The 113456-nt window shown below is 64.9% G+C and carries 105 protein-coding genes, 2 tRNA genes, 1 pseudogene and 2 riboswitches (1 of these 110 only partly in view); of the genes and pseudogenes, 73 read left to right on the top strand and 35 right to left on the bottom strand.

Annotated elements, in window-relative coordinates; translation table 11 throughout:
• Nucleotides 1-198, top strand: partial view of a sensor histidine kinase gene (locus IEV56_RS03150; RefSeq protein WP_188447630.1) — the 3' portion only. Its footprint begins 1074 nt before the window's first position; the window shows 198 of its 1272 coding nt (coding positions 1075-1272); its start codon lies off the left edge, out of view; the stop codon is at nt 196-198.
• 1 nt (nt 199) lies between these two features.
• Here IEV56_RS03150 and IEV56_RS03145 read toward each other — a convergent pair whose 3' ends face one another.
• The 11 genes from IEV56_RS03145 to IEV56_RS03095 form a co-directional block, all read right to left on the bottom strand.
• Nucleotides 200-778: a hypothetical protein gene (locus IEV56_RS03145; RefSeq protein ID WP_188447627.1), complete on the bottom strand. Its 579-nt coding sequence runs from the start codon at nt 776-778 to the stop codon at nt 200-202.
• Nucleotides 779-798: 20 nt separating this feature from the next.
• Nucleotides 799-1620 carry a methylenetetrahydrofolate reductase [NAD(P)H] gene (gene metF, locus IEV56_RS03140; RefSeq protein ID WP_188447625.1) on the bottom strand — a complete coding sequence of 274 codons (822 nt, stop codon included), beginning with the start codon at nt 1618-1620 and terminating at the stop codon, nt 799-801.
• A gap of 57 nt (nt 1621-1677) precedes the next feature.
• Entirely contained in the window at nt 1678-3099 is a 1422-nt protein-coding gene (gene ahcY / locus IEV56_RS03135; RefSeq protein WP_188447623.1) for an adenosylhomocysteinase, read from the bottom strand.
• Between the two features lie 20 nt (nt 3100-3119).
• Nucleotides 3120-3204: riboswitch (S-adenosyl-L-homocysteine riboswitch) on the bottom strand.
• An 83-nt stretch (nt 3205-3287) separates the two neighbouring features.
• Complete coding sequence (gene metK / locus IEV56_RS03130; RefSeq protein WP_188447621.1) at nt 3288-4499, bottom strand: methionine adenosyltransferase; 1212 nt, start codon at nt 4497-4499, stop codon at nt 3288-3290.
• Nucleotides 4500-4645: 146 nt separating this feature from the next.
• The gene (gene gcvP, locus IEV56_RS03125; protein WP_188447619.1) at nt 4646-7513 is read right to left on the bottom strand and encodes an aminomethyl-transferring glycine dehydrogenase; all 2868 of its coding nucleotides are present in this window, start codon (nt 7511-7513) and stop codon (nt 4646-4648) included.
• Nucleotides 7514-7634: 121 nt separating this feature from the next.
• A riboswitch (glycine riboswitch) is annotated at nt 7635-7722 on the bottom strand.
• Nucleotides 7723-7744: 22 nt separating this feature from the next.
• Entirely contained in the window at nt 7745-8728 is a 984-nt protein-coding gene (gene dusB, locus IEV56_RS03120; RefSeq protein WP_188447617.1) for a tRNA dihydrouridine synthase DusB, read from the bottom strand.
• 3 nt (nt 8729-8731) lie between these two features.
• A complete protein-coding gene (locus IEV56_RS03115; protein WP_188447615.1) occupies nt 8732-9652 on the bottom strand; it encodes a ribokinase in 921 nt (306 codons plus the stop codon).
• A gap of 1 nt (nt 9653) precedes the next feature.
• Complete coding sequence (locus IEV56_RS03110; protein WP_188447613.1) at nt 9654-10982, bottom strand: NupC/NupG family nucleoside CNT transporter; 1329 nt, start codon at nt 10980-10982, stop codon at nt 9654-9656.
• 134 nt (nt 10983-11116) lie between these two features.
• Nucleotides 11117-12151 (bottom strand): PDZ domain-containing protein, encoded by a 1035-nt coding sequence (locus IEV56_RS03105; protein WP_188447611.1) that lies wholly within the window; start codon nt 12149-12151, stop codon nt 11117-11119.
• Nucleotides 12152-12183: 32 nt separating this feature from the next.
• Nucleotides 12184-12678: a hypothetical protein gene (locus tag IEV56_RS03100; RefSeq protein WP_188447609.1), complete on the bottom strand. Its 495-nt coding sequence runs from the start codon at nt 12676-12678 to the stop codon at nt 12184-12186.
• Nucleotides 12675-13247: an RNA polymerase sigma factor gene (locus tag IEV56_RS03095; RefSeq protein ID WP_229730148.1), complete on the bottom strand. Its 573-nt coding sequence runs from the start codon at nt 13245-13247 to the stop codon at nt 12675-12677. The genes IEV56_RS03100 and IEV56_RS03095 overlap by 4 nt, the downstream gene beginning before the upstream one ends.
• 106 nt (nt 13248-13353) lie before the next feature.
• Between IEV56_RS03095 and IEV56_RS03090 the strand changes: the two genes are divergently transcribed.
• The 6 genes from IEV56_RS03090 to IEV56_RS03065 all read left to right on the top strand — a co-directional run bounded on the left by IEV56_RS03090 (nt 13354) and on the right by IEV56_RS03065 (nt 17399).
• Nucleotides 13354-14280 (top strand): SPFH domain-containing protein, encoded by a 927-nt coding sequence (locus tag IEV56_RS03090; protein WP_188447607.1) that lies wholly within the window; start codon nt 13354-13356, stop codon nt 14278-14280.
• Nucleotides 14277-14708, top strand: coding sequence for an NfeD family protein (locus IEV56_RS03085; protein WP_188447605.1), 432 nt, complete (start codon nt 14277-14279; stop codon nt 14706-14708). The genes IEV56_RS03090 and IEV56_RS03085 overlap by 4 nt, the downstream gene beginning before the upstream one ends.
• 50 nt (nt 14709-14758) lie before the next feature.
• Nucleotides 14759-15844: a glycine cleavage system aminomethyltransferase GcvT gene (gene gcvT / locus IEV56_RS03080; protein WP_188447603.1), complete on the top strand. Its 1086-nt coding sequence runs from the start codon at nt 14759-14761 to the stop codon at nt 15842-15844.
• Between the two features lie 68 nt (nt 15845-15912).
• A complete protein-coding gene (gene gcvH, locus IEV56_RS03075; protein ID WP_188447601.1) occupies nt 15913-16308 on the top strand; it encodes a glycine cleavage system protein GcvH in 396 nt (131 codons plus the stop codon).
• A 27-nt stretch (nt 16309-16335) separates the two neighbouring features.
• A complete protein-coding gene (locus IEV56_RS03070) occupies nt 16336-16953 on the top strand; it encodes a hypothetical protein (RefSeq protein ID WP_188447599.1) in 618 nt (205 codons plus the stop codon).
• A gap of 41 nt (nt 16954-16994) precedes the next feature.
• Nucleotides 16995-17399, top strand: coding sequence for a hypothetical protein (locus tag IEV56_RS03065; protein ID WP_188447597.1), 405 nt, complete (start codon nt 16995-16997; stop codon nt 17397-17399).
• An 84-nt stretch (nt 17400-17483) separates the two neighbouring features.
• Here the strand turns inward: IEV56_RS03065 and IEV56_RS03060 are convergent, their stop codons facing one another.
• Complete coding sequence (locus IEV56_RS03060) at nt 17484-18776, bottom strand: serine hydrolase domain-containing protein (RefSeq protein ID WP_188447595.1); 1293 nt, start codon at nt 18774-18776, stop codon at nt 17484-17486.
• A 100-nt stretch (nt 18777-18876) separates the two neighbouring features.
• Between IEV56_RS03060 and IEV56_RS03055 the strand changes: the two genes are divergently transcribed.
• The 5 genes from IEV56_RS03055 to IEV56_RS03035 are packed head-to-tail and all read left to right on the top strand — an operon-like array spanning nt 18877 to nt 23013.
• Complete coding sequence (locus tag IEV56_RS03055) at nt 18877-19440, top strand: YqgE/AlgH family protein (RefSeq protein ID WP_188447593.1); 564 nt, start codon at nt 18877-18879, stop codon at nt 19438-19440.
• A complete protein-coding gene (gene ruvX / locus IEV56_RS03050; RefSeq protein ID WP_188447591.1) occupies nt 19440-19910 on the top strand; it encodes a Holliday junction resolvase RuvX in 471 nt (156 codons plus the stop codon). Before IEV56_RS03055 ends, ruvX begins: the two co-directional genes overlap by 1 nt.
• Complete coding sequence (locus tag IEV56_RS03045; RefSeq protein WP_188447589.1) at nt 19907-20830, top strand: aspartate carbamoyltransferase catalytic subunit; 924 nt, start codon at nt 19907-19909, stop codon at nt 20828-20830. Before ruvX ends, IEV56_RS03045 begins: the two co-directional genes overlap by 4 nt.
• A complete protein-coding gene (locus tag IEV56_RS03040) occupies nt 20827-22713 on the top strand; it encodes an ABC-F family ATP-binding cassette domain-containing protein (protein ID WP_188447587.1) in 1887 nt (628 codons plus the stop codon). The genes IEV56_RS03045 and IEV56_RS03040 overlap by 4 nt, the downstream gene beginning before the upstream one ends.
• Before the next feature lie 48 nt (nt 22714-22761).
• The gene (locus IEV56_RS03035; RefSeq protein WP_188447585.1) at nt 22762-23013 is read left to right on the top strand and encodes an FmdB family zinc ribbon protein; all 252 of its coding nucleotides are present in this window, start codon (nt 22762-22764) and stop codon (nt 23011-23013) included.
• Nucleotides 23014-23061: 48 nt separating this feature from the next.
• On the opposite strand, the gene IEV56_RS03030 is transcribed toward IEV56_RS03035, so the two are convergent.
• The gene (locus IEV56_RS03030) at nt 23062-24003 is read right to left on the bottom strand and encodes a DUF3011 domain-containing protein (RefSeq protein WP_188447584.1); all 942 of its coding nucleotides are present in this window, start codon (nt 24001-24003) and stop codon (nt 23062-23064) included.
• Nucleotides 24004-24205: 202 nt separating this feature from the next.
• Between IEV56_RS03030 and aspS the strand changes: the two genes are divergently transcribed.
• The 18 genes from aspS to IEV56_RS02940 all read left to right on the top strand — a co-directional run bounded on the left by aspS (nt 24206) and on the right by IEV56_RS02940 (nt 38056).
• Nucleotides 24206-25963 carry an aspartate--tRNA ligase gene (aspS, locus tag IEV56_RS03025; protein ID WP_188447582.1) on the top strand — a complete coding sequence of 586 codons (1758 nt, stop codon included), beginning with the start codon at nt 24206-24208 and terminating at the stop codon, nt 25961-25963.
• Nucleotides 25964-25968: 5 nt separating this feature from the next.
• Nucleotides 25969-26586 (top strand): esterase/lipase family protein, encoded by a 618-nt coding sequence (locus IEV56_RS03020; protein ID WP_188447580.1) that lies wholly within the window; start codon nt 25969-25971, stop codon nt 26584-26586.
• Between the two features lie 34 nt (nt 26587-26620).
• Nucleotides 26621-27340 (top strand): YebC/PmpR family DNA-binding transcriptional regulator, encoded by a 720-nt coding sequence (locus IEV56_RS03015; protein WP_188447578.1) that lies wholly within the window; start codon nt 26621-26623, stop codon nt 27338-27340.
• Between the two features lie 3 nt (nt 27341-27343).
• Entirely contained in the window at nt 27344-27868 is a 525-nt protein-coding gene (ruvC, locus tag IEV56_RS03010; RefSeq protein ID WP_188447576.1) for a crossover junction endodeoxyribonuclease RuvC, read from the top strand.
• Nucleotides 27865-28452: a Holliday junction branch migration protein RuvA gene (gene ruvA, locus IEV56_RS03005; RefSeq protein ID WP_188447574.1), complete on the top strand. Its 588-nt coding sequence runs from the start codon at nt 27865-27867 to the stop codon at nt 28450-28452. The genes ruvC and ruvA overlap by 4 nt, the downstream gene beginning before the upstream one ends.
• Before the next feature lies 1 nt (nt 28453).
• A complete protein-coding gene (locus IEV56_RS03000) occupies nt 28454-30349 on the top strand; it encodes a potassium transporter Kup (RefSeq protein ID WP_188447572.1) in 1896 nt (631 codons plus the stop codon).
• A 27-nt stretch (nt 30350-30376) separates the two neighbouring features.
• Nucleotides 30377-31405, top strand: coding sequence for a Holliday junction branch migration DNA helicase RuvB (gene ruvB, locus IEV56_RS02995; RefSeq protein ID WP_188447570.1), 1029 nt, complete (start codon nt 30377-30379; stop codon nt 31403-31405).
• The gene (gene ybgC, locus IEV56_RS02990; RefSeq protein WP_188447568.1) at nt 31402-31812 is read left to right on the top strand and encodes a tol-pal system-associated acyl-CoA thioesterase; all 411 of its coding nucleotides are present in this window, start codon (nt 31402-31404) and stop codon (nt 31810-31812) included. Before ruvB ends, ybgC begins: the two co-directional genes overlap by 4 nt.
• On the top strand, nt 31809-32555 hold the full coding sequence (gene tolQ / locus IEV56_RS02985) for a protein TolQ (RefSeq protein WP_188447566.1): 747 nt from the start codon (nt 31809-31811) through the stop codon (nt 32553-32555). Before ybgC ends, tolQ begins: the two co-directional genes overlap by 4 nt.
• A gap of 9 nt (nt 32556-32564) precedes the next feature.
• A complete protein-coding gene (gene tolR / locus IEV56_RS02980) occupies nt 32565-32999 on the top strand; it encodes a protein TolR (RefSeq protein WP_188447565.1) in 435 nt (144 codons plus the stop codon).
• 3 nt (nt 33000-33002) lie between these two features.
• Nucleotides 33003-33872: a cell envelope integrity protein TolA gene (tolA, locus tag IEV56_RS02975; RefSeq protein WP_188447563.1), complete on the top strand. Its 870-nt coding sequence runs from the start codon at nt 33003-33005 to the stop codon at nt 33870-33872.
• Nucleotides 33869-35176: a Tol-Pal system beta propeller repeat protein TolB gene (gene tolB / locus IEV56_RS02970; protein WP_188447561.1), complete on the top strand. Its 1308-nt coding sequence runs from the start codon at nt 33869-33871 to the stop codon at nt 35174-35176. Before tolA ends, tolB begins: the two co-directional genes overlap by 4 nt.
• A 58-nt stretch (nt 35177-35234) precedes the next feature.
• Nucleotides 35235-35762: a peptidoglycan-associated lipoprotein Pal gene (gene pal, locus IEV56_RS02965; RefSeq protein WP_188447559.1), complete on the top strand. Its 528-nt coding sequence runs from the start codon at nt 35235-35237 to the stop codon at nt 35760-35762.
• Nucleotides 35763-35765: 3 nt separating this feature from the next.
• Nucleotides 35766-36536, top strand: a complete 771-nt coding sequence (ybgF, locus tag IEV56_RS02960; protein ID WP_188447557.1) for a tol-pal system protein YbgF — start codon at nt 35766-35768, stop codon at nt 36534-36536.
• A complete protein-coding gene (gene queE / locus IEV56_RS02955) occupies nt 36526-37188 on the top strand; it encodes a 7-carboxy-7-deazaguanine synthase QueE (protein ID WP_229730147.1) in 663 nt (220 codons plus the stop codon). Before ybgF ends, queE begins: the two co-directional genes overlap by 11 nt.
• On the top strand, nt 37185-37856 hold the full coding sequence (gene queC, locus IEV56_RS02950) for a 7-cyano-7-deazaguanine synthase QueC (protein ID WP_188447555.1): 672 nt from the start codon (nt 37185-37187) through the stop codon (nt 37854-37856). Before queE ends, queC begins: the two co-directional genes overlap by 4 nt.
• A gap of 33 nt (nt 37857-37889) precedes the next feature.
• Nucleotides 37890-37965 (top strand) — tRNA-Lys (locus IEV56_RS02945).
• Between the two features lie 15 nt (nt 37966-37980).
• Nucleotides 37981-38056 (top strand) — tRNA-Lys (locus IEV56_RS02940).
• 85 nt (nt 38057-38141) lie between these two features.
• Here IEV56_RS02940 and IEV56_RS02935 read toward each other — a convergent pair.
• Complete coding sequence (locus tag IEV56_RS02935) at nt 38142-38609, bottom strand: Dps family protein (protein WP_188447553.1); 468 nt, start codon at nt 38607-38609, stop codon at nt 38142-38144.
• 142 nt (nt 38610-38751) lie between these two features.
• Here IEV56_RS02935 and IEV56_RS02930 point away from each other — a divergent pair, with 142 nt between their 5' ends.
• Together IEV56_RS02930 and hrpA are read left to right on the top strand one after the other, a co-directional pair.
• Nucleotides 38752-40698: an alpha/beta hydrolase family protein gene (locus tag IEV56_RS02930; protein WP_188447552.1), complete on the top strand. Its 1947-nt coding sequence runs from the start codon at nt 38752-38754 to the stop codon at nt 40696-40698.
• Between the two features lie 58 nt (nt 40699-40756).
• Nucleotides 40757-44662, top strand: a complete 3906-nt coding sequence (hrpA, locus tag IEV56_RS02925) for an ATP-dependent RNA helicase HrpA (RefSeq protein WP_188447549.1) — start codon at nt 40757-40759, stop codon at nt 44660-44662.
• Here the strand turns inward: hrpA and IEV56_RS02920 are convergent.
• Nucleotides 44655-45116, bottom strand: a complete 462-nt coding sequence (locus IEV56_RS02920) for a hypothetical protein (protein WP_188447548.1) — start codon at nt 45114-45116, stop codon at nt 44655-44657. The genes hrpA and IEV56_RS02920 overlap by 8 nt on opposite strands.
• A 38-nt stretch (nt 45117-45154) precedes the next feature.
• Here IEV56_RS02920 and IEV56_RS02915 point away from each other — a divergent pair, with 38 nt between their 5' ends.
• Genes IEV56_RS02915 through tsaB form a run of 5 tightly spaced genes read left to right on the top strand, consistent with a single transcriptional unit; the run spans nt 45155 to nt 52845 of the window.
• Nucleotides 45155-47278, top strand: coding sequence for a bifunctional (p)ppGpp synthetase/guanosine-3',5'-bis(diphosphate) 3'-pyrophosphohydrolase (locus IEV56_RS02915; RefSeq protein WP_188447546.1), 2124 nt, complete (start codon nt 45155-45157; stop codon nt 47276-47278).
• A gap of 44 nt (nt 47279-47322) precedes the next feature.
• A complete protein-coding gene (gene mrcB, locus IEV56_RS02910) occupies nt 47323-49701 on the top strand; it encodes a penicillin-binding protein 1B (RefSeq protein ID WP_229730146.1) in 2379 nt (792 codons plus the stop codon).
• A complete protein-coding gene (locus IEV56_RS02905) occupies nt 49698-50201 on the top strand; it encodes a hypothetical protein (RefSeq protein ID WP_188447544.1) in 504 nt (167 codons plus the stop codon). The genes mrcB and IEV56_RS02905 overlap by 4 nt, the downstream gene beginning before the upstream one ends.
• Nucleotides 50198-52159 carry a DNA repair helicase YoaA gene (gene yoaA / locus IEV56_RS02900; RefSeq protein WP_229730145.1) on the top strand — a complete coding sequence of 654 codons (1962 nt, stop codon included), beginning with the start codon at nt 50198-50200 and terminating at the stop codon, nt 52157-52159. The genes IEV56_RS02905 and yoaA overlap by 4 nt, the downstream gene beginning before the upstream one ends.
• Complete coding sequence (gene tsaB / locus IEV56_RS02895; RefSeq protein ID WP_188447542.1) at nt 52156-52845, top strand: tRNA (adenosine(37)-N6)-threonylcarbamoyltransferase complex dimerization subunit type 1 TsaB; 690 nt, start codon at nt 52156-52158, stop codon at nt 52843-52845. Before yoaA ends, tsaB begins: the two co-directional genes overlap by 4 nt.
• A gap of 9 nt (nt 52846-52854) precedes the next feature.
• Here the strand turns inward: tsaB and IEV56_RS02890 are convergent, their stop codons facing one another.
• From IEV56_RS02890 to IEV56_RS02830, 13 genes are all read right to left on the bottom strand, one after another.
• Nucleotides 52855-53118 carry a DUF1294 domain-containing protein gene (locus IEV56_RS02890; protein ID WP_188447540.1) on the bottom strand — a complete coding sequence of 88 codons (264 nt, stop codon included), beginning with the start codon at nt 53116-53118 and terminating at the stop codon, nt 52855-52857.
• 6 nt (nt 53119-53124) lie between these two features.
• Nucleotides 53125-54306 (bottom strand): YeeE/YedE family protein, encoded by a 1182-nt coding sequence (locus IEV56_RS02885; RefSeq protein ID WP_188447538.1) that lies wholly within the window; start codon nt 54304-54306, stop codon nt 53125-53127.
• Nucleotides 54306-55673 (bottom strand): magnesium transporter, encoded by a 1368-nt coding sequence (gene mgtE, locus IEV56_RS02880; protein ID WP_188447536.1) that lies wholly within the window; start codon nt 55671-55673, stop codon nt 54306-54308. Before mgtE ends, IEV56_RS02885 begins: the two co-directional genes overlap by 1 nt.
• Before the next feature lie 63 nt (nt 55674-55736).
• Nucleotides 55737-56000, bottom strand: coding sequence for an HPr family phosphocarrier protein (locus IEV56_RS02875; RefSeq protein WP_188447534.1), 264 nt, complete (start codon nt 55998-56000; stop codon nt 55737-55739).
• 2 nt (nt 56001-56002) lie between these two features.
• The gene (gene rapZ, locus IEV56_RS02870; protein WP_188447532.1) at nt 56003-56875 is read right to left on the bottom strand and encodes an RNase adapter RapZ; all 873 of its coding nucleotides are present in this window, start codon (nt 56873-56875) and stop codon (nt 56003-56005) included.
• Nucleotides 56872-57825: an HPr(Ser) kinase/phosphatase gene (gene hprK / locus IEV56_RS02865; RefSeq protein WP_188447530.1), complete on the bottom strand. Its 954-nt coding sequence runs from the start codon at nt 57823-57825 to the stop codon at nt 56872-56874. The genes rapZ and hprK overlap by 4 nt, the downstream gene beginning before the upstream one ends.
• Before the next feature lie 31 nt (nt 57826-57856).
• Nucleotides 57857-58183, bottom strand: coding sequence for a ribosome hibernation-promoting factor, HPF/YfiA family (gene hpf, locus IEV56_RS02860; RefSeq protein ID WP_188447528.1), 327 nt, complete (start codon nt 58181-58183; stop codon nt 57857-57859).
• A gap of 76 nt (nt 58184-58259) precedes the next feature.
• Nucleotides 58260-59618, bottom strand: coding sequence for an RNA polymerase factor sigma-54 (rpoN, locus tag IEV56_RS02855; RefSeq protein ID WP_188447526.1), 1359 nt, complete (start codon nt 59616-59618; stop codon nt 58260-58262).
• Nucleotides 59619-59635: 17 nt separating this feature from the next.
• Nucleotides 59636-60355, bottom strand: coding sequence for an LPS export ABC transporter ATP-binding protein (gene lptB, locus IEV56_RS02850; RefSeq protein ID WP_188447523.1), 720 nt, complete (start codon nt 60353-60355; stop codon nt 59636-59638).
• Nucleotides 60355-60855 (bottom strand): lipopolysaccharide transport periplasmic protein LptA, encoded by a 501-nt coding sequence (lptA, locus tag IEV56_RS02845; protein ID WP_188447521.1) that lies wholly within the window; start codon nt 60853-60855, stop codon nt 60355-60357. The genes lptB and lptA overlap by 1 nt, the downstream gene beginning before the upstream one ends.
• Nucleotides 60836-61369 (bottom strand): LPS export ABC transporter periplasmic protein LptC, encoded by a 534-nt coding sequence (lptC, locus tag IEV56_RS02840; protein ID WP_188447519.1) that lies wholly within the window; start codon nt 61367-61369, stop codon nt 60836-60838. Before lptC ends, lptA begins: the two co-directional genes overlap by 20 nt.
• A 23-nt stretch (nt 61370-61392) precedes the next feature.
• Nucleotides 61393-61917 (bottom strand): KdsC family phosphatase, encoded by a 525-nt coding sequence (locus tag IEV56_RS02835; protein WP_188447517.1) that lies wholly within the window; start codon nt 61915-61917, stop codon nt 61393-61395.
• Nucleotides 61917-62918 carry a KpsF/GutQ family sugar-phosphate isomerase gene (locus IEV56_RS02830; RefSeq protein ID WP_188447515.1) on the bottom strand — a complete coding sequence of 334 codons (1002 nt, stop codon included), beginning with the start codon at nt 62916-62918 and terminating at the stop codon, nt 61917-61919. The genes IEV56_RS02835 and IEV56_RS02830 overlap by 1 nt, the downstream gene beginning before the upstream one ends.
• Nucleotides 62919-63005: 87 nt before the next feature.
• Here IEV56_RS02830 and IEV56_RS02825 point away from each other — a divergent pair, with 87 nt between their 5' ends.
• Both IEV56_RS02825 and murA read left to right on the top strand, forming a co-directional pair.
• Nucleotides 63006-63218, top strand: coding sequence for a BolA family protein (locus IEV56_RS02825; protein ID WP_425488553.1), 213 nt, complete (start codon nt 63006-63008; stop codon nt 63216-63218).
• 9 nt (nt 63219-63227) lie between these two features.
• The gene (gene murA, locus IEV56_RS02820) at nt 63228-64484 is read left to right on the top strand and encodes a UDP-N-acetylglucosamine 1-carboxyvinyltransferase (protein ID WP_188447511.1); all 1257 of its coding nucleotides are present in this window, start codon (nt 63228-63230) and stop codon (nt 64482-64484) included.
• Nucleotide 64485: 1 nt separating this feature from the next.
• Here the strand turns inward: murA and IEV56_RS02815 are convergent, their stop codons facing one another.
• From IEV56_RS02815 to purM, 3 genes are read right to left on the bottom strand one after another with little or no spacing between them, the layout of a single operon-like run.
• Nucleotides 64486-65193 (bottom strand): DUF3108 domain-containing protein, encoded by a 708-nt coding sequence (locus IEV56_RS02815; RefSeq protein WP_188447509.1) that lies wholly within the window; start codon nt 65191-65193, stop codon nt 64486-64488.
• Between the two features lie 4 nt (nt 65194-65197).
• On the bottom strand, nt 65198-65869 hold the full coding sequence (gene purN, locus IEV56_RS02810; protein WP_229730144.1) for a phosphoribosylglycinamide formyltransferase: 672 nt from the start codon (nt 65867-65869) through the stop codon (nt 65198-65200).
• Nucleotides 65847-66884 carry a phosphoribosylformylglycinamidine cyclo-ligase gene (purM, locus tag IEV56_RS02805; protein WP_229730143.1) on the bottom strand — a complete coding sequence of 346 codons (1038 nt, stop codon included), beginning with the start codon at nt 66882-66884 and terminating at the stop codon, nt 65847-65849. Before purM ends, purN begins: the two co-directional genes overlap by 23 nt.
• An 89-nt stretch (nt 66885-66973) precedes the next feature.
• Between purM and IEV56_RS02800 the strand changes: the two genes are divergently transcribed.
• The 3 genes from IEV56_RS02800 to hda are packed head-to-tail and all read left to right on the top strand — an operon-like array spanning nt 66974 to nt 69924.
• Nucleotides 66974-68131, top strand: coding sequence for a DUF2066 domain-containing protein (locus tag IEV56_RS02800; RefSeq protein WP_188447505.1), 1158 nt, complete (start codon nt 66974-66976; stop codon nt 68129-68131).
• Between the two features lie 4 nt (nt 68132-68135).
• Nucleotides 68136-69230, top strand: coding sequence for an AI-2E family transporter (locus IEV56_RS02795; protein ID WP_188447503.1), 1095 nt, complete (start codon nt 68136-68138; stop codon nt 69228-69230).
• A complete protein-coding gene (gene hda, locus IEV56_RS02790) occupies nt 69223-69924 on the top strand; it encodes a DnaA regulatory inactivator Hda (RefSeq protein ID WP_188447501.1) in 702 nt (233 codons plus the stop codon). Before IEV56_RS02795 ends, hda begins: the two co-directional genes overlap by 8 nt.
• A gap of 162 nt (nt 69925-70086) precedes the next feature.
• Here hda and murU read toward each other — a convergent pair whose 3' ends face one another.
• Nucleotides 70087-70785, bottom strand: coding sequence for an N-acetylmuramate alpha-1-phosphate uridylyltransferase MurU (murU, locus tag IEV56_RS02785; RefSeq protein ID WP_188447499.1), 699 nt, complete (start codon nt 70783-70785; stop codon nt 70087-70089).
• The gene (locus IEV56_RS02780; RefSeq protein WP_188447497.1) at nt 70785-71786 is read right to left on the bottom strand and encodes an aminoglycoside phosphotransferase family protein; all 1002 of its coding nucleotides are present in this window, start codon (nt 71784-71786) and stop codon (nt 70785-70787) included. The genes murU and IEV56_RS02780 overlap by 1 nt, the downstream gene beginning before the upstream one ends.
• 100 nt (nt 71787-71886) lie before the next feature.
• Between IEV56_RS02780 and IEV56_RS02775 the strand changes: the two genes are divergently transcribed.
• The 9 genes from IEV56_RS02775 to IEV56_RS02735 all read left to right on the top strand — a co-directional run bounded on the left by IEV56_RS02775 (nt 71887) and on the right by IEV56_RS02735 (nt 82004).
• Nucleotides 71887-73311, top strand: coding sequence for a mannose-1-phosphate guanylyltransferase/mannose-6-phosphate isomerase (locus tag IEV56_RS02775; protein ID WP_188447495.1), 1425 nt, complete (start codon nt 71887-71889; stop codon nt 73309-73311).
• Nucleotides 73308-74111 (top strand): tyrosine-protein phosphatase, encoded by an 804-nt coding sequence (locus tag IEV56_RS02770; protein ID WP_188447493.1) that lies wholly within the window; start codon nt 73308-73310, stop codon nt 74109-74111. Before IEV56_RS02775 ends, IEV56_RS02770 begins: the two co-directional genes overlap by 4 nt.
• A gap of 16 nt (nt 74112-74127) precedes the next feature.
• Nucleotides 74128-74847: a polysaccharide biosynthesis/export family protein gene (locus IEV56_RS02765; RefSeq protein WP_188447491.1), complete on the top strand. Its 720-nt coding sequence runs from the start codon at nt 74128-74130 to the stop codon at nt 74845-74847.
• A 17-nt stretch (nt 74848-74864) separates the two neighbouring features.
• Nucleotides 74865-77162 (top strand): GumC family protein, encoded by a 2298-nt coding sequence (locus tag IEV56_RS02760; protein ID WP_188447489.1) that lies wholly within the window; start codon nt 74865-74867, stop codon nt 77160-77162.
• Nucleotides 77159-78304 carry a J domain-containing protein gene (locus tag IEV56_RS02755; protein ID WP_188447487.1) on the top strand — a complete coding sequence of 382 codons (1146 nt, stop codon included), beginning with the start codon at nt 77159-77161 and terminating at the stop codon, nt 78302-78304. The genes IEV56_RS02760 and IEV56_RS02755 overlap by 4 nt, the downstream gene beginning before the upstream one ends.
• Before the next feature lie 2 nt (nt 78305-78306).
• A complete protein-coding gene (locus tag IEV56_RS02750) occupies nt 78307-79542 on the top strand; it encodes a tetratricopeptide repeat protein (RefSeq protein WP_188447485.1) in 1236 nt (411 codons plus the stop codon).
• Between the two features lie 127 nt (nt 79543-79669).
• Nucleotides 79670-80104: a FecR family protein gene (locus tag IEV56_RS02745; RefSeq protein ID WP_188447483.1), complete on the top strand. Its 435-nt coding sequence runs from the start codon at nt 79670-79672 to the stop codon at nt 80102-80104.
• Nucleotides 80105-80142: 38 nt separating this feature from the next.
• Complete coding sequence (locus IEV56_RS02740) at nt 80143-80583, top strand: FecR family protein (RefSeq protein WP_188447481.1); 441 nt, start codon at nt 80143-80145, stop codon at nt 80581-80583.
• A 74-nt stretch (nt 80584-80657) separates the two neighbouring features.
• Nucleotides 80658-82004: an O-antigen ligase family protein gene (locus IEV56_RS02735; protein WP_188447479.1), complete on the top strand. Its 1347-nt coding sequence runs from the start codon at nt 80658-80660 to the stop codon at nt 82002-82004.
• Here the strand turns inward: IEV56_RS02735 and IEV56_RS02730 are convergent, their stop codons facing one another.
• Complete coding sequence (locus IEV56_RS02730; RefSeq protein WP_188447476.1) at nt 82005-83126, bottom strand: Fic family protein; 1122 nt, start codon at nt 83124-83126, stop codon at nt 82005-82007. It abuts the gene before it with no gap.
• Between the two features lie 317 nt (nt 83127-83443).
• On the opposite strand from IEV56_RS02730, the gene IEV56_RS02725 reads away from it, so the two are divergent.
• The 20 genes and pseudogenes from IEV56_RS02725 (at nt 83444) to IEV56_RS02630 (ending at nt 104897) form a co-directional block, all read left to right on the top strand.
• Nucleotides 83444-83848, top strand: a complete 405-nt coding sequence (locus tag IEV56_RS02725; RefSeq protein WP_188447474.1) for a MarR family EPS-associated transcriptional regulator — start codon at nt 83444-83446, stop codon at nt 83846-83848.
• Nucleotides 83845-84852, top strand: a complete 1008-nt coding sequence (locus IEV56_RS02720) for an NAD-dependent epimerase (protein WP_188447472.1) — start codon at nt 83845-83847, stop codon at nt 84850-84852. Before IEV56_RS02725 ends, IEV56_RS02720 begins: the two co-directional genes overlap by 4 nt.
• A gap of 29 nt (nt 84853-84881) precedes the next feature.
• A complete protein-coding gene (locus IEV56_RS02715) occupies nt 84882-86162 on the top strand; it encodes a nucleotide sugar dehydrogenase (protein WP_188447470.1) in 1281 nt (426 codons plus the stop codon).
• A 10-nt stretch (nt 86163-86172) separates the two neighbouring features.
• Entirely contained in the window at nt 86173-87168 is a 996-nt protein-coding gene (gene galE / locus IEV56_RS02710; RefSeq protein ID WP_188447468.1) for a UDP-glucose 4-epimerase GalE, read from the top strand.
• Nucleotides 87169-87181: 13 nt separating this feature from the next.
• Nucleotides 87182-88681, top strand: coding sequence for a lipopolysaccharide biosynthesis protein (locus tag IEV56_RS02705; RefSeq protein ID WP_343207479.1), 1500 nt, complete (start codon nt 87182-87184; stop codon nt 88679-88681).
• Between the two features lie 9 nt (nt 88682-88690).
• On the top strand, nt 88691-89290 hold the full coding sequence (locus tag IEV56_RS02700; protein WP_188447464.1) for an acyltransferase: 600 nt from the start codon (nt 88691-88693) through the stop codon (nt 89288-89290).
• A 291-nt stretch (nt 89291-89581) separates the two neighbouring features.
• A pseudogene (locus IEV56_RS10570) lies at nt 89582-89734 on the top strand (DapH/DapD/GlmU-related protein); the annotation flags it as partial.
• Between the two features lie 274 nt (nt 89735-90008).
• Nucleotides 90009-91127 (top strand): glycosyltransferase family 4 protein, encoded by a 1119-nt coding sequence (locus IEV56_RS02690; protein WP_188447459.1) that lies wholly within the window; start codon nt 90009-90011, stop codon nt 91125-91127.
• A complete protein-coding gene (locus tag IEV56_RS02685; protein ID WP_188447457.1) occupies nt 91120-92295 on the top strand; it encodes a glycosyltransferase in 1176 nt (391 codons plus the stop codon). The genes IEV56_RS02690 and IEV56_RS02685 overlap by 8 nt, the downstream gene beginning before the upstream one ends.
• Nucleotides 92292-93626 carry a hypothetical protein gene (locus IEV56_RS02680; protein WP_188447455.1) on the top strand — a complete coding sequence of 445 codons (1335 nt, stop codon included), beginning with the start codon at nt 92292-92294 and terminating at the stop codon, nt 93624-93626. The genes IEV56_RS02685 and IEV56_RS02680 overlap by 4 nt, the downstream gene beginning before the upstream one ends.
• Nucleotides 93623-94726: a GNAT family N-acetyltransferase gene (locus IEV56_RS02675; RefSeq protein ID WP_188447453.1), complete on the top strand. Its 1104-nt coding sequence runs from the start codon at nt 93623-93625 to the stop codon at nt 94724-94726. Before IEV56_RS02680 ends, IEV56_RS02675 begins: the two co-directional genes overlap by 4 nt.
• Nucleotides 94723-95373, top strand: coding sequence for a hypothetical protein (locus IEV56_RS02670; RefSeq protein ID WP_188447451.1), 651 nt, complete (start codon nt 94723-94725; stop codon nt 95371-95373). The genes IEV56_RS02675 and IEV56_RS02670 overlap by 4 nt, the downstream gene beginning before the upstream one ends.
• Nucleotides 95370-96275 (top strand): polysaccharide deacetylase family protein, encoded by a 906-nt coding sequence (locus IEV56_RS02665; protein WP_188447449.1) that lies wholly within the window; start codon nt 95370-95372, stop codon nt 96273-96275. The genes IEV56_RS02670 and IEV56_RS02665 overlap by 4 nt, the downstream gene beginning before the upstream one ends.
• Nucleotides 96265-97335, top strand: coding sequence for a glycosyltransferase family 4 protein (locus tag IEV56_RS02660; protein WP_188447447.1), 1071 nt, complete (start codon nt 96265-96267; stop codon nt 97333-97335). Before IEV56_RS02665 ends, IEV56_RS02660 begins: the two co-directional genes overlap by 11 nt.
• 11 nt (nt 97336-97346) lie before the next feature.
• On the top strand, nt 97347-98540 hold the full coding sequence (locus IEV56_RS02655) for a delta-aminolevulinic acid dehydratase (RefSeq protein WP_188447445.1): 1194 nt from the start codon (nt 97347-97349) through the stop codon (nt 98538-98540).
• Nucleotides 98521-99219, top strand: coding sequence for a WecB/TagA/CpsF family glycosyltransferase (locus IEV56_RS02650; RefSeq protein ID WP_188447443.1), 699 nt, complete (start codon nt 98521-98523; stop codon nt 99217-99219). Before IEV56_RS02655 ends, IEV56_RS02650 begins: the two co-directional genes overlap by 20 nt.
• An 18-nt stretch (nt 99220-99237) precedes the next feature.
• The gene (wecB, locus tag IEV56_RS02645) at nt 99238-100344 is read left to right on the top strand and encodes a non-hydrolyzing UDP-N-acetylglucosamine 2-epimerase (protein ID WP_188447441.1); all 1107 of its coding nucleotides are present in this window, start codon (nt 99238-99240) and stop codon (nt 100342-100344) included.
• 504 nt (nt 100345-100848) lie between these two features.
• Nucleotides 100849-101946: an MraY family glycosyltransferase gene (locus IEV56_RS02640; protein WP_188447439.1), complete on the top strand. Its 1098-nt coding sequence runs from the start codon at nt 100849-100851 to the stop codon at nt 101944-101946.
• Nucleotides 101947-102123: 177 nt separating this feature from the next.
• Nucleotides 102124-103224 carry an MraY family glycosyltransferase gene (locus IEV56_RS02635; protein ID WP_188447437.1) on the top strand — a complete coding sequence of 367 codons (1101 nt, stop codon included), beginning with the start codon at nt 102124-102126 and terminating at the stop codon, nt 103222-103224.
• 110 nt (nt 103225-103334) lie between these two features.
• A complete protein-coding gene (locus IEV56_RS02630; RefSeq protein ID WP_188447435.1) occupies nt 103335-104897 on the top strand; it encodes a sensor domain-containing diguanylate cyclase in 1563 nt (520 codons plus the stop codon).
• A 36-nt stretch (nt 104898-104933) separates the two neighbouring features.
• Here the strand turns inward: IEV56_RS02630 and IEV56_RS02625 are convergent, their stop codons facing one another.
• Complete coding sequence (locus tag IEV56_RS02625) at nt 104934-105710, bottom strand: response regulator transcription factor (RefSeq protein WP_188447433.1); 777 nt, start codon at nt 105708-105710, stop codon at nt 104934-104936.
• Between the two features lie 212 nt (nt 105711-105922).
• Here IEV56_RS02625 and IEV56_RS02620 point away from each other — a divergent pair, with 212 nt between their 5' ends.
• A complete protein-coding gene (locus IEV56_RS02620; protein WP_188447431.1) occupies nt 105923-112261 on the top strand; it encodes a hypothetical protein in 6339 nt (2112 codons plus the stop codon).
• 117 nt (nt 112262-112378) lie between these two features.
• A partial coding sequence (locus IEV56_RS02615; protein ID WP_229730142.1) for a TIGR03032 family protein occupies nt 112379-113456 on the top strand: 1078 nt, incomplete at its 3' end.

Genomic DNA, 113456 nt, shown 5'->3' with positions numbered 1-113456 from the left:
GACACCGGCCCGGGTCTCAGCACCGAAGACGCCGAGCGCCTGTTCGAGCGCGGCTACCGCGGTTCGAGCGTCGGCAACACCACCGGCGGCGGTATCGGTCTGTCGATCGTGCGCCGGCTGTGCGAACTGTACGGTTGGAATGTCAGCATCGCGCCGCGCGAACAGGGCGGCGCGGTGGCGGTGCTGCAGTTCCACTGAATCAGTAGCGGATCCACCAGCACTCGAAATGGCGTTGCAGACGGAATGCCGTGCTCGCGGTGCCTGCGCCGCCGTCTTCGCGGTAGCTCACCACTTTCAATGCCGCCGGCATGCGCGGTCGGGATTCCGATGGCGGATCCGGATCTTCCTCCGGGAGAGCGTCGGCTGCCGGCGCTCCGGTATCCTCGTATGTCAGCTGTATATCCAGCACCGGTGTGCGCGCCAGCCGTTCGAGCCGGATCATCAGCGCCTCGGCCTGCGCGCTAGAGACGCCGGCCCAATGATAGCTCTCGGCCAGCGCGTTGACGTCGCGCGCGTCGAGCGCGGCGCGCACCGCCCATTGCAGCTGTTCCGGACTGCGGCTGCAGGCCGGCGGAGGCGGGACGGCGGGAGTGCGGGTACGTGCGGCCGGCGTCTGCGCAACCGGCTGTTCGGCGGACTTTTCGGACTGCTCGCCGCCGCACAGCGCGTCGGTGTACACCACACTGCCGTCCTGTTGCAGGCAGACGCGCACGTCCTGCGCGGGCGCCTCGCCGGCATGCGGCAGCAACAGCAACAAGAACGTGAGACGCCGGATCATACCGGCACTGTAGCGCAGCTTCAGCCCAAGCGCGAGAGCACCGCGGCGGTCGGCCGCGCCATGTTCAGCGTGTAGAAGTGCAGCTCTTCCGCGCCGCCGGCCAACAGGCGGCGGCACAGGTCGGCCACGCAGTCGGCGGCGAAGGCGCGTACCGACTCGACGTCATCGCCGTAGGCCAGCATGCGCTGCGCCATCCAGCGCGGGATCTCGGCGCCGCACAGCTGGGAGAAGCGCCGGATCTGCGAGAAGTTCGAGATCGGCATGATGCCCGGGATGATCGGGATGTCGATGCCCTGCCGGCGAGCGTCGTCGACGAAACGGAAGTAGGCGTCGGCGTTGTAGAAGTACTGGGTGATCGCCGAAGTGGCGCCGAGCCTGACCTTCTCGCCGAAGCGGGCGATGTCGCCGAACGCGTCCTCGGCCTGCGGGTGGAATTCCGGATAGCAGGCCACGGTGACGTCGAAGGCGTCGCCGAACTCGGCGCGGATGAAGCCGACCAGTTCCGAGGCGAAGTGCATGTCGCCGGCGCGCGCCATGCCGGACGGCAGATCGCCGCGCAACGCCACCACCCGCCGGCAGCCCTGGGCCTTGTAGCCCTCGAGCAGGGCGCGCAGCTCGGCGCGGGTGCCGCCCATGCAGCTCAGGTGCGGTACCGCGTGCAACCCGTGCGCGTCGGCCAGATGGCGCACGGTCTCGCCGGTGTAGCTCAGCGTGGAGCCGCCGGCGCCGAAGGTGACCGAGGCGAACAGCGGTTGGTGCGCCTTCAGCTGCGCCACCGTGCGGTCGAGCTGGGCGCGCTGCTCGTCGGTTTTCGGCGGGAAGAATTCGTAGGAGATTTTCATGGCGGTTCCGGACGGCGGAAACGGAAAGGGCGCTCGCGCGCCCTTTCCGGTGAGGCATCAGTAGCGGTAGTGTTCGGGCTTGTACGGGCCTTCGACCGGCACGCCGAGATAAGCGGCCTGTTCCGGGCTCAGGGTGGTCAGCTTGACGCCGATCTTCTCCAGATGCAGGCGCGCCACTTCCTCGTCCAGCTTCTTGGGCAGGATGTAGACCTTCGGCTCGTACACGTCCTTGTTGGCCCACAGGTCGATCTGGGCCAGAGTCTGGTTGGCGAACGAGTTCGACATCACGAAGCTCGGGTGACCGGTGGCGCAGCCCAGGTTGACCAAGCGGCCCTCGGCCAGCAGGAAGATGCTGTTGCCGTTCGGGAAGGTGTACTTGTCGACCTGCGGCTTGATGTTGAGCTTGACCGCATCGGAGGCGTTCAGGCGGTCGACCTGGATTTCGTTGTCGAAGTGGCCGATGTTGCAGACGATGGCCTGGTCCTTCATCTGCTGCATGTGCTCGAGGGTCAGCACGTCCTTGTTGCCGGTGGTGGTGACGTAGATGTCGCCGCGGCCCAAGGTGTTCTCGACGGTGTTGACCTCGAAGCCTTCCATCGCGGCCTGCAGGGCGTTGATCGGATCGATCTCGGTGACCACCACGCGGCAGCCGTAGGCGCGCAGCGAGTGCGCCGAGCCCTTGCCGACGTCGCCGTAACCGCAGACCACGGCCACCTTGCCGGCCAGCATCACGTCCATCGCGCGCTTCAGGCCGTCGGCCAGCGATTCGCGGCAGCCGTACAGGTTGTCGAACTTGGACTTGGTGACCGAGTCGTTGACGTTGATCGCCGGCACGCGCAGGGAGCCGGCCTCCAGCATCTGGTACAGGCGGTGCACGCCGGTGGTGGTCTCTTCGGACACGCCGCGCCAATCCTGCATCACGGCGGCCCAGAAGCCCGGACGCTCGACGGCGGTGCGCTTCAGCAGGTTCTTGATGACCTGCTCCTCATGCGAGCCCGACGGGGTATTGACCCAGTCCGAGCCCTGTTCCATCTCGTAGCCCTTGTGCAGCAGCAGGGTCACGTCGCCGCCGTCGTCGACCACCAGCTGCGGGCCCTTGCCGGCCGGGAAACTGACCGCGTCGAGGGTGCAGTCCCAGTACTCTTCCAGGGTTTCGCCCTTCCAGGCGAACACCGGCGTGCCGGAGGCGGCGATGGCGGCGGCCGCGTGGTCCTGGGTCGAGAAGATGTTGCAGGACGCCCAGCGCACGTCGGCGCCCAGGTCCTTCAGGGTCTCGATCAGCACGGCGGTCTGGATGGTCATGTGCAGCGAGCCGGTCACGCGCACGCCCTTCAGCGGCTTGGCGGCGGCGTATTTCTGGCGGATCGCCATCAGGCCCGGCATTTCCTGCTCGGCGATGTCGATTTCCTTGCGGCCCCAATCGGCCAGGGCGATGTCGGCGACTTTGTAATCGTGTTTCAGGTTCACAACGGCGTTCATGTACGCTCCTCGAGGTTCAAAGTGAGCGGGCGCGGTTGCGGTGACGACGTCCATCGAGCCTGTGCTTCCGCGGCGTGCGCGGCGCTTGCAGCGCCCCTCGATGGGGTGTGGTGGAATGCGGCCATGATGGCGGCCGACCCCGTAATTCTACGTGAAAGCGGGGCGGATTTCTCCGCCCCGTTTCCCGCTTACTTCAGCTTGGCGGCCTTGCGCAGCGCCTCGGCCACGTCGGTCTTTTCCCAACTGAAGGCGGTGGCGGTGTGGCTCTTGCCGTGGCCGTCCACATAGCTCACGTCCTGCGGCTTGCGGCCGAAGTGGCCGTAGCTGGCGGTGCGCTGGTAGATCGGGTGCAGCAGGTCGAGCATCTTGGTGATGCCGTACGGGCGCAGGTCGAAGTGGCCGCGGATCAGCTTCTCGATCTGCGCGTCCGGGATCTTGCCGGTGCCGAAGGTGGTGACCGAGATCGAGGTCGGTTCGGCCACGCCGATGGCGTAGCTGACCTGCACTTCGCAGCGGTCGGCCAGGCCGGCCGCGACCACGTTCTTGGCCACGTAGCGCGCGGCGTAGGCGGCCGAGCGGTCGACCTTGGACGGATCCTTGCCGGAGAACGCGCCGCCGCCGTGGCGGGCCCAGCCGCCGTAGGTGTCGACGATGATCTTGCGGCCGGTCAGGCCGCAGTCGCCGACCGGGCCGCCGATGATGAACTTGCCGGTCGGGTTGATGTGGTACTTGGTGCCCTTGTGCAGCAGCTTGGCCGGCAGCACCGGCTTCAGGATCTCCTCGCGCACGGCTTCGATCAGGTCCTTCTGCTTGATGCCCGGGTCGTGCTGGGTCGACAGCACCACGGCGTCGATGGCCACGGCCTTGTCGCCCTCATAGCGCAGGGTGACCTGGCTCTTGGCGTCCGGGCGCAGCCAGGGCAGCGGCGAGTTCTTCTTCTTGCGGACCTTGGCCTGCTGCTCGACCAGACGGTGCGACAGGTGGATGGCGGCCGGCATGAAGCTGTCGGTCTCGTTGGTGGCGTAGCCGAACATCAGGCCCTGGTCGCCCGCGCCCTGTTCTTCCGGCTTCTTGCGGTCGACGCCCTGGTTGATGTCGGGCGACTGCTTGCCGATCATGTTGATGATGGCGCAGGTGTGGCCGTCGAAGCCGACGTTCGAGTTGTCGTAGCCGATGTCGTTGATGACCTTGCGGGTCAGCTCCTCGATGTCGACCCAGGCGGTGGTGGTGATCTCGCCGGCGACGATGGCGGCACCGGTCTTGACCAGGGTCTCGCAGGCGACGCGGGCGTACTTGTCCTGCGCCAGGATGGCGTCGAGGACGGCGTCGGAGATCTGGTCGGCGATCTTGTCCGGGTGGCCTTCGGAAACCGACTCGGAAGTGAAGAGGTAGCTGCTCATCGAGGAATATATCCTTTAATCAAGATGGAAAGATACAACTTAAGGTGCGCATAGCATACAACCAAATGCAGAACCCCGCACCCCTTTTTTGGGGCGCGGGGTTCGGTTTCCGTTCAGGCGGCGCGGCGCTACCGCCCGCCGGTGACTCAGGCGGCGCTGTCGCGGTATTCCTCCGGCGAGGGGCACAGGCACATCAGGTTGCGGTCGCCGTAGACGTTGTCGACGCGGTTGACCGGGCACCAGTACTTGTCTTCGCGGCGGATGCCGGCCGGGAACACGGCTTCCTCGCGTGAATACGGCCGGTTCCACTCGGCGTCGGCCAGGTCGTGCACGGTGTGCGGCGCGTGCCGGAGCGGGCTGTGTTCGACCGCGAAGCGGCCGGCCTCGACCTCGGCGATTTCGCGGCGGATGGCGATCATCGCCTCGCAGAAGCGGTCGAGCTCCACCAGCGCCTCGGATTCGGTCGGCTCGATCATCAGCGTGCCGGGCACAGGGAAGCTCATGGTCGGGGCGTGGAAGCCGTAGTCGATCAGGCGCTTGGCGATGTCGTCGACCGTGACGCCGGCGCCGTCCTTCAGCGGCCGCGGGTCGACGATGCACTCGTGCGCGACCCGGCCGTTGTGGTTGCGGTACAGCACCGGGAAGTGCGGTTGCAGGCGCTCGGCGATGTAGTTGGCCGACAGGATGGCCACTTCCGTGGCGCGCTTCAGGCCGTCGCCGCCCATCATCAGGATGTAGGCGTAGCTGATCGGCAGGATCGAGGCCGAGCCGAACGGCGCGGCGCTGACCGGGCCGACCGGTGCGGTGCCGCCGTCCAGCGCCGGGTGGCCGGGCAGGAACGGCGCCAGATGCGCCTTGACGCCGATCGGGCCCATGCCGGGACCGCCGCCGCCATGCGGGATGCAGAAGGTCTTGTGCAGGTTCAGGTGCGAGACGTCGGCGCCGAATTCGCCCGGACGCGACAGGCCGACCTGCGCGTTCATGTTGGCGCCGTCCATGTACACTTGGCCGCCGTAGCGATGGGTGATGTCGCAGATCTCGCGGATGCGTTCTTCGAACACGCCGTGCGTGGACGGGTAGGTGACCATCAGCGCGGCCAGGTTGGCGCCGTGCTTCTCGGCCTTGGCGCGCAGGTCGTCGACGTCGACGTTGCCGTCCTTGTCGCAGTCCACCACCACCACGTCCATGCCCACCATCTGCGCCGAGGCCGGATTGGTGCCGTGCGCCGAGGATGGAATCAGGCAGATGTTGCGGTGGCCTTCGCCGCGGGCGGCGTGGTAGCCGCGGATCGCCAGCAGACCGGCGTATTCGCCCTGCGCGCCGGAGTTCGGCTGCAGGCTGACCGCGTCGTAGCCGGTGATCTCCACCAGCCAGCGCTGCAGGTCGTCGAACAGCGCGCGGTAGCCTTCGGCCTGTTCGGGCGGGCAGAACGGATGCAGGTTGCCGAATTCCGGCCAGGTGACCGGAATCATCTCGGCGGTGGCGTTGAGCTTCATGGTGCAGGAGCCGAGCGGGATCATCGCGCGGTCCAGCGCCAGGTCGCGGTCGGCCAGCTTGCGCAGGTAGCGCAGCAGTTCGGTTTCCGAATGGTGCTCCTGGAAGATCGGATGCTTCAGGCACGGCGTGGCGCGCAGCAACTCCTGCGGCAGGGCGTCGGCCGCCGGCTGCACGTCAGCGTAGGCCAGCTGGCCGCCGAACGCGCGCCAGACCGCTTCGACCACAGCCGGCGTGGTGGTTTCATCCAGCGAGATGCCCAGTGCGCCGTCGCCGACCAGGCGGAAGTTGATCTTCTCGGCCACGGCGTGCGCCACGATGGCGTCGCGCTGAGCGCCCACGTCCACGGTCACGGTGTCGAAGAAGCGGCCGTCGCGCGGGGTGAAGCCGAGTTGTGCCAGACCGGCGGCCAGCACCCGGGTGCGCTGATGCACGTCGGCGGCGATGGCGCGCAGGCCGGCCGGACCGTGGTACACCGCGTACATCGAGGCCATCACCGCCAGCAGCACCTGCGCGGTGCAGATGTTGGAGGTCGCCTTCTCGCGGCGGATGTGCTGTTCGCGGGTCTGCAGGGTGAGCCGGTAGGCCGGTTTGCCGCGGGCGTCGATCGAGACGCCGATCAGCCGGCCCGGAATGTTGCGTTTGATCGCGTCGCGCACCGCCATGTAGGCCGCGTGCGGGCCGCCGTAACCCATCGGCACGCCGAAGCGCTGGGTGCTGCCGATGGCGATGTCGGCGCCGAGTTTGCCTGGCGGGGTCAGCAGGCACAGCGCCAGCGGATCGGCCGCGACCACGCTGATCGCGCCGGCGGCCTTCAGCGCCGCGATCGGCGCGCGCAGGTCGCGCACCGCACCGTGGGTGCCGGGGTACTGCAACACCGCGCCGAACACGGCGTCGGCCCGCAGTTCGGTTTCCGGATCGCCGACCACGACATTCCAGCCCAGCGGCTCGGCGCGCATCTTCACCACCGCGATGGTCTGCGGATGGCATTCGGCGTCGACGAAGAAGGTCTTGGATTTGGATTTGGACACGCGTTCGGCCACGGCCATGGCTTCGGCGGCGGCGGTGCCTTCATCCAGCAGCGAGGCGTTGGCGATGTCCAGCCCGGTCAGCTCGCAGATCATGGTCTGGTAGTTCAGCAGCGCTTCCAGGCGGCCTTGCGAGATCTCCGGCTGGTAGGGCGTGTACGCGGTGTACCAGGCCGGATTTTCCAGGATGTTGCGCAGGATCACCAACGGCGTGTGCGTGCCGTAATAGCCTTGGCCGATCAGCGAGGTGAACACGGTGTTGCGCGCGGCCAAGGCGCGCAGGCGTTCCAGCGCCTCCACTTCCGAGCAGGCCGCGCCCATGCTGGTCAGCGGGCCGGGCGTGCGGATGTCGGCGGGCAGGGTTTCGGCCATCAGCGCGTCGAGGCTGTCGGCGCCGACGGTCTTGAGCATGGCGGCGATTTCCTCGGGCGAGGGGCCGATGTGGCGGGAGGCGAAATCGCGGGGAGCGGAAGCGGAATGCAGGCTGGTCATGGCGGGTCTCGGGCGCGGCGGAAGCCGGGCCTTGCCTGCCCGGCGGCGGCGCCCCCTCTGTCTGTTCGCCTGAGAACGTTATCCCTTCGGCAGGTGCGTCGGCACCGTTTTTCAGAGTGTTGGACGCCGTACGGTCCTTTGGCCTGAGAGTTTCCGGGGCGGTTGCTCCTTCGGCGCTGGGCGGTTCCAGTCTCTCCCGCACGGCATCGGGATTATACCACCCGCCGGGCCTTAGGCCGCTGCCGCCCGCTCCGCCAACCCGCCGAAGTAGTCCTCGGTGATCGCGACCTGCTCGGCGGCGGTTTCGGCCCGGTTGACCCGGGCCCGGAAGTCGGCGGCATCGGCCTGCTCGGCGCTGTACCAGCCCAGGTGCTTGCGGGCGATGCGCACGCCTTGCGGCTCGCCGTAGAATTCGTGCAGCTGCCGCAGATGGCCGAGCAGGGTCTCGGCGATGAAGGCGACCGGCGGCTCCGGCAGCAGTTCGCCGGTTTCCAGGTAATGCCCGATCTGCCGGAAGATCCAGGGCCGGCCTTGGGCGGCACGGCCGACCATCACCGCGTCGGCGCCGGTGTAGTCGAGTACGGCCTTGGCCTTGCGCGGGTCGTTGATGTCGCCGTTGGCCACCACCGGAATCGACAGCGCCTGCTTGACCGCGCGGATGGTGTCGTATTCGGCGCTGCCGGTGTAGAAGTCCTGCCGGGTGCGGCCGTGCACGGCCAGCGACCGGATGCCGCAGTCCTGCGCCAGGCGGCCGATGGCCACCGCGTTGCGCGTCTCCGGACTCCAGCCGGTGCGGATCTTGAGCGTGACCGGTACGTCGACCGCGCTTACCACCGCACTCAGGATGTCGGCCACCAGTCGTTCATCGCGCATCAGCGCCGAACCGGCCAGCACGTTGCAGATCTTCTTGGCCGGGCAACCCATGTTGATGTCGATGATCTGCGCGCCGTGGTCGACGTTGAAGCGCGCGGCGTCGGCCAACTGCTTGGGATCGGTGCCGGCGATCTGAACCGACACCGGCTCGGGTTCGCCGCGGTGATCCATGCGGTGCACGGATTTGTTGGTGCGCCAGAAGCGCGGGTCGGAGATGGTCATCTCCGAAACGCATAACCCGGCGCCCATGCGCTTGCACAGGATGCGGAACGGCTTGTCGGTGACGCCGGCCATCGGCGCCAGCATCAGCGTCGGCGTGATCGCGTGCGGCCCGATATGCATGGTTCAGCCGAAGCGGGCGCGGATGTCGGCGCGGGTCGGCATCGCCAGCGCCGCGCCCGGGCGCTCCACCTTGCAGGACGCGGCCCGGACTGCGAACGCGCAGGCGTCGGGCAACGCCGCGCCGTGCGCCAATTCGGCCGCCAAGGCGCCGTTGAAGCAGTCGCCGGCGCCGGTGCTGTCGCGCACGGCGACCTGCGGCGCAGGGAAGTGGTGGAAACCGGACGGCATGCTCAGCAAGGCGCCGTGGTTGCCGAGCGTGATGACGGTATCGGGGCAGGGCAGGCGGCGCGCCAACGCATGCAGGTCGTCGTGCGCCATTCCGGCCACGGTGTCGGCGTCGACGTGTTCGCCCAGACCCTGCAACAGGGCGGCGAACTCGCTTTCATTCGGGCTCAGGATGTCGGCCAACGCGTGCAGCTCGGCGGCTCCCGGCAGGGCCGGCGCCGGATTGACCAGACAGCGCACATCGGCGGCCTTGGCGATGCGCAGGGCCGCCAGCGCGGCCTCCAGGCCGATTTCCTGCTGCACCAGCAGCAGGCGCGCGGCGCGGATGGCGTCGGCCTGCGCCTCGATGTGCGCGGGCGACAGCCGCAGGTTGGCCGCCAAGTCGACCAGTATGCGGTTCTGGCCGGCATCGTCCAACCAGATGGCAGCGTTGCCGGTGGCCGAGCCGGCGACGCACTGCCAGGCGCAGTCGAGTTCCTCGCGCGCGGCCAACGCGCGGGCGGCATCGGCCAGCGTGTCGTCGCCGAGCGCGGCGACGAATAGGGTCGGACAGCCCAGCCGGTGCGCGGCCATGGCTTGGTTGAAGCCCTTGCCGCCCGGGCCTTGGGAAAAACGACCGGTGCGGGTTTCACCGGCTTCCGGGCAACGTGGCGTGCGCCAAACCAGATCCTGGTTGTAGGAGCCCGCCACGACGATCATCTCAGGCTCCGAGCTGCAGCAGCACGCCCGCGATGGTGGCGGTCATCAGGGTGGCGATCGAGCCGCCGAGCACCGCGCGCAGGCCGAAGCGGGCCAGGTCGGAACGGCGTTCCGGCGCCAGCGAACCGATGCCGCCGATCTGGATGGCGATCGAGGCGAAGTTGGCGAAGCCGCACAGCGCGTAGGTCAGGATCAGGCGCGAGTGTTCGCTGATCGCGCCGGCGCCGTCGCCGATCGGGGTCTGCGCCAGCTGCAGATAGGCGATGAATTCGTTCAGCACGATCTTCTGGCCGATCAGGCCGCCGGCGATGACCGCGTCGTTCCATTCGATGCCGATGACCCAGGCGATCGGCGCCAGCAGGTAGCCCAGGATCAGGCCGAGGTTGAGCTTGACCGGCGCGGCGGCGGCGGCGGCGCCTTCGTTCAGAATCATGTTGATGCTCTGGTAGCCGGACAGGTGCAGGTCGCCGAACCAGCCGATCACGGCGTTCAGCATGGCGATCAGCGCCACGAACGCCAGCAGCATGGCGGCGATGTTGATGGCCAGCTTCATGCCGTCGGAGGCGCCGGCGGCGGCGGCGTCGATCACGTTCTTGCTTTCCTTCTCCACATGCACGCTGACCTTGCCGCGGGTCAGCGGCTCGCCGGTTTCCGGAATCAGGATCTTGGCGATCAGCAGGGTCGCCGGCGCGGCCATGATCGAGGCCGCCAGAAAGTGCTTGGCGTACATCTGCTGCATCGCCGGGTCGGTGCCGGCCAGCATGCCGATGTAGATCGCCATCACGCCGCCGGCGATGTGCGCCATGCCGCCGATCATCATGGTCAGCAGCTCGGAGTCGGTCATCTTATTGATGTAGGGACGCACGGTCAGCGGCGCCTCGGTCTGGCCGATGAACACGCTGGCGCACACCGAAGTGGTCTCGGCGCCGGATACGCGCATGATCCTGGTGATCGCCATCGCCATGATCTTCACCACCCACTGCATCACGCCGAAGTGGTACAGCACCGCCATGAACGAAGCGAAGAAGATCACCGTCGGCAGGGCGTGGAAGATGAACACGAAGCCGTATTTGTCCTGGTCGGCCATGCCGCCGAGGATCATCTTCGAGCCTTCGTTGGTGAAGCCGATCAGGGTCACGAACAGCTGGCCCAGGCTTTCGAAGATGGCGCTGCCCCAGCTGGTCAGCAGCACGAAGGCGGCGAACAGCACCTGCAGCACCACGCCGGTCGCCACCAGCTTCCAATCGACGGCGCGTTTGTTGCTGGAGAACAGGAAGGCGAGGGCCAGCAGGCAGGCCAAGCCGAACAGGCCGAAAAGCACATGACTCATGGGGAGGGAATCCGGTGTGAATATCCGTCAAAGGGTAGTCTACGGCGGCGTTCTGGGCAAGCGAGGCCGTGCGCCGGAAACGGAAAAACCCGGCAATTGCCGGGTTTTTCGTTGGTGTTGCGGTCGTCCGTTGATTACAGGAAGCGCAGGGTTTCCGGTTCCAACATCGCCGTCCGCGGTGGCGCAGGGGGAGCCGGCGGTGCGGGCGGTGCGGGCGGCACCGGCCGGTTGAAGGCGCGCGCCTTCGGCACGGTCACGGTCACGCGCTGGGCCTTGCGGTCGCGCAGGATGTCGAGCGTGACCTTGCTGCCCTCGTCCTTGCCGCGCATGGCCTGCAGCACCTCGCGGGCGTTGCCGACCGCCTTGCCGTCGACCTTGACGATCACGTCGCCGGCCTGCAGCTGCGGGAACTCCGCCTTCGGGCTGAGCACCAGCACGCCGGCGGACGCGCCGAAGTAGCGGCCCAGCTGCGGATTGATCTCGGCCATGTTCAGGCCATGCCAGCGCGTGGCGAGGGCGAAGCCGCGCTCGCCGCGGCCGCCATGGTCCATGCCGCGGCGTTCGCGGTTGATCACCATCTGCGGCGCGATGGCGGCGGCCTTCAGGCTGGCCGTGGCGTTCTTGCCGGCGCGGCGGTAGCCGATGTTCACCGCTTGGCCTTCCTTCAGGCCGGCCAGCGCGGCGCGGGTCTGCGCCACGTCCGACACCGCCTTGCCGTTGACCGCGGTGATCACGTCGCCGGCCTGCAGTCCGGCGTCCTTGGCCGGGCCGCTGGGCGAGACCGCGGCGAGTTTGGCGCCCTTGCCGTCCGCTTCCGGCGCCAGCACCACGCCGATACCGACCTGCGCCACGCCGGCGCGCCGCATCTCGATGCGCTTACGCATCTCGCCCGGTTCGCGCGGCGCCATCATGCCTTTGCCGTCGGGCGCGGTGCGGACCACGCGGCGCTCCACGGTCTTGCCGTCGGCGCTGCGTTCGATGAGGGTGATGTGCACGCCGGAGTCCGGCCCCAGCTTCTTCGAGAGTTCTTCGATGCGTTTGGTCAGGGTTTCGATTTCGGCGCGGGCCGCTTTCTGCTCTTCGGGGCTGGCGGCGGTCTGCGCGGCGGCGGAGCCGGCGATCAGGCCGGAGGCCAGAATCAGGGGAATCAGATGTCGTTTGGCGTTCATGGGCGTACTCCTGGGGTGGAATCGGGGATGAATCAGTCGGTGCTGGCCAAGGCCAGGTCGAAACTCTGGCCGCGGGCGTTGTAGTCGGCGTTGTCGCGGTTCAGCCGGATGCCTTGGTCGAGCAGTTCGATGCGTTGCCGCCAGAGGGCCTCGGCCCGTGCGGTTGCGGGTTGCGTGCCGAGTTCGGTGTCGATGGCAGCCAGCTGCTCTTCCAGGTTCAGGTTGGCGGCGATCACGCTGGCGCTGGAGATGGCGTCGTCCTGCTGGGCGTAAAACGCCGATTCCAACTGCGCCGAGCGCGCCATCAGCGGTTCGAGCGCGCCGGCCGGCGTGCCGGTCGCCGGCGGTTGGCCGGTGAATTGGAACAAGACCGCCAGCAGCACGGCCGCGGCCGCGGCGGCCGCCGGCCATGTCGGCCACGCGGGGCGTTTCGGCAACTGCGCCTGCACCGCCGGCCAGGCGCTGTGCGGCGGGGCCTCCAGCGGCAGCCTGCGCAGGGCGGATGAGAGTTCGATGGTTTCGGTCATATGCGGGTTCCTGCGGGGATGTCGATGGCCAGCGATTCGCGCAGCTTGCGGGTGCCGCGGGCCAGTTGCGATTTGGAGAACGAGACGGTCTTGCCCATCTGTCCGGCGATTTCCTCGTGGGTGAAGCCTTCCGCGTGGTAAAGCCACAGCACCGAGCGGGTCACCGGCGGCAGCGTTCGCAGCGCGTCCAGCAGCTGTCCGGCCTCGGCCGCGCGCAAAGGCAGCAGCGTCGCGGTGTCGGGCAGCTCGGCCTCGTACACGTCGTCTTCCTTGAAGCCTTTGGCCGAGCGGCGCAGGCGCATCAGCGCCTCGTTCACCGCGATCTGCCGCAGCCAGCCCCAGAACGGCGAATGGCCCTTGAAGTCGCCGATGCGGGTCATCGCCTTGAGCATCGCGTCCTGCAGCACGTCCTGGGCCTCCGAGGGCTGACCGCACAGGCGCAACGCCAAGGTGTACACCGGCCGCTCGAACCGGCGGTAGATCTGTTCGAAGGCCGTGCCGTCGCCGCGCTTGGCGCGCTGGATCAGGCTGTCGGGCACCTCGATGGCGAAGTTGGACGGATGGCTCACAGTCACTAGGATGTCCGGCGGGCGGAAAGGGTCGCAGCCATGCTGAATGCTCCCGTAATCGGAATGCTCCCTATAATAGGTCGAACACTACCCCGAAGGTGCCGTCATGAATGTCCTGTATATCGCGTTGCTGTTCTTCACCCTCATGGTGCTGTACAAGGCCGTGCGCATGGTGCCCCAGGGCTTCCAGTGGACGGTCGAGACCTTCGGCAAATACACCAAGACGCTCGAGCCGGGCCTGCACATCCTGATTCCGATCATGCAGGACATCGGCCGCAAGGTGAACATGATGGAGCAGGTGCTCGACATCCCGTCGCAGGACGTCATCACCAAGGACAACGCCGTGGTCAAGGTCGACGGCGTGGTGTTCTTCCAGGTGCTCGACGCCGCCAAGGCCGCCTACGAGGTGTCTGACCTGCAACAGGCCACCATCGCCCTGGTGATGACCAACATCCGCACCGCCATCGGTTCGATGGACCTGGACGAATCGCTGTCCAAGCGCGACGAGATCAACGCCAAGCTGCTCAACGTGGTCGATCAGGCGACGCATCCCTGGGGCATCAAGGTCAACCGCATCGAACTCAAGGACATCCAGCCGCCGCGCGACCTGGTCGACGCCATGGCCCGGCAGATGAAGGCCGAACGCGAGAAGCGCGCCAACATCCTGGAGGCCGAAGGCCTGCGCCAGGCCGAAATCCTGCGCGCCGAAGGCGAGAAGCAGGGCGCCATCCTGCAGGCCGAGGGCAAGCGCGAGGCCGCGTTCCGCGAGGCCGAGGCGCGCGAACGCCTGGCCGAGGCCGAGGCCAAGGCCACGCAGCTGGTGTCGGACGCCATCTCCGCCGGCGACGTGCAGGCCATCAATTACTTCGTGGCGCAGAAATACGTGGAGGCGCTCGGCCAGTTCGCCAACTCGCCGAACCAGAAGCTGATGATCCTGCCGACCGAAGTGACCGGCGTGATGGGTTCGATCGCCGGCATCGCCGAGCTGGCCAAGGCCGGCCTCGAGCGCACGGCGCCGGATAAAGCCAAATGAGCCACGCCGCGATCTTCTGGGCGGTGCTGGCCCTGGTGCTGATCGGGCTGGAAACCGCGGCGCCGGGCATCCTGCTCCTGTGGTTCGGTTTCGCCGCCGCCGGCGTGTTCCTGCTGGTGCTCGGCTTCCATCTCTCCACTCCGGCGCAGATGATGCTGTTCGTGCTGCTGTCGTTCATTTCGGTCGCGGTGTACTGGAAATTCTTCCGCAAGGCCGGCGAGCAGACCGACCAGCCGCTGCTCAACCGCCGGCAGGAGCAGATGCTCGACCGGGTGTTCAGCCTGGAGTCGGCCATCGTCAACGGCGAAGGCCGGATCAAGGTCGGCGACGCGTTTTGGCAGGTTCAGGGCCCGGACCTGCCGCAGGGCACGCCGATACGCGTGGTCGGCGTCGAGGCCGGGGTGCTGCGGGTCACGCCTGCGGGCTGACGCGGCGCCTATGCGATAATACGGCTTTCCCGCGCACGCCCGAGACCCGTATGAACCAGAAGACGATTTATAACCAGACCCACCGCGACGCCGGCGCCAAGATGGTCGATTTCGGCGGTTGGGACATGCCGATCCATTACGGCTCCCAGATCGAGGAGCACCATGCCGTCCGCCGCGACGCCGGCATGTTCGATGTCTCGCACATGACCGTGGTCGACCTGCACGGCGATGGCGTCCGCGATTATCTGCGCCGGCTGCTGGCCAACTCGATCGACAAGCTGAAGGTCTCCGGCAAGGCCCTGTATTCCTGCATGCTGAACGAATCCGGCGGCGTCATCGACGATCTCATCGTGTATTACCTGGACGACCGCTTCTACCGCGTCGTGGTCAACGCCTCGACCCGTGACAAGGATTTGGCCTGGATGGCCAAGCAGGCCGAGGGCTTCGCGCTTACCCTGACCGAGCGCACGGACCTGGCCATGGTCGCGGTGCAGGGCCCGAACGCCCGCGCCAAGACGCTCGCCTTGCTGACGCCGGACGCCGCCGAACGCGCCGGCGCGCTCGGCAAGTTCGCCGCCTGCGAGGCGGACGGCCTGTTCGTGGCGCGCACCGGTTACACCGGCGAGGACGGCTTCGAGATCATGGTGCCGGAAAACCAGGCCGTCGCGTTCTGGAACCGCTTGGCCGACGCCGGCGTCCGTCCGTGCGGCCTGGGCGCGCGCGATACGCTGCGCCTGGAAGCGGGCATGGCCCTGTACGGCCAGGACATGGACGAGACGGTCACGCCGTACGAAGCCGGTTTGGCATGGACGGTGACCTTGGACGAAGGCCGCGGTTTCATCGGACGTGACGCGCTGGAAGCGCAGGCGGCCGCCGGCGACGCCCGGCAGATGATCGGCCTGGTGATGGACGAGAAAGGTGTGCTGCGCCACGGCCAGACGGTATTCGCCGCCTCCGGCCAGGGCGAGATCCTGTCGGGCACTTTCTCGCCCACGCTCGGCAAGTCGATCGCCTTGGCGCGCGTGCCGGCCGGCGATGTCGGCGCGGTCGAGGTCGACATCCGCGGCAAACGCCTGCCGCTGCGTGCGGTGAAGTACCCGTTCGTGCGCGACGGCAAGCCCCAGTCCGGCGTCTGAGTCAAGACTTAACGCCGCCATCCGTTGGCGGTACACTATCGCCACCCAACCCCCTGCGAGAGACCGTTATGAGCGAAATCCCCGGCGATTTGAAGTTCCTGAAATCCCATGAATGGGCGCGCGTCGAGGATGGCGGTACCGTCACCGTCGGCATTTCGGAGCATGCGCAGTCCCTGTTGGGCGACCTGGTGTACGTCGAGCTGCCGGCCGTCGGCGACAAGCTCGTGGCCGGCGCCGCGGCGGCGGTGGTCGAGTCGGTCAAGGCCGCCTCCGACGTCTACAGTCCGGTCACCGGCACCGTCACCGCCGTCAACGAGGCGCTGAGCGACAAGCCGGAAACCATCAACGAAGACGCCTACGGCGAAGGCTGGCTGTTCACGGTCATGCTCGACGAGCCGGAACAGGTCGCCGAGCTGCTCTCGCCCGACGATTACGCGGCCCTGCTCGAAGACGAAAGCCACTGATCCGTTCGCCGCCGCGTCGGCCGGACGATGGAAAACGAAGCCCGCGCATGCGGGCTTTTTTCCGTCCGCATGACGGAAAATTTCGCGCAGTTTCGCGTTTTTCCCGATTCCGGAATGCGCCGCAGGCAAAATTTTCCGTCTGCGGCGCCGCCGTCGCGGCACGCATCCGGCCTGTCCGATTCCCTCCCGCGTTCTTCCGGCGCCGGTCGTGCGCGTTTTCGGAACACGCTGCAGCCCTTTGTTTTCAAGGCTTCCAGCGCGACGAAAAAAAATCTCCGGTCGCTGCGGTGCGATGCCGCCGATCGTCCCCATCGTCTCGCCGGCAAGTTGCCGCGGCGGGTCGGTTTTTTTTTCAATAAAAGTGTTGACATCGCAAAAACACTTGATTTAGCTTTCACTTGTGTTCCACGCGAATCGAGCCGAGTGATCAAGACGTCCTCCACAATCCAAGCAAACGCCATCGATTGTTTGCCGGCAATTGAGAAGTCTTCTTCCCCCGCGAAAACCGTTTCGGAATCGAAGCGATCGGCTCGTCTTCTTCACGGCACCCGGCTCCGCAAGGCGTCGGGTGTCTTTTTTTCCGCCGGCATGCCGGCGGTCTTGCCGGGAGCCCTTCCCGGCCATTGTTCCACCTGGGCACTTTGATACTACCTACCGTTCCAAAGCCAACTGACGAGGAGTTGACCATGGCTACCAAGAAAGCTGCAAAGAAACCGGCCGCTAAGAAAGCCGCCAAGAAAGTCGTGAAGAAAGCCGCCGCCAAAAAGCCGGCCGCCAAGAAAGTGGTGAAGAAAGCCGCCGCCAAAAAGCCAGCCGCCAAGAAAGCCGCCAAGAAAGTGGTGAAGAAGGCCGCCGCCAAGAAGCCGGCCGCCAAGAAAGCCGCCAAAAAGGTTGTGAAGAAAGTCGCCAAGAAAGCCGCCAAGAAAGTGGTGAAGAAGGCCGCCGCCAAGAAGCCGGCCGCCAAGAAAGCCGCCGCCAAAAAGCCGGCCGCCAAGAAAGCCGCCAAAAAACCGGCTGCTAAAAAAAAAGTAGTTAAGAAGAAAGCCGCCGCCCCGGCCGCTCCGGCTGCCCCGGCTGCTCCGGCGATCTGATCCAGCTGCACCGATTACCGTAACATCACCCCCTCTTGATTCCGCCCAGGGTCAAGAGGGGGCTTTTATTTGGGCGATCCGGATTCAATCGGCGCCGGCTGCGGTGTTTTCGGCGCCGCCTTCGAGTTCCAGCCAGTCACGTTCCCGTATGCCCAAGGCGCGGTCGATCCAGGCCGGCAGGAACGCCGAGGGCGACGCGCTTTCGCTGTTCCAGAGGGCCACGATGCCGACGTCCTGCTCCGGCAGGAAGGCGATGAAGGCACGGTAGCCGCGCACGGCGCCGCCATGGAACACGAGCTTTTGGCCGCGGTAGGTGAACACCCGCCACCCCAAGGCATAGGCCGCGCGGCTCAACCGCTCGGCGCGCCAGCCCGATGACCTCAATTCCCCGGGCGTATTGACCTGCGGCGTGTGGATTTTCTCCAGCAGGGATGGCGACAGCACGTCCGGATGATGGCCCAGCTGCGCGTTGGTCCATTGCGCCATGTCCTGGATGCTGGCGTTGACGCCGGCCGCCGGCGGCACATGGTAGTAGTTTTCGTTCGGCACCGTCGAGGTCCAGCCTTTGCCGGTGGCGACGTGCGGTTTGGCCCAGCTGGCGTTGGCCATCAACGCGTCGCGGCCGTAGGTGGCGTGGCGCATGCCCAGCGGCACGAAGATCTTCTTCTCGACCTGGTGGCTGTAGAAATCGCCGGTGACCGCGAACACCATGTCGCCGATCAGGCTGTAGGCGATGTTCTGGTAACCGTAGCAGTCGCCGGGCGTGCAGGCCATCGGCGCGTTGGACAGGCGTTCGGCCAGCAACGGATACGGCACGCTGCTTTCCAGGTCGCGGTCGTAGGTGTTCTTGGCCAAGCCGACCTGGTGGCTCAGGATGTCGCTGACGGTCAGCCGCTGCGACGCGGCGAAATCGCGCAGCTTGAACGCCGGCAGCTGCTTCGAGACCGGCGTGTCCCAGCCGAGCGCCTGCTCTTCGACCAGGATGCCGGTCAAGGTCGCGGCGAAGGCTTTCGACAGCGAGGCCACGCGGAACACGGTGTCGGCGCCGATCGGCTGCGGGTTGCGGACGTCGGTCACGCCGTAGCCGCGCGCCGACAGGATGCGGCCGTCCTGCACCAAGGCCATGGCCATGCCGGGAATCCGGCGCCGCGCCACGAAGGTTTCGGCCAACGCTTCCATTTCCTTCGCATCCGAAGACAGGTCGCGTACCGGCGCACGCGCGCTGCGCGCGCTTGCCGGAGTCGCCGCCGCCAGCGGCGGTTCATTGCCGGTGGCGACCGGTTTCAGGCTCTGGCTGCGCGCCGACGGCAATCCGGTGGCGCACAGCAGGACGGCGCAGGCGGCGAATACGGCGGGCAGGCGGCGGCGTTCGGTCATCGGAGGTGCCGGATGGAGGGCTGTCGGTAGTGTAGCCCGAGCGCGCCGGCCCCTCAATGAATGGCGGATAAAGCCGGCACCGCCGCGGTACAATAGCGCCATGCCGAACGCCACCTCCCTCGCCGAACAGCTGCTGATCGCCATGCCCGGGCTGCAGGACGATTATTTCGCGCGCTCGGTGTGCCTGGTCTGTCAACACGACGAGCAAGGCGCCATGGGCCTGGTGCTCAACCAGGATTCCGAGTTCGACCTCGGCAGCCTGTTCGACCAACTGCAGATGCCCTGCCGCGATCCGGCCGTGCGCGCCCGCGCCGTGCTGTCCGGCGGTCCGGTCAGCCCCGAACGCGGCTTCGTGCTGCACACCGACGGCGGCCGCTGGGACTCCAGCCTGCATCTGGGCAACGGCCTGACCGTGTCGACCTCGCGCGACGTATTGCAGGCCGTGGCCGCCGGACACGGCCCCACGCGTTTCCTGGTGCTGCTGGGTTACTCGGGCTGGTCGCCCGGCCAGCTGGAGCAGGAGCTGGCCGACAACGCCTGGTTGAATGCGCCGGCCTCGGACGCCATCCTGTTCGATGCGCCGATCGACCGGCGTTGGCAGGCGGCGGCCGGGCAATTGGGCATCGATTTGGCACGCCTGTCCAGCCAGACGGGGCACGCCTGATGGCTTGGCAGCAGGCCGGCGTGCTGACCGTGCTGGCGTTCGATGTCGGCGCCCGCCGTACTGGCGTCGCGGTCGGCAACAGCCTGTCCGGCACCGCGCGCCCGGTCGGCATTCTCGACGTCCACGAGGCCGGCCCGGATTGGCCGGCCTTGGACGCCTGGATGCGCGATTGGATGCCCGACGGTCTGGTGGTCGGCAATCCGCTGACCCAGGACGGCGACAACCAGCCCGCGCGCGACAAAGCCATCCGTTTCGCGCGCGCCCTGCAGCAGCGCTACGGCAAGCCGATCAGTTTCATGGACGAGCGCAACAGCTCGATCGAGGCCGCGCAACGCTTCGCCGAAAGCCGCGCGCGCGGCGAGGCCAAACGCCACCAAGCCGACCAACTCGACGCCTGGGCGGCCGTCATCATCCTGGAACGTTGGTTCCAGCAACCGCACAACCGTACCGAACTGGACGCCATCGCATGAATCCGCGCCACCTGATTTCCCTTGCCGATTTCGATGTCGCCGCTTTGCGCGGCCTGCTCGACCGCGCCGACGCCCTTCGGCCGGACGCCCTGGCCGGCACCGGTATGCGCGACAGCCTGCGCGGCCGCACCGTCTGCACCCTGTTCTTCGAACCGTCCACCCGCACCCGCGCTTCGTTCCAGCTGGCCGCCACGCGCCTGGGCGCCGACGTGCTGGCGTTCGACGCCGCCACCTCCAGCGGCAAGAAGGGCGAGACCGCGGTCGACACCCTGCGCAACCTGGAGGCGATGGGCGTCGACTGCTTCATCGTGCGCACCGCGGTCGACGGCGGCCTGCACGAATTGGCCGCCGCCGCCAAGCCGGAAACGCGGCTGATCAACGCCGGCGACGGCCGCAGCAACCACCCGACCCAGGGTCTGCTCGACATGTTGACCATCCGCCAGCGCAAAGGCGCCGACTTCGGCCGCCTGAGCGTGGCGCTGTGCGGCGACATCCGGCACTCGCGCGTCGCCCGTTCCGACCTGCAGGCCCTGAAGGCCTTGGGCTGCACCGACATCCGCGTGTGCGGCCCGGATGCGCTGATGCCGGACGACGCGACGCTCGACGGCTGCCGCCGTTTCGTGCGCTTCGACGAGGCGTTGGCCGGCGCCGACGTGGTGATGATGCTGCGCCTGCAGCGTGAACGCATGGAACAGGGCCTGGTCGCATCGCTGGAGGAATACTTCGCCGACTACGGACTGGACGGCCGCCGCCTGGCCTTGGCCAAGCCGGATGCTATGGTCATGCATCCGGGGCCGATGAACCGCGGCGTGGAGATCGCCGACGCCGTCGCCGACGGCCCGCAGTCGGCCATTCTGGCCCAGGTCGCCAACGGCGTGGCGGTGCGCATGGCCGCGTTGCAGGCGGTGTTCGCCGAATGATCGCCTTCCGCAATTTCGCGCTGCGCCGCGGCGAGCGCCTGCTGCTGTCCGACATCGACCTGACCCTGCATTCCGGCACCCGCGTCGGCGTGGTCGGGCGTAACGGCTGCGGTAAATCCAGCCTGTTCGCCGCCATTTTGGGCGAAGTCGAGGCCGACCGCGGCGACATCGACATGCCGACCCGGCTACGCATCGCCAGCGTCGCGCAGGAAACGCCGTCGTTGCCGGATTCGGCCCTGGATTTCGTGCTCAGCGGCGACCAAGACGTGTTCGACGTGATCCGCGCTGAAGCCGCGGCGATGGACGCCGAGGACTACGACGCGGTCGCCGACGCGCACCAGAAGCTCGACGAGCTCGGCGGCTACGACGCCCCGGCGCGCGCCGGCAAGCTGCTACACGGACTCGGCTTCTCGGCCGAAAGCCATCTGCGTCCGGTCTCGGATTTCTCCGGCGGCTGGCGCGTGCGCCTGAACCTGGCGCGGGCGTTGATGAAGCCGTCGGACCTGCTGCTGCTCGACGAACCGACCAACCACCTCGACCTCGACGCCGTGCTCTGGCTGGAACAGTGGTTGCTGCGTTATCCGGGCACCATCCTGCTGATCTCGCACGACCGCGAGTTCCTCGACGGCGTCTGCACCCATACGCTGCATCTGAACGACGGCCGCGCCAAGCTGTACACCGGCGACTACACCAGTTTCGAGCGCCAGCGCGCCGAGCACCTGCGCCTGCAGCAGATCAGCTTCGAGAAGGAGCAGGCCGAGCGCGAGCACCTGCAGAAGTTCATCGACCGCTTCAAGGCCAAAGCCAGCAAGGCCAAACAGGCGCAGTCGCGCATGAAGCGCCTGGCCAAGCTGGCCGGCACCGAGGCGGTGCGCGCCGAACGCGCGATGCACATCCAGTTCGGCCAGCCGGCCAAATTGCCGCATTCGCTGATCCGCCTGAACGGCGCCGATTGCGGCTACGGCGCCGGCGCGCGCATCCTGGAGCAGGTCGGCTTCGGGCTTGAGGCCGGCGACCGGGTCGGTCTGCTCGGTCCGAACGGCGCCGGCAAATCGACCTTGGTGAAGACCCTGGTCGGCGAATTGCCGTTGATCGACGGCGAGCGCGTGGCGCATCCGGACCTGCGCATCGGCTATTTCGCCCAACACACGGTGGAAAGCCTGACCGAAGGCCAGAGCCCGATGTGGCATCTGAAGGAAATCGCGCCGGACGCCGGCGAGCAGGCCCTGCGCAACTTCCTCGGCCAGTGGTATTTCGTCGGCGACCGCGCGTTCGAGTCGGTCGACGGCTTCTCCGGCGGCGAGCGCGCGCGTCTGGCCTTGGCGCTGATCGCCTACCGCCAGCCGAACGTGCTGCTGCTCGACGAACCGACCAACCACCTCGACATCGACATGCGCGAGGCCTTGGCCGAGGCGCTCAGCGATTTCGACGGCGCCATCGTGCTGGTCTCGCACGACCGCCACCTGATCGGCTTGGTCAGCGAGACCTTCTGGCGCGTGGCCGACGGCCATGTCGAGCCGTTCAACGGCGATTTGGACGAATACGCCGTCTGGCTGAAGGCGCGCAGCACCAAACTCGACCAGGCCGCCAGCAAGGCGCGCAGCGAGGCCAAGGTCGAAGCGGCCAAGCCCAAGGCCGCGCCGAAATCGCAGGCCGAACTCGGCAAGCTGCAGAAGCAGGTCGAGAAGCTGGAAAAACGCATGGCCGAGCTGGATTCGCAGCTCGCGCACATCCAGGAGGAAATGGCGCGGCCGGAGCTGTACCAGTCCGACGGCGGCGCGGTGCTGCTGCAGCTGGGCGAACAGCAGCGCAAGCTGGAGGCCGAGCGCGCCGGCGCCGAAGCCGATTGGCTGGCGGCCTACGAAGCCCTTGAACAGGGCTGATCAGGTCCTATATTCCCGTCACCCGTTTTCGCCTGGAGCACCGAACCCATGCCCATCTACGATTTCGCCTGTTCCGCCTGCGGCCACCGTTTCGAGCGCCTGCAGAAACTGTCCGACGCCGACCCGAGCGTCTGTCCGGCCTGCGGCAAAGAAGCCGTTTCCCGCCAGGTGACCGCGCCCGGGTTCCGTTTGGCCGGCGCCGGCTGGTACGAGACCGACTTCAAGAAGAACGGCGACAAAAAGAAGAACCTGGCCGAAAGCGCCAGCCCGCCGCCGTCGTCTGGCACGTCTTCCGACTGAAAAAAATCCCGGCCGAGGCCGGGATTTTTCATGGCTGGGCAGATTGGCTCAGCGTACGCCGAAACGCGCCCGGCAACCGTTGTCGACCCACAGGCCGCGGTTGTAATCGTAGCCCCAATCCCGGCCTTCGTCGCAACGCGCGTTCGACAGCCGCTCGATCAAGCGCGGCCGGCCGCGGTTGCGGTCCCAGGCGCAGGTGGTGTAGCGGTCATTGGTGCTGGCGCAGGTGACGCTATAACCCCAGTTGTCGCCTTGGTTGCCGCCCCAATCGCCGTCACGCATGCTGAATTCGGCCCGACAGCCGCGGCTGACCCAGACCGCCAGCACGTTCTGGCCCCAGCTGTAGCCTTCGGTGCAGCGTGCGTTAGACAGCTGGCGCACCAGGTGCGCGGTGCCGCGGTAGGGCTTGCGGCATTGGTGCTGGCGGCTACCGTCGCTTTCGCAGCGGAAGGTGCGTTCGTCCCATTGGCCGCCGCCCCAGCCGTTACCGGAATCGATGAAACGGCCGCGGCAACCGTCATCGACCCAGACATAGCCTTGGCGCGAGCCCCAGTTGCGGCCTTCGATGCAGCGGGTGTTCGAGATGTTCTGCTGCAGGCGCGCACGGCCGCGGAACGGCGTGCGGCATTCGCGGTAACGGCGGTCGTTGCTGGAGCAGATGATGCTGGTCGGTTTCCAGCTCCCGGCCGGCGGACGCCAGCCGCCGCTACCGCTGCCGCGCAACGAACCGGCGATGTCGGATTTGATGCGGCTGAAGGTCCAACGCGAATACTTGACCTGGTCGAGGTAGAAATCGAGCTGGTCATCAGGCAGTTCACGGCCGCCGGACTGGTCGCGGTATTCGTTCTCAATCACGCGGATCTGGTCGGAAACCGGCAGTGAGCCGATGTCTTCCGGCGCATAGGCGCGGGTGCTGGGCGGGACTCTGGTCTGGGCCGCGGCGGAGACGGACACCGTGGCCAACAGGACGGCGAATACGATACGCAACATGACGGCACTCCTTCGCGTGGGTGGCGAGGCCACTATACTTCCGTTTCGATGAACCGTACAGGAACCCGCCGCCGGGCGGTTTGGGCCGGCAATGACGGCCCGGTGGCGTGGAATTGCCGGCATTTTCGGCAAAAAATCGCGCAAAGCCCGGCCCGAGGCCTTAAAATACACGGTTCAAGCCTTTCCAGAGCCCAGCCATACCATGCGTAGCCATTTCTGCGGTCAACTCAACGAATCCTTCATCGGCCAGCGCGTCACCTTGTGCGGCTGGGCGGACGTGTCCCGAAACCTGGGCGGCGTCTGCTTCATCGACCTGCGCGATCACGAAGGCATCGTGCAGGTGGTGGCCGAGCCGGACAATCCGGCCTATGCCGTGGCCGCCGACGTGGGATACGAGTACTGCCTGAAGGTGACCGGTACCGTGCGCGCCCGCCATAGCGTCAACAGCAAGATCGCCACCGGCGCGGTCGAGGTCGTCGCCGAATCGATCGAGATCCTGAACACCGCCGCCACGCTGCCGTTCTACAACCACGAGAACCCGGGCGAGGACATCCGCCTGCGTTACCGCTATCTCGACCTGCGCCGGCCGGAGATGCAGCGCACCATGCGCACGCGCACCGCGCTGGTGCAGGCCCTGCGCCGCCATCTGGACGCCGCCGGCTTCCAGGATATCGAAACGCCGATCCTGACCAAGGCTACGCCGGAAGGCGCGCGCGACTACCTGGTGCCCAGCCGCGTGCATCCGGGCGAGTTCTTCGCCCTGCCGCAGTCGCCGCAGCTGTTCAAGCAGCTGCTGATGATGGCCGGCATGGACCGCTACTACCAGATCGCGCGCTGTTTCCGCGACGAAGACCTGCGCGCCGACCGCCAGCCGGAGTTCACCCAGCTCGACATGGAGTTCGCCTTCGTCACCGAGCAGGACATCCAGGATTTCGTCGAGGGCATGATCCGCGGCATCTTCCGCGAGGTGCAGGGCGTCGAACTGGCCGACCCGTTCCCGCGCATGACCTATGCCGAAGCCATGCGCCGCTACGGCTCCGACAAGCCCGACCTGCGCATCGCGCTCGAGTTGGTGGATGTGGCCGAGCTGGTCAAGCACTCCGAATTCAAGGTGTTCACCGACTGGGCCGGCCATGCCGACGGCCGCGTGGCCGCCCTGCGCGTGCCGGGCGGCGCGTCGCTGAGCCGCAAGCAGATCGACGACTTGGCCGCGCACTGCGCCAAATACGGCGCCAAGGGCTTGGCTTGGATGAAGGTCGAGGACCTGACCAAGGGCCGCGACGGCATCGCCTCGCCGATCGCCAAATTCCTGGACGACGCCACCCTGCAGGCGGTGCTGGCCGCCGCCGGCGCCAAAGAGGGCGACATCCTGTTCTTCGGTGCCGGCCCGTACAAGACCGTGTGCGACTTCATGGGCGCGTTGCGCCTGAAGGTCGCCAAGGACCTGGATCTGGTCGCCGAGGGCTGGGCGCCGCTGTGGGTCACCGACTTCCCGATGTTCGAGTGGGACGAGGAGGCGCAGCGCTACGTGGCTTTGCACCATCCGTTCACCGCTCCGAAAGTGGATGACGTCGACGATCTGGTCGCCAACGCCCGCACCGCGGTCAGCCGCGGCTACGACATGGTGCTGAACGGCAACGAGATCGGCGGCGGCTCGGTGCGCATCCACCGCACCGCCATGCAGAGCACGGTGTTCGACCTGCTCGGCATCTCCAAGGACGAGGCCCAGGCCAAGTTCGGCTTCCTGCTCGAAGCCCTGCAATACGGCGCACCGCCGCACGGCGGCATCGCCTTCGGCATCGACCGCATCGCCGCGCTGATGGCCGGCACCGAGTCGATCCGCGACGTCATCGCGTTCCCGAAGACCGCTTCGGCGCAATGCCTGCTGACCAGCGCGCCATCGCCGATTCCGGACGTGCAGTTGGCCGAACTGCACGTGAAAGTGCGCGAACCGGAATAAGCCCCATGGCGCCGCGCGTGCTGCTGGTGCATGGCCTGTGGATGCATGCGCCGGCGCTGGCATACTGGGCGCGCGGCCTGCGCCGGGCCGGATTCCGGCCGGTGCTGTTCTCCTATCGTTCGCTGCTGCAGGCGCCGGAAACCGCCATGGCGCGCCTGCGTGCCGTGGCGCTGGCCGTGCCGGACACGCACATCCTCGCCCATAGCCTGGGTGGCTTGGTGTCGGTCAAGGCCTTGGCCGGAACCGGCTTCCGCGGCCGCATCGTCTGCGTCGGTTCGCCGCTGGCCGGCAGCCGCGCCGCGCGCGTGCTGGCCTCGCGCCATCTGGGTCGTCTGGCCGGGCGCAGCCTGCCGTTGCTGTGCGAAGGCCTGCCGGCGGTGCCGGCGGGCTTGGACGTCTCGGCCATCGCCGGCACCATGGCACGCGGCTTGGGCCGGCTGTTGTTGCGTTTCGACGAGCCCGGCGACGGCACCGTGGCCGTCTCCGAAACGCGCATCCCGGGCTTGTCACGGCACGTCACGGTGGCCGCCAGCCACAGCGGCCAGCTGTTCTCGCCGGCCACGGTCGAGGCGGCCGTCGCGCTGTTGGCCGGCGCTCCCCAGGGGTGCGGGAAAGGCCTATAATTACGCCATTCGCACTATAACAACGGGTATTCCCATGGGCCGATTGATGGCAATCGCCGGACGCAAAAGCGCACAAGACGCGCGTCGCGGCAAGATCTTCACCAAACTCATCCGCGAAATCTCGGTGGCCGCGCGCCAAGGCGGTGGCGACCCGGGCGCCAACCCGCGCCTGCGCCTGGCGATGGACAAGGCGCTGGACGCCAACATGGCCAAGGACGTCATCGAACGCGCGGTCAAGAAGGCCACCGGCGAGCTGGAAGGCGTCAGCTACGAGGAGATCCGTTACGAAGGCTATGCGCCCGGCGGCGTCGCGGTCATCGTCGACTGCCTGACCGACAACAAGGTCCGCACCGTGTCCGACGTCCGGCACGCCTTCAGCAAGCACGGCGGCAATCTCGGCACCGACGGTTCGGTCGCCTATCTGTTCAAGAAGTGCGGCGTCATCAGCCTGCCGGCCGGCAGCGACGAGGACAAGGTCACCGAGGCGGCCATCGAAGCCGGCGCCGACGACGTGGTGGTGTATCCCGAAGACGGCGCCATCGACGTGATCACCGCACCGGACGCGTTCCAGGCCGTGCGCGACGCGCTGGCCGCCACCGGTCTGGTGCCGGAATCGGCCTCGGTCACGCTGCGCGCCGACAACGACGTCAAGGTCGGCGGCGAGGTCGCCGAGCAGGTGATCAAGCTGCTCGACATGCTGGAAGACCTCGACGACGTGCAGAACGTGTATTCGAACGCCGAACTCGAATCCTGATCCGTGGCTGTCCGCATCCTCGGCATCGACCCGGGTTCCCAACGCACCGGGGTGGGCATCATCGACGTCGACGGCGGCGGCCGCATCAGCCATGTGCACCATCAGCCGATCAAGCTGCTGGTGGCCGAGGATTTCGCGCGGCGCCTGAAGCTGCTGCTGGACGAGCTGGACGCGCTGATCGTCCGCTTCGCGCCGCAGGAAGTGGCGATCGAGAAGGTGTTCATGGCGCGCAACCCCGATTCCGCCTTGAAGCTCGGCCAGGCGCGCGGCGCCGCGATGTGCGCGGCCGTGTTGCGCGACCTGCCGATCCATGAGTACGCCGCCAAGGAGATCAAGCTGGCGGTGGTGGGCAAGGGCGGCGCCGACAAGGAACAGGTGCAGTACATGATGGGCTTGATGCTGAACATCCCCGGCAAGATCCAGGCCGACGCCGCCGACGCCCTGGCGGTCGCCGTCACCCACGCGCATGTGCGCGCCACCGCCAACCGCATCGGCGTGTCCGCACGCCAAGTCTGGAGCCGGAAATGATCGGACGCCTCCGCGGCACCCTCGCCAGCAAACACGCGCCCTGGATCCTGCTTGACGTCGGCGGCGTCGGCTACGAGCTGGAGGTGCCGATGTCGACCTATTACGACCTGCCGGCCGTCGGCGAGCCGTTGACCCTGTGCGTGCACCATGCGGTGCGCGAGGACGCGGTCAATCTGTACGGCTTCGCCACCGAGGCCGAGCGCCGGCTGTTCCGCGACGTGCAGAAGGTGTCCGGCATTGGCGCCAAGATCGCGTTGGCGGTGCTGTCCGGATCGAGCGTGGCCGAATTCGGGCGCATGCTGCAGGCCGGCGACGTGAGCGCGTTGGTCAAGATCCCCGGCATCGGCAAGAAGACCGCCGAGCGCATGATCGTCGAGCTGCGCGAGCGCAGCGCCGGCATGGCGTCGGCCGTGCCCGGCGTTCCGGCCGGGCAGCCGGCGGACGCGCTGTCCGAAGCCGGCATCGCGTTGCAGCAGCTGGGCTACAAGCCGGCCGAGATCGCCCGCATGGTGAAGGACGCCAAACCCGGCGACAGCGCGGAGGACATCATCCGCGCCGCCCTGAAATCGGCACTACGGAGCTGACATGAGCGCAAGCAGCCATTCCCCCTCGCAGGCCTCGCGCGCCGCCCTGGTGCTCGGCGCCATCGGCGTGGTGTTCGGCGACATCGGCACCAGTCCGCTGTATACGCTGAAAGAGGCCTTCGGCGGCCACTACGGCCTGACGCCGAGCCACGACAACGTGCTCGGCATCCTGTCGCTGGTGTTCTGGGCGATGGTGCTGGTGGTCACGCTGAAGTACGTGACCGTCATCATGCGCGCCGACAATCGCGGCGAAGGCGGCATCCTGTCGCTGATGACGGTGGTGCACCGGGCGCTGCCGATCGCCTCGCCGCTGAGCTACAGCATCGGCATCCTCGGCATCCTCGGCACCGCCTTCTTCTTCGGCGACGCGGTGATCACGCCGGCCATGTCGGTGCTATCGGCGGTGGAGGGCATGGAGCTGGTGGCGCCGGCGCTGCATCCGTACGTGCTGCCGGTGGCGCTGGCGGTGCTGGTGGCGCTGTTCGCCTCGCAGCGCTTCGGCACCGAGAAGGTCGGCAAGGTGTTCGGGCCGGTGATGTCGGTCTGGTTCGTCTGCATCGCGCTGCTGGGTGTGGCGCAGATCGTGAAGAACCCGTCGGTGCTGCTGGCGCTGAACCCGGCCTACGGCGTCTCGTTCTTCCTCGACAACGGCAGTGCCGCCTGGCTGGTGCTGGGCGCGGTGGTGCTGTGCGTCACCGGCGGCGAGGCCCTGTACGCCGACATGGGCCATTTCGGCCGGTTTCCCATCCGCAAGGCCTGGCTGTATTTCGTGTTGCCGGCGCTGGTGCTGAACTACTTCGGCCAAGGCGCGCTGGTGCTGGCCGATCCGGCCGCGGTGCGCAATCCGTTCTACAACCTGGTGCCGTCGGCGCTGCTGATCCCGATGATCGTGCTGGCCACCATGGCCACGGTCATCGCCTCGCAGGCGGTGATTTCCGGGGCGTTCTCGCTCAGTCGCGAGGCCGTGCAGCTCGGCTATCTGCCGCGCATGAAGATCGTGCACACGTCGGCGCACACCAAGGGCCAGATCTACGTGCCCTGGGTCAACAACATCCTGTTCATCACCGTGATCGGGCTGGTGATCGGCTTCGGCAGTTCCTCGGCGATGGCGGTCGCCTACGGCGTGTCGGTCACCGGCAGCATGCTGATCGACACCGTGCTGTTGATCATCCTGGCCTCGCAGGGCTGGCGCGTGCGCCCGGCCGTGATCTGGGCGTTCGGCGTCGCCTACCTGATCATCGACAGCGCGCTGTTCTCGGCCAACGCCATCAAGTTCCTGCACGGCGCCTGGGTGCCGGTGCTGCTGGGCCTGGTGGTGTTCACCATCATGCGCACCTGGCGCCACGGCCGCGACCTGGTGCGCGAGCAGGTCAACCGCGAGAGCCTGCGCATCGAGCATTTCGTCAAGAGCGTGCAGGTCGATCCGCCGACCCGGGTGCAGGGCACGGCCATCTTCATGACCCCGTCCAACGACTACCTGCCGCCCTCGATGCTGCATAACCTGAAGCACAACAAGGTGCTGCACGAGCGCAATATCCTGCTCAGCGTCGAGACCTCCGGCGTGCCGCGCGCCGACCAGGACGAGCGCTATGCGCTCAGCGATTTGGGCATCGGCTTCCTGCGCCTGACCCTGCGCTTCGGCTACATGGAGGATCCGGACGTGCCCAAGGCGCTGCGCCTGCTGAAACAGGCCAAGGTGCCGGGCCTCGACCTCGATCCGATGGACACCACCTACTTCGCCAGCCGCGAGGCCTTGATCGCCAAAGCCGACCAGGGCATGGCGATGTGGCGCGACAAGCTGTTCCTGTTCATGTCGCGCAACGCCACGCCGGCCACCGAGTTCTTCGGCATCCCCGGCGAGCGCTTGGTCGAGCTCGGCACGAAAGTGGTAATTTAAGGGCTGTCATGAACGGAAGCGAACGCCATGGATGAGACGCGCGTGGTCGGCGCCGCCGCCAACCGGGAGGATGAACTGGTCGAGGCCAGCATCCGCCCGAAGAGCCTGGACGAATACCTCGGCCAGCCGGCGGTGCGCGAGCAGATGAAGATCTACATCGAGGCCGCGCGCCGCCGCAGCGAGGCGCTCGACCATGTGCTCATCTTCGGGCCGCCCGGCCTGGGCAAGACCACGCTCAGCCACGTCATCGCCAACGAGATGGGCGTGTCGGTGCGGCAGACCTCCGGTCCGGTGATCGAGCGCGCCGGCGACCTGGCGGCGATCCTGACCAACCTGCAGCCGCACGACGTGCTGTTCATCGACGAGATCCACCGGCTGTCGCCGGTGATCGAGGAAGTGCTGTATCCGGCGATGGAGGACTTCCAGATCGACATCATGATCGGCGAAGGTCCGGCCGCGCGCTCGATCAAGCTCGACCTGCCGCCGTTCACCCTGATCGGCGCCACCACCCGCGCCGGCCTGCTGACCGGTCCGCTGCGCGACCGCTTCGGCATCGTGCAGCGCCTGGAGTTCTATTCGACCGAGGAGCTGGCGCGCATCGTGCGCCGCTCGGCCGGCATCCTCGGCATCGACTGCGACGCCGACGGCGCGGTCGAGATCGCGCGCCGTTCGCGCGGCACGCCGCGCATCGCCAACCGGCTGCTGCGGCGCGTGCGCGACTTCGCCCAGGTCAAGGGCGACGGCCGCATCGACGCCGACATGGCGGTCTCGGCGATGGCGATGCTGAAGGTCGACCCGGAAGGCTTCGACGACAGCGACCGGCGCCTGCTGCGGATGATCATGGACAATTTCGACGGCGGCCCGGTCGGCGTCGAGTCCTTGGCGGCGGCGCTCAGCGAAGAGCGCGGCACGCTCGAGGACGTGGTCGAGCCCTATCTCATCCAGCAGGGTTTCATCGTGCGCACCGCACGCGGACGCATGGCCACCGCCAAGGCCTATCGCCACTTCGGCCTGGCCATGCCCGGCGGCAAAGGCGATCCGGACCTGTTCGCATGAGCGCGTTCGAGTGGCCGGTGCGGGTGTACTGGGAGGACACCGACGCCGGCGGCGTGGTCTACCACGCGCGCTACCTGCATTTCCTGGAGCGCGCCCGCACCGAGTGGCTGCGCGGCTGCGGCTACGAACAGGGACATCTGAGCGCGAGCGACGACACGCTGTTCGCTGTACGGAACATGAATATCGACTTCCTGCGTCCCGCGAAGCTGGATGACAGCCTGACGGTTCGCATTACACTTTCGGAATGCCGGCGCGCCAGTTTCACGGTGCGGCATGCGTTGCTGCGCGGCGACGAGCTGCTGCTCACGGCCAGTGCGCAGATCGCCTGCCTGTCGGCGTCCCGCTTCAAGCCCCGCGCCATACCCGAGGCCCTGCTGGGCCTCATCCAGAACGGAGTCACCGCATGAGCCACGTGCTGCCCATCCTCGCCGCCGCCACCGCACAGCCCGCCGTCGCCGAAAGCGCGTCAGGCGGACTGAACTACCTGCAGCTGATCCTGCACGCCAGCCTGCCGGTGCAGGTGGTGATGCTGCTGCTGGTGGCCGCCTCGGCGCTGAGCTGGTTCATCATCTTCGGCAAGTCCAAGGCCTTCCGCGCCGCGCACCTGGAGGCCAACCGTTTCGAGGAGCGCTTCTGGTCCGGCGCCGAACTGAATCAGCTGTACCGCGACGCCACCGACCAGTCGCGCGAGGTGTCCGGGCTGGAGGCCATCTTCGAGGCCGGCTACCGCGAGTTCCTGCGCCTGCGCCTGCAGCAGGCCGCGGTCGACGCCCGCACCCAGGTCGAGGGCGCACAGCGCGCCATGCGCGCCACGCTGGCGCGCGAGGTCGACGCGCTCGAGCACAATCTCGAATTGCTGGCCAACGTCGGTTCGACCGCGCCCTACGTCGGCCTGGTCGGTACCGTGTTCGGCATCATGGTCTCGTTCCACGGCCTGGCCAACAACAAACAGGCCACCATCGCCTCGGTCGCGCCGGGCATCTCCGAGGCGCTGATCGCCACCGCCATGGGCCTGTTCGCGGCGATTCCGGCGGTCTGGGCCTACAACCGCTACGCTTCGCGTTCCGAGCGCATCTCGGTGCGCTACGAAAGCTTCGCCGAGGAGTTCTCCTCGATTCTGCAGCGCCAGACCAACCCCGACCGGCACTGAGGCCTTCCGATGAGCGCCGCCAGCTTCAACCGCCGCCACCGCAAGCGCAAGCTGAAGTCCGAGATCAACGTCGTGCCGTACATCGACGTGATGCTGGTGCTGCTGATCATCTTCATGGTGACCGCGCCGCTGCTGAACCTGGGCGTCGACATCGACTTGCCGAAATCCAGCGCCAAGGCCATCGCGCAGAAGAAGGAGCCGATTGTGGTGGTGGTCGATGCCGACGGCGGCTACAGCCTGAAGATGCAGGACATGCCGCAACAGCGGGTCGACGCCGCGGTGCTGGCGGCCAAGGTCTCGGCGTTCGTGAAGACCAATCCGGAGGTGGCCGTGTTCGTCGCCGGCGACCGCAGCGCCGATTACGACACCGTCTACCAGGCCATGGTGCTGCTGCAGCAGGCCGGCGTCGAGCGCGTGGGCCTGATGAGCAATTCGGCCGACTGAGCGATGGCGAAGGCACCGCGGTTAAATTGGCAGGCGTTGCTGTTCACCGTCGCGCTGCATGCCGGTTTCATCGGTCTGGTCTGGCTGGCATCGGTCTGGGTGTTGCCCTCGAACGAGCAGGCCGCGTCCGGCGAGCCGGTGCAGGCCAGCCTGAGCTTCAGTGCCGAGGACCTGGCGCGCGTCCGCAAGGCCGTCGCCGAGGCCGCGGCCGAACGTCCGCAGCCGAAACCCGAACCGCGCCCGCAGACCAGCCTGGAGCCCCTGCAGGAGACCGCCCAGGATTGGGTCGACCAGCCGGACGATACCGTGCAGGAGCAGGTCGAGCGCAACGCCGCGCTGTCGAGCGAGGCCCTGCGCGAACAGGAACGCAAGCGCAAGCAGGGCCAGGTCGAGCTCACCGAAGACGTCAAGAAGGCCGAGGCCGAGGAAAACCGCCAACGCCTGATCCGTCAGCAGCTGGCGCAGGTGCAGAAGGAACGCGCCCGCTTGCAGGCCGAGATCGAGGCCAAGAAGCTCGACGCCCTGGCCGGCGCCAAGACGCCCGCGCCGGTCGCCAAGCCGGCGCCCGCCGGGCAGGCAGGCACCTCGGCGACCGGCACCGCCAAATACCTGGCCGCGATCAACGCCACCGCGCGCGCGAACTGGAATACGGTGCAGATTCCGCAGCAGACCCGCTGCCAGGTCGAATTCACCCAGATCCGCGGCGGCGAAGTGATCGATGTCGCGTTCCTGGCCTGCCCGCTGGACGCGCAGGGCCGCGAGTCGATCGAGCGCGCGCTGTACAAGTCGCCGATGCCGTACGCTGGCTTCGAGGCGGTGTTTCAGCGTAAAGTAACGCTGACGTTCTGTTATCCCGATGAGGTGTGCCGATGAAAAAATTCCTGCTGGGTTGCCTTCTGGGGCTGGCGCAGCCGCTGTCGGCCGGCGCGCAGTCGCTCGACGCCGGCGTGGTGGTCGGCAACGAGGCCGCACTCTCGATCGCCATCGTGCCGATGCCCTACCAGGGCGGCAAGACGCAGCCGGAGCATGACGTCGCCAAGATCGTCCGCGACGACCTGAACCGTTCCGGCCAGTTCCGTTCGCTGGAGGAGGCGCGCGTCATCGAGCGCCCGGTGCGCGGCGCCGACGTGCGCTTCGCCGAGTGGAAGAAGCTCAAGCAGGATTTCCTTGTGGTCGGCCGCGTGCTCGACGGCGCCGACGGTAACTACAGCATCCAGTACGAACTGATTGACGTCGCCAAGCAGCAGTCGCTGCTGTCGCTGGCCATGCCGGCGCGCGCCAAGGGCCTGCGCCGCGCGGCGCACCAGATCGCCGACCAGATCTACGAGAAGATACTGGGCGTGCGCGGCGCATTCGACACCCGCATCGCCTACGTGACCGCCAGCGGCTTGGGGCAGGGTATCGAATACCGGCTGATGGTGGCCGATTCCGACGGCTACAACCCGCAGACCCTGGTGCGTTCGCGCGAGCCGCTGCTGTCGCCGGCCTGGAGTCCGGACGGCAAGCGCATCGCCTACGTCAGCTTCCAGAAGGGCAGCTCGGCGGTCTATATCGTCGAGCTGGCCACCGGCGCCGGCGCCACCGAGCCGGTATCGGCCGCCAAGGGCATCAACGGCGCGCCGGCGTTCTCGCCGGACGGCAGCAAGCTGGCGCTGACCCTGTCGAAGTCCGGCAATCCCGAAATCTACGTGATGGACATCGCCAGCCGTTCGCTGCGCCAGCTCACCAACCACTACGGCATCGACACCGAGGCGGTCTGGATGCCGGACGGCCAGTCGCTGCTGTTCACCTCCGACCGCGCCGGCAAGCCGCAGATCTACCAGGTGCCCGCCGCCGGCGGCGATGCGCGCCGGATCAGCTTCAGCGGCGAATACAACGCCCGCGCCACGGTATCCTATGACGGCAAGAAGATCGCCATGGCCCAGGGCGGCGGCAACGTCTACCGCATCGCGCTGCTCGACCGCAGCTTCGGCGGCAACGGCCGCTGGCAGACCCTGTCGCCCGGCAATCTGGACGAGTCGCCCAGCTTCGCGCCGAACGCCAGCATGATCCTGTACGCCACCAAGGAGGGCCGCCGCGGCGTGCTGTACGCGGTCTCCGTCGACGGCCGCGTGCGCCAGCGCCTGGTGCTGTCCGAAGGCGACGTGCGCGAGCCGGCCTGGTCGCCGTACCGATGACCCGCCCACCGCAACCGAATTCCACCAACCCCGCCCCCGCCAACCCCGAGGTGTTTCCATGAGCAAGCAACTGAAAACCGCCATCCTGCTGCTGGCCGTCCTGAGCGTCACCGCCTGCAACAAGAAAGTGAAGGAAGAGAACGTCGTCGATCCGAACGCCGGCAAACAGCAGGAAGAACAAATCGACCAAGGCAACGCCATCGCCGAAGAAGGCGCGTTCACCCCGGCCGACCTGGACACCAACGCCTGCCTGCGTCAGCGCGTGATCTACTTCGATTTCGACCAGGACCTGCTGAAGCCGGAATTCCAGGCCACCATCGCCTGCCATGCCAAGTACCTGCGTGACCGCCCGGGCGCCCAAATGCGTCTGGAAGGCCATGCCGATGAACGCGGCACCCGTGAATACAACATCGGCCTGGGCGAGCGCCGCGGCAACGCCGTGTCGGCCGCCTTCAGCGCCAACGGCGCCGATACCGTGCGCATCGTCGTGGTCAGCGCCGGCGAAGAACGCCCGGTCTGCCTGGACAGCGAAGAGAGCTGCTGGTCGCAGAACCGCCGCGTCGAAATCAGCTACGCGGTGAAATAAGCGATGACCGCGTCCCGTCTGGGTGCCTGTCTGCTGCTGCTTGCGTCGGCCCTGCCGGCGCAGGCGCAGCGCGCCACGCTGGCCGATCGGGTCAGTGCGCTGGAAAAACAGGCCGCCGGCCAGGTGCAGGGCAGCAGCCAGGCCAATATCGAGCTGCTGAACCGGACCACGCAGATGCAGGACGAAATCCGCGCCCTGCGCGCCGAAGTCGAGACCCTGCAGAACGAGCTGGAACAGGCGCGGCAGCGCAATCGCGAACAGTACATCGATCTGGAGTCGCGGGTCAGCGCGCTGGAGTCGGGCGGGGTGGCGGTCAAGCCGTCCGCCGCCACGCCGGCGGCGGCCACGGTACCGGCCGTCGCGCCCAAACCGGCCTCGGCGCCGGGCGGTGAGGAGTCCGCCGCCTACCAGGCCGCGTATGCCCGCCTGATCAAGCAAGGCGATGCCGCCGGCGCCATCGGCGGCTTCCAGTCCTTCCTGCAGGCCTACCCGGACAGCGCCTTGGCGCCGAACGCCTGGTATTGGCTGGGCGAGAGCTATTACATCAGCAAGGAGTACGGGCTGGCGCTGAAGAGTTTCGGCATCCTGGGCGAGCGCTTCGGCGATTCCGGCAAGGCGCCGGACGCCAAGCTCAAGGCCGCGTATTGCCTGATCGAACTCAAGCAGCTGGAGCAGGGCCGCAAGGCGCTGGAGCAGGTCATCGTCCTGTATCCGCAGCATCCGGTGGCGGAAATGGCGCGCAGCCGCCTGCGTGGGCTCAGCCTTGGCCAGTGATGCCGCGGCGACGGAGCGCCTGAAGCTGAGCGAGATCTTCCTCTCGCTGCAGGGCGAGGCGCGCAGCGCCGGCCTGCCCACCGTATTCGTGCGCCTGACCGGGTGCCCGCTGCGCTGTACCTACTGCGATACCGCCTACGCCTTCTACGGCGGCGAGTGGTCCGACATCGACGCCATCCTCGAGCGGGTGCGCGGCTTCGGCGTCAAGGACGTGTGCGTGACCGGCGGCGAGCCCTTGGCGCAGAAGCGCTGCGTGCAGCTGTTGGACCGTCTGGTCGATGCCGGCTACCGGGTGTCGCTGGAGACCTCCGGCGCCCTCGACATTTCGCCGGTCGATACGCGGGTCTCGCGCGTGCTCGACATCAAGACCCCGGATTCGGGCGAATCCGGCCGCAACCTGTGGTCCAACATCGAACACCTGACGCCGCACGACCAGATCAAGTTCGTGATCTGCTCGCGCGCCGATTACGACTGGGCCAAAACGCAGCTGGACGCGCACGGCCTGCCGGGGCGCTGCGAAGTGCTGTTCTCGCCGAGTTACGGCCAGGTCGCGCCGCGCGAGTTGGCCGATTGGATCGTGGCCGACCGCCTGCCGGTGCGTTTCCAGATGCAATTGCACAAACAGCTGTGGGGCGAGGAGCAGGGACGATGAAGCGCGCGGTGGTGCTGGTTTCAGGCGGTATGGATTCGGCGGTGACCTTGGCCATCGCCCGTGCCGAAGGCTATGAATGCTACGCGCTCAGCGTCAATTACGGGCAGCGCCACGAGTCCGAGCTGCGGGCGGCCGACGCAGTCTGCGCCATGCTCGGCGCCGCCGCGCACAAGGAGGTGCGGGTCGACCTGCGCGCTTTCGGCGGTTCGGCGCTCACCGCCGACATCGACGTGCCGGAATCGCCGAGCGCCGGCGTGCCGATCACCTACGTGCCGGCACGCAACACCATCATGCTGTCCGTGGCCCTGTCCTGGGCCGAGGTGCTGGGCGCCGATGCCGTGTTCTGCGGCGTCAACGCGGTCGACTATTCCGGCTACCCGGACTGCCGGCCGGCCTACATCCAGGCTTTCGAGGCCATGGCCAACCTGGCCACCCAGGCCGCCATCGAGGGCCGGCGGATGCACATCCGGACCCCGATCATCGCCATGAGCAAGGCCGACATCGTCCGCGAAGGCGTGCGCCTGGGGGTCGATTTCTCGCGCACGGTGTCCTGCTATCAGGCCGACGCCGAGGGCCGGGCCTGCGGCCGTTGCGACGCCTGTCGCCTGCGGGCCGAGGGTTTCCGGGCCGCCGGGGTGGCGGATAGCACCCGCTATCTGGCACGCTGAAATCTTTTTCGGTATAATGGCCGTCCGTTCGTCGGGTCGTTAGCTCAGTCGGTAGAGCAGAAGACTTTTAATCTTTTGGTCGTAGGTTCGAATCCTACACGACCCACCACGAACCCCCGCTTGCGGGCCGTTAGCTCAGCTGGTAGAGCAGAAGACTCTTAATCTTTTGGTCGTAGGTTCGAATCCTACACGGCCCACCAACGCAAAACAGGCACTTATCTCCGCGATAAGTGCCTTTTTTGTGCCGGATGAAAAATTAAGCGGGAAATCCGGCCGATTCCGCGGCTACTGCAGCAGCGCGCGCAGCATCCAGGCCGTCTTCTCGTGCGCCTGCATGCGCGTGGTGGCCAGGTCGGCGCTGGGTTGGTCGCCGGCTTTCTCGGCCCGTTTGAACGCTTCGCGCGCGGTCCGCGCACAGGTTTCGTGGCCCTGCACCAGCTGCGTCACCATACCCTTCCAGTCCGGTACGCCGGTCTCTTCAGGGATGCTGGACAGTTTGGCGTACTGGGCGCCCGAACCGGGCGCGAAATGGTCGAGGGCGCGGATGCGTTCGGCGATCTCGTCCAGCGACAGCCAGAGCTCGTTGTACTGGGCCATGAACATGGTGTGCAGGGTGTTGAACATCGTGCCGGTCACGTTCCAGTGGAAATTGTGGGTCTTCAGGTACAGGGTGTAGGTATCCGCCAGCAGGTGCGAAAGCCCTTGCGCGATGTGTTTGCGGTCCTTGGCGGCGATGCCGATGTCGATTTTCATGGGTGCCTCCGTGGGCTCATGCGGGAACCGTTCCAGTGTAGGTCCACGGTGGCGGTTTGTGAAGGCGGCGCGCCCGGCCATTGCTTGTCTTCATGCGCCATGCCCGCTAAAGTAGGCCTACGAAGACATCTGGGGATTTTGCATGTTCGTCCGTTCCATCGTCGCCGGCGCGCTCGCCGGCCTGTTCGCCTTGTCCGCCACCGCGCCGGCATTCGCCGCCGATCCGATTCCGGTCGAGGATTTCTGGAAGCGCTCGAGCTTCCGCCAGGTCAAGATCTCGCCCGACGGCCGGTATCTGGCCGCCACCGTGCCGCTGGAGAATCTGACCGCCCTGGTGGTGATGGACCTGCAGAGCAAGAAAATCACCGGTTCGTTCAAGCCGCAGGAAAAAGCGCATATCCAGGACTTCTATTGGGTGTCGCCCGAGCGCCTGCTGTTCCGTTCCAGTGTGCGTGAGGGCCGTTTCGCCGCACCGTCGCTGATTCCAGCCTACTACGCGATGAACGCCGACGGCAGCAAGGTCGGTACGGCGTACGGCGACGGCCGCAATCCGTTCCTGCTCGATACCCTCAAGAATGACGATAAATTCGTGCTGGTGCAGTTCCGCTCCAAGGAGGGTCTGCAGACCTACGGCAAGATGAACGTCGAGAACGGCACCATCGTCGACACCTTCAAGAAGCCGCCGACCGAGGCCCCGGGCCAGTACGTCACCGACAACGCCGCGGCGGTCCGCCTGTACGTGACCGCCAAGTCCTACAAGGACGCCAAGGTCTACGGCCGCGCGAGCGAAAAGGACAGCTGGACGGTCATCCACGACCTGAAGGCCAGCGAGCAGGAATTCGATTTCCTCGGTTTCTCCTCCGACAACACGCTGGCGTATTTCACCCTCAGCGAGAAAAGCGGTCCGGGCGCGGTCTACGCGCATGACTTCAAGACCGGGCAGAAGCGCCTTGTCTCGCGCGACGACAACGTCGATCCGCTCGAGGTCCTGAGTTCGCCGGTCGACGATAGCGTGTATGCGGTGCGCTACCTTGACGGGTTCCCGCGCTACGATTTCATCGACAAGAACAATCCTGCCGCGCGCGAGTTGATTAAACTGCAGGCCTCCTTTCCGGACGTGGACGTGTATCCGGTCTCCGCCACCCATGACGGCGCCAAGACCATTTATGTGGTCGAGTCCGATACCATCCCGGGCGAGTATTATCTGTACGACAGCAAGACCCAGAAGGCCGAGCACCTGCTGTCCCGCGGCGCATGGCTGGACGAGAAGAAGATGGCCTTGATGGAGCCGATGAAGTTCAAGGCCCGTGACGGTCTGGACATCGAAGTGTTCGTCACCGTGCCGCGCGGCAGCAGCGGCAAGAACCTGCCGCTGATCGTCAATCCGCACGGCGGCCCGTTCGGCCCGTACGACTCCTGGGGCTTCAACCCCGAAGTGCAGATGCTGGCCAACCGCGGTTACGCCGTGATGCAGGTGAACTTCCGCGGTTCCGGCAACTATGGCAAGGAGTTCAAGGAAAAGGGCTACCGCCAGTGGGGCAAGGCCATGCAGGACGACCTGACCGACGCCACCCGTTGGGCCATCGCGCAGGGAATCGCCGACCCGGACCGTATCTGCATCTACGGCGCGAGCTATGGTGCCTATGCCGCGTTGATGGGCGCCGCCAAGGAGCCGAGCCTGTACCGTTGCGCCGTCGGCAACGTCGGCACTTATGACCTGCCGCTGCAGCTCAGCTATTCGACCGCAGGCGGCGGTGGCATGAACCCGCTGAAGACCTTCTTCGGCGATGTGGCCCAGGATGACGTGGCGCAGTATTCGCCGGCGCGTCTGGCGTCCAGCATCCGTATTCCGGTCATGCTGGCCGCCGGCGAGAAGGACTTCACCTGTCCGCCCGAACAGAGCAAGATCATGTACGCTGCATTGCAAAAGGTCGGTACACCGGTCGAGCTGAAGATCTACGAAGGCGAAGGCCACGGCAACGTGCTGAAGGAGAACCAGATCGATTTCGCCAACCGCCTGTTGGCCTTCTTCGAGAAGAACCTCAAGCCCGGAACGGTCAGCGCCAGCGGACTGCAGCCGGTCCGTTGATCCATGAAACGGCGCCGGAAGGCGCCGTTTTCATATGCGGCTCCGGTAAAATGGCCGGATGTCCGATTTCCCCGAGACCCTGAGCCGCGACCAGGGCCGCCTGCGGCGCCTGCAGGCGGCCTGCCGGCGCAACCCGGCCGACGCCAAGGCCCAGGCGGCGTTCGCGCGCGCACTGGCAGACAGCCACGCCGCCTTCGCGGCGCGCGCCGCCGCACGGCCCGAGGCGCGGGTGGACGACGGCCTGCCGGTGGGCCGTTACGCCGATGAACTGCGCGAACTGATTGCGCGCCACCAAGTGGTGGTGGTGGCCGGCGAGACCGGTTCCGGCAAGACCACGCAGCTGCCGAAGATCTGCCTGGCGGCCGGCCGCGGCGTGGCCGGCATGATCGGCTGCACCCAGCCGCGCCGCATCGCCGCGCGCGCGGTGGCCAAGCGCGTGGCCGACGAGCTCGGCACGTCGCTCGGCGCCGCGGTCGGCTTCCAGGTGCGCTTCAACGAGCAGGTCGGCGACAACACCTATCTGAAATTCATGACCGACGGCATCCTGCTGGCCGAGATCCAGAGCGATCCCTGGCTGTCGCGCTACGACACGCTGATCGTCGACGAGGCGCACGAGCGCAGCCTCAACATCGATTTCCTGCTCGGCTTCCTGAAGGGGCTGTTGGCCAAGCGCCGCGACCTCAAGCTGATTGTGACCTCGGCCACCATCGACACCGCGCGCTTCGCCCGCCATTTCGGCGACGCGCCGGTGCTGGCGGTGGAGGGGCGCAGCTATCCGGTCGAGGTGCGTTACCGCGACTTCCAGGAAACCGCCGCCGTCCGCGGCAAGCCGCGTGCGGAGCGGCTGGAGCGCGCCGAGGACCTGACCCTGTCCGAGAAGATCGTGCGCACGGTGGATGAAATCACCGGCGAGGACGGCTTGGGCGACATTCTGGTGTTCCTGCCCGGCGAGCGCGAGATCCGCGAGGCGCATCTGGCGCTGGAGAAACGCAAGTACCGCGCCACCGAGGTGCTGCCGTTGTATGCGCGGCTGTCGATCAAGGACCAGGACCGCGTGTTCCAGCCCGGTCCGGGCCGCCGCATCGTGTTGGCCACCAACGTCGCGGAAACCTCGCTGACCGTGCCGCGCATCAAGTACGTGATCGATCCCGGCCTGGCGCGCATCAAGCGTTATTCGCCGCGCCAGAAGATGGACCGGCTGCAGATCGAGCCGATCTCCCAGGCCAGCGCCGACCAGCGCAAGGGCCGCTGCGGCCGGGTCTCGGCCGGCATCTGTTACCGGCTGTACGCCGAGTCCGATTTCGCCCAGCGCACGCCGTACACCGATCCGGAAATCAAGCGGGCGTCCCTGGCCGGCGTCATCCTGCGCATGCTCAGCCTGAAGCTCGGCGCGCTGGAGCGCTTCCCGTTCATCGACATGCCCGATCCGCGCGCGATCAACGACGGCTGGCAGACCCTGTCCGAGCTCGGCGCCATCGACCGCCACCGCGAACTGAGCGCCGTCGGACGGCAGATGGCGCGTCTGCCGGTCGACGTCAAGCTGGCGCGCATGCTGGTCGCCGCCGACACCCATGGCGTGCTGCACGAGATGACGGTGATCGCCGCGTTCATGGGCATCCAGGACCCGCGCGAGCGCCCGGCCGACGCCAAGGAAGCGGCCGACAACGCGCACCGGCAGTTCGCCGACGCGTCTTCCGAATTCCTCGGCGTGGTCAACCTGTGGCGCGCCTACCGGCAGGCGCACGAGGACATGAGCCAAAGCCAGCTGCGCAAATGGTGCGAGCGGAATTTCCTCTCATACCTGCGCATGCGCGAGTGGCGCGAACTGCATCGGCAGCTGCTGGTGACCTGCCAGGAGCTGCGCTGGAACCTGCCGTCCTGGTCCGAGGTCGAGGCGCGCATCGCCGCCGGCCAGATCGATCCACGCCAGCAGGCCGCGCACTACCGGCAGATTCATCGCGCGCTGCTGGCCGGGTTGCCGACGCAGATCGGCCACCGCAACGAGAAAGGCCTGTTCGATGCGCCGCGCCAGCGCCGGTTCGCGGTTTTCCCGGCCTCACCCTTGGCCAAGCAGCCGCCGAACTGGTGCCTGGTCGGCAATCTGCTCGACACCCAGAAGGTCTGGGGTCTGATGGCGGCCAAGATCGATCCGGAATGGGTCATCGAGGAATGCACGCACCTGCTCAGCCGCACGTATCACGACCCGCATTGGTCGCGGCGCCAAGGGCGGGTGATCGGTTATTGCCAGATCAGCCTGCTGGGCCTGTTGCTGGCGGCCAAGAAACCGGTGCACTACGGCACGCTGTTCCCGGAGGAATCGCATGCGATCTTCATCCGCCAGGCGCTGTTGACCGGCGAGATCGACAGCCGCGCCGGTTTCATCGCGCGCAACCGGCAGGTGCTGGAGAAGGCGCTCGAGGAGGAGTCCAAGCAGCGCCGCAGCGGCTTGGTGGCCGACGAGGATTGGCAGGCGCGCTGGTATCTCGACCGCATTCCCGCCGAGATCTGTTCGGCCGACGCGCTCGACAAGTGGTACCGCGGACTGCCGGAGGCCAAGAAGCGCGCCCTGCTTTGGCGTCTTGAGGACCTGATGCAGGCCGAGGCCAGCGACGGCGCGCGCTTCCCGGACTTCTTCGCGCTCGGCAACAATCGGCTCGCGCTGCATTACCGGTTCAGTCCCGGCGAAGCCGACGACGGCGTGACCTTGGACGTGCCGATCCATCTGCTGAACGCGCTGGACCCCGCGCGGCTGAGCTGGCTGGTGCCGGGGCTGGTCGAAGACCGCGCCGCGGCGCTGATCCGCGGTCTGCCCAAGACCTTGCGCCGCAATTACGTGCCGGCGCCGGATTTCGCGCGCGCGTTCCAGCAGGCGCATCCGCAGATGGATGCCGACAGCTTGGAGGGCGCTTTGGCGCGCTTCCTGACCCGCAGTACCGGCGCGCCGGTGACCGCGTTGGATTTTCAGCCGGAACAGCTGGAGCCGCACTTGCACATGAACCTGCGGCTGGCCGATCGGCAGGGGAATGTGTTGGCGCAGTCGCGTGATCTGGCCGAGCTCAAGGCGCGCTTCGCCGAAGCCGCCGAGCGCGCGTTCTCCGAGCAGGCCGGACAGTGGTTCAGTCAGGAGGCCTTGGCGCGCTTCCCCGAACAGCCGATTCCGCGCACCTTGGATACCGCCGAAGGCCTGACCGCCTATCCGGCCTTGGTGTTGTCCGATGGCGCGATCCGCTTGCAGGCCCTCGCCACGGCCGAGGAAGCCGACGCGCAGCATGCCGTCGCGGTGCGGCATTTCCTGCTCGCGGCCTTGGCCGACAAACGCAAGAGCGCCGCCAAGCAATTGCCGGTCGACGCCAAGCTGGGCATGGTGTACGCCACCATCGAGTCGGCCGAGAAGCTACGCAGCGACTGCGTGCAGGCGGCCTGCAACGAATTGCTGGCGCGGGATCTGGCCGGCATCCGCGATCCGGCCGCGTTCGAGGGTCTGCAGCGGCAGATCGGCCAACAGCTGTTCGCGCGCAGCATGGCGGTGCTGAGTCTGCTGGAAGAGTGCCTGAAGTGGGTGGTCAAGCTGCGCGGCAGCATGAGTCCGCCGCTGATGGGCTGGGCCAGCGGCAACTTGGCCGACATCAAGGCGCGTCTGCAGCGCCTGGTGTTTCCCGGCTTCCTGGCGGCCACGCCGGCACCGATGTTGGCGCAGCTGCCGCGTTACCTGAAAGCCTTGGCGCTGCGTCAGGAACGGGCCCTGCAGGATCCGGCCAAGGACCAGACGCGCATGCTGTCGGTCAAGGCCTTCAACGACGCGTCCGCGGCGCTGATGGACGCCGGCCGCGATACCGAATCCGACGTCGCCCGCTTCCGGCAGGACGTGGAGGAACTGAACGTGCTGGTGTTCGCGCAGGAGTTGGCGCTGAAGGGCGCGGTGTCCGAGAAGCGCCTCGCCAAGCAGCTGGCCGCGCTTATTTGACGCGCTTGACCTTGATCCAGCTGTTGTAGCCCTCGACCTGCAGCTTCCAGCCCGAGAAGTTGCTGTGCACGATGCGTACTTTGGGGTCGGTCAGCTTGCTGGTGTACAGCGCGCCGGCTTCGGCCTGGGTCCAGACTTGGCCGTTGGCCAGGTTGAATTCGGTGTAGCCGCGCCAGCCGCGGAATTCGCCGATCACGTTGCTGTTGATGTCGCTGGTGTCTTCTTTCTTCTCGACTTCGACCGTGCGTTCGACCACTTTCTCGACCACCACGGTCTTCTCGCCGCTGAACCAGGCATCGAGCTGTTTCAGCTCGGCCTCGCTGAGCTTGTGCAGGCCGGCCGCGCGGAACTGTTCGGCGCTCATGCGGTCTTTGATGGAGCCGCCCTCGGCCGATTGCGCGTCGGCTTGCCAAGAGGCCAGCGCCAGAACGGAAAACAGCAGAAAATGTCTCATATCGACCCCGGTTTTTTTGCCATACTGTCCGAAGTGTAATGCATAAGTCCGCCGCCGTGCCAAAACCGCCGCCGCCGCCGTCCGCCGACACCCGGCTCGCCCTCTGGCTGGCACGGCCGGAGTGCGCGGCGCTGGCGGCCCGTGCCGGTGCGGTGATGGACGACGCGACGCTGGACGAGACCCTGGCCCTGTGGGATCTGTTGTCCGGTTTGTCGGCCGACGTCGACATGCTGTTGGCGGCGGCGGTCTACTTGTGCCCGGCGCTGCAGAGTCCGGATTTCCCGCTGAAGCCCGAGCAGGCGCGCCTGCTCGAGGGCCTGAACGCCTCGCGCAAGGTCTGGGACATCTACCGCGAACAGGGCCGCAACGGCGGCCATGAAGGCCTGCGCCGGCTGTTGTTGGCGATCATCCTCGACCTGCGCGTGCTGATCATCCTGCTGGCCTGGCAGCTGCTGCAGATGCGCAAGGCCGTGCAGTGGCCGGAGGCCGAGGCGCGCGCGCTGGCCGATTTGACCTTCGACATCCACGCGCCGCTGGCCAACCGGCTCGGCATCTGGCAGCTCAAATGGGAGCTGGAGGATCTGGCGTTCCGCATCCGCGAGCCCGCGCAGTACCAAGCCGTGGCCCGGCAGCTGCAGGAGAAGCGCGCCCAGCGCGAACGCTACATCGAGCGCGCCATGGCGCAGATCCGCAAGGCCTTGGCGCAGGCCGGCATCGCGGCCGACGTCGCCGGCCGGCCTAAACACATCTACAGCATCTGGCGCAAGATGCAGCGCAAGCATGCCGATTTCGAGGCGCTGTACGACATCCGCGCCGTGCGCGTGCTGGTCGACGACATCGCCGCCTGCTACAGCGTGCTGGGCGTGGTGCATCAGCTGTGGACGCCGGTGCCCGGCGAGTTCGACGACTACATCGCGCAGCCCAAGAACAACAATTACCAGAGCCTGCATACCGCGGTGATCGGACCGGAGGGGCTGGGCCTGGAGGTGCAGATCCGCACCTGGAAGATGCACGAGCATGCCGAGATGGGCGTCGCCGCGCACTGGCGCTACAAGGAGGGCGGCAAGGCCCAGGGCGAGTTCGAGCGCAAGATCGCGCAGATGCGGCAGCTGCTGGAGAACAGCCGCGGCGGCGACGACGCCGCGTTGTTGGCCGGCATCGGCACCGAGCTGGTCGAAGACCGCAAATACCTGCTGACGCCCAAGGGCGAGGTCATCGACCTGCCGCCGGGCGGCACCGTGCTCGACTTCGCCTACCATGTGCACACCGACGTCGGCCACCGCTGCCGCGGCGCCAAGGTCAACGGCCGTATCGTGCCCTTGGAGTACCAGCCGCAGTCCGGCGACCGGGTCGAAATCATGACCGGCAAGACCGGCGCGCCCAAGCGCGACTGGATGCTGGCCTCGAACGCCTATCTGGCCAGTTCGCGTTCGCGCGACAAGGTCCGGGCCTATTTCTACCGGCTCGACCGCCAGCGCAACCTGGACGACGGCCGCGAGATGCTGGACAAGGAGCTGCGCCGCATCGGCCTGATGCAGGCCGACCTGAAGCCGGCGCTCGAGAAACTCAAGTTGCCGGACCGCGACGAGCTGTGCGTGGCGCTGGCCTTGGGCGAAATCAGCCCCGGCCAGGTGTCGCGCGCGCTGCACGAGCAGTCGCAGCCGGCGGCCGAGCCGGTGCCGCGCAAACCGGGCCCGGCGCCGCGCACGCCCAACCGCAGCGACCTGACCGTGGAAGGCGTCGGCAACCTGCTGACCCAGCTGGCGCGCTGCTGCCAACCGGTGCCCGGCGACGCCATCACCGGCTATTTGACCAAGGGCAAGGGCGTCAGCATCCACCGCGGCAACTGCGCCAGCTTGGCCTATCTGCTGCGCATGCACCCGGAGCGGGCCTTGCCGGTGAACTGGGGCAGCCGCGAGGACGGCCGCTACGAGGTGGCGGTGCTGATCCGGGCCTACGACCGTAAATGGCTGCTGAAGGACCTGACCAACCTGATCGCCCAGGCCAACGTCAACATCGTCGGGGTCAATACGCTGTCGCAGGGCGGTCCGATGGCGGAACTGCGGATGAACCTGAAGGTCGCCGATTTCGGCCAGCTCAGCGCCCTGTTGGGCAAACTGGACGCGGTGCCCGGCGTGATCGAAGCCCGGCGCTTCGGCTGAGCCGTCAGCTGATAGAATGAGGCGAACCCCGTTTCCGACTCCCCGTGAACACACCCGATAACGACGCGGCACCGAACGATTCCCTGCTCAAACGCGGACTGTGGCGCCTGCTGCTGCTCGGCGTCGGCCTGATGCTGGGCGTGGGCCTGCCCTACCTGTGGTATCTCGACAAGCAGGTGCGCGACCAGTTCGCCCAGCTCAACTGGCAGGTGCCGACCAAGGTCTACGCACGCCCGCTGCTGCTGAAGCCGAACGCGCGCCTGGACGGCGCCAGCCTGGAGCTGGAGCTGCAGGCCGGCGGCTACAAGGATGACGGCCAAGGCCGCATCGCCGGCACCTACGACCGCGATGGCGGCCGCTTCCGGCTGACCACGCGCGAGTTCTTCGACGTCAACGGCCGGGTGCCGTCGCGCCAGCTCGAGGTACTGCTGGTGTCCGGCCGCGTGGCCTCGCTGCGGGACGGCAAGAGCCGGCGCGCGCTGGCCTCTGCCAAGGTCGATCCGGTACGCATCGCCACCCTGTACGGCAACAACACCGAAGAACGCCGGCTGGTGAAGATCGACCGCTTGCCGGACCTGCTGGTCAAGGGCCTGCAGGCGGTCGAGGACCGCAATTTCCAGAACCACCACGGCATCGACCCGCTGGGCGTGGCGCGCGCGATCTACGTCAACATCCGCGAGGCCGGCTTCGAGCAGGGCGCCTCGACGCTGACCCAGCAGCTGGTGCGCAGCCTGTTCCTGAGCAACACCAAGACCATCACCCGCAAGGTCAAGGAGGCGCTGTACGCGCTGATCATCGAGGCCCGCTTCGACAAGAAGACCATCCTCGAGGCCTACCTCAACCAGGTCTACCTCGGCCAAGTCGGCGACCAGTCGATCCACGGCATCGCCGCCGGTTCCGACTTCTGGTTCGGCCGCGACGTGTCGCATCTGCAGGAGCACGAGATCGCGCTGCTGATCGGCCTGGTGCAGGGCCCCGGTTACTGGGATCCGCGCCGCAATCCCGAGCGCGCGCTCAAACGCCGCGCCATCGTCATCAATGAATTCGTCGAAGCCGGCCTGCTGACGCCGGCGCAGGCCGCCAAAGCCAACGCCGCGCCGCTGGGCGTGTCCGCCAAGCCGATTCTGGCCCGCAACCGCGCGCCGGCCTTCCTCGACATCGTGCGCCGGCAGCTGGCCAAGGACTACGACAACGCCGAGCTCAGCGGCCAGGGCCTGAGCGTGCTGACCACGCTGTCGCCGTCGGCGCAGACCTATCTCGAGAAGGCGGTCACCGGCACGCTCGAGCGCGTGCAGCGCAAGGACGGCCCCGAGCTGCAGGCCGGCGCCATCGTCACCGACGCCGAGACCGGCCACATCGTGGCCGCGGTCGGCAACCGCCGCATCGGCGATCCCGGCTTCAACCGCGCGGTCGATGCCCGCCGTCCGGTCGGTTCCCTGCTCAAGCCGTTCGTGTACATGCTGGCGCTGGCGCGGCCGAACGAATGGTCGCTGGCCAGCTGGCTGAGCGACGAGCCGATCGCGGTCAACACCGACGACGGCAAGGTCTGGGAGCCGAAGAATTCCGACCGCCGCAGCCACGGCACGGTGACCTTGGCCTCGGCCTTGGCCAATTCCTACAACCAGGCCACGGTGCGCTTGGGCATGCAGATCGGACCCGAACGGCTGAGCGCCTTGGTGCAGTCGCTGAGCGGCGAGACCGTGAAGGCCCGGCCGTCGTTGCTGCTCGGTTCGGTCGACCTGCCGGTGTACGGCATGGCGCAGATGTACCAGTTCCTGGCCTCCGGCGGCCGCGTGCAGCCCCTGCAAGCGGTGCGCGCGGTGCTCGATCCGCAGGGCAAGGCGCTCAGCAAATACGAAACCGCGCCGGTCAAGGCGCAACGCGGCGACGCCATGGCCGCGCGCCTGGTGACCGTGGCGCTGCAGCAGACGGTGACCTCGGGCACCGCCCGCGCCTTGCTGTCCGACGGCCTGGGCGACCTGCAGTCGGCCGGCAAGACCGGTACCAGCAACGATTCGCGCGACAGCTGGTACGCCGGCTACACCGGCGACCATCTGGCGGTGATCTGGGTCGGCAACGACAAAAACGAATCCACCGGCCTGTACGGCGCCACCGGCGCCATGCGCATCTGGTCGCAGCTGTTCACGCGCCTGCCGAGCCGGCCGCTGCGCGTGTCCGGCGACGGCCTGGAATGGGTCTGGCTGGACGCCGCGCGCTACGCCACCACCGAGGATTACTGTCCGGGCGCGCGTCGTGCCGCGTTCGTGGCCGGTTATCTGCCGACCGAACACGTCAGTTGCGGCGAGCCGCCGCCGCCCGAAGACCGATCGCTGTTCGATACCTGGATCGATTGGTTCCGCGGCGACAAGGACAACGCGCCGGCGCCGTCCCAGGACGGCACCGCCGCCGCGGGTCGTCCGTGAAGAAAGCGCTCGCCATCGTGCTGGTGCTGTTCTCGGCCGCCTGCAGCCGGCCCGAGACCGTGGCCGTGCCGGCGCTGTCGGAAACGCCCGAGCAGATGCTGGGCAAGATCCGCGCGCAGGGCGATGTCGGCGATGAGCTGATGTTCCAGGCCTTGGCCGACGAGGCCATCGTCGATCTGCGCGAACAGGCCGCGCGCGCCGAAGCCGACGGCGACCGCGCCAAGGCCGCGGAACTCCTGGACCGCGCGCTGGCGCTGAATGCCGCCGATCCGCAGGCTTTGCAGGCCCGCGCCGAACTGGCCATCCTCGAGCGTTCCTGGCCCTTGGCCGAGCGTCTGGCCCGGCAGTCGTTCGCGTCCGGCCCCAAACTCGGCCCCCTGTGCCGCCGCAACTGGTTGACCCTGCACTATGCCGCCCTGGCGCAGGGCCACGCGCTGCCGGATCAGGAGCTGGCGCAGAACCTGGGTGAGTGTACGCTCGTCCCGCCGGCGCGCCTGTGACCTCCGAGCTGGTCAACGCCTGCGCGCACGCGCTGTCGGCCGACGGCGTGCTGGCGCGCGGACTCGAGGGCTTCGCGTTCCGCGAGAGCCAGCAGCAGCTGTCGACCGAAATCGCCGAAGCCATCGAAGACCGCGCGGTGCTGGTCGCCGAAGCCGGCACCGGCACCGGCAAGACCTTCGCCTATCTGGTGCCGGCGCTGCTGTCGGGCAAGCGGGTGATCATCTCCACCGGCACCAAGGCCCTGCAGGAACAGCTGTACCACCGCGACCTGCCGCGCATCAAGAAGGCGCTCGGCACGCCGGTGCATTCGGCGCTGCTGAAAGGCCGCGCCAACTACCTGTGCCAGTTCCGCCTGGAGCAGGCCAAGTCCGAGACCTTCGCCAGCCGGGACGCGGCCCAACATTTCCAGCGCGTATTGGCCTGGGCCGGCAAGACCCAGCGCGGCGACCTGGCGGAGCTGTCCAGCATTCCCGAGGACAGCCCGATTTGGCCGCAAGTGAGTTCGACCGCCGACAACTGCCTGGGCGGCGAATGCCCGTTCTGGAGCGAATGCCATCTGGTCAAGGCCCGCCAGCAGGCGCAGAGCGCCGATGTGGTGGTGGTCAACCACCACCTGCTGCTGGCCGATCTGGCGATCAAGCAGGAAGGCTTCGGCGAAGTGCTGCCGGGCGCCTCGGTGTTCATCCTCGACGAGGCGCATCAGGTGCCCGAGCTGGCGCTGCAATTCTTCGGCGATTCGGTCAGTACCCGGCAATGGCTGGAACTGGGCAAAGACGTCCTGCTCGAGGCCGGCAAGATCAGTGGCAGCTCGATCCTGTTGGCACCGACGGTGAAGTTGCTGGAACTGCGCGTCAAGCAGTTGCGCGCCGAATGCGAGGCCGTGCCCGGTAAAGGCGCCGCGGCCCTGTTGCGCGCCAAGCCGGCGGTCATCGCCGCCATGGACGCGCTGCAGACGGACGCGGAGACCTTGTTGGAGGCGCTGCGGCAGCAGGCCGGCGCCTCGGCCGCGCTCGACCAATGCACCGGCCGGGCCGAAATCCTGCTGCAACGCTGGCGGCTGTGGCTGACGGCGGCACGCCGCGAAGCCGAAGCCGGGGACGAAACGACCGCCCCGGCCGCCGCCGTGCGCTGGTACGAGCTCAGTCCGCGCGGCATCACCTTGAACGCCACGCCGATGGACGTCTCGACGCCCTTGCGGCAGTACCGTGAACAAAGCCAGGCGGCCTGGATCCTGACCTCCGCGACGCTGGCGGTGAACCGCTCGGTGTCGCATCTGGCGGCCAAGCTCGGCCTGGATGAACCGCGTGTGCTGGTGCAGCCCAGTCCGTTCGATTGGCAGAACCAAGGCCTGTTCTACCTGCCAAAGGGCATGCCGGAGCCGTCCCACCCGCAGTTCATCGACGCCCTGCTCGAACATGCGCGGCCGGTGCTGGAGGCTTCCAAGGGCCGCGCGTTCCTGCTGTTCACCTCGCACCGCGCGCTCAAGCAGGCGGCGCAGCAGCTGGAGGGCGGGCCCTGGCCGCTGTTCGTGCAGGGCACCGCCCCGCGCATGGAGCTGCTCGCGCGTTTCCGCGAATCCGGCAACGGCGTGCTGCTCGGCGCCGCCAGCTTCTGGGAAGGCGTGGACGTGGCCGGCGAGGCGCTGAGCCTGGTCGTCATCGACAAGCTGCCGTTCGCCGCGCCCGACGATCCGGTGCTGGAGGCGCGTCTGGAAGCGGTACGCCAGCGCGGCGGCAATCCGTTCGCCGAGGAGCAGATCCCGTCGGCGGTGATCGCGCTGAAACAGGGCGCCGGCCGGCTGATCCGCAGCGTCGCCGACCGCGGCGTGCTGATGATGGGCGACACCCGTCTGGTCAGCAAACCCTACGGCCGCATCTTCATCCAGTCGCTGCCGCCGTTCCCGCGCACGCGCGAACTCGACGACGTGCGCGAATTCTTTGCTAGAGTGCCGGCATGAACCTGCTCGCCTTCGACACCAGCACCGAGGCCTGCGCGGTCGGTCTGCTCGCCGACGGCGCTGGGCGCGGCCGTTTCGAACTGACGCCGCGCCGGCACACCGACTGCGTGCTGCCTTGGTGCGACGAGCTGCTGGCGCAGGCCGGCGTGGCCAAGTCCGGACTGCAGGCCGTCGCCGTCGGCGTCGGTCCGGGCGCGTTCACCGGCGTGCGCTTGGGCGTCTCGCTGGCGCAGGGCATGGCCTTGGCGCTCGGCATTCCGCTGGTGCCGGTGTCCACGCTCGCCGCCATCGCGCAGGCGCAGGACCACGACGGTCCGATCGCGGTGGTGATGGACGCGCGCATGGGCGAGTGCTACGCGGGCTTCTATCAAAAACGCGACGGCATCGCCGTGGCGTTGGCGCCGGAACGGCTGCTGGCGCCGGACGCTCTGGCGTTGCCGTCCGACGGCGACTGGATCGGCGCCGGTTCGGGCTTCAGCGCTTACGCCGCGCGTCTGCCGGCGGCGTTCAGCGCGGCCATGGGCCGCATCGACGCCGAGGCGCTGCCGCACCCCGAGGCGCTGTTGCAACTTGGCGAATACGGCCTGCGCGCCGGTTTGGCGCTGCCGCCGGAACGCATCGAGCCGACGTACTTGCGCGACAAGGTCGCGCTCACGCTGGATGAACGCGGCAAGTCGACGCCCTAGCGGCATCGCTCAGCGCCACAGCCAAAATCCAAGTATTGCCAGATTAAGCGCCACGCAGGCCGTGAAGCGGCGCTGGAACGCGGCCTTGCGCGTCTTGTGCCGGAACAGGCGTTGCCCCAGCCAAGCGCCCGGCCAACCGCCGAGCAGGGCCAGCAGATGCAGGCGGGCTTCCGGTACGCGCCGTGTTCCGCGGTGTGCGGCGTGTTTGTCCCAGGCATAGAGCGCGAGCGCGCACAGGTTCAGCGCCAACAGCCCGATGGCGAGCGCGCGCATGCGGCGTCAGCAGCGGTTCGGCACCGACAGCGCGAACCAGGGCCGCAGCCGGATGCCGGCGGCGTTGCCGAGCAGGGCGCTGGCGATCCACAGCCAGCCGTGCAGGCTGCCGGAGGCGATGCCGCTGAAGAACGCGCCGATGTTGCAGCCGTAGGCGATGCGCGCGCCGTAGCCCAGCAACAGGCCGCCGAGCGCGCAGGCCAGCAGCTGCCGCGGCGGGATGCGCCATTCGGGACGGAATTTGCCGGCCAGTCCGGCCGCCAGGAAGGCGCCGAACACCAGGCCGATGTCCATCATCGAGGTGATGTCGGTCAGCAGGCTGCCGGCCAAGGCCTCGCGCATTGCCGGTTGTTCGAAGCCCGCCCAATCCGAGACCGGCAGGCCAACGCCTTGCAGCAGTTTGCCGCCCCACAGGCCGAAGGCCGAGGTGATGCCCCACGGCCGGCCGGCCAGATACAGGGTGGCGAAATTCAGCAACGCCAGCGCCAGCGCGCCGGCCAACAGAGGCCACGGACCTTGCCGGAACGCGCCGGCGTCGATACGCCGGATGGATTCGAGCGCGCCGTGGCGCCGGCGTTCGATGCGCGCTGCAACGAGATAGGCCAACGCGAACACCGCCAGATTCAGCAACAGCGCCGGCAGCCAGCCGAAGCGGTCGATCAACGATACCGGGCCCAGGCCGGGCAAGGCCTTCCACCAGGACTGATGCAGCACACCGAGCACCGAGCCGCCGATGAAGAACGCCAGGGTGACCAGCATGCGCGTGCTGCCGCCGCCGGCGCTGAACAGGGTGCCCGAGGCGCAGCCGCCGCCGAGCTGCATGCCGATGCCGAACAGGAAGGCGCCGATCACCACCGACAGCCCGGCCGGCGAGACGAAGCCGTTCACCGGCTGGCCGAACAGGCTGCCGGCGGCCAGCGCGGGGAAGAACAGCAGGCAGGCGGCGCCGAGCATCACCAGCTGCGCACGGAAGCCGGCGCTGCGGCCGTCGGCCAACAGCACCCGGAACGCCGAGGTGAAGCCGAACGCGGCGTGGTACAGCGCGATGCCGAGCAGGGCGCCGACCACGGTGAGCAGGGCGATGCGCGGCGAGCCGGCATCGCCGGCGGCCAAAGCCAGCGCGGCGATGGCCGCGAATGCGGCCAGCACCACCGGACCTTGGGCCGTCGGCCGCGGCGGGGCGGACATCAGGCGGCGTTTCCGACCAGAATCCAGCTGCCCAGGCCGAGGAAGGCCAGGAAGCCCATCACGTCGGTGACCGTGGTCACCACCACGCCGCCGGCCAGCGCCGGGTCGATGTCCATGCGCTTCAGCAGCAGCGGCACGGCCACGCCCGAGAGCGCGGCGACCACCAGGTTGATCATCATCGCCGCCGCGATCACCACGCCGATCAGCGGCTCGAACCAGAGGCCGGCGATGACGCCGACCACCACCGCCCAGGCCGCGCCGTTGATCAGACCGACCAGGGTTTCCTTGTTGAACAGCGCGCGCAGGTTGCCGACGCCGACCTGGCCGAGCGCGATGCCGCGCACCATCAGGGTCAGGGTCTGGGTCGCGGCCACGCCGCCCATGCTGGCCACGATCGGCATCAGGATCGCCAGCGGCACGATCTGCTGCAGCGTGGCCTCGAAGCGGCCGATGACCCAGGACGCCAGGAAGGCGGTGGCCAAGTTGATGCCGAGCCAGAGCGCCCGGCGCTTGGCGGCGCGCGGCACCGGACTGAACAGGTCCTCGTCCTCGTCCAGACCGACCGCGCTCAGCGCCTGGTGTTCGGCCTGGGCACGGATGATGTCGACCACGTCGTCGATGGTGATGCGGCCGAGCAGGGTGTTGTTGGCGTCGACCACCGGCGCCGAGATCCAGTCGTGGTCGGAGAACTGGGTGGCCACTTCGTTGTCGGGCGTGTCCAGCGGGATGCCGGGCTGCTCGTCGTCGATCAGCTCGTTGACCGGCGTCGCCGGGTCCTTGGTCAGCAGGTCGCTGACCGAGATGCGGCCCATGTACTGGTTGCGGCGCGAGACCACGTACAGGTAGTCGGTATGGTCCGGCAGTTCGCCGCGCAGGCGCAGGTAGCGCAGCACCACGTCGATGGTGACGTCGGCGCGCACGGTCACCACGTCGGTGTTCATCAGTCGGCCGGCGGAGTCCTCGGGATAGGACAGCGCCTGCTCCAGGCGCTCGCGGTGGTCGCGGTCCATCGACTTCAGCACTTCGTCGATGACGGTGTCGGGCAGGTCGTCGATCAGGTCGGCCAGGTCGTCCAGGTCGAGGTCCTCGACCGCGGCGATGATCTCGTCCTGGTCCATTTCGGCGATCAGGCTTTCGCGCACGTCCTCGCCGACGTGCACCAGCACCTCGCCGTCGTCCTCCGGATCGACCAGACCCCAGACGATGTTGCGCTTGGCGGCCGGCAGCGATTCCAGCAGGTTGCCGATCTCGGCCGGCGACAGGATGTTGACCAGCCGCCGCACCGGACCCAGACGGCCGGAATCCAGCGCGTCGGAGAGCAGGCGCAGCTGCTGCGCCGTTTTGGCGTGACGGACGTGTTCAACCATGCGGCTCTCCCGGTGACCGGGTTATTATCGGCGCAAACGCCGGTGATGGAAAGCCGTTGACGCTCAGTCCCCGAAGCGGGATTCGAACAGCTGCTGCAGCGCGTCCAAGGCCTGCTCGGCGTCGTCGCCGTCGGCGCGCGCCAGGATCTCGCGGCCCGGGCCGGCGGCCAGCAGCATCACGCCCATGATGCTCTTGGCGTTGACCTCGCGGCCGCCGAGGCTGAAGCTGACGTTGCAGCCGAAATGACTCAGGGTCTGCACCACCTTGGCCGAGGCCTGCGCATGCAGTCCGTTTTCCGCCGTTACCTTGAGCGTCCGCTCGGCCATGCTCACTCCAATTCCCTGTGATGGACCATTACCTTATCACGGCCGCTCGCGGCGCAGTGCCGGGCCAGGCTCTCGGCCAGATACACCGAACGGTGACGGCCGCCGGTGCAGCCGAAGGCCACGGTCAGGTAGCTGCGGCTCTCGGATTCGAACCGCGGCAGCCAGGCGTCGATGAAGGCGGTGACCTGCGCCAGATACACGCGCACCGTCTCGTCGGCCTCGAAGTACGCGCGCACCGGCGCGTCCTTGCCCGACAGCGGGCGCAGCGCCGGCAGCCAGTGCGGGTTCGGCAGGCAGCGGGTGTCGAACACGAAGTCGGCGTCGCTGGGCACGCCCTTCTTGTAGGCGAAGGATTCGAAGAGCACCGAGACCGCCTGGCCGGCGTGGTCCTGGACCTCGTCGATCACGCGCTTGCGCAGCTGGTGCACGTTCATCTCGCTGCTGTCGATCACGGTGTCGGCCAGCGCCACCAGCGGCCGCAGCTGCTTGCGCTCCTCGGCGATGGCGTCCGACAGCGTCAGTCCGCGCAGCGACAGCGGATGCTTGCGGCGGGTGTCGGAGAAGCGCTTGATCAGCACCGCGTCCTCGGTGTCGAAGAACACCAGGCGGGTCTGGTAGCCGGCGGCGTTCACTTCCGACAGCAGTTGGCCCATCCGGCTCAGGTCGTGGCTCAGGTTGCGCACGTCGATGCTGACCGCGATGCGGCCGCCCTGTTCGATGTCGGCGGCGATGTCGGCCACGGTCGAGGGCAGCAGCTTGGCCGGCAGGTTGTCGATGCAGTAGAAGCCGAGGTCTTCCAGCGTGCGCAGGGCCACGCTCTTGCCGGAGCCGGACAGGCCGCTGACGATGATCAGGGTGGCGGTGGTTTCGTTCATGGGCTCAGGTCGGTGTCATCGAGGAGTTGCTGGTGCCGCGCCATGAAGTCGTTGGCCGGGTCCTTGCCCTGTTGGCGCAGGATCTGCAGGCGCACCGCCACTTCGGTCAGCACCGCCAGGTTGCGCCCCGGCGCCACCGGCAGGTTGAACACCGGGATGTCGAGGTCGAGCACGCGCTGGCTGGAGGCGGTGCCGGTCAGCCGGAACGCGGCGTCGTTGTGCTCGGGCCGGAAGTGCAGCAGGTTGACCACCATCTTCAGGTACTTGCTGGTCTTCACCGCGGTGTCGCCGAACATCTGGCGGATGTTCATGATGCCCAGGCCGCGGACCTCGAGCATGTCCTGCAGCAGGGCCGGGCAGCTGCCTTCGATGATGCTCGGGGTGATCTGGGTGAATTCGGGCTGGTCGTCGGCCACCAGCCGGTGGCCGCGGCTGATCAGCTCCAGCGCCAGCTCGCTCTTGCCGGCGCCGGCCTCGCCGGTGATCAGCACGCCGAACGAGAAGATCTCCATGAACACGCCGTGCAGCGAGGTCTGCGGCGCCAGCCGGTTGGACAGGAAATGCTGCAGCAGGTTCAGGCATTCGAAGCCGCGCCGGTCCGAGACCCAGAGCGCGATGCCGGCTTCCTCGCAGGCGGTCTGCAGGTCGGTCGGGCAGACCTGGCCCTGGCTGATGACCAGGGCCAGCGGTTTGTGCTCGATGATCAGCGCGATCGCTTCCCAGCGTTGGCGCGCGTCCAGGCGGTCGAGCCAGGCCAGTTCGGCCATCCCGAACACCTGCACTTTGTTGGGGTGGATGACGTTGAGATAGCCCGCCAGCGACGGGCGCTTCGAGGTCAGCTCGTTGCGGTCGGTGCGGATGTCCTTGCCGGAACGGCCCGCCAACCAGCGCAGGTTCAGGCTCGTCTGCAGTTGGTTGAACAGCTCGCGTGCGCTGATGCTGGTGTTCATGGCGGGCCGGCGGCGGGAGGTACCTCCGATTTTAGCCGAACTTCTCCTGCTTCGCGGCGGATTCGCCGCGGTGGTGGTCCTTCATCTTCTCCTTGAGCTTGACCGCCATGCGGTCGAGCTTGTCGGCGAGCAGGTCGATGGCCGCGTACAGGTCGGCGGCGGTGGCGTCGGCGAAGTGGTTCTTGCCGGCGGTGTGCAGGGTGGCTTCGGCGCGTTGCTGCAGTTTCTCCACGGACAGGATCATCTTGATGTCGAGGTGATGGTCGAAGTGCTTCTTCACGCGCGCCATCTTCTCCTCGGCGTAGCTGCGGATGGCGGGCGTGACCTCGACCTGGTGTCCGGTGATGTGCAATTGCATGGTGACCTCCTTTCTGCGGGTTTCGATTCCAACCTAACACGGACGGCGTTAAAAAAACGCTTGCCGCACTTCCAGTCTACGCCGATTCGCGGCGCGCGGAAGCGGGCGGAATGCGCAGGGCGTCGCGGTATTTGGCGACCGTACGGCGGGCGATCGAGACGCCCTCGGCGGCCAGGCGCTGGGCGATGGCGGCGTCCGACAGCGGTTTGGCCGGATCCTCGGCGCCGATCAGTTCGGCGATGCGGGCCTGCACGGCATCGGCCGCCTGCAGTCCGTCGCCGCCGTCGGCCACGCCCGAGGCGAACAGGGCCGAGAGCTCGAACAGGCCGTGCGGCGTGGCCAGGTATTTGCCGTTGCAGGCGCGCGACACGGTCGATTCGTGCAGGCCGAGGTCGCCGGCGACGTCCTGCAGGCGCATCGCGCGCAGGCCGCGCAGGCCCTGTTCGAGGAAGCCGGTCTGCCGGCGCACGACGGCTTCGGCGACCCGGCGCAGGGTGTCGCGCCGCTGCGCCAGCGCGGCGACCAGCCACTGCGCCTCCTGCCGGTATTGGCCGATGACGGCCTGCTCGGCGGCGCCGGCGCGCAGGCGCCGGCCGTAACCGGCGTTGACCCGCAGCCGCGGCCGATGGCCGTCGAGCAGGCGCACGCGCCAACGCGTGCCGTCGCGTTCGGCGATCAGGTCCGGTTCGATGTATTCGGTGCGCGCCGCGGCCAGTGCCGCGCCCGGCCGCGGATCGAGCGTCTTCAGCACGGCCACCGCGCGGCCGGCCAGATCCGGCGCCAGGCCCAGGGCCTTGGCCGCGCCCAACACGCCCTGGCGCGCCAGCACGTCCAGATGCGCGTCCGCGATGCGACGCGCGGCCGCCAGCACCGCCGGTTCGGCGTCGATGCCGTGCAGCTGCAGCAGCAGGCATTCCGACAGCGTGCGCGAGGCCACCGCCAAGGGGTCGAAGCGCTGGATCAGATGGCGTACCGTTTCGATCTCGGCATCGTCCGGCGCCGGCTGCAGTGCGCAGGCGGCGCGGATGTCGTCGAAACCGGCGGTGCAGTAGCCGTCGGCGTCCAGGCCGTCGATCAGGGCTTCGCCGATGGCGCGGTCGCGCGGTCCGAGCGGACTCAGGCGCAACTGCGCATTGAGATGCGATTGCAGCGACACCGGTTCGGCGATGCCGTGCCAGTCCGGCTCGTCGCCGGCCGCGGCGCCGGTCTCGGCAGGAAGCGGAGGTTCGCCGTTTTCGGCGTGCCCGGGGCCATGATCGAGCGGCTCGTCGCCGGTGTGCGCCGGGCCGTCGTCCGCGACGCGTTCCAGTACCGGATTGGCGGCCAGCGCGTCTTCGATCAGGTGTTCGAGTTCGGTCCGTCCGCACTGCAGCAGGCGCATCGCCAACTGCAGCTGCGGCGTCAGCCGGGTGCCCTGGCGTTGGGTCAGTCGCACGCCGGGTTTCATGCCGGTTACAGCTTGAACTGCTCGCCCAGGTAGACGCGGCGGACGTCGGGATGCTCCAGCAGGAAGTCCGGTTTGCCTTCGGCCAGCGCGGTGCCTTCGAACAGGATGTAGGCGCGATCGCAGATGCCGAGCGTCTCGCGCACGTTGTGGTCGGTGATCAGCACGCCGATGCCGCGCTGCTTGAGCTGCAGGATGATGCCCTGGATGTCCAGCACCGAGATCGGATCGACGCCGGCGAACGGTTCGTCGAGCAGGATCATGCGCGGATTGGCGGCCAGCGCGCGCGCGATCTCGACGCGCCGGCGTTCGCCGCCGGACAGGCTGGCGCCGAGCTGGGTGGCGACATGGCCGATCTGCAGCTCGTCCAGCAGCTGGGTCAGCGCGGTCTCGCGGCCCGCCGCGTCCAGGTCCTGGCGCAGTTCCAGCACGGCTTCGATGTTCTCCGAGACCGACAGCTTGCGGAATACCGAGGCTTCCTGCGGCAGGTAGCCCAGGCCCAGGCGCGCGCGTTCGTGCATGGCCAGGTTGGTGATGTTGCGGCCGTCGAGTTCGATGCGGCCGGCGTCGGCGCCGATCAGGCCGACGATCATGTAGAAGCAGGTGGTCTTGCCGGCGCCGTTCGGGCCGAGCAGGCCGACCACTTCGCCGGGATTCAGGTCGAGCCCGAAATCGTGCACGACCGCCCGCTGCTTGTAGGACTTCTTCAGTCCACGCGCGCTCAGCATCAGCCGCCGCCCTCGGGTTTCGGGCTCAGCCGCATCTGGATCCGGCTGCCGTCGCCGCCGCCGTTCAGGCGGCCGGTGTTCAGGTCGTAGCGGATCGATTCGCCGCGCATGCTGCCGCGCGGCTGGTCGATCACCACGCCGCCGGACAGGGTGATCTGCGCCGCTTTGGTGAAGTAAATGATGCGCGCCGCCGAGGCGTCCATCGGTTCGCCGTTGTCGTTGACCTGGCGCAGGCGGGCCGGCGCGCCGGTCAGGGTGACCTGGGTCAGGTCGCCTTTGACGCGGGTGACTTCGGCGCAGTCGGCGTCGATCGCCAGCGTGCCCTGGCTGATGCGCACGTTGCCGCAGATCTTCGAGACGCCGTCGTCGTTCAGCAGCATGTCGCTGCTGTCGGCGGCGATGTCCATCGGCTGTTTGCGGTCGGTGCTCTTGGCGGCGGCGCCGGAGGCGGCGGCGAGCAGCAGCAGCGCCGGCAGGAGGTTAACGGGATTCGGGCGCATAGCGGGCGGTGACCTCGGACAGGAGTTTGACGCGGCGTTGTTTCATGTCGGCCTCGAGGCCTTTGCCTTTCAGTATAGACGTGCCGTGGCTGACGGTCACCCAGCCGGGGCTGGCGATGCGGTTGTCCTTGGGGAACACGCTCAGCCGGTCGGCGGAGAATTCGGTGCGCAGTCCGCGTTTGGACAGCGGGCCGACGATGCGCACGTCGCCACGCAGCTGGATTTCGCGCGCGCGGTCGGAGACCCATGCGCTCCGGGCGCCGGCCTGCCAGCTGCGGCCGCCTTCGGCCGGGAACACGAACGCGGGCGTCTCGATGTCCAGGGTCTTGCCGTCGGCGGCGCGCTCCAGTAGCGGCGAGCTCAGACCGAAGGCGATGCTGCCGTCCTCGCCGTAGGCGCTCATCTCGAAGCGTTCCAGCCGGTAATCCGAGCGCACCGCGGTATCCACGCGGCGCTCGCGCTGGCCGCGCATGTCCCATACCACCACGCCCAGCGCGGCGACCAGCAGGCTCATGGCCAGGGCCCCCTTGCGGTAATTCATCCGGCACCGAACCGTCGACGGACGTCGGCGTCTTTGCCCTGCGCGGCCAGGATCAGGTCGCACAGCGCGCGTGCGGCGCCATGGCCGCCGGCGAAACCGGCGGTGAAGTGCGCGGCGGCGCGCAGGTCGGGCAGGGCATCGCTCGGGCAGGCGGCCAAACCGACCGACTGCAGGCAGCCCAGATCGGGATAGTCGTCGCCCATGTAGGCGGTCTCGTCCAGTGTGACGCCTTCGGCCTGGCAGATCTGCCGCAGCACGGCGAGCTTGTCGGCCACGCCGTCGTGCACATGGCTGAGGCGCAGGTCGCGGCCGCGGGCCTGCACGATGGCGCTGCGGCGGGCGGTGATCAACGCCACCCGGATGCCGGCGTCCTCCAGCAGGCGCAAGCCCTGGCCGTCATGCACGTGGAAGGCCTTGAGTTCGTTGCCCTGGGCGTCGAAGATCAGCCGGCCGTCGGTCAAGGTGCCGTCGACGTCGAAGGCGGCCAGGCGGATGCGGGCGGCGCGGGTTTGCAGGTCCATCACAGCACCCGCGCCTGCAACAGGTCGTGGATGTTGAGCGCGCCGACCAGCCGGCCGCCGTCATCGACCACCAGCAGGCCGTTGACGCGGTGTTGTTCCAGCAGGTGCGCGGCCTCGACCGCCAGGTGGCCGGCCGGCACGGTCTTCGGCTGACGGCCCATCAGGGCGCTGACCGGCGTCGTGGAGAAATCGATCGGGCCGCGTTCCAGCGCGCGGCGCAGGTCGCCGTCGGTGAACACGCCGAGCAGTTGCAGTGCGTCGTCGACCACCGCGGTCATGCCCAGGCGCTTGGCGCTCATTTCCAGCAGCGCTTCGGTCACGCTGGCGTCCGGCATCACCATCGGCAAGGCGTCGCCGCTGTGCATCAGATCGTCGATGCGCACCAGCAGTCGGCGGCCGAGGCTGCCGGCCGGATGCGAGCGCGCGAAGTCCTCGGCGCCGAAGCCGCGCGCCTCGAGCAGGGCCACGGCCAGCGCATCGCCCAAGGCCAGGCTGACGGTGGTGCTGGAGGTCGGCGCCAGGCCGAGCGGGCAGGCCTCTTCCGGCACCGAGACGTCCAGGTGCACGTCGGCGAAGCCGGCCAGACGCGATTGCGGCCGGCCGGTCATGGCGACGATGACGTTGCCTTGGCGTTTCAGCACCGGCATGATCATGTTCAGTTCATCGGATTCGCCCGAGTTCGACAGCGCCAGCACCACGTCCTGGTCTAGGATCATGCCCAGGTCGCCGTGGCTGGCTTCGCCGGGGTGCACGAAAAAGGCCGGGGTGCCGGTGGAGGCCAGGGTGGCGGCGATCTTGTTGGCGATGTGGCCGGATTTGCCCATGCCGGTGCAGATCACCCGGCCGGTGCAGGCCAAGAGGCGCCGGCAGGCCTCGGCGAAGTGCGCGTCGAGCCGGTTTTCCAGCGCCGCCAAGGCCCGGCCTTCGACGGCCAGCACACGCCGGCCGGCGGCGATCCAGTCCGCATCGGTGCAAACATTTTCAGCGGGGGCGGCGGTCATCGGCCATCTTTGGCGGTATCATGGTGAGCCTTATTGTACGACTTATGCCGAGAGCGTGTACGGATGACCCCGGAAGCCATAACCCAGATGATCCTTGCCGGTCTGCCCGGCGCCCATGTCGAGGTCTACGGCGATGACGGCGTGCATTTCGAGGCCTTGGTGGTCCACGAATCCTTCCAGGGCAAACTGCCGTTGGCCCGACACCGCCTGGTGTACGCCACTTTGGGCGAGAAGATGGGCGGCGAAATCCACGCCCTGGCCCTGAAAACCCTGACGCCGGCCGAAGCCGGCCGCGCCTGAGGCCCCGACATGGCGAAAATCATCCTGAACGGCGGCGAAGCGCTGCACGGCGACGTGCAGATCTCCGGCGCCAAGAACGCGGTGCTGCCGATTCTGTGCGCCACCATCCTGGCCGACGAGCCGGTGACGCTGTCGAACGTGCCGCACCTGCACGACGTCACCACCACCATCAGCCTGCTCGGTGCGCTCGGTGCCAAGATCACCGTCGACGACAGCCAGACTCTGCATATCGATCCGCGCAGCGTGAACCGGACCGTGGCGCCGTACGAGCTGGTCAAGACCATGCGCGCCTCGATCCTGGTGCTCGGTCCGCTGCTGGCCAAGTTCGGCCACGCCGAGGTCTCGCTGCCCGGCGGCTGCGCCATCGGTTCGCGTCCGGTCGATCTGCACATCCGCGGCATGCAGGCGCTCGGCGCCGAGGTCACGGTCGAGAACGGCTTCGTCAAGGCCCGCTGCGACCGTCTGAAAGGCGGCCGCTTCGTGTTCGACATGGTCAGCGTCGGCGCCACCGAGAACGTGCTGAGCGCGGCCGTGCTGGCGCGCGGCACCACGGTGCTAGAGAACTGCGCGCAGGAGCCGGAGATCGTCGACCTGGCGCTGTGCCTGCAGACCCTGGGCGCGAAGATCGACGGCATCGGCACCAGCACGCTGACCGTCGAGGGCGTCGAACGCCTGCACGGCGGCCGCTACGCGGTGCAGGCCGACCGCATCGAGACCGGCACCTTCCTGGTGGCCGCGGCGATGACCGGCGGCCGCATCACCTGCCGCCGCGCGCGCGCCGACACCATGGACTCGGTGCTGCAGAAGCTGGTCGAGGCCGGCGCCGACATCAGCCACACCGCCGATACCATCACGCTCGACATGGGCGGCCGCCGTCCGCGCGCGGTCGACATCACCACCGCGCCGTATCCGGCGTTCCCGACCGACATGCAGGCCCAGTTCGCGGCCATGAACTGCATGGCCGACGGCGTCGGCGTGATCAAGGAAACCATCTTCGAAAACCGCTTCATGCACATGAACGAGCTGATGCGTCTGGGCGCCGACGTCAAGATCGACGGCCATACCGCCATCGTGCGCGGCGTGCCGGAGCTGACCGGCGCGCCGGTGATGGCCACCGACCTGCGCGCGTCGGCATCCTTGGTGCTGGCCGGTCTGGTCGCCAAAGGCGAGACGGTGATCGACCGCGTGTACCACATCGACCGCGGCTACGAGAACATCGAAGAGAAGTTCCGCGGCCTGGGCGCGCGCATCCGCCGCGTCGGCTGAGTCAGCGGATCGCCGCGATCCGCATCTCGATGTCGTCGCCGTCGCGGTCCAGCTCCTGGATCAGCACCGGCAGATAGCCGCGGCTTTTGGCGAACCAGATGCGCGTGCGCTTGCCGTCGCTGCTTTCGCGGATGCGCTCGACGCGGACGGTGTCCAGCATGCCCAAGGCGGTGTTCAGCCGCTCTTCGCCGGTGACGCGGAAGCGGTAGGTCTCGGCGCGGCCCTTGGCCAAGGCGCGGTAGGTGAATTCCGGCCCCAGGCCCGCGCGCAGGTCGGACACTAGCGCCACGGTCAGGCTGTGCCGGTCCAGGGTCTGCGGCGCGTAGTCGGCCAGGCGCACGGTCTTGCCGTCGCTGTATTGATAGGCTTTGCCGCCCTTGAGCAAGGCGGTGGTCTTGACCGAGCTCTTCCAGGCCAGCCGGGTTTCCAAGGCGTTGCTGAACAGCGTGAGTTGACCGCCGGGCGCGGTCAGGGTGCTGGTCTCGTTGACGCCGGCGCCGGCCAATCCGGCCAGGCCTTCGGTGCCGTTGACCGTACTGCTGAACTGCCAGACGCCGGCACGCGCCGGCTTGAACTGCATGACGGTGCCGCCGAGCGCGTCGCCGTTGCGCAGCGTGCTGAATTTCAGCGTGAACGCGTCCACCGGCGCCGCCGCCGTGGCCGGCAGGGCGAGCAGGGACAGCCACAGCACGAACGTGGTGCGGCGCATGGGCTTACTCCAGGTCGAGATCGTCGTCACCCAGCCATGATACGCGAGCCGATGCGTCGCCTTGCAGGCGGATGCGGCCGTCGGCGATGGCGCGTACAGTCGCGATTAATAAAGGATGCTCGCGGCTTAACACGCGCTCGGCCAGCTGCGACGGATCCTCGCCGGCCTGCACCGGCACGCGCGCCTGCGCCAGCACGCGGCCGCCGTCCAGCACCTCGTCGACCAGATGCACGCTGGCGCCGTGTTCATGCTCGCCCGCGGCCAAGGCCCGGGCATGGGTGTGCAGGCCGGGGAATTTGGGCAGCAACGAGGGATGGATGTTGATCATCGGGCAGGGCGCGGCGCGGATGCCGGCCTTCGAGATGATGCGCATGAAGCCGGCGCAGACGATCAGTTCCGGACGCGTGGCGGCAACCGCCTGCATCAGCGCGACATCGAAGGCTTCGCGGTCAGGGAAGTCCGACGGCAACAGCGCCGCGGCCGGCAGGCCGTGCGCGCGCGCGTAGGCCACCGCGCCGGAGCCGGGTTTGTCGGAGAACACGCCGACCAGCGCGATCGGCAGCCGGCCTTCGGTTTGTGCCCGGTGCAGGGCCTGCAGGTTGCTGCCGCGGCCGGAGGCCAGTACCGCGACCCGCAGCGGCGGGCGCACGGCCTCAGGCGATGACGGTGCGTTCATCGCCGTGGCGGGCGACGACCTGGCCGATGGCCTTGTGGCCCAGGCCGAGCGCGTCCAGGTTGGCGCGCACGCCGGCGACCTGCTCGGGATGCAGCACCAGCACGAAGCCGACGCCGCAGTTGAAGGTACGCCACATTTCCGGCGCGGCCACGTTGCCTTCGCGCTGCAGCCAGTCGAACACCGGCGGCAACACCAGGGTGCTGGCTTCGATGTCCAGTCCCAGGCCGTCGGGGATGACGCGGATGATGTTCTCGCTCAGGCCGCCGCCGGTGATGTGCGCCATGGCCGGGATGCGGTGCTGCGTGAGCAGGGCCAGGATCGGCTTGACGTACAGCCGAGTCGGTGCCATCAGCGCGTCGATCAGCTTCACGCCGCCGACGTCCAGCTCGGCCGGCCGGCCGGCGCGGTCATAGATCCTGCGCACCAGCGAATAGCCGTTGGAGTGCGGGCCGGAGGAATCGATGCCGATCAGCACGTCGCCGGCGCGCACCGCGCTGCCGTCGATGATTTCGGATTTCTCCACCGCGGCCACGGTGAAGCCGGCCAGGTCGTATTCGCCCGGCGGGTACATGTCGGGCATCTCGGCGGTCTCGCCGCCGATCAAGGCGCAGCCGGACAGCTCGCAGCCCTTGGCGATGCCGCCGACCACGGCCACGGTGGTGTCGACGTCGAGCTTGCCGGTGGCGAAGTAGTCGAGGAAGAACAGCGGCTCGGCGCCCTGCACCAGCACGTCGTTGACGCACATGGCGACCAGGTCGATGCCGATGGTGTCGTGCCGGTTCAGCTGCTGCGCGAGCTTGAGCTTGGTGCCGACGCCGTCGGTGCCGGACACCAGCACCGGTTCGCGGTAGCGGCCGGACAGGTCGAACAGGGCGCCGAAGCCGCCCAAACCGCCCATCACTTCCGGACGGAAGGTTTTCTTGACCAGCGGCTTGATGCGCTCGACCACGGTGTTGCCGGCGTCGATGTCGACGCCCGCGTCTCGGTAGCTCAGGGGGGTGTTTTCCGGGCTCACGCGGCAGTTCCGAATGGAAAGCCCCATTCTACCAGTTCACTGCGATAATAGCCGGTGCAAACCCCGGAAACTTGAGGCAAGATACCCGCATGACACGCCGTCCGACCGCCCGTCTTCTTCTCGCGTTGTTGCTGGTTTGGGCCGGCGCGGCGTCCGCGCAGGGCGTCAAACCGGCGGCGTCGGCCGCGGCGGCGGAGGCTCCGTCCGAGAGCAAGCGCCTGGTGCGCGATCCGGCGTTGTACGCCACCCGCGTGGAGCTGCTGTCGCAGGACGACAAGGCGCGCAAGGCCGCCATCGCGCGCGCCTTGGTGCAGGTGGTCAACCAGCTCACCGGCCGCACCGACGCCGGCAGCAATCCGGTGGTGCGCGGCGCCTTCGCCCATGCCCCGGACTGGGTGCTGGACGACAAGGCCGGCGTCTCGGACGCCGAGGGCAATACCCTGGTCGGCGGCGCGCCGGTGCTGAAGGCCAGTCTCAATGTGCGCTTCGATCCCAATCCGGTCGATTCGCTGATTGCCGCCGCCGGCTTCAAGTACTGGACCGGCGAGCGCCCGAAACCGATGCTGTGGCTGAGCATCGACGACGGCCGCGGCCCGCGTCTGGTCACCGCCGGACAACTCAACGTGATCAAATCCTTGGCCGACCGCGGCCAGCAACGCGGTCTCCGTTTTCTGGTGCCGCAGGGCAGCGCCGGCGATCTGGCCGCCTTGCCGGCGGTGCTGGCCTTGGATGCCCGCGGCGTGGCCGCCGCCAACGCGCGCTACCGCAACGACACGATGCTGATCGGCAAGGTCTACCGCTCGGTCAGCGGCTGGTCGGCCTGGTGGCTGTTGTGGCAGGACGGCGCCGAACTCAGCCGCTGGCCGGTGACGATGCCCGACGCACGCCAGGTCATCGCCTCCGGCGCCGACAACACCGCCGAGTATTTCGCCAAGCGCGACGCCTCGCGCCTGGACGCCGGCCGCGCCGGCGTGGTGCGCATGGAAGTGGCCGGCATCAACGGCCTGGACGACTACGTGCGCGCCGTGGCCTTCCTGCAGACGCACGCGTCGGTGCGCGAACTCGACATCGACGCCGCGCAACCCGGCATACTGCTACTGCGGGTCGATCTGCGCAGCGGCGTCAACGCCTTCCGCGGCCTGATGCGCACCAGCGGTGTGCTGCAGCCGCTCGGACCGGCCTCGGCGCCGGCCGCCGACGGCGAACCGCCGGCCGAGTCCATCGAACGTTTCACGCTGAAGGACTGAGCCGATGATCGCGCCCAAATGGCAATTGCCGGCGCTGGTCGCCGCCTTGGGCTTCCTGCTTTGGTTGCTGAGCCCGATCCTGTCGCCGTTCGTGGCGGCGCTGCTGCTGGCGTGGCTCGGCAATCCACTGGTGTTGCGCCTGCAACGCGCCGGCCGCAGCCGCAACACCGCCGTGCTGCTGGTGTTCCTGCTGACCTTCGGCCTGATCGCGTTGGCCCTGCTAGTGCTGCTGCCGCTGCTGTGGAGCCAGCTGGTGTCTTTGCTGGAGCGCCTGCCGCGCCTGTTCGACTGGTTCACCAACGTCGCCCTGCCATGGCTGTCGGCGCGTACCGGGCGCGATTTGAGCCCACTGTTCAGCCGGGTCGGCGCCACCCAGGTGGTGCAGGAACATTGGCAGGAGATCGGCGATTTCGCCAAGATCGCGCTGGGTTATGTCGGTCGTTCGGGCATGGCCATTCTCTTGTGGGTGTCCAACCTGCTGCTGCTGCCGATCCTGAGCTTCTATTTCCTGCGCGATTGGCAGCCGATGCTGCGCAGCCTGCACGATGCGGTGCCGCGTCGGCATGCCGCCATCGTCGGCCGGTTGGCGGCCGACTCCGACGAGGTGCTCGGCGGTTTCCTGCGCGGCCAGATGCTGGTGATGGTCATGCTCGGCGCGATCTACGCCGTCGGCCTGTGGCTGGTGGGCCTGGATTCGGGCCTGCTGATCGGTTTCCTGGCCGGTCTGGTCAGTTTCGTGCCGTATCTGGGCGCCACCTTCGGCATCGTCGCGGCGGTGATCGCCAGCCTGATCCAGCACGGCGACATCAACCATCTGCTCGGCGTGGCCTTGGTGTTCACCGTCGGCCAGTTGATCGAAAGCTACATCCTGACCCCGAAGCTGGTCGGCGACCGCATCGGCCTGCATCCGGTGGCGGTGATCTTCGCGATCATGGCCGGCGGCCAGCTGTTCGGTTTCATCGGCGTGCTGCTGGCGTTGCCGGCGGCGGCGGTGCTCAATGTGCTGCTGAAGTACCTGTACGAAGAGCGCTACCTGAAAAGCGGGCTGTACGGCGCCGGCGCGCCGGCCGCGCTTGATCCGCCGAGGCCGGATGTCTGAGGTGAGCGCGCAATTGCCGCTGGCGTTCAAGGCCGGCTCCGACCAGCGTTTCGTCGATTTCCTCGGGCAGGAGCCCGTGCGCCGCGCCATCGAGCAGGCGGCCTGCGGCGAGAGCGCGCACGCGGTGTTCCTGGCCGGTCCTTCGGGTTCGGGCAAAAGCCATCTGCTGCGCGCCGCGGTCAGCCACGCGCACGCGCTCGGGCGCGCCGCCGCGTATGTGCCGCTGGCGCGCATGGCGCCGATGTTGGCGCAGGCCTTGGATGGTCTGGAGCACCGGCAGCTGGTGTGCCTGGACGACGTGCAGGCCCTCGCCGGCGATGCCGGCGCCGAAGAAGCGCTGTTCCATTTCTACAACCGTGCCAAGGCCGCCGGCGCCTCCTTGGTGTTCGCCGCCGGCGCCATGCCGGCGCAGTTGGGCATCCGCTTGCCGGATCTGGTCTCGCGCCTGGAGCAGGGCCTGCGTTTGAATCTGGAGGTGCTGGATGAAGCCGGCAAACGCCAGGTGCTGGCGCAACGTGCCGCCCGCCGCGGCCTGCAGATCGACGAGGCGGTCGTCGATTACCTGTTCACCCGCGTCAGCCGCGACCTGCAATCGCTGGGCGAGCTGCTCGACCGCCTGGATCATGCCAGCCTGGCCGCGCAACGGCGCTTGACCATTCCGTTCATCAAGACGGTGTTGCACGCCGAGGCGTAATGCCATCGTCGGGGCGGACCTTGTGTTCGCTCTGGTTGATGCCAAACGCGCTACCCCGCCCTTCGGGCACCCCTTCGTTCCGAAGGGGAAAAAACCATCGCTCTTAATCCCCTTCGTTTACGAAGGGGTGGCGCGTAGCGCCGGGGTAGCGCCTTTTCGCCCCTACCGGGCGCGGGTCAAGGCCGCATCCAAATCGGCCAGGCGTTGCGGTGTGCCGATGTCCAGCCAGACGCCGTCGTGGCGTTGGCCGGTCACCAAACCCTCCCTCATGGCCGCACGCAGGATCGGCGCCAATTTGAAGCGCGGATGCGCCTCGCCCGGCGTCTGCCATCGGTCGCGGCAACGCAGCAGCAGTTCCGGGCGGTACACGCCGATGCCGGAAAAGGTCAGTTTGGCTTCGCCGTCGGAATCCACGCGGCCATCGGGGCGCAGTACGAAATCGCCGTGGGGGTTGTGCTCGGGATTGTCGACCAGCAGCAGGTGCGCCAAGCCCTTGGGTTCGTGCGGCAGGCGACTGAAATCGGCATCGCAGAACACATCACCGTTGACCGCGATGAACGGCGCATCATTCAGATGCGCCAGCGCCTTGGCCATGCCACCACCGGTTTCCAGCGGCTCGGCGCCCTCGTAGGAATACACCAGGTTCAGGCCCCAGCGCGAGCCGTCGCCGAGCGCCGGCGGGAAGCATTCGGCCAGCCAGGACGTGTTGATCACCACCGTGCCGCAGCCGAGCGCGGCCAGTTTCTCCAGATGCCATTCGATCAGGCGCTTGCCGCCGACCGACAACAGCGGCTTGGGCGTGTGCTCGGTCAGCGGGCGCATGCGCTCGCCTTTACCGGCGGCGAAGATCAACGCGTCCATCAGGCGCTCGGCAGGCGGATGTCGCGGTCGCCGATGGCCTGTTCGATCAGCGCGATCAAGGCCGCGGTTTCCGGATGGCGGCGGCCGACCTCGCGGGTGTATTTCCACACCAGCGGCAGGTCGTTCAGATAGCCGGCCTTGGCGTCGCGGTAATACAGGCGGCAGAAGATGCCGAGCACTTTCAGGTGCCGCTGCAGACCCATCAGGTCGAATGCGCGCAGAAAGCGGGCGGCGTCGCCGGTGCGCAGGCCGGCGGCTTCGGCGCGTTGCCGGTAGCCCTCCACCCAGGCCTCGACGCGCGCCTGCGGCCATTCGATGTAGCAATCGCGCAGCAGCGAGACCAGGTCGTAGGTCATCGGGCCGCGCACCGCGTCCTGGAAATCCAGGATGCCCGGGTCGCCGGACTCGCCGATCAACAGGTTGCGCGAATGGTAATCGCGGTGCACGAACACCGCGGTCTGTGCCGTGGCGGCATCCACCAGCGCGCGGAACGCCGACTCGATCACGTCCCACTGTTCGCATCCCGGCGTGAAGCCCAGATGGCGCTCGAAGAACCAGGTCGGCATCAGTTCCATCTCGGCCACCAGCCGCGCCTCGTCATACGGCGGCAGGTCGTCGCAGGGCAGGCGGGTCTGCATGCGCAGCAGGGCGTCCAACGCCTGGCCGTACAGGGTGTCGACCGTGCCTTCATCCAGTTCCGGTAAAAATAGCCGGGTGCCCAGATCGCTCATCAGCACGAAGCCGCGGTCGGCGTCGACCGCGCGCACCGCCGGCGCGTTCAGGCCGGCGTCGGTCAGGCGCTTGGCCATCGCCAGCCAGGGCCCGGTGTCTTCCTTGTCCGGCGGCGCGTCCATCACGATCCAGGTGCGGCCGCCGCTCTCGCCGCGCCAATAGCTGCGGAAACTGGCGTCCGAGGAGGCGCTGTGCAACTGCAGGGCCGGGTCGGCGAGCACGGTCTGCGCCCAAAGCAGGCGTTGCGCGGGGCGGGATGAAGAACTCATTTCGCGGGATGTCCTCGGAATTTTTCTGGTATGAAGGCGGCGGCAATGGTGGTTTAATAGCCTGTTGAACATGATACGTGAAGTACGAGGGTTCCAAGCCATGGCATCGATCACCCCGGTCATCCTTTCGGGCGGTTCCGGCACCCGGCTTTGGCCGCTGTCGCGCGAGGCCCATCCCAAGCAGTTCCTGCCGGTGATCGGCGAGCATTCGCTGTTGCAGGCCACCGCCCTGCGCCTGCAGGGCCTGGACGCCGTGGCCCCGATCGTGGTCGCCGGCGAAGCGCACCGGTTCCTGGTCGCCGAGCAGTTGCACGCCATCGGCCTGCCGCCGTCGGCGTTGTTGCTGGAGCCGGTCGGGCGCAACACCGCGCCGGCCATCGCGGTCGCCGCGTTCCAAGCCTTGGCCGCCGATCCCGACGCCGTGCTGCTGGTGATGCCGTCCGACCACGCCATTACGGATGTGCCGGCCTTCCAAGCCGCGGTGCGCCAGGCGTTGCCGGCCGCCCGCGACGGCGGGCTGGTCACCTTCGGCATCGTGCCGGAGGCGCCGGAAACCGGTTTCGGGTACATCAAGGCCGCGCCGGGCGAGGGCGTGCGCGCCATCGAACGCTTCGTGGAAAAACCCGACGCCGCCACCGCCGCCGGTTACGTCGCCTCCGGCGATTATTTCTGGAATTCGGGCATGTTCCTGTTCCGCGCCCGCGCCTACCTCGATGAACTGGCGCAGGTGCATCCGCTGATGGTGGAACTGGCCGAAACGGCCGTGGCCCGCGCCCGGCGCGACGCCGACTTCATCCGCCTCGACCCGGACGCGTTTTCGGCCATGGCCTCGGATTCGATCGACTACGCGGTGATGGAGAAGACCGCCGAGGGCCGCATCCTGCCGGTGGCGGTCGGTTGGAGCGATGTCGGTTCCTGGCAGGCGCTCTGGCAGGTGGCCGAACAGGATGGCGCCGGCAACGCCCACCATGGCGACGTGCTGGCCATCGACTGCCAAAACTCCCTGGCCATGGGCGAGAAGCGCCTGCTGGCCTTGCTGGGCCTGGACAATGTGGTGGTGGTCGATACCGACGACGCCGTGTTGGTGGCGCACAAGGACCGGGTGCAGGACGTCAAATCCATCGTGGCGAAACTGAAGGCCGAAAACCGGCCGCAGGCGACCTGGCACCGCAAGGTATTCCGGCCCTGGGGCAATTACGATTCGGTCGACGCCGGCGCGCGCTTCCAGGTCAAGCGCATCGTGGTCAAGCCCGGCGCCGCGCTCAGCCTGCAGATGCACCATCACCGCGCCGAGCACTGGATCGTGGTCAGCGGCACCGCGCGGGTCACCTGCGACGAGCGCGTGATCCTGCTGTCGGAGAACCAGAGCACCTACATCCCGTTGGGCAGCAAGCACCGGCTGGAGAACCCGGGCACTATTCCGCTGGAGCTGATCGAAGTGCAGTCGGGTTCGTACTTGGGCGAAGACGACATCGTGCGCTTCGAGGACGTGTACGGCCGCACACCGGAGCCGGGCGCGACGTGATCGACCTGCACTGCCATATCCTGCCCGGCATCGACGACGGCCCGAGCGAGCTCGCGGTGTCGCTGGCGATGGCGCGCATCGCGGTCGCCGACGGCATCCGCGTCACCGCCTGCACGCCGCACATCTATCCTGGCCTGTACGAAAACGAGGCCGACGGCATCCGCGCCGCGATTACCGCGTTCCGGCAGGTATTGGCCGAGGAGGGCATCGCGCTGGAACTGGTCGAGGGCGCCGACACCCATCTGGCGCCGGATCTGGTGGCGCGGCTGAAGGCAGGCAGCGTGCCGACCCTGAACGGCTCGCGCTATTTCCTGTTCGAGCCGCCGCACCATGTGGCGCCGCCGCGGCTGGAGGATTCGGTGTTCAGCCTGCTGACCGCCGGCTTCGTGCCGGTGATCACCCATCCCGAGCGCCTGACTTGGATCGACGACCACTATCCGGCGTTCCAGCGCATGGTCGCCTCCGGCGCCTGGATCCAGCTCACCGCCGGCAGTTTGACCGGCCGTTTCGGCCGCCGCCCGCAGTACTGGGCCGAGCGCATCCTCGACGACGGCCTGTGCCATATCCTGGCCACCGATTCGCACCACAGCGAGCGCCGCCCGCCGTTTCTGGCCGAAGCGCGCGAAGCCGCCGCCCGCCGCCTGGGCGCGGACGAGGCCGTGCACCTGGTGCTGACACGCCCGCGCGGTATCCTCGATAATGTCTCACCGGGCGCCTTGCCGGCCCTGCCGGCCGCCAAGCCCGGCGCGCGGCCCGGCAAAGGGTTCTGGCGCACCCTGTTCGGCCCACGGCACTCTTAACATGATGAGTATGCGCATGAAACGATTCCTGCACGCGGCCCTGGCCGCCACCCTGTTCCTCGCCCTCGGCGCCCCGGCCGCCGAGCCGCCCGTGGCCGGCCCCGCGCCGCAGGCGGTCGCCGCCGGACAGGACATGGGGCTGCCCGACAGCACCACCCGCGCCGGCGAGTACACCGGCAAATCCGAATACCGCATCGGCCCGCAGGACCTGCTGAAGGTCTCGATCTTCATGAACGAGGAGCTGGAGCGCGAACTGCGGGTCAACGCCACCGGCCAGATCTCGCTGCCGCTGATCGGCGTGGTGCAGGCCGGCGGCAAGACCGTGCTGGAGCTGGAAACCGAGATCGCCGAAAAACTCGGCAAGACCTATCTGCAGAATCCGCAGGTCACCGTGTTCATCAAGGAATTCACCAGCCAGCGCGTCACCGTCGAAGGCGCGGTGAAGAAGGCCGGCATCTATCCGATCACCGGCCAGACCTCGCTGCTGCAGGCCATCGCCCTGGCCGGCGGTACCGACAGCGACGTCGCCGACGACGAGGCGGTGGTGGTGTTCCGCACCGTCAACGGCCAGCGCATGGTGGCCAAGTTCAACCTGCAGGACGTGCGCAACGGCGCCGCCGCCGATCCGCAGATCTACGGCGACGACATCGTGGTGGTCAACGAGTCCAAGGCCAAGCGCGGCTTCAAGCGCTTCCTGCAGTCCATCCCGATCGTCAACGCATTCGTATTGTATTAAGCCAAGGATTGCCCTCTGTGAGCCAAGACACCCCGAACACCCCGAACGCCGGTCTGGTGCCGCAGCCCGAGCCGGTGCAGCGCACCCTGGCGTTGCGCCAAGCCGGCGTACTGAGCACCGAGCTGCAGCCGCAGGCCGCCGCCGATAGCGACGAGTTCAACATCGACCTGCTGGGCCTGTGGCATATCCTGCTCAAGCGCCGCTGGACCATCGCCGCCTGCGTCGGCCTGGTGTTCGTGGCCGCGCTGGTGGCCTCCCTGCTGATCACCCCGGTGTACCGCGCCACCAGCTCGGTGCAGATCGACCGCGAGCTGATGAACGTCACCGGCGATGACCAGAACCCGATGGCCGGGATGATGAACGACCCGAACTATCTGAACACCCAATACCAGTTGCTGCAGAGCCGCGAGTTGGCCTCGCGGGTGTTGAGCGACATCGGCTACCAGGACAAGAAGCGTTTCGCGCAGGTATTCCAGCCGTCGGCCGGCGGACAGATCAAGTCCTGGATCGGCTTGGGCGACGACGGGTCCGAGGAGGCCAAGCCGAGTCCGGCGCAGCAGAAGAAACAGTCGCTTGAACGCGTCGCGCGCTTCCAGGACGGTTACAGCATCGAGCCGGTGCGCAATACCCGCTTGGTGAAGATCCACTACAACAGCACCGACCCGGCCTTCGCCATCCTGGCCGCCAACGCCTTGGCCGCGGCCTACCAGAACCGCAACCTGGAGGCGCGCTTCGAGACCTCCAGCTACGCCAAGTCCTATCTGGAAGACCAGCTCAAGCAGCTGAAGATCAAGCTCGAGGATTCCGAGGCGCAGCTGGTGCGGTTCGCGGCGCAGGAGCAGATCGTCGGCACCGGCGGCGAGAACGCCGGCAGCCTGCCCGAGCAGAACCTGGGCGCGCTCAACGCCGCGCTCGGCAAGGCCAAGGAAGAACGCATCCGCGCCCAGTCGAAATGGCAGCAGGCGCAGAGTAGCGTCGGCATGGTCACCTTCGGCGAGGCCGGCGGCAATTCGATCGTGCGCACCTTGCAGGAGAAGCGCGCCGAGCTGACCACCGAATACCAGAACAAGCTCAGCCAGTTCAAGCCGGCCTATCCGGCCATGGTGCAGCTGAAATCGCAGATCGACGAGCTCGACCGCCAGATCGCGCAGGAGATCGCCGCCATCAAGTCGGCCATCCGCGCCGAGTACGAGGCCGCGCAGCAGAACGAGGCGATGATCGCCGAACAGATCCGCTCGCTGAAAGGCGAGGCGCTGGACCTGAAGAGCCGTTCGATCCAGTACGACATCTACAAACGCGAGGTCGACACCAACCGCCAGCTGTACGAGGCTACCCTGCAGCGCTACAAGGAGATCGGCATCGCCGCCGGCGTCGGCCTGAACAACGTGCTGATCGTCGACGAGGCGGTCAATGCCGGCAAATACCGGCCGAACATCCCGCTGAATCTGGCGGTGGCGCTGTTCCTGGGCCTGGTGCTGGGCGTGCTGCTGGCGCTGCTGCTGGAATACCTGGACGACACCCTGAAGAACCCGGACGACGTCGAGAAGCGCCTGGCCTTGCCGGTGCTGGGCGTGATCCCGAAGATCAAGGACGGCGACAGCGTCGAGTCGGCGCTGCGCGATCCGCGCTCGGCCTTCGCCGAAGCCTACCGCTCGGTGCGCACCGCGCTGCAGTTCGCCACCAGCCACGGCGTGCCGCGCAGCCTGTTGATCACCAGCGCCTCGCCGGGCGAGGGCAAGTCGACCGCGGCGTTGACCCTGTCGCGCAAATTCGGCCAAATCGGCAAGCGCGTGCTGCTGATCGACTCCGACATGCGCAAGCCCTCGCTGCACAAAAAGGCCGGCCTCGACAACGACATCGGCCTGAGCAATTACCTGGCCGGTGCGCTGGCCATCGCCGACATCATCCGCGAAAGCGACACCCCGGGCGTGTCGGTGGTCACCACCGGTCCGCTGCCGCCGAACCCGGCCGAACTGCTGCACGACGACGCCATGCGCGCGTTGATCGAGTACGGCCTGGCGCACTTCGACCAGGTCATCATCGACGGTCCGCCGGTGATGGGCCTGGCCGACGCGCCGATCCTGGCCTCCACGGTCGATGGAGTGCTGCTGGTGGTCGAGGCCGGCGGCACCCGCAAGCTGCTGGCGGTCAACGCGGTCAAGCGCCTGCAGGCCGCGCGTGCGCGCCTGGTCGGCGTGCTGATCAACAAGTTCCAGAGCAAGCACGCCGCCTACGGCTACGGCTACGGCGCCGGATACGGCTCCTACAGCTATTACAGCTACGGCACCACGGACACCAAGAAACTGACGCGATGATCGACGGGGCCGCATGGCAGCAGGCGAGGGCGCTGCAGGACGCGCCCGAGACCCTGTTCGCCCTGCGTGCCGCGCGGCTGCCCGAGGGCATGACCGCCTTGATCCGGCTGGCCTCGGCCGACGGAGCCGAGGCCGACACCGCCGGCGCCTATCTGCAGGCGGTCTGCCTGTATGCCGGCAGTCCGCCCTGGCGCTGCTTGGGCCTGGCGCCCGGCGCCGATCCGGCGCTGGCCAAGGAGCACCACCGGCTGCTGATCAAGTGGCTGCACCCCGACCGTAATCCCGAGGCGCGGGTGTTGGCCGAGCGCGTCAACGCCGCCTGGCAGGCGCTGAAGGCCGGGGCCTTGCCGGTGCCGGTGCCGCGTCATGCGCCGCCGCCGATGCCGCCGCGTGCGCGCAGCCGCTTCCCGCTGTTTCTGGCCGGCCTGTTGGCGGCCGGCGTGCTGTTGCTGGCGCTGTCGCTGTGGCCGCAGGATCAGGTCTATCCCGAATCCGCGTTGCCCGGCCCGGTGGTATCGGCCGGCGAGGGCGCACCGGCCATTGCGCCGCAGAACCTGCCGCTGTGGGCGCCGGAACCGGCGACCGTCGCCGGCGTCAAGGCAAGTACCGCGCCCGCCGCCACACCGGTCCAAGCCATGCGTGCGGTATCCGCGGCCGTGGCCTCTGCGCCGGCTGAACCGGCGATGCGTGCGGCGGAACCGCCCGCTCCGCCGATCAGTGCGCCGGCGGTATCGGTCGCGGCCGAGCCGGTCGCTTTGGCGGCGAGTGAGCCGAACGCCCGGGCGCCGGCGCGTGCGCAGGGCGAAGCGCTGTTGCGCGAGTTCGAACAGCGTTACGCCGACGGCGATCTGGCCGCGTTCATGGCCTTGTTCAGCGCGGAGGCCAGCAACGGCCGCGGCGACGTGGCCGACATCCGCCGCGATTACCGCCGCCTGTTCCAACGCACCCGCCACCGCGAGATCGCCTTCAGCCAGGCGCGTTGGCGACCGGGCGACGACACCCTGAGCGTGCGCCTGCGCTACCGCGCCGAACTCGGGTTTGGTGCCGCGCGCGCCCCGACCGCGCAGCAGGGCGGGCTGGAACTGGCCTTGGCGCTGGAAGACGGCCGGCCGCGCATCGTGCAATACCTGTTGCTGGAGTGAGCATGTCGCGTCGAACCGTCTGGCTTGTCGCCGTGTCGATCCTGCTGGCCGTGCTCGGTTGGCGCGTGCTGTCGCTGGCCATGGCCGAGCACTACGCGCGCAGCCAGCCCGAACGCGCGCTGGCCTGGCGCGCCGATCATCCGGAAGCCCTGAGCCGACTGGCGCAAGGCCAAGCCGAGCAGGGCGATTGGGCCTCCGCCGCCGACAGCGCCCGCCGCGCCCTGCGCGCCAATCCGCTCGACGGCCAGCCGCTGCGGGTGCTGGCGCAGGCGGCCGAGGCCGAAGGCCGCGCCGATGACGCGTTGGCCTTGTACCGCCAAGCCGTGCGTCTGGCGCCGCGCGATCTGCCGACCCGGTTTTGGCTGCTGCAGCACGCGTTGAACGATCGCGATGCGACGGATGCCATGGCGCAGCTGGACGCCATCCTGCGCCTGAAACCCGATCTGCTGCCGGCCCTGCAGCCGCAGCTGGACCTGCTGGCGGCCAACCCGCTGGCGCAGACCGCCGTGGTCGAGACCCTGAACCGGCAGCCGCCCTGGCGTGCCGGGTTTCTGGCCGGCCTGGCCAAATCCGGCTACCCGAGCGAGGCCTTGGCGCCGGTGTTCGGCCCGCTGCGCGGCGAGAACGCCTTGCGCGAACTGCAGCCCTGGCTGGCCCGTCTGCGCGCCGAGAACCGGCACGCGCAGGCCTACCTGACCTGGGTCGGGTTGATTCCCGAGGCCCAGCGCGATTATCTCGGCAACGTGTTCGACGGCGGTTTCGAACTGGAACAGGAGCTGCAGGCCGGCCCGTTCGCCTGGAACACGCCGCCGCTGGCCGGCGCCCAGGCCTATTGGAGCGCCACCCGCGGCAGCGTCGGGCAGAACTCGTACATGGTGCAGTTCGAGGGCCGGCGCACGCCGTTCGCGCACCTGTGGCAGGCTTTGGCCCTGCCGCCGGGCCGCTGGCAGCTGGCTTGGCGCGCCCGCGCCGACCGCTTGGATACGCCGCGCGGCCTGGTCTGGCGGGTGTTGTGCGAACCGCGGGGCCGGGTGCTGGCCGAATCGGCGCCGATGCAGGGCCGTTTCGACTGGCGCGAGGAAACCGTAGACCTCGAGATACCGGCCGATTGCCCCGGCCAGCGCCTGCTGCTGACCATTCCAGCCCGGATTCCGGCCGAAACCGTGATTAACGGCACGCTTTGGCTGGACGCGGTCCGCATGTCTCCCGCGCCGGAAAAATCCGTTACCGAAGAATGACATAAGAAAAATTCTGGGTTGACCGCGCCCGCGCTTCGGACTACCCTGAAATCCCTACGCGGCCTTCATGCCTCCATGACGGCCGCCTCGCTTTACTGCATCCGAGCTGTTCGATAAGGAATTGCCCATGAAAACCGCCGCCGCCCTCGTGCTCACCATTGCCTTGTTTGCGCCTGCCGCCTTCGCCGCGCCGGCCGCCGTGCTGGCCTCGGCCGACGGCCAAGTGCTGGTCAATCAGGGCAAGCAGTTCGTCACTGCCGCCCCGGGCCAAGCCTTGGCCGCCGGCGATCGCGTGATGCTGATGAAAGGCGCCCGCGCCAGCTTGCGCTTCGCCGATGGCTGCGTGTTGCCGTTGTCCGAATCCAGTCTGGTGGTGGTCCAGACCCTGTCCAGTTGCGCCGGTGGCGACATCCAGATCGCCCGCCTGCAGCCGGTGAGCGCCCAAGCCATCGGCGCCGACGCCCTACCGAGCACCACCGGCCTGTGGGCGGTGTTCGCACTGCCGGCGCTGGGCGTGCTGGCCGGTGAATCCGGAAACGACGACAACAGCGTCTCGCCCTGATCTGGGATATAATTGCGGTCACGCTTAAGGATCTCCCCATGAAAACCCTCACCGTCCTGTTCGCCAGCCTGCTGTCCGTCACCGCCACGGCGGCGCCGTCCGTGGCCACGCTCGGCCGTACCGAAGGCGTGGTGCTGGTCAACCAAGGCAAGCAGTTCGTCTCGGCCCCGGCCGGCCAGCTGTTGGTCGCCGGCGACCGCGTGCTGGTGATGCAAGGCGGCCAAGCCAGCTTGCGTTTCAGCGACGGTTGTGTGCTGCCCATCGCGTCCGGTTCGCTGTTGACCGTGCCGGCCAAATCGACCTGCGCCGGCGGCGTCGCCAACATCGCCCGCGTCACCGCACAGACCGCGCAAGCCGACAGCGGTTCGAACAAAACGGTGTCCAACGGCGAAACCCTACTGTACGTGGCCGGTGCCGTGGTCGTGGTCGCCGCGTTGGCCGGCAACAGCGACAGCAGCGACGATACCGTGTCGCCGTAACGCAGGCCGGTGCTAGAATCCAAAGGGTCGCTTCGGCGGCCCTTTTTCTTGCGCGAACCGTTTCTTGGAGTGCCATGGACGCCACCCGATCCGATTCCCTGTTGCGCCGCACCGGCCTGACGGTGTTGCTGTTGGCGTTGGTATTCGGCGGCGGCCAAGGCCATCCGGGCGATGCGTTGACGCAGCTGGCGGCGCTGGTGTTGATCGGCGTGTTGATCTGGCGGACGCCGGATATCCGCTGCTGGCCGAAAGCTTCGCTCTGGATCTTGCCGCCGCTGCTGGCGCTGCTGGCGTTCCTGCTGCCCTGGCCGGAGGCCTGGCGGGTGGCGGGCGCGGCCCGCGGCGCGCTGTCCCAGCATCTTGCGCCACTGATCGGCGGCCTGCCGGCCACCGGCGCCTTGCGTCCGTTGGCGGCCGAACGCGCGCTGTTCTGGCTGTTGCCGGCCATCGCGCTGTATCTGGCCGGTCTGCAATTGGATTGGCGCGCGCGCCGCATGCTGTTGCAGACGGCGGTGGCGGTGCTGGCCGTGGGCGCGGTGCTGGGCCTCGCGCAGAAAGCCGGCGGCATCGATAGCGCCTTGTATTTCTACCGCAACACCAACCGCGGCATGGCGGTGGGCCTGTTCGCCAACAACAACCACTACGCCATCAGCCTGGCCTGCACCTTGCCCCTGGTGTGGGCCGGCTTGGTGCATCTGGCCGGCCAGCGTGAACAGCGCCACGTGCATCCGCTGCGCTTCGCCCTGCCGGCCGGCATCGCGCTGCTGTTCATGCTCGGCTTCCTGCTGTCGGGCTCGCGCGCCGGCCTGCTGCTGGGCATGGCCGGCTGCCTGTTGATGCTGCCGGCGGTGATCGCCGCCGACCGCCACACCGGCGCCAAGCACTGGCTGTTCGCGCTGATGGCCGTCGGCCTGTTCCTGGCGGTGCAGCTGGGCCTGTATTTCATCAGCTTGCAGTTCGTGCCCAATCCGCTGGAGGATTCGCGTTGGCAGATCTTCGCCGGCACCCGCACGGCGGCCGACGCCTATGCGCCGCTCGGCGCCGGCCCGGGCGCGTTCTGGTACGCCTTCCAGCACGTCGATCCGTTCCTGGGCGGCCCCAAGATGGTCAACCACGCGCACAACGATTACCTGGAAATCTGGCTGGAGCTGCGCTGGTTCGGCGTGCTGGCCGGCGCGTTGCTGCTCGGCGCGTTCCTGTGGCAGGGCGTGCGCGTCTGGTTCATGGCCGGCCGGCACAGCGTGCGCGCCACGCTGATGGCCCGCGCCGCCTGGGTCGGCCTGCTGCTGCTCCTGCTGCACTCGCTGGTCGATTACCCGTTGCGCACCACCGCGCTGTCGGCCTTGGCCGGGCTGTTGGCGGCGTGTGTGGTGTGGCCGAGGGGTGAGCCGGGCGTCAGCGGGCGAAGCGACGGGATGTAATCAGGTGGCGGCATCCCTGTCCGGCATGACCGGTTGGTAACTCGTGCTGCGGCCTCCGGCCTGGCTGCGCACGAGGACGCCCTTGCGCATCAGGTCGGTGATATCGCGCGATGCCGTGTCCTGCGAGCATTTCGCCAGCTTCGCCCATTTCGACGAGGTCAGTTTGCCTTCGAATCCGTCAAGCAGGCGATTCAGCACAAGCCGCTGTCGGCCATTGATCGGAAGGTCTTTGAACGTGTCCCAAAAATGTGCCTTGGCCATGACCGAGCGCAGCGTGCCGTCGGCTTTGTCGAAGGCGCGATCCAGGCAATCCAGAAACCACTGCAGCCACGGGGTGACGTCGAGATCGCCTTTCTGCGTCGCTTCCAGCATATCGTAATAGCGGTTGCGTTCCGCCCGGATCTGCGATGACATGCTGTAGAAGCGCTGCGGGCTGTTTTCCGAGCGCGCCAGCATCAGATCGGCGATGGCGCGCGCCATCCGCCCGTTGCCATCCTCGAACGGATGGATGGTCACGAACCAGAGATGTGCGAGGCCGGCGGCGATGACCGGATCGATGCCCTTCGCGGCATCCAGCCAGTCCATGAACCGCCGCATCTCCTGCGGAATCCGGTCTGCTGCCGGCGCCTGATAGTGGACTTTCTCGCGACCGACAGGGCCTGAGACGACCTGCATCGGGCCCGAGGCATCATCGCGCCAATGGCCGACGATTATCCTGGACATGCCGCTACGCCCGCTGGGGAACAGCGCGGCGTGCCATCCGAACAGGCGGTCGTCGGTCAGCGGCTGGTCGAAGTTCTGCGTCGCATCCAGCATCATCTCGACCACCACGTCGACATTCCGTTCCGACGGCACCAGCCCCGCGACATCCATACCCAGTCGGCGCGCAATGGATGAGCGCACTTGGCCGGCGTCGAGCCGCTCGCCTTCGATTTCGCTGGATTTGAGCACATCCTCGGTCAGCGTATGGAGGACGGCCTCTTTCCGCAGCGTGAAGCCTAAAGCCTCCATGCGACCCACCAAACGCCCTTGCCGGTGCCGTATATGGGCAAGCGTGGCCGCTAGGGCATGATCCTGCCAATGGAATGAAGGCCATTCAGCACGATCATAGATATAGGTCATATTCTCCGAACCTCCTGCGGAGAATATCGCATCAATTCTCCGCAATTACAAGCATATAGTCCGCAAAATATGCGGAGTATATGCTAAGTAATCTCCGCAAGGTGCCTGTACGGTCTGCCGATGGTGCCCATCCCTCCCGGCCTCCCTTCCGGGGGAAGGGAGGTGCGCACTCCTGAGGCGAACTTCCCCCTTTGGGAGGGGGAAGCCCGAAGGGCAGGGGGATTCGACCGCAGGGGGATTCTAAGAATTTTTCAGGTTGTGCCGCCCTCCAAGCGGGCGTACCATTCAAAGTTGAACAAACCCGCCCGCCGCCCCGCATGTCCAGCCGCCAGAAAAACCTGCAGGAAGACACCGAGTTCCGCGTATTGCGGATGCTCGAGCAGCAGCCGGACGCCACCCAGCGCGATCTGGCCGAGAACGCCGGCATCAGCGTGGGCGCGCTCAACTATTGCCTGAAGGCGCTGATCGCCAAGGGCATGGTGAAGATGCAGAACTTCAGCGACAGCCGCAACAAATTCGGCTACGTGTACGTGCTGACGCCGGACGGCATCCGCCACCGGGCGGCGCTGACCAACGCCTTTCTGAAACGCAAGCTGGCCGAATACGCCGCCCTGCAACGCGAAATCGAATCACTGCGGCAGGATGGGCTTCGGCGGGCTCAGCCACCTGAACCGCGCCCCGAGCCTGTCGAGGGGCGCATGAACCATAAGGAATTCCCATGAACATCCTGGTCACCGGCAGCGCCGGCTTCATCGGCATGCACACCGCCGAAACCCTGTTGGCCCGTGGCGACACCGTCATCGGCTTCGACAACCTGAACGACTACTACGACGTCTCGCTCAAGCACGCGCGCCTGACGCGGCTGCAGGCGCATCCGAACTACATCCACATCACCGCCGACCTGGCCGACCGCGCCGCGGTGGAGGCGGTGTTCGCCGCGCACACCCCGCAGCGCGTGATCCACCTGGCGGCACAGGCCGGCGTGCGCTACTCGAAAGAGAATCCGCACGTGTACGCCGACAGCAACCTGACCGGCTTCCTGCACATCCTGGAAGGCTGCCGGCACCACGGCGTGGAGCATCTGGTGTACGCCTCCACGTCCTCGGCCTACGGCGGCAACACCAAGATGCCGTACACCGAAACCGAATCGACCGAGCATCCGCTGACCTTCTACGCCGCCACCAAGAAGGCCAACGAGATGATGGCGCACTGCTACGCGCACCAATACGGCCTGCCGTGCACCGGCCTGCGCTTCTTCACCGTGTACGGCCCCTGGGGCCGGCCGGATATGGCGTTCTTCAGCTTCACCAAGGCCATCCTGGAGGGGCGCCCGATCCCGGTGTTCAACTACGGCAAGCACACCCGCGACTTCACTTTCGTGTCCGACATCGTGGACGGCGTGATCCGCGCCTGCGACCGCCCGGCCACGCCGAACGCGGACTGGAACGGCGACGCGCCGGATCCGGCCAGCTCCACCGCACCGTACCGCATCTACAACATCGGCTCCGGCCGCAATACGCAATTGCTGCGCTACATCGAGCTGTTGGAGCAGGCCATCGGCCGCAAGGCCGAGATGGAGCTGATGCCGATGATGGTCGGCGACGTGCCGGACACCTGGGCCAGCGTCGACGCGCTGCACGAGGCCACCGGCTACACGCCGGCCACGCCGGTGGAAGTGGGCGTGCCGGCGTTCGTGGACTGGTACCGCAGTTTTTACAAGGTCTGAATCGATTTCAACATAGGGGAAAGGACGCAATGCAGGACATCAGCAAACACAAGATCGCCGTCATCGGCCTGGGCTACGTGGGCCTGCCGCTGGCGGTGGAGTTCGGCAAGCAGCTCGACACGCTCGGCTTCGACATACATGCCGCGCGCGTGGACGAGCTGAAGCAGGGTCACGACCGCACGCTGGAGACCACCAGCGATGAGATCGCTTCGGCGCACCGCCTGCGCTTTTCCTGCGACGCCGCCGACCTGTCCGATTGCGATGTGTTCATCGTCTCGGTGCCGACCCCGGTGGACGACAAGAAGAACCCGGACTTCACCCCGCTGATCCGCGCCAGCGAGACCGTGGCGCGCGCGCTGAAGCGCGGCGACATCGTCATCTACGAATCCACCGTGTACCCCGGCGCCACCGAAGAGGTCTGCGTGCCGGTGCTGGAGCGCGTGTCCGGCCTGAAGTTCAACGCCGACTTCTTCTGCGGCTACTCGCCCGAGCGCATCAACCCCGGCGACAAGGAGCGCCGACTCACCACCATCCCGAAGATCACCTCCGGCTCCACGCCCGAGACCGCGCAGACGGTGGACGCCCTGTACCGCCGCATCATCAGCGCCGGCACCCATCTGGCGCCGAGCATGAAGGTGGCCGAGGCCGCCAAGGTCATCGAGAACACCCAGCGCGACGCCAACATCGCGCTGATCAACGAGTTCGCGCTGATCTTCCACCGCCTGGGCATCGACACCCACGACGTGCTGGCCGCGGCCGGCACCAAGTGGAACTTCCTGCCGTTCAAGCCCGGCCTGGTGGGCGGGCACTGCATCGGCGTCGATCCGTACTACCTGATCCAGCGCGCGCTGAGCGCCGGCTACCACCCCGACATCCTGATCGCCTGCCGCCGCATCAACGACAGCATGGGCAAGGAGATCGTCTCGGAAGTGGTGAAGCTGATGATCCGCAAGCGGCAGCCGGTGAACGGCGGCAAGGTGCTGGTGCTGGGCTTCACCTTCAAGGAGAACTGCCCGGACCTGCGCAATACCCGCGTGGTGGACCTGGTGGCCGAATTCTGCAGCTACGGCGTGCAGGTCGACATCCACGACCCCTGGGCCGACCCCGACGAGGCCATGCACGAATACGGTCTGGGCCTGATGCGCGATCTGCCGGCCTCGGCCGATTACCAGGCCGTGGTGCTGGCCGTGGCGCACGACCAATACCGCGACATGGGCATTCAGGCCTTGCGCGCACTGGGCGTGACCGATGCGGTGGTGTACGACATCAAGGGCCTGTTCGGCAAAGACGCCGTGGACGCCCGTTTGTGAGGCTTATGGTATGAACATCCTTTTAACCGGTGGCACCGGCTACATCGGCAGCCATACCGCCGTGGTGCTGGCCGAAGCCGGCCATAACGTGGTGCTGTACGACAACCTGAGCAACAGCAAGCCGGAGGTGGTTGACCGCCTGGAGACCATCCTCGGCACGCGCCCGCTGTTCATCGAGGGCGACATCCGCGACCGCAGCCTGCTGGCCGAGGTGCTGAAGCTGCAGAACATCGATGCCGTGGTGCATTTCGCCGGCTTGAAGGCGGTGGGCGAGTCCGTCGAAAAGCCGCTGGATTACTACCACAACAATGTGTACGGCAGCCTGTGCCTGATGCAAGCCCTGCAGGATGCCGGCGTGAAGCGTCTGGTGTTCAGCAGCAGCGCCACCGTGTACGGCGAGCCGCAGTATCTGCCCATCGACGAAGCCCACCCCACCGCGCCGACCAATCCCTACGGCTGGAACAAGCTGCACATCGAGCAGATGCTGAGCGACATGGCGGCCGCCGATCCGGAATGGCGCATCGCCAGCCTGCGTTACTTCAATCCGGTGGGCGCGCACGAAAGCGGCCTGATCGGCGAAGACCCAAACGGCATTCCCAACAACCTGATGCCGTATATCGCGCGGGTGGCGGCGGGAAAGTTACCGCATTTGAATGTGTTCGGTAACGATTACCCGACGCCGGATGGGACCGGTATCCGTGATTACATCCATGTCATGGATTTAGCCGAAGGCCATTTAGCTGCTTTGGCGCATTTGAATAGCCAGTCTGTGTGCCATGATTTTTTTAATCTTGGAACTGGCAATGGGTGTAGTGTTTTGGAGATGCGATCCGCATTTGAGACTGCAAGTAATAAAAAAATCCCATATCAAGTTGTTGGCCGTAGACCTGGTGATACTGCTCTCGTTTATTCAGCGACAGATAAATCCAAGCAAGAGCTTGATTGGCGTGCGGCGCGGGGACTTGATTTGATGTGCAACAGTGCTTGGAAATTTAATAATAAATAATTGGTAGTCAGATATGACTGGTCTTCATAATGCAATCCGGAATAGTAACTTTTGGTCTTTGGTCAAGTTGTTGACAAGCTTAAGTGTCGGATTTTTTATCACAACGTATATCGTACGTACCTTGGGTGTGCATGAATATGGAGTTTATTCCGTTCTTTTTTCGCTTATCGGAATTGTAGCTGCACTTGCGTCATTTGGCATTCAGGATGTCTTTCGACGGTTTATACCAGAAGCCTTGCAACAAAATAGAGTCGGACTATTAATTCGGCTCGTATCTTATGGTCTCCTAGTCAGAATGGTTTCATCAGTTCTGGTTGTGGTCATTATTTGGATTTTAAGTGACCCTGTCGGAAGATTTCTCAAGATTCCTGATTTCAGCAATTATTTTATGGTGTTCGGCGTGGGGATAGTCGCTTATCTGGAGGCTGGCCTACTTACCGTTGTTCTGCATTCGACTTTTTTGCACAAATATTCAGCCATATCAAATGCCATCTATGTTCTGATGCGTGGAGGAATGGCGCTAGTTGTACTTGAGTCAGGTTATGGCGTTACGGGTCTGCTATGGGTTGAAGCTTTATCCTGGTCAGCTTGGGCCATAATTCAATGGATTTTCTACAAGAAAGCATTCCCCTCCACAAATCGCTTAACTCAGGATGAAAATCTTGATTCCGCACGAATCATTAAATATGGAGGAATGTCTTCTCTGAATGACATTGGCGGGTCAATTCTGGGTGTTTCGACTGATTTTATAATCATTACAGCCTATCTCGGACCTTCTGCGGTCGCACTTTATGCGTTTTCCGATAGGGTAATTAAAATGATTAACAATTGCCTACCGCATGCTGTCTTGGCCGACGTCATAAGAACTTCGTTTTTCTCGAAATACGCTCAAAGCCAAAATCCGGTTGATCTTGAGAAGATGTTCAATCTCGTTTTGAAGATTAGTGGAGTAGCGCTTATCCCAATTGCTTTCGGGATATTTGTTCTTTCCGATACATTAATTACGTATGTATTCAAAGATGATTACCTTGAAGCAGAAAGCATATTCTGGCTTTTGGCGTTATTTTCCGTAATTAACATGTTTGCATATCCGACAGGACTGGTTCTCCAAGCAATAGAAAAAGTTAGCGTAATTCTATATAGCAAAGTATTTGCTGTCTTAAACATATTGCTGTCTATTGTCGCGGTAAAGAAATATGGCGTAATGGGCGTTGTGATATCAACTTGTATTTGTACATTTTTCAAAAATTATTACTGTTTTTATAGAATGAATAAAAGTTTAAAGATTGATGTTGATTGGACTGGAATAGCTAAAATCGCATCGAGTTCGTTAGGGATGTGTTTAGTAATTATTTTTTTACGTAATTACGTTACCGGCCTGGTTTCACTAAGTACAGTCATCTTGTTCAGCGCCATCGTTTATTACCTGGCAATTCGGATTTTTAGTCCATTTACGAGTGGCGAGCGCCATTTCATCAATCGAGTTGTTCCTGGCTCATATTCAATAATTTGAGGTGGCAAAATGCTTTTGCTAGATCTCGTAAGAAATGCAATGAACTTTATACGAATTCATACCGTATATTTTGGGATTGGTAAGATCGGTAGAGGGGTAGTGCTCGGAAAACATATAGAGTTGGGTAGTCGGAAATCGATCTCCCTTTCTTCAGGAGCAGTAGTCGGGAATTTCTGCAGAATATTGGCAGGCAAGGGAGAGATTAGTATTGGTGAGAATTGCTATATCCATCCGTTTACGACACTACGGGCACAGACCGGATTTATAAGAATGGGAAAAGAGTGCTCCTTGAATCCTTATTCGATTATTCATGGTTCTGGGGGTGTTGTTATTGGGGATTATGTTCGAATAGGCAGCCATGTAATATTCGTTTCAGCAAATCATGTTTTTGATCAAGTTGATGTGCCAATTCATTTTCAGGGTATAGAGTCGAAAGGGATTATCGTCGAGGACGATGTTTGGATTGGCGGCGGCGTTACCGTCTTAGATGGGGTCCGGATTGGAAAGGGCTCGGTTATCGCTGCTGGCGCCGTGGTAAACAAAGATGTGCTGCCATACAGCATAGTGGGTGGCGTGCCGGCTAAGGTTATCCGGATGAGAAATGAATAAATCATTTGGCATTTATTTATGATAAAAAATATTTTGAACAGTCTTTCTTATAGATATGCAAAGTCGAGTTCGTCAAGATATGTGAAATGGCTTCGTAAGAGAGGCTGCTTAATCGGTGATCGTGTTGAATTTCATGGGTTGAGTGACATCTCAATTGATACTACTAGGCCATCCTTGGTGGAGATTGGTAATGATGTGATTTTTACGCGCGGCGTAACATTGCTCACTCACGGTTACGACTGGTTCGTTCTCAGAAATATATTTGATGAGGTAATTGCCTCGTCTGGAAAGGTCAAGATTGGAAATAATGTTTTTTTGGGTGCGCGCTGCATAATTCTTAAAAGTGTATCTATTGGTGACAATGTAATTATTGGCGCCGGTTCAGTTGTGACTCGCGATGTTCCTTCAAACAGTGTTGCAGTAGGAAATCCTGCGCGAGTAGTAATGCCCATTCAGGAGTATTACAAGAAACGTAAGACTGAATATGTCGACGAGGCTTTGGCGTATGCAAAGTCTATTAAAGAGTCACTTGGGCGCCAGCCCGTTCCTGCTGACTTCTGGGAAGAGTTCCCCCTATTTCTCCGGCCGGATGAGTCAGTTGAAGGTGTTCCCATTGAAAAACAACTTGGTGGGTCAGTCGAGTTTTACCGGAAGAATAATATTCCGATATTTAAAGATTTTTCAGATTTTCTAGATAAAGCTGGTGTTGGGTCGAAAAATGACCGTTGAGCGGATTAAAATTGGCTTCTTCAATTGTTACTATCCGGAGATTTCGGGTGGTTCAGAGTATCAGACATATTTGCTTGCTAAATCGCTGGATAAGACAGTTTATGATCCGTTTTTCATCTCTCTCAGTACGCATAAAAAAGGTTACCAGGAGCTCAATGGTGATCGGGTATATTTTTTTAAGCCCGAAAGTAGGCTTGCAAAGATAGACAAGGGATATATTGCCAATGCTGCGTTTATAAATAGGGTAATCAAAAAAGAAAATCCCAAAATTATCTATCAGCGAATGGCAAATTCCGCTTCAGGAATCTTGGCATATTTATCCAAAATCCGTGACTTTAAATTCATTTGGGCATGTGCAAGTCAAGAAGATATATTGCCACTGAGGTTCCGATTGAATAGTCCTGGGTCATGGGTCGAAAATGCTTTACGGATTTACGGTATTCGTCGAGCCGACTCGATTCTTTTGCAGTCGAGTGATCAACTGGATTGCCTTAATCGACGATTTAATCTGAGCGGCACTATTCTTAAAAATGGCCATCCTGATGTGGATGTCATTGCTCATGGCTATAAACAGCCTTTGCTTGTCATTTTTATTGGGAATTTCAAGAAAATAAAAAGACCCGAAATCTTTATCCAATTGGCAGAGAACTTTAGGCGTAGAAAAGATGTGGAATTCGTAATGGTCGGCCGCATTCCGGACCAGAATCAATCTGCCTCATTAATCAGAAGACTATCGGAAATTGGAAATATCAATTGGCTTGGCGAGCTTTCTCAAGCTGAGACCAACTCATTGTTGGGCCAAGCTTACGTCTTGGTAAATACTAGTGAATATGAGGGGTTTTCCAATACATTTATTCAGGCATGGCAACGAGGTGTTCCCGTACTCAGCCTAAGCGTTGATCCGGATAAACTTTTGAATAAGGAAGGCTTGGGAATCTGTTCAGGACATTACAATCGGCTCTGTGGCGATCTCGAATATCTGTTGAGCAATCCGGATGTTCGAAACGAAATGGGCCGGCGCGGAGTGCAGTATGCTTTAAAAGAGCATTCATTATCTGCAATAACAAGTCATTTTAAAAAAATATTGGCTGAGGTTTTGAATGGCTAATCGGCCAATTTCACCAACAAATCGTCCGAAAATCCTTTGGTTTGCGTTCAAGCTCTTCGACAAGTCCGTGGATAAAGCGACATGGTTGGAAATGATTAATGAGCTCTCAACCAACTTTGAAGTCCGGCTCCTAACGCTATACAGAAACGCGCCTATACCACTGGTGGCTGGTGGCTTTCCTGTGGACTATGTTCCTCGAATCGGCTCCGGGATTATTGGAAAGGCAGTTCTGCGAATCACGGCGCTTTGGTCATTATTTAAGGCAGTACTGGAATTTCGCCCAGACGCCGTAATAATCAATGGCGAACCACCATATCTACTACTCAAATTCATTCGGTTGTTGCAGGATAAATGCCGATTCGTTACTGTTTTCGATGTCCGGACTCTGCCGGTCGGGGACAACCAGGCTCGGGGTAATTCTGTGCTCAAGAAGTCCCTAGCACTGGCTGCGACGCAATTTTCCGGAATTACCTACATTACTCTCGAAATGGAGAGGCATTGCATTGCGGAATTCCAGCTTCCCGAGCACAAATCAGCCATATGGACTTCCGGTGTGAATGCCGAAAAATTCACCAGATATCCGATTCCAGAAGAAGAAACGTTCCGCTTGATTTACCATGGCGGAATTCTGTCTCGGAGCCGGGGGCTTCTCTCGCTTGTACAGGCTATGGCCTTGGTCAAGGATATCCCAGTCCAGCTTCACTTGGTTAGCTCGCTCCGCGAAAAGGAAGTGATGGAAGAGCTCGTTCGGCTTGATCTTTACGACCGGGTGATACTCCATGAAACAGTCCCGAACTCCCAGATTCCAGAAATGATCAATCACTGCCATGCCGGAATTATCCCGCTGCCGGATTTCAAAGGTTGGAATACCAGTTCGCCGATCAAGCTTTTCGAATATTTATCCTGCGGCCGCCCAGTGATTGTAACGCCGATTCCTGCGCATACCAATGTTCTCAAAGGAAGTCCTTTCGCATTCTTCTCGGCAGGCGATGATCCACTTTCTCTGGCTGCGAGCATTAGAGAAGCCTATGCTGAACGTAAAAGATTTCCCGAATTGTCAGTATTGGCACGAAATCAAGCTATCTCGTTCCACACATGGAAGTCACAAGCTGATGTTCTTGGTAGCTTCATCGCGACATTGATTAAAGTGAAAAAGCTACAGTCATGAATGCCGTAAGAATCTTGCTTGCCATTGCTATGTTCAGCCTATTCTTTGGCGGTAGTTTGGTGGGTTATGGTCTGATGCCATCAATGCTGAACTCGATTATTCCTGATATTTGCATTTCAGGACTGGTTGTTTTGGCAATGGTCAGGTCCGAGGAGCGCGGATTCAAGATAAAGGTCTTCGGCATCGCATATCTATTAGCATTATTGGTCTTCACTATCCTATCCGCCCTAGTAACAGATAGTGCTTGGATCAGCGTTGTTCTATTTCTCAGGCTTTTGGTTCGGTTTTATGTGATGTTCATTGTGCTTCTGAATATCGGGCTGAGTGAAAAGACCCAGCTATGGGCGTTTAGGTCACTTGCCTTCCTGTTCCTGCTCCAGATTCCAGTCGCGGCCGGAAAATTGCTCATATATGGGCAGGGTGAAAGTGCTATCGGAACTTACGCCGTTCACGGCGGAGGGCTTTCAACCGCGATACCCATGGTAGCTACGGCATTCTTGGTCAGCTTCTATGTAGGTTACAGAAGGCGCCTAGCTTATCTTCTTGCACTTGTCGGATTTATTGCGTTTGGAATCATTGGCGGAAAGCGGGCCGTCTTTGTCCTGGTTCCACTGGTCGGGTTGTTCAGCTTATGGCTATCCGTCGATGTAAGAGTTAGCAAGCTACTTAAGCTGGCTCCTCATCTTCTTGGAATCGGAATGATATTCGTTTTGGCTTTCTATGCAACTGTGAGACTAACGCCGACATTGAATCCTGAGCGCATGGTGATGGGAAGTTTTGATATCAGTTATGTAACTGACTATTTCATGAGTAGTCAAGTTGATGCTTATAGCCAAAATAACGAAGCACAAGGCCGGTTTTCTACTACAAAAGTATTCTTGGATGAAGTCAATGATAGCGCTTCAACTGCCATGGTAGGTTTTGGCCCAGGGATGCTTTTGAAGACAGAAATCGATGGAGCAGGCCGTGAGAAATCTGAAGATATGTACGGTATGCAATACGGTGGAGGCCTAGAGCAATTTGGTGTGCTGTATGGAATAACAGGGTTCTCATGGCTCTTAGTGCAAATCGGTTGGCCTGGGACGATTGTTTGGCTCGCATTTTACGTATATATGTTCGGTCGGTTTATTAAGCTTTCGAATTCGGAAAATGATCCGTTTTGGAAATCGTTCCAACTGTCGATGGCTGGTTACGCAATTGTAGTTTTGGTCATATCGCTAATATATGGATCATACATGATCATGGGCGATTTAATGGTATTTGTCTTCTTTCTAATGAGCGCGATTTCTTTCAGTCGACAGGCAGCTAGAGTTTCAAGAGTATCGCGATGAAAATCGAAATTTATTCCGATATCAACTCATATGCTCTCAAGGAAATATGGCAAGATTTGGAGAAAAAGTCCTGTTGTTTTCCTCAAAGCAGATGGTCTTGGTGTAGTGTATGGTGGAATAACCTCGGAAGCAGAAAAGAGGTAAGAATTTACGTTGCTTACGATGAAAATGACGTGGTGGTCGCGCTCGCGCCATTCATCATAGATACGTTGTTTGGCATTAAATGTCTCAGATCCATGCCAGAGAATTATGGCGATTATTTTGATTTCGTGATTTCACCGTCCATCATGCCCGATATTTGTTATGCGGCAGTTTTGAGCGAGATTCTAAAAAGTCGTGATTTCTCCGCTGTACTCCTGTTCAATGTCAATACCAGATGCAAGCTTTCTGAATTTATTGAGAGTTCAGAAAAATCCGTCTTGTCGAAGACTCTTGTAAAGACTATTTCTATGGATATCAATACAGGTACATATGATGGATATCTTCAGAGTCTTAGCAAGAATCGTAGAGGATATATAAGAAAAAAACAGAGAGCATTAGAGAGCGAATTTAAAATTGAATCCGTATTCTCTAAATCGGAAGATGTGTATTTATCCGTTTTTGATGAAACATTCGAGATTCAAAAACTTCGATGGGGTACTACTCGACCAAGGCGTTCACACGAATACATGCAGGCGGTAAGGGATAGTAACTCGGAATTATTTCGTGATAGTTTGATGGCTTTCTTAGGCATTCGTGCTAATGGCAGGCTTATATCTTATCGACTTGGATTCATTCATGAAAACTGCTTTTATGATTGGAATACTAGTTATGACCCGGGATTTGAAAAATTTTCTCCTGGCGCTCTAAGTATCGCCTACTTGGTCGAAAAGCTGATTGATGAAGGCGTTCATAAAATTGATTTTATGGCCGGTTACTATGATTACAAGCTCAGCTACTCTCCGGACCCAAGGATCTACGAAAACAAACTATATGTCCTATGTGGATCCTCGTTGAAGGCAAGATTCGTAGCGTGGTACTTCCTGTACGGCAGAGATAAAGCGAAGCAAGTTTATTCGCGAATCCGCGACTATAGGCTGGTAAAGTGGATTCGATCATGACTGATAAAATTAAACAATATGGGCTTTATCATTTCATCAGGCGGTCTGCCTTGTCGTTAATTAGGCGTATTTTTGAGTATGAGAAATATGTTGTGTTCGAAATGCCTGATTTTAGGGGGTCGAGTGCGTGCTTAAATGATGTTATATCTATCGATTCTTTCCAGATGAATCGACTGATCGACTGCGGTGGGGTCGGCGCTCAAGATATCGATAAATTCCAATCAATGCTCTCGAATGGAGAAATTGGAATTGGAGTTGTGAAGAACGGTATTCTTGTTGGCTCGGCCTGGGTACAGAAGACAGGTATTTATCGTTTCGCTAAAGGCTTTGAAGTGGCCATTCCTGAAAATGTAGTGATCATGAAAAACCTTTTTGTATCTCCTTTACATCGAGGTTCTGGGTTGGGGAAAATTCTGAATGCAGCGAGGTTAACTCTGGTGCCGGCTGGCTTCACGCCTGTTGTTTTCATTGTCTACGATAATCGAATCGCCATAAGAAACTGGATGGCATACGGGTTTAAGCCAGCTATAAATGTCTGCACTTATAAGTTATTCGGAAGTCATCAAAGAATATCGGTGCGACGATTGAGCAATACAGCAGCAGCGGTTCGCCTTGAGCGCTCGATGAACGGCGCGGTGGCTCCATGAAACATTTTGTAAATGCTCTTTCCTGGACGCTTCGATGGACTGGCATCACATGGCTGGCGCGTTCCATTATGGCGAGTGGTAAAGTCACATTGATTAACTACCATAATCCATCTACTAAGACCTTTTCTGAGCATCTCGCGTATTTCAGCAAAGAATATTCAATTATTAGCCTTGATCGGCTCTATGAAGCTTTGAGATCTGGTAATTTCAGCAATCTGCCAGCAAAACCAATGGTAATAACCATCGATGATGGTCATGCCGGAAATGCCGTCTTGGCTGATTGTATACGCCGTTTCCAGGTGCCGGTTACCATCTACCTTGTATCCGGAATAATTGACACCGATAAAAAATTCTGGTTCAAGCATCCGGGGCTCAATTTTGCCGAATTGCAACGGTTGAAACGGCTGCCGAATAGCGAGCGCCTAAGATCACTGGAAAGCTTTGAAATTTCCAAGAACGATAAAAATTACGAAAATCATGACCGGCACGCACTTTCCTATGCCGAAATCGACATGCTTGGACGTGCGGGTGTCTCGTTTGCAAGTCATACAGTTTCCCATCCAATTCTTACTCAGTGCGATGCGGAAACATTGCGTGAAGAGCTTTTTGGTTCGCGCCACGCTCTCGAAACTAGTCTAGGCTGCAAAATACTGCATTTCGCTTATCCGAATGGCGACTGGAACGAAGAAGTCAAAGATGCAGTTCGCAGTGCCGGATATTCGACTGCGCGGACTATCCGTCCTGGATTCATTTCGGCTCATTCCGATCCTTTGGCCCTGCCAAATCTAGGGGTTTCTGACGACGCAAGTTTGAACAAGGCGATTCTTCAAGCATCTGGCTTGTGGTATTTGCTGAAGAAGGTAAGAAGATTCAAAAGCGTGGCGACTGAATATGGCGCGTAAAACCAGAGTACTTGTCGTTGCCCCTGGGCGTCGCTCAAAAGGCGGCATTTCAGCCTCAGTTGCTGCCATTATGAGTAGCGGCGAGCTTTCCCTGGTTTCAGCTTACTGGGCTGAAACCATGGATGACCGTAGCACTATTCGTAAGATTGCATCTCTATTTTCTGCTTACATCAACTATTTGCTAAGACTTCCATTTTCCGACCTTGTTCATATTCATACATCATCAGGAACAAGTTTTTACCGGAAAGCCTTGTTTATGTCTCTAGCGCTGCTTTTTAGAAAACCGTATGTGCTTCATATTCATCCATCGCATTTCATAGATTTCGTTAATAATGCCAATGGAATAGAAAAATGGATCATTACACATTTTTCTCAGTGTGCTACTACCGTTATAGCATTGTCTGAAGGTACCGCTATTCAGCTGAAGCGGATTCTCGGTGTTAATAAAGTTGACGTTTTGCCTAATCCTTGTCCGTATCCAGTTATGTCTAATTTCTCAAGAGATATCAGGTCTCGCGAGATTCTTTTCGCTGGAAAAATAATGAAGGCCAAAGGGTGTTTCGAGTTGCTTAACGCCTTTGCAATTGTGGTTAAAAAAATTCCAGAGTCTCGACTGGTTGTGGCCGGAAATGGCGAAGTTGAGCGATTCAAGAGACATGCTGAAGAATTAGGCTTAAGCAATCATGTCGCATTCACTGGCTGGATAGAGGGGGAAGAGCTTCTCGCTGCATATCAGCGCGCGAGCATTCTTTGCCTCCCGAGTCATTCCGAGGGGCTTCCTGTTAGTATCCTGCAAGCCATGTCTCAGGGCGTTGCTGTAATCGCCACTCCTGTAGGTGGAATTCCTGAAATCATCAAGTCTGGCGTAAATGGAACTCTTGTTCCACTAAGCAATGAGAAGGCTTTGGCTGAGGCAATTCTCTATTTGCTGGAAAATGATGAAATAAGATTTAATATCGGAATAAATGCCACTCAAACAATCATGAACAATTACAGCGCTGATATTGTAGGAAAGAAAATGCTTTCAATTTACGAAGTGATTGTTCGTGATAAATCATAAATTCAACTTATATGATTGCTAAATCATTTTCCGAATTAAGAGCCTATTGTGAGGCCGAAAACTACAAGGGCTGGGACCCTTACGACGGCCTGAATTCGACTATCTTCCAGGCAATGCCGCTCAAGCACTGGGATCTGGCCCGACTGGTGCTGATCCAGCTGTGCAAGCGATCGCCATTCAACCTGCGCCCGCTATTGCGCGTGCCCAAACAGCATAATGCCAAAGGCGTCGGGCTGTTCCTGAACGGCTATTGCAACCTGTACCGGATGGCGGAGCAGGGCGATACCCGCTTTGGAACCTTGGAGCAGCTGCGTGCCAAAGTGGACGAGGTCGCCCGGCTATTGATTAGCTTGCAAAGCAAAGGCTATTCCGGCGCGTGTTGGGGCTATAACTTCGACTGGCAGGCGCGCCGCCTGTTCCTGTTCCCGGCCCATACGCCGACGGTAGTGGCCACCACTTTCTGTGCGAGCGCCTTGTTCCAGGCCTATGAGGTGACCGGCAACCGGCTGTATCTGGATACCGCCCTGTCGTCGGCCGATTTCGTGCTGAAGAATCTGCATAGAACCGAGTCAAAAGGCGGCTTCATCCTTTCCTACAGCCCGTTACCGGGCAACGATACGGTCTATAACGCCTCCTTGCTGGGTGCCAAGCTGCTTAGCCAGTGCTACCGGTATACCCGCAACGAAGAGTATAAAACCGTTGCCCGGCAGATCGTCAGTGCGGCCTGCGAAGGGCAGGCGGCGGATGGATCGTGGGTGTATGGTCTGTTGCCGGTGCAGTCCTGGATTGACAGTTTCCACACCGGCTACAACCTGGACGCCATGGCGCACTATGCCCGGTTCTGTGAGGACAGCAGCTTTGACGACGCCATGCAGCGGGGCTTGGATTTCTATTTGGCCAACTTCTTTCTGGCTGATGGTACGCCGAAGTATTACCACAACCGGACCTATCCCATCGACATCCATTGCCCCGGCCAGCTGTGGGTGTCACTGAGCGTGATGGGGCGCTTCCAGCCGCATGCCGCATTGTGCCGAAAGGTCGCCGATTGGACGTTGGCCAATATGCAGGATAGCCAAGGGTTCTTCTATTACCAGCTCAAGCGCGGCGTCAGCTCTAAGATTCCGTACATGCGCTGGAGCAACGCCTTCATGTTCAACGCCTTGAGTTATTACCTTTTGGAGACGCATGGAAAGCAGACTGGTTAACGGTGTCAAGGTCCATGCGCCGCCCTCGCGTCAGGCGCTGATCGATTACGCTTTCGCCAACGGCAGTCTTCTGGTGGCCGTGAATGCGGAGAAGATTCTGCATGCCACCGAACAGACCCGCAACATCATTAACCGCAATATCGGCTATCCGGACGGTATCGGTGCCGTGCTCGGCCTGCGCCGGAAAGGTCAGGGCGATGCCGTCAAAATCCCCGGTTGCGAGCTGTGGCTGGATATCATCCGCGCCCATTGGCAGGACAAGACCTTCTATCTGGTCGGCGGCCGGGATTCGGTGATTCAAGCTACGGTAGAGCGCTTGCACGAAGAATTCCCCGGCATCCGGATTCTGGCCTATCGAAACGGCTACTTGGCCAATGAGGACGAGAAGCACGCCCTGATCGCCGATATCGCCGATAAGAAACCGGATGTGGTGTTCGTGGCCATGGGTTCGCCCAAGCAGGAACTGCTGATGGAAGAGATGCAGCGTGCCCATTCGGCGCTATATCAGGGCTTGGGCGGTAGCTTCGATGTGTACACCGGACAGGTTCGCCGCGCACCGGCCTGGTGGGTGGAACATCACCTGGAGTGGTTGTATCGATTGCTTCAGGAGCCAACCCGAATCAAACGCCAGATTCATCTAATTCGCTTCCTGTTCCGGCTGTATGCCGGACGTTTCTGACCTGAAAAGGAATTCCCGATGACCGCCCCCTTGATCGATATCATCGCCGGCGCGCGCCCCAACTTCATGAAGATCGCGCCGATCATCCACGCCATCCGCGCCCGTCAGGCCGCCGGCGTAAACTTGCGTTTCCGCTTGGTGCACACCGGCCAACACTACGACGAGAAGATGTCCGGCGAGTTCTTCCGCCAGCTCGACATCCCGCCGCCGGACGTGAACCTGGAAGTGGGTTCCGGCACCGCCGCCGAGCAGACCGGCGAGATCATGCGCCGATACGAGAAGCTGCTGTTGGAACAGCGTAGCGACCTGTGCCTGGTGGTCGGCGACGTGACCTCGACCATGGCCTGCGCCATCGCCGCGCAAAAGCTGGGCGTCAAGGTCGCGCATGTGGAAGCGGGTATCCGCTCCGGCGATTGGTCGATGCCGGAAGAGATCAACCGCATGGTCACCGATGCCATCAGCAACTGGTTCTTCACCACCAGTGAAACCGCCAATGCCAATCTGCGCCACGCCGGCGTCGAGGACGCGCGAATCTTCTTCGTCGGCAACACCATGATCGATACGCTGCTGGCCAATCTGCCCAAGCTGCGTCAGCCGGCGTGCTGGAACGAATTGAATCTTGCGCCGAAAGCCTATGTGGTGCTGACCCTGCACCGGCCGGCGAATGTGGACGATGCCGACAATCTGCAGGCGCTGCTGCAGGCGGTGTCCACAGCCTGCGCCGGACTGCCGGTGGTGTTCCCGGTGCATCCGCGCACCCGCGGCGTATTGGCCAAGCTGCCGGCCTTGCCGGGCAACCTGCATCCGCTCGATCCGCAACCCTATCTGGAGTTCATCCATCTGGTGCGCGATGCACTGGCGGTGATCACCGATTCCGGCGGCATCACCGAAGAAGCGACGGTGCTGGATGTGCCGTGCCTCACCTTGCGTGCTAACACCGAGCGCCCGGAAACGGTCGAGCTGGGCAGCAATGAATTGCTCGGTACCGATCCGGCGGCCATCGCGCCGGCCATGGCGCGCGTCCGAGCGGGGCAGTGGAAGAAGGGCAGTGTGCCGCCGCTGTGGGACGGCCGCACCGCCGAGCGGATTGTGGACCATCTGACCCGGCTTCTGCCGCCGTCCTGAGCCCGGATTCGGGCGTCATTTCCGGCCGATTTCAACCCCGATTTTCGACACGCTCCGTGACGGGAAAAAACGGACTTTTGTATGCACTAATGGGTAATAGTGATACACAAATTATTGGCCCCAATCGCCCTGTTTTTTGCTCCGGCAGATGCCCCCTAGGCGGCCCCTGCAGCCCCCCTTACCAACCCGCACAGGCCCCCCTTCATATCCGGCATACCCCCCCTGATGGTTACCCAAGGGTCCCCTACTAATTTCCTGGGGGTACCCGGTATTGCCCGCGTTCGCGATGGGCGCGTTTTGGACCAAACCAAAGGGGGTTTGTGCAAATACCAAGGGGGTAGGGCCAAAACCCGGGGTGGTTTCGGCGCAAAACCGGGCATAAATCGCATGCAATCGACTGAAATGCGACACGCCGCGTGTCGTCCCACCCAATTCGGGCGCACCCCCGAATTTTTCTGATGGTTTCCCGGCATCCCTCTGCCTACAATATCGGCAGGGGGAAACATGTTTTACAGTCTGAAGTTGTTCTTCGCCACGCTGCTGGTCAGCGCCGGCGTCATCGCCGTGTTGTTGCCGCTGGCCCGCCGCTACCACTGGCTGGATACGCCGGGCGAGCGCAAACAGCACACCACGCCCACGCCGCCGGTCGGCGGTTTCGGGGTGTTCGCGGCCATCGCCCTGGCCACGGTCTGGATCAACGGCGTCACCCCGGTGGTCGGCGCCTGGCTGGCCGGCGGCAGCCTGCTGGTGCTGGTCGGCGCCCTCGACGACAAATACGACCTGAACTGGCGGGTGCGCATTCTGGCGCAGGTGGCCGCGGCGCTGATGTTGATCGTGTGGGGCGGGGTGCGCGCCGCGCACCTGGGGCCGCTGTTCGGCCTGCCGGACGTGGAGCTGGGCTGGTTCAGCCTGCCGCTGTCGGTCGTCGCCATCGTCGGCCTGATCAACGCGCTGAACATGATCGACGGCATCGACGGCCTGTGCGGGGCGCTGATCGTCGCCGCCTGCGGCATGTTCATCGCCGCCGGCCTGTACGCCGGCGCGCCGCCGATCGTGTACCGGCTGGCCATGGTGGTCGGCGCGGTGGCCGGATTCCTGCTGTTCAACCTGCGTTTCGGCCGGTTTTCCGCGGCGCGGGTGTTTCTGGGCGACGCCGGCAGCGGCCTGCTCGGCTTCACTATCGCCGCCATCGCCTTCCGCATGACCCAGGATCCGGTGCATCCGGTCAGCCCGATCCTGGCGCCGTATCTGGTCGCGGTGCCGGTCATCGACTGCCTGGCGCTGATCGCCCGCCGCCTGCGCCAAGGGCGCTCGCCGTTTGCGGCCGGCCGCGACCACATCCACCACCTGCTGCTGGAGGCCGGCTTTACGGTCAACCAGATCGTCGCGCTGCTGGTGGCGGTCAGTTTCGCCATCGGCCTGTTCGGCGCGCTGTGCATGGTGGCCGACGTGCCCAACGTGGTGCTGATGCTGAACTATGTACTGATGGTCGCCGTCTGGTACCGGCTCGGCACGGACCCGGCCGCCTTGATTGCACGGCTGTCCGGCCTGCGTGCGCGCCTGCCCGGCGCCATGCCGGCCACGTTGCCGGAACGGGCCTGAATTCACGGCCGGCTACGCTCCGCACTTAGGAAGTTTTCGCTAAGAATTTTTCTGATTGTCAGCGCCCGCCGCGCGATGCTAGCGTGGTGGGGGTAGGCCATGCCATCGTGGTAGGCTAGCAGGCAGGGCGTTGGGGGACGCCTTTGGTACCGGCCGCAGGGCCGCAAAGGCAGGGCAGTGGAAGTCATCCAAGCCATCACCTATCTGGGATTCGCCTTCACTATCACCGTGTTGGCGATCATGTGGCTGCTGCCGTTGGCCCGGCGCTACGGCTGGGTCGACCACCCCAACGGCGGCCGCAAGGACCACGCCGAGCCGACCCCGATGATCGGCGGCATCGCCGTCTACGTCGGCCTGGTCGTCACTACCCTGATTTTCATCGGCGACCAAGTGGTGCCGCGCAGCTATGTGCTGTCGGCTACCTTGCTGGTGGTGGTCGGCGCCCTCGACGACCGCTTCGACCTGAACTGGCGCGTCCGCATCCTGGCCCAGATCACCGCCGCGCTGATCCTGACCGAAATCGGCGGCGTGCGCGCCGACCATCTAGGGCCGGTGTTCGGCCTGCCGGATGTCGAGTTCGGCTGGCTCAGCCTGCCGATTTCGGTCATCGGCATCGTCGGCCTGATCAACGCCCTGAACATGATCGACGGCGTCGACGGTCTGCTGGGATCCCTGGTGCTGGCCAGCCTGCTGATGTTCATCGCCGCCGGGGTGTACGCCGGCGGCCCGGTGGTGGTCTGGCGCAGCTTCATGGTGCTCGGCGCGATCTGCGGCTTCCTGCTGTACAACCTGCGCTACCGCGGTAATCCCCGTGCCCGCCTGTTCATGGGTAACGCCGGCAGCATGCTGCTGGGCTTCACCATCGCCCATATCGCCTTCCGTCTGACCCAGAACCACGCGCATCCGGTCACCCCGGTGCTGGCCACGTATCTGGTGGCGGTGCCGGTCATCGATTGCCTGGTGCTGCTCGCCCGCCGCCTGCGCCAGGGCCGCTCGCCGTTCAACGCCGACCGCGACCACGTGCACCACCTGCTGTTGGACGCCGGCTTTTCGGTCAACCAGACCGTGGCGGTGCTGGTGCTGGTCAGCCTGCTGATCGGCGGCGGTGCGGCCGGCTGGCTGCTGCTGGGCGTGCCGTTCGAAAAGGGCCTGCTGCTGCTCGGCTATTTCGGGCTGCTGGTCGGCTGGTATGCCTTCACCTGCGACCGCGCCCGGGCCGTGGCCCGTCTGTCCCGCCTGCACCGTTGGCTGACCGCCAAGTTCATCCCCGGCCCTTGAAAAATTCCTATGGCGGACGTTTCGGCTTCGGGGTAGGCTAAGCCCACGGCCAGCCGCCGGTACGGCGGGGTGCAAGAACAAAATCGAGGCCTTCGAGGGGGAGGCCGGGCATGACACCGCAGGGGATGGGAAATCGCCCGGATTCCGATGACGCCATCAGCACGCAAAGCACGGCGTCGTGCGCCCAGTGCCCGACGCCCGGTGCCGCCCAGACCGGCCAGACGCCGCCACCGGGGCGTTCCCTGCCGCCGGGTTGCGACGAGTGCGGTTATGTCCGCGACCTGCTGGCCGACCTGGAGACCCGCCTGCGCCGCGAGATGGACGGCCAGCGGGAGACCGAGCAGGCGCTGCTGCGCAGCCGCGACGCGCTGGAGGCGTTCATGGATGCGGTCGGGGAGTCGGCGCTGTTGCTGGCGGCCGACGGCACCCTGCTGGCCATCAACCGGGTCGGTGCCGAGCGGCTGCACCGGCGCAAAGAGGACATCATCGGCCAGTCGGTCTATGCGCTGTTGCCTGAGCCGATCGCCAGCGAACGCCGGCGGAATGTCGAGCGGGTCCTGCGCAGCCGCTGCAACGACCGGTTCGTGGACGAGCGCGACGGCCGACAGGTCGAACATACCCTGTATCCGGTGTTCGGCGCCGACGGCGCGGTGGCGCAGTTGGCCATCATCGGCACCGACGTCACCGAGCGCCTGGCCCTGCAGCAGGCGGTCGAGGACGCGCGCCGCCGCCTGCAGACCCTGATCGGCAACCTGCCGGGCATCGCCTACCGCTGCCGCAACGACCGCGACTGGACCATGGAATTCCTCAGCGACGGCTGCGAGGAGTTGACCGGCTACCGCGCCGCCGCGCTGGTCGGCAACCGGCTGCGCAGCTATGCCGAGCTGATCCATCCCGAGGACCGCGAGCGCGTCTGGCAGACCGTGCAGGACGGCGTGGCCGGCCGCCGCCGGTTCAGCATGGATTACCGCATCCGCACCGCCGACGGCGGCGAGCGCTGGGTGCACGAGAACGGCCTGCCGCTGTTCGACGCCGACGGCCGGGTCGAGGCGCTGGAGGGCTTCATCAGCGACATCACCGAGCAGCGCCTGGCCGAGCAGCGCCTGCAGGAGGCGCTGCAGAACCAGGAGGCCCTGAACCGGGCGCTGGAGGACAGCCGCCGCGAGCTGGCCGAGCTGGCCATCCGCGATCCGCTGACCCGCCTGTACAACCGCCGCTTCATGGAAGAGGCCTTGGTCCGCGAACTGGTGCGCGCCGAACGCGAGACCGATTCCCTGGCCGTGGCGATGCTCGACCTCGACCATTTCAAGGCCTACAACGACGACTTCGGCCATGCCGCCGGCGATGCCGTATTGCGCGCGTTCGCCCAAGCCATGCACAGCTTCCGCCAAGGCTCGGACGTAGCCTGCCGGTTCGGCGGCGAGGAGTTCGTGCTGATCCTGCCGGGCCTGGACCGCGACGGCGCCTTCGCGCGCCTCGACGCGTTCCGGCGCACGGTCGCCGGGCTGGTGGTGCGGCACGAGGGCCGCGAACTGCCGCGGCTCCGGGTCTCCATCGGCGTATCGTTCTATCCCGAGCACGGCCGCCAGGTCGATGTCCTGCTGGACCAGGCCGACCAGGCCATGTACCGCGCCAAGGCGGCCGGCCGCGACCGGGTGATGATGGCCGAGTAGGGCGGGTCATCCCGTAGGCCGGGTTACCAACCCGGCCTACGCCTTGGCTTTGCTGGCCGCTTGCCGGAATTGCCGCGGCGACAGGCCGAAGCGCTCGCGGAACGCGGTCGAGAAGTTGGCGCCGCTGCTGTAGCCCACGTCCTGGGCGATGGTCTGGATGTCGAGCGTGGTCTCGGCCAGCTGCCGGTGCGCTTCGCGCAGGCGCAGCTCGCGCAGGTAGTCGAACACGGTGGTGCCGGTCTGGGTGCGGAACGCCTCGCCCAGCCGGCGCTTGTTGCTGCCCACCGCGCGCGCCAGCGCCTCCAGCTCCGTGGTCTTGGCCAGATCCTGCAGCATCAGCTGGCGGGCGGCGCGGAACAGCCGGGCGTCGGCGGAATGGCCGCCGTCCTCGGGCTCGCCGACGGATTCGGCCTGTTGCCGGGCGCGCAGGTGGATGCCGACCCGCAGGCGCACTTCGTCGAAATCGAACGGCTTGACGATGTAGTCGACCGCGCCCTCGCTCAACCCGCGCACGCGGTCTTCCGGTTGCGCCGCGGCGGTCAGGAAGATCAGCGGGATGCCGGCGGTGCGCGGATCGGCCTTCAGCAGCCGGCAGGCGGCGATGCCGTCGCAGACCGGCATGTGGATGTCCATCAGCACCAGGTCGGGCGAGCCGTAGCTGGCCTTCTGCACCCCGTCATGGCCGTCCACGGCCAAGCTCACCTGATAGCCGAAGCGGCGCAGGAAGTCGTTCAACAGACGGCGGTTGGCGTCGTGGTCGTCCACCACCAAAATGTGGCCGGTGGCGCTGATATGCGGCTTGACGGTGCTCATTCCAGCGAATCATAGCACCGTGACGCAGTTGGCCAAAGGGGGGGGCTAGGCGCGCGTAGCATCGGGCAAAAAAAGTCATTCAGGCAAAACTCCGCGAGCTTCCGGCAAAGGTCTTGACCCGCCGTTCATTTACGATTCACAGGTCAAACGTGGGTCGGGGATGTTGTGCCCGCGTTTGCCCCCTATTCAAATACCAACATGGAAGAGTCCTGATGACCCGTAAAAACCGAGCCCGTTATGGTCTGAGCCGTACCTATAAAGTCAGCGCCACCGCGAAAGCGCTGCGCGGCGCGATGATCGCCGCCCTGGCCACCGCCGGCGCCTCGCAGAGTGCGCTGGCCGCCGATGAATGCATCGTGCTGGGCCAAAACATCCAGTGCGTCGGCGCCACCAACGACACCATCGACAACTCGGAGCTGGAATATCCGAATGCGCCGTTCGACCTGACCACGGTCACCTTCGCCACCAGCTTCAATTCGGTGGTCGGGAACTGGAACGGCGTCGACATCAGCGTCGGCGGCAACGACGACCTGCGCGTCAACAATCTCGGCTCGATTTTCGTGGTCGATGACCATCAAGACTCCGGCGACATCGGCAACACCCTGTACGGCGTGCGCGCCGACGCCATCGACGGCGGCATCAGCTTCAACAACAGCGACAGCGGTACCGTGCTGATCGACATCGACCAGAACAACGAATGGTGGGACGGCGACTCCTGGAACTGGGAATGGAACGGCGCCGCGGTCGGCGTCGACCTGTACGGCGATGATTTCGCCACGGTCACCAACGCCGGCCTGATCTCGGCCGGCAACCAGACCTGGGACAACAACAACCGCAGCGACGCCACCGCCCTGCGCGTGGATTCGCGCGGCGACGTCACCGTGGTCAACCAGGCCTTCGGCTCGATCTACGCCTACAGTACCGACGGCGACGCCATCGCGGTCGACCTGTGGTCGGACTACGGCGACATCGCGGTGGTCAACAACGCCAACATCGCCGCCAACGGTGACGACTGGACCGTCGGCGTGCTGGCCGAAGCCGATGCCGATATCAGCGTGAACAACAACTTCGGCGCCGAAATCCGCGTGTACAGCGAATTCGGCGACGCCACCGGCGTGCTGGCGCGCGCCTGGAACGACGGCAACGTCACCATCGAAAATGCCGGCCTGGTTCAAGCCATCGGCGACAATTGGGCTACCGGCGTCTATGCCGAAACCATCGGCGGCGATATCGCCGTGGGCAATACCGGCGACATCAATGTCCGCGCGTATGACAACGATGCCACCGGCATCGGCGCCGAAACCAAGTACGGCGCGGTCAACGTGCAGAACGATGCCAGCATCGACGTCTGGGGCTACGACCAGGCCAATGGCGTGACCGTGGCGAACTTCACCGGATATGGCGACGTCACCGTTGGCAACACCGGCAACATCCAGGTCCGTCAGGAAGGCGATTTCAACAACAACAACGGTCCGTTCGACCTGTTCGGTGACGCCATCGGCATCGGCGTGTTCCAGAATATTGTTGGTACCTACAATGGCCCGAACCCGTTCATGGGCTACGGCGACGTCAGCATCGGCAACAGCGGTACCATCGGCGTCTGGGCCGACGGCGGTACCGCCACCGGCGTCGGCGTGGTGTCGTTCGGCGGCGACGTGGCCGTCGACAACTCCGGTTACGGCGACATCTGGTCGCGTTCGGTCCGTGATGACGCCTTCGGCGTCGCAGTGTCGACCTTCGCTGCCGACATCACCGTCACCAACGGCGTCTACGCCGAGATGTTCGTGACCGCCGAAGGCTGGAACAGCGGCTATGGCGACGCCATTGGCGTCGGCGCCAGTGCCAAATACGGCGCGGTCGACGTCGACAACGCCGGCGAGATCTTCGTGAGCTCCTGGAACGACGACGCGTTCGGCATCCAAGCCTACGCCAGCGGCAGCGGCATGGGCCCGTTCTCGGTCGGTCTGCTGCCGGGCGACATCCATGTCGGCAACACCGGCCTGGTCGACGTGTTCGGCGACGAAAGCGCCACCGGCGTCCTCACCAACTCGATCGACGGCACCACCGTGGTCGATAACACCGGCGTCATCAATGTCGACGCCGATGAATACAATGCCACCGGTATCCGTTCCGTGTCCTCGGGCGATTACAACGGTGACATCACCATCAACAACACCGCGTTGCGTAACGCCAATGGCGATCTGATCGGCGGCATCATTGATGTCTACACCCACAGCTGGAGCTACAACGGCTTCAATAACACGGAAGCCGTCGGCATCGACGTGCGTAGCGAAGGCTACGGCGACATCACCGTCACCAACAGCGGCCGCATCGGCGTGTACTCGGAAGGCGACCAGAACGGCGACGCGTGGGGCATCCGCGCCATGGCGAATGACCAAGGCAGCGAATATGCCGGCGCCATCACCGTCACCAACAGCGGCCTGATCGACGTCTACGCCGACGAAGATTCGTGGGGCGTGCGTGTCGACACCTACGGTACCGGCGGCGACATCACGGTGACCAATAGCGGCACCATCGACGTGTCGGTGGACGACGACGATGCTTTCGGTATCGATGCGGCCACCTACTACGGCTACGCCGGCATCACCGTGACCAACAGCGGCAACATCCTGGTCGTGGGTGACGACAATGCCACCGGCATTGACGGTAGCGTCAACGGCTACGGCGACTTGATCGTCGGCAACAGCGGTCTGATCGATGTGTTCGCCCGGGGCGACGATGCCTACGGCATGGAGCTGGGCCTGGACGCCGAATTCGGCGACTACGTGCTGACCGTGACCAACACCGGCGTGGTGTTGGCCGAAAGCGATTACGGCGACGCCTTCGGCATCAAGGCCGAAACCTACGCCGACGGCGACCTGACCATCACCAACACCGCGGTGCTCGACGGTTATGGCGACCTGATCGGCGGCGTCATCAACGCCGAGAGCCAGGGCAGCGATGCCGACGGCATCCACGCCTACCATTACGGCAATGGCGACATCGTGGTTAGCAATAGCGGCTTGATCAGCTCCGAGACCCATAGTGGTTACGGCGATCTGGCCTTGGGTATCGATATGCGCCATCACGGCGCCGGCGACATCCGCTTGACCAACACGGGCACGATCGAAGCGATCGCTTCCGTCTCCGGCAACGCCTGGGGCATGCATGCCAACACCATGGACGGCTATGGCGACATCTCCATCAGCAACAGCGGCCTGGTTCGCGCCTATGCCGACGCCAGCGTCAACGGCATCACCGCCAGCGCCGGCCACGACATCCACGTCGACAACAGCGGTACCATCCGCGCCGCCGGCAATGAGTTCGCCTTCGGCATCGACATCGATGCCCGTCGCAACAGCAGCGTCAGCGTGGTCAACTACGCCGAAGGCGTGATTTCCGTCGACTCCGACGACAATATCGCTGGCGGCATCGACGTTTACGTCAACATGCAGGGTCTGTCGAACGATGGCGCCAGCATCAACATCGCAAACGCCGGCGATATCATCGTCGAAGCCAACGGCGATGCGTCCGGCATCGGTGCCTTCATTGAAACGGGTTCGCGTTACGTCGAGACCCAGGGCTTCGTCTGTGCCAACGTCGCCGGTTGCAGCGGCTTGAACGGTTATGTCGGCAATGGCGGCTGGGTGATCACCCAGAACGCCTACTGGGCGGATGGCGAGGGTGCTGTGCCGGTCACCGTCAGCAACTCGGGCGACATCGCCGTCGCTTCCTGGAACGGCGACGCTGAAGGCATCGTGGTCCGCATGGACAACGGCAGCTACGGTGAATTGGCCAGCGTCACCAACAGCGGCACCATCAACGTGTACTCGGAAGACGACCGTGCCTATGGCGTCAACGTGTTCAACGACTTCGGCGATACCGTGATCGCCAATACCGCCGATGGCGCGATTTACGCCGAAGGCTGGAACGACGCCTACGGCATCTCCGCCCGCGGCATCGACGGCGACATCACCGTGACCAACGCCGGTCTGGTCGTTGCCACGGCCGGCAGCGATTATGCCGTCGGCATCTATGCCGAAACCAACGGCAGCGGCGACATCAGCGTCAGCAATGCCGCCGACGCCTATGTGGTCGCCTATGGTTCGGACAGAGCGGTCGGTATCGGCGCCTGGAACTACGACGACGGCCAGGTGTCGGTGGTCAATGCCGGCGACGTGTACGCCTACTCGAATGGCTGGACCGTCGGCATCGCCGCGCAGTCCGACAACGACAGCGTCTCGGTCACCAACACCGTCGACGGCCGCGTCATCGCCGTCACCGACGATGGCGACGCCTACGGCATCGATGTCTGGACCGGTGGTTCCGCCAACGTCGCCAACGCCGGCGTGATCAGCGTCTACAGCGAAAACAGCTGGGCTACCGGCATGTATGTCGAAGCCTGGGACGATGCCGGCATCACCGTCACCCAAGCCGCTACCGGCAGCATCGTGGTGGAAAGTGCCTACGGCGACAACCGCGCCAGCGGCATGAACCTGTACAGCGACGCCGGCGCCATCAGCGTCACCACCGCCGGCAGCATCAGCGCGGTTTCGGGCGGCTACGACGGCTATGCGATGGGCATCTACGCCGACAGCAACAGCGGCGACATCACCGTCACCAACAGCGCCGCCGTCACCGCCAACGCCAACGGCGATTACGGCGATGCCATCGGCATCTGGACCATCACCGAGGGCGGCGACATCAGCGTCAGCAACAGCGGCAACGTGTTCGCCAACGCCAACGCCGCCTACTACGGCTGGTCGGTCGGCATCTACACCGAAAACGAGACCGGTGCCACCACCATCGCCAACTCCGGCAATGTGCGCGCCACCAGCGACGGCGTGAACGACGCCTGGGCCATCTACCACAGAGGCAACAGCGTCAGCATCACCAACGCCGCCGCCGGCAACATCTTCGGTGTGATCCGTACCGACGATGCCGCCGACAGCTTCACCAACAGCGGCGACTGGTACGCCACCGAAGGCAACAGCTACGTGTCCGACTTCGGCGCGGGCAACGACGCCATCGTCAACAACACCGGCGCCCGCATCTTCATGGACGATTCGGTGATCGACCTCGGTTATGCCGAAGGCGGCGTCAACAGCTTCATGAACAACGGCAAGGTGTTCGTGCGCGGCGCCGACAACGAAATCGACATGGGCGGTGCCACCTCGGTGTTCACCAACAACGGCGCTTCGCTGCACTTCGAGGACGGCGCCGCCAACGACGCGCTGACCATCTTCGGCGACTTCGCTGGCACCGGCCACATCGTGGTCGACGCCAACGGTACCTCGATGCTGGCCGACCGTCTGTACATCGACGGCGACGTGATCAGCAACACCGCCAACGTCATCGACGTGTACCTGACCCGCAATCCGACCCTGGAGCAGATCACCGACGGCGTCGAAATCGACATCGTGCAGGTGTCCGGCACCAGCCTGGCCGCCAACTTCAACCTCGGCATCGTCGATGTCGACGCGGAAGACACCCTGTACACCGTCAGCCACACGCTGAACAAGCACATCAACGTCAGCGGCAGCAACGATCTGTTCGCGCTGGGCTTCGAGATCAGCGGCCTGAGCCAGTCGGGCGTGGCGGTGTCCTCCATCGCCCCGGCGGTGCAGAACCTGTGGCACCTGGGCAGCGGCACCATGTTCCAGCGTCAAGGCAGCGCCGGCGGCAACGCCGCCGCTACCGGCTCCGCGGTCAAGGGCTTCCTGAACTCCGCCGACGGCGGCCAGGTCGCCGACTACCAAGGTGCCTCCGGCGCCTGGGTGCGCATGTTCGCCGACAACGGCGGCCTGACCCCGGACATGGGCCGTGACAACTTCGGTACCGGCGGCGTGCAGCAGTTCGACCTGAGCAGCTCGGGCATCGAGTTCGGCGCCGGCTACGCCTTCAACGACCAGTGGACCGCCGGTCTGCTGGGCGGCGTGTCCGAAGCCAGCCTGAAGCCCGAAGTCGGCGGCCGTACCAAGGTCGATGCCGACACCGTCGGTGCCTACCTGACCTACACCCCGGGCAACGGTTTCTACCTTGACCTGAGCTACCGCGCCATGGGCTTCGACGGCCAAGGCAACGGCAACGGCTTCCGCTTCGAAGGCGATGCCGACGGCTACAGCGTCGAGTTGGGCTACGGCTTCAAGACCTCGGGCGGTCTGGTCATCGAGCCGCAGTTCCAGTACAGCGCGATGGACGTCAACCTGGATCAGGTCGAGTACTTCGACGGCGACTTCGACCTGACCGACGGCGATTCCAGCCAAGTCCGCGGCAGCATCGCCCTGCGCAAGACCTACCAGTCGGGCGCCGGCGAGTGGACTCCGTTCGCTTCGGTCGGTGTCGTCAACGAGACCAATGCCAGCAACGACTACGTCATCGGCGGCATCCTGACCGGCAACGTGGACACCAGCGGCAACAGCACCCTGGTCGAAGCCGGCGCCACGGCGCACTACGGCAACCTGGTGTTCAGCGGCGGCGTCAACTGGAAGGACGGCGGCGCCTATGACAGCCTGTTCGGCGGCCAAGTCAGCGTCCGCTTCACCTGGTAATACGGCCCCACGGAAAAAGGCCGGCGCAAGCCGGCCTTTTTTTTCGGGCACTGCTAGAATCGAACCAACCGCACGCGGGCGGTGCCCGCATCCCCTTGAAATCCCCGGAGCAAGACGTTGAGCGACAGCAAGAAACCCAAATCCAAGACCACCGGCAAGCCGGCCGAACAAGCCGCCGCACCGGCCGCCGAGACCCCAACCGCCGAGGCCCCGGCCAACGAGACCGCCGACGCGGCCGGCTCGCAGCCGCAGGTGCAGACCGTGGCCGAGGCCGCCGCCGACGGCCAGCCGGCGGCCAAGCCGAAGGACATCACCCAGCTGAAGGTGCAGAAGAGCTGCTCGCGCGGCTTCGGCGCCTGGCTGGCGCAGCACCGCATCTCGCTGGCGGTCACCTCCTACCAGACCGGCCGGGTGTACCTGATCGGCAGCGACCCGAACGGCCGGGTGTCGTTCTTCGAACGCATCTTCGAACGCGCCATGGGCATCGTCGGCAACGCCCAGCGCATCTACCTGGGCGGCCTGTACCAGCTCTGGCGCTTCGAGAACGCGCTGCGCCGCAACCAGGTCATCCACAAGGTGTTCGACAAGTGCTACGTGCCGCGCAACGCCCAGACCATCGGCGATCTGGACATCCACGAGCTCGGCATCCGCAACAACGGCAAGGTCGTGTTCGTCAACACCAAGTACTCCTGCCTGGCCGAACTCGATCCGGTGCACAGCTTCAAGGCGGTCTGGAAGCCTAACTTCATCAGCAAGCTGGCGCCGGAAGACCGCTGCCACCTGAACGGGCTGGCGATGAAGGACGGCGAGCCCAAGTACGTGACCGCGGTGTGCAAGAGCGACTCGGTCGACGGCTGGCGCGACCGCCGCGCCGACGGCGGCGTGGTGATCGACGTGGAGACCGACGAGATCGTGTGCGAAGGGCTGTCGATGCCGCACTCGCCGCGCTGGCACAACGGCAAGCTGTGGGTGCTGAACGCCGGCACCGGCTATCTGGGCTGGGTCGACTTCGAGAGCAAGCGCTTCGTGCCGTTCACCTTCTGCCCGGGCTTCCTGCGCGGTCTGTCGATGATCGGTAACGTGGCCGCGGTCGGCCTGTCCAAGCCGCGCAACGGCCGCTTCGCCGGCCTGGCGCTGGACGAGGAGCTGAAGAAGCGCGACGCCGAGCCCTGGTGCGGCGTGCAGATCGTGTCGT

Source organism: Arenimonas maotaiensis, assembly GCF_014638745.1.
Taxonomy (GTDB): domain Bacteria; phylum Pseudomonadota; class Gammaproteobacteria; order Xanthomonadales; family Xanthomonadaceae; genus Arenimonas; species Arenimonas maotaiensis.
Note: the sequence above shows the minus strand (reverse complement) of the source record. Positions and strands in the feature narration are given on the sequence as shown.

Bases quoted from the DNA above. Each gene is read 5' to 3' on its own strand.
- IEV56_RS02920 (WP_188447548.1), bottom strand. From the start codon at position 45,116: ATGAGACATTTTCTGCTGTTTTCCGTTCTGGCGCTGGCCTCTTGGCAA.
- IEV56_RS02720 (WP_188447472.1), top strand. From the start codon at position 83,845: ATGAACATCCTGGTCACCGGCAGCGCCGGCTTCATCGGCATGCACACC.
- IEV56_RS03085 (WP_188447605.1), top strand. From the start codon at position 14,277: ATGAGCCACGCCGCGATCTTCTGGGCGGTGCTGGCCCTGGTGCTGATC.
- IEV56_RS03060 (WP_188447595.1), bottom strand. From the start codon at position 18,776: ATGACCGAACGCCGCCGCCTGCCCGCCGTATTCGCCGCCTGCGCCGTC.
- IEV56_RS03090 (WP_188447607.1), top strand. From the start codon at position 13,354: ATGAATGTCCTGTATATCGCGTTGCTGTTCTTCACCCTCATGGTGCTG.
- tolQ (WP_188447566.1), top strand. From the start codon at position 31,809: ATGAGCCACGTGCTGCCCATCCTCGCCGCCGCCACCGCACAGCCCGCC.
- hprK (WP_188447530.1), bottom strand. From the start codon at position 57,825: ATGAACACCAGCATCAGCGCACGCGAGCTGTTCAACCAACTGCAGACG.
- hrpA (WP_188447549.1), top strand. From the start codon at position 40,757: ATGTCCGATTTCCCCGAGACCCTGAGCCGCGACCAGGGCCGCCTGCGG.
- ybgF (WP_188447557.1), top strand. From the start codon at position 35,766: ATGACCGCGTCCCGTCTGGGTGCCTGTCTGCTGCTGCTTGCGTCGGCC.
- IEV56_RS03145 (WP_188447627.1), bottom strand. From the start codon at position 778: ATGATCCGGCGTCTCACGTTCTTGTTGCTGTTGCTGCCGCATGCCGGC.
- IEV56_RS02705 (WP_343207479.1), top strand. From the start codon at position 87,182: ATGACTGGTCTTCATAATGCAATCCGGAATAGTAACTTTTGGTCTTTG.
- IEV56_RS02775 (WP_188447495.1), top strand. From the start codon at position 71,887: ATGGCATCGATCACCCCGGTCATCCTTTCGGGCGGTTCCGGCACCCGG.
- rapZ (WP_188447532.1), bottom strand. From the start codon at position 56,875: ATGAACGAAACCACCGCCACCCTGATCATCGTCAGCGGCCTGTCCGGC.
- dusB (WP_188447617.1), bottom strand. From the start codon at position 8,728: ATGCATATCGGGCCGCACGCGATCACGCCGACGCTGATGCTGGCGCCG.
- ruvA (WP_188447574.1), top strand. From the start codon at position 27,865: ATGATCGGACGCCTCCGCGGCACCCTCGCCAGCAAACACGCGCCCTGG.
- galE (WP_188447468.1), top strand. From the start codon at position 86,173: ATGAACATCCTTTTAACCGGTGGCACCGGCTACATCGGCAGCCATACC.
- IEV56_RS02890 (WP_188447540.1), bottom strand. From the start codon at position 53,118: ATGCGCGCGCTCGCCATCGGGCTGTTGGCGCTGAACCTGTGCGCGCTC.
- lptB (WP_188447523.1), bottom strand. From the start codon at position 60,355: ATGCTGAGCGCGCGTGGACTGAAGAAGTCCTACAAGCAGCGGGCGGTC.
- IEV56_RS02795 (WP_188447503.1), top strand. From the start codon at position 68,136: ATGATCGCGCCCAAATGGCAATTGCCGGCGCTGGTCGCCGCCTTGGGC.
- IEV56_RS03030 (WP_188447584.1), bottom strand. From the start codon at position 24,003: ATGTTGCGTATCGTATTCGCCGTCCTGTTGGCCACGGTGTCCGTCTCC.
- tsaB (WP_188447542.1), top strand. From the start codon at position 52,156: ATGAACCTGCTCGCCTTCGACACCAGCACCGAGGCCTGCGCGGTCGGT.
- IEV56_RS02715 (WP_188447470.1), top strand. From the start codon at position 84,882: ATGCAGGACATCAGCAAACACAAGATCGCCGTCATCGGCCTGGGCTAC.
- lptC (WP_188447519.1), bottom strand. From the start codon at position 61,369: ATGAGCCTGCTGGTCGCCGCGCTGGGCGTGGTGGTATGGGACATGCGC.
- IEV56_RS02630 (WP_188447435.1), top strand. From the start codon at position 103,335: ATGACACCGCAGGGGATGGGAAATCGCCCGGATTCCGATGACGCCATC.
- IEV56_RS03110 (WP_188447613.1), bottom strand. From the start codon at position 10,982: ATGAGTCATGTGCTTTTCGGCCTGTTCGGCTTGGCCTGCCTGCTGGCC.
- IEV56_RS02740 (WP_188447481.1), top strand. From the start codon at position 80,143: ATGAAAACCCTCACCGTCCTGTTCGCCAGCCTGCTGTCCGTCACCGCC.
- IEV56_RS02800 (WP_188447505.1), top strand. From the start codon at position 66,974: ATGACACGCCGTCCGACCGCCCGTCTTCTTCTCGCGTTGTTGCTGGTT.
- tolB (WP_188447561.1), top strand. From the start codon at position 33,869: ATGAAAAAATTCCTGCTGGGTTGCCTTCTGGGGCTGGCGCAGCCGCTG.
- IEV56_RS02670 (WP_188447451.1), top strand. From the start codon at position 94,723: ATGACTGATAAAATTAAACAATATGGGCTTTATCATTTCATCAGGCGG.
- IEV56_RS02625 (WP_188447433.1), bottom strand. From the start codon at position 105,710: ATGAGCACCGTCAAGCCGCATATCAGCGCCACCGGCCACATTTTGGTG.
- IEV56_RS02640 (WP_188447439.1), top strand. From the start codon at position 100,849: ATGTTTTACAGTCTGAAGTTGTTCTTCGCCACGCTGCTGGTCAGCGCC.
- pal (WP_188447559.1), top strand. From the start codon at position 35,235: ATGAGCAAGCAACTGAAAACCGCCATCCTGCTGCTGGCCGTCCTGAGC.
- IEV56_RS02725 (WP_188447474.1), top strand. From the start codon at position 83,444: ATGTCCAGCCGCCAGAAAAACCTGCAGGAAGACACCGAGTTCCGCGTA.
- IEV56_RS02650 (WP_188447443.1), top strand. From the start codon at position 98,521: ATGGAAAGCAGACTGGTTAACGGTGTCAAGGTCCATGCGCCGCCCTCG.
- hpf (WP_188447528.1), bottom strand. From the start codon at position 58,183: ATGCAATTGCACATCACCGGACACCAGGTCGAGGTCACGCCCGCCATC.
- ybgC (WP_188447568.1), top strand. From the start codon at position 31,402: ATGAGCGCGTTCGAGTGGCCGGTGCGGGTGTACTGGGAGGACACCGAC.
- IEV56_RS03115 (WP_188447615.1), bottom strand. From the start codon at position 9,652: ATGATCGTCGTGGCGGGCTCCTACAACCAGGATCTGGTTTGGCGCACG.
- IEV56_RS02755 (WP_188447487.1), top strand. From the start codon at position 77,159: ATGATCGACGGGGCCGCATGGCAGCAGGCGAGGGCGCTGCAGGACGCG.
- IEV56_RS02735 (WP_188447479.1), top strand. From the start codon at position 80,658: ATGGACGCCACCCGATCCGATTCCCTGTTGCGCCGCACCGGCCTGACG.
- IEV56_RS03055 (WP_188447593.1), top strand. From the start codon at position 18,877: ATGCCGAACGCCACCTCCCTCGCCGAACAGCTGCTGATCGCCATGCCC.
- lptA (WP_188447521.1), bottom strand. From the start codon at position 60,855: ATGCGCCCGAATCCCGTTAACCTCCTGCCGGCGCTGCTGCTGCTCGCC.
- IEV56_RS02660 (WP_188447447.1), top strand. From the start codon at position 96,265: ATGGCGCGTAAAACCAGAGTACTTGTCGTTGCCCCTGGGCGTCGCTCA.
- tolR (WP_188447565.1), top strand. From the start codon at position 32,565: ATGAGCGCCGCCAGCTTCAACCGCCGCCACCGCAAGCGCAAGCTGAAG.
- gcvP (WP_188447619.1), bottom strand. From the start codon at position 7,513: ATGACCAGCCTGCATTCCGCTTCCGCTCCCCGCGATTTCGCCTCCCGC.
- aspS (WP_188447582.1), top strand. From the start codon at position 24,206: ATGCGTAGCCATTTCTGCGGTCAACTCAACGAATCCTTCATCGGCCAG.
- IEV56_RS03035 (WP_188447585.1), top strand. From the start codon at position 22,762: ATGCCCATCTACGATTTCGCCTGTTCCGCCTGCGGCCACCGTTTCGAG.
- IEV56_RS02665 (WP_188447449.1), top strand. From the start codon at position 95,370: ATGAAACATTTTGTAAATGCTCTTTCCTGGACGCTTCGATGGACTGGC.
- IEV56_RS02935 (WP_188447553.1), bottom strand. From the start codon at position 38,609: ATGAAAATCGACATCGGCATCGCCGCCAAGGACCGCAAACACATCGCG.
- mgtE (WP_188447536.1), bottom strand. From the start codon at position 55,673: ATGGTTGAACACGTCCGTCACGCCAAAACGGCGCAGCAGCTGCGCCTG.
- IEV56_RS02765 (WP_188447491.1), top strand. From the start codon at position 74,128: ATGAAACGATTCCTGCACGCGGCCCTGGCCGCCACCCTGTTCCTCGCC.
- IEV56_RS02750 (WP_188447485.1), top strand. From the start codon at position 78,307: ATGTCGCGTCGAACCGTCTGGCTTGTCGCCGTGTCGATCCTGCTGGCC.
- purN (WP_229730144.1), bottom strand. From the start codon at position 65,869: ATGAACGCACCGTCATCGCCTGAGGCCGTGCGCCCGCCGCTGCGGGTC.
- gcvT (WP_188447603.1), top strand. From the start codon at position 14,759: ATGAACCAGAAGACGATTTATAACCAGACCCACCGCGACGCCGGCGCC.
- IEV56_RS02780 (WP_188447497.1), bottom strand. From the start codon at position 71,786: ATGAGTTCTTCATCCCGCCCCGCGCAACGCCTGCTTTGGGCGCAGACC.
- ruvX (WP_188447591.1), top strand. From the start codon at position 19,440: ATGGCTTGGCAGCAGGCCGGCGTGCTGACCGTGCTGGCGTTCGATGTC.
- IEV56_RS02835 (WP_188447517.1), bottom strand. From the start codon at position 61,917: ATGGACCTGCAAACCCGCGCCGCCCGCATCCGCCTGGCCGCCTTCGAC.
- IEV56_RS02655 (WP_188447445.1), top strand. From the start codon at position 97,347: ATGATTGCTAAATCATTTTCCGAATTAAGAGCCTATTGTGAGGCCGAA.
- IEV56_RS03040 (WP_188447587.1), top strand. From the start codon at position 20,827: ATGATCGCCTTCCGCAATTTCGCGCTGCGCCGCGGCGAGCGCCTGCTG.
- IEV56_RS03065 (WP_188447597.1), top strand. From the start codon at position 16,995: ATGGCTACCAAGAAAGCTGCAAAGAAACCGGCCGCTAAGAAAGCCGCC.
- IEV56_RS02620 (WP_188447431.1), top strand. From the start codon at position 105,923: ATGACCCGTAAAAACCGAGCCCGTTATGGTCTGAGCCGTACCTATAAA.
- IEV56_RS03100 (WP_188447609.1), bottom strand. From the start codon at position 12,678: ATGACCGAAACCATCGAACTCTCATCCGCCCTGCGCAGGCTGCCGCTG.
- IEV56_RS02885 (WP_188447538.1), bottom strand. From the start codon at position 54,306: ATGTCCGCCCCGCCGCGGCCGACGGCCCAAGGTCCGGTGGTGCTGGCC.
- wecB (WP_188447441.1), top strand. From the start codon at position 99,238: ATGACCGCCCCCTTGATCGATATCATCGCCGGCGCGCGCCCCAACTTC.
- hda (WP_188447501.1), top strand. From the start codon at position 69,223: ATGTCTGAGGTGAGCGCGCAATTGCCGCTGGCGTTCAAGGCCGGCTCC.
- IEV56_RS02875 (WP_188447534.1), bottom strand. From the start codon at position 56,000: ATGGCCGAGCGGACGCTCAAGGTAACGGCGGAAAACGGACTGCATGCG.
- IEV56_RS03105 (WP_188447611.1), bottom strand. From the start codon at position 12,151: ATGAACGCCAAACGACATCTGATTCCCCTGATTCTGGCCTCCGGCCTG.
- IEV56_RS02745 (WP_188447483.1), top strand. From the start codon at position 79,670: ATGAAAACCGCCGCCGCCCTCGTGCTCACCATTGCCTTGTTTGCGCCT.
- ahcY (WP_188447623.1), bottom strand. From the start codon at position 3,099: ATGAACGCCGTTGTGAACCTGAAACACGATTACAAAGTCGCCGACATC.
- IEV56_RS02730 (WP_188447476.1), bottom strand. From the start codon at position 83,126: ATGACCTATATCTATGATCGTGCTGAATGGCCTTCATTCCATTGGCAG.
- IEV56_RS03045 (WP_188447589.1), top strand. From the start codon at position 19,907: ATGAATCCGCGCCACCTGATTTCCCTTGCCGATTTCGATGTCGCCGCT.
- IEV56_RS02930 (WP_188447552.1), top strand. From the start codon at position 38,752: ATGTTCGTCCGTTCCATCGTCGCCGGCGCGCTCGCCGGCCTGTTCGCC.
- murA (WP_188447511.1), top strand. From the start codon at position 63,228: ATGGCGAAAATCATCCTGAACGGCGGCGAAGCGCTGCACGGCGACGTG.
- IEV56_RS02700 (WP_188447464.1), top strand. From the start codon at position 88,691: ATGCTTTTGCTAGATCTCGTAAGAAATGCAATGAACTTTATACGAATT.
- gcvH (WP_188447601.1), top strand. From the start codon at position 15,913: ATGAGCGAAATCCCCGGCGATTTGAAGTTCCTGAAATCCCATGAATGG.
- IEV56_RS02675 (WP_188447453.1), top strand. From the start codon at position 93,623: ATGAAAATCGAAATTTATTCCGATATCAACTCATATGCTCTCAAGGAA.
- murU (WP_188447499.1), bottom strand. From the start codon at position 70,785: ATGGACGCGTTGATCTTCGCCGCCGGTAAAGGCGAGCGCATGCGCCCG.
- tolA (WP_188447563.1), top strand. From the start codon at position 33,003: ATGGCGAAGGCACCGCGGTTAAATTGGCAGGCGTTGCTGTTCACCGTC.
- IEV56_RS02685 (WP_188447457.1), top strand. From the start codon at position 91,120: ATGGCTAATCGGCCAATTTCACCAACAAATCGTCCGAAAATCCTTTGG.
- metF (WP_188447625.1), bottom strand. From the start codon at position 1,620: ATGAAAATCTCCTACGAATTCTTCCCGCCGAAAACCGACGAGCAGCGC.
- IEV56_RS03070 (WP_188447599.1), top strand. From the start codon at position 16,336: ATGGAAAACGAAGCCCGCGCATGCGGGCTTTTTTCCGTCCGCATGACG.
- IEV56_RS02680 (WP_188447455.1), top strand. From the start codon at position 92,292: ATGAATGCCGTAAGAATCTTGCTTGCCATTGCTATGTTCAGCCTATTC.
- IEV56_RS03015 (WP_188447578.1), top strand. From the start codon at position 26,621: ATGGGCCGATTGATGGCAATCGCCGGACGCAAAAGCGCACAAGACGCG.
- IEV56_RS02690 (WP_188447459.1), top strand. From the start codon at position 90,009: ATGACCGTTGAGCGGATTAAAATTGGCTTCTTCAATTGTTACTATCCG.
- IEV56_RS03000 (WP_188447572.1), top strand. From the start codon at position 28,454: ATGAGCGCAAGCAGCCATTCCCCCTCGCAGGCCTCGCGCGCCGCCCTG.
- IEV56_RS02815 (WP_188447509.1), bottom strand. From the start codon at position 65,193: ATGCGCCGCACCACGTTCGTGCTGTGGCTGTCCCTGCTCGCCCTGCCG.
- metK (WP_188447621.1), bottom strand. From the start codon at position 4,499: ATGAGCAGCTACCTCTTCACTTCCGAGTCGGTTTCCGAAGGCCACCCG.
- IEV56_RS03020 (WP_188447580.1), top strand. From the start codon at position 25,969: ATGGCGCCGCGCGTGCTGCTGGTGCATGGCCTGTGGATGCATGCGCCG.
- IEV56_RS02830 (WP_188447515.1), bottom strand. From the start codon at position 62,918: ATGACCGCCGCCCCCGCTGAAAATGTTTGCACCGATGCGGACTGGATC.
- queC (WP_188447555.1), top strand. From the start codon at position 37,185: ATGAAGCGCGCGGTGGTGCTGGTTTCAGGCGGTATGGATTCGGCGGTG.
- IEV56_RS02825 (WP_425488553.1), top strand. From the start codon at position 63,006: ATGATCCTTGCCGGTCTGCCCGGCGCCCATGTCGAGGTCTACGGCGAT.
- IEV56_RS02915 (WP_188447546.1), top strand. From the start codon at position 45,155: ATGCATAAGTCCGCCGCCGTGCCAAAACCGCCGCCGCCGCCGTCCGCC.
- ruvB (WP_188447570.1), top strand. From the start codon at position 30,377: ATGGATGAGACGCGCGTGGTCGGCGCCGCCGCCAACCGGGAGGATGAA.